At 61.4% G+C, this 115343-nt stretch carries 106 protein-coding genes and 4 pseudogenes (2 of these 110 running past the window's edge); 60 read left to right on the top strand and 50 right to left on the bottom strand.

The genetic code is table 11. The annotated features are described in order from the left end of the window. Positions 1–820: the 5' portion of a DMT family transporter gene (locus ASD03_RS23550; protein WP_057216825.1), read on the bottom strand. It extends 65 nt beyond the left edge of the window; the window shows 820 of its 885 coding nt (coding positions 1–820); the start codon lies at positions 818–820; the stop codon falls past the left edge of the window. A gap of 237 nt (positions 821–1057) precedes the next feature. Between ASD03_RS23550 and ASD03_RS23555 the strand changes: the two genes are divergently transcribed. Genes ASD03_RS23555 through ASD03_RS23565 form a run of 3 tightly spaced genes read left to right on the top strand, consistent with a single transcriptional unit; the run spans position 1058 to position 4333 of the window. After that, positions 1058–2254, top strand: coding sequence for an exo-alpha-sialidase (locus ASD03_RS23555; protein WP_057207077.1), 1197 nt, complete (start codon positions 1058–1060; stop codon positions 2252–2254). Then, positions 2251–3207 carry a 4-hydroxythreonine-4-phosphate dehydrogenase PdxA gene (gene pdxA / locus ASD03_RS23560; protein ID WP_057216828.1) on the top strand — a complete coding sequence of 319 codons (957 nt, stop codon included), beginning with the start codon at positions 2251–2253 and terminating at the stop codon, positions 3205–3207. The genes ASD03_RS23555 and pdxA overlap by 4 nt, the downstream gene beginning before the upstream one ends. Positions 3208–3214: 7 nt before the next feature. Then, positions 3215–4333 carry an iron-containing alcohol dehydrogenase gene (locus tag ASD03_RS23565; protein WP_057216831.1) on the top strand — a complete coding sequence of 373 codons (1119 nt, stop codon included), beginning with the start codon at positions 3215–3217 and terminating at the stop codon, positions 4331–4333. Between the two features lie 173 nt (positions 4334–4506). Here the strand turns inward: ASD03_RS23565 and ASD03_RS23570 are convergent, their stop codons facing one another. The 11 genes from ASD03_RS23570 to ASD03_RS23620 form a co-directional block, all read right to left on the bottom strand. Further along, the gene (locus ASD03_RS23570; RefSeq protein WP_025430377.1) at positions 4507–5208 is read right to left on the bottom strand and encodes a FadR/GntR family transcriptional regulator; all 702 of its coding nucleotides are present in this window, start codon (positions 5206–5208) and stop codon (positions 4507–4509) included. Between the two features lie 2 nt (positions 5209–5210). Next, on the bottom strand, positions 5211–6239 hold the full coding sequence (locus ASD03_RS23575) for a four-carbon acid sugar kinase family protein (RefSeq protein WP_057216835.1): 1029 nt from the start codon (positions 6237–6239) through the stop codon (positions 5211–5213). A 293-nt stretch (positions 6240–6532) separates the two neighbouring features. Further along, positions 6533–7879, bottom strand: a complete 1347-nt coding sequence (locus ASD03_RS23580; RefSeq protein ID WP_057216838.1) for an adenylate/guanylate cyclase domain-containing protein — start codon at positions 7877–7879, stop codon at positions 6533–6535. A 200-nt stretch (positions 7880–8079) separates the two neighbouring features. After that, positions 8080–8994: a LysR family transcriptional regulator gene (locus tag ASD03_RS23585; RefSeq protein ID WP_025430374.1), complete on the bottom strand. Its 915-nt coding sequence runs from the start codon at positions 8992–8994 to the stop codon at positions 8080–8082. Positions 8995–9064: 70 nt separating this feature from the next. After that, positions 9065–10609, bottom strand: coding sequence for an ABC transporter ATP-binding protein (locus tag ASD03_RS23590; RefSeq protein ID WP_057216841.1), 1545 nt, complete (start codon positions 10607–10609; stop codon positions 9065–9067). Between the two features lie 5 nt (positions 10610–10614). Further along, complete coding sequence (locus ASD03_RS23595) at positions 10615–11547, bottom strand: ABC transporter permease (protein ID WP_057207091.1); 933 nt, start codon at positions 11545–11547, stop codon at positions 10615–10617. 50 nt (positions 11548–11597) lie between these two features. Continuing rightward, positions 11598–12692, bottom strand: coding sequence for an ABC transporter permease (locus ASD03_RS23600; RefSeq protein WP_057216843.1), 1095 nt, complete (start codon positions 12690–12692; stop codon positions 11598–11600). Positions 12693–12767: 75 nt separating this feature from the next. Next, positions 12768–13694 carry a BMP family protein gene (locus ASD03_RS23605; protein ID WP_041693040.1) on the bottom strand — a complete coding sequence of 309 codons (927 nt, stop codon included), beginning with the start codon at positions 13692–13694 and terminating at the stop codon, positions 12768–12770. Between the two features lie 118 nt (positions 13695–13812). Next, a complete protein-coding gene (locus ASD03_RS23610) occupies positions 13813–15123 on the bottom strand; it encodes an amidohydrolase family protein (RefSeq protein ID WP_025430370.1) in 1311 nt (436 codons plus the stop codon). 176 nt (positions 15124–15299) lie between these two features. Beyond that, positions 15300–16100: an aldolase gene (locus tag ASD03_RS23615; protein ID WP_057216846.1), complete on the bottom strand. Its 801-nt coding sequence runs from the start codon at positions 16098–16100 to the stop codon at positions 15300–15302. Positions 16101–16427: 327 nt separating this feature from the next. After that, entirely contained in the window at positions 16428–17324 is an 897-nt protein-coding gene (locus ASD03_RS23620; RefSeq protein WP_057207095.1) for a LysR substrate-binding domain-containing protein, read from the bottom strand. Between the two features lie 160 nt (positions 17325–17484). Here ASD03_RS23620 and ASD03_RS23625 point away from each other — a divergent pair, with 160 nt between their 5' ends. From ASD03_RS23625 to ASD03_RS23670, 10 genes are all read left to right on the top strand, one after another. Then, positions 17485–18870, top strand: a complete 1386-nt coding sequence (locus ASD03_RS23625) for a nucleobase:cation symporter-2 family protein (RefSeq protein WP_025430367.1) — start codon at positions 17485–17487, stop codon at positions 18868–18870. A 73-nt stretch (positions 18871–18943) separates the two neighbouring features. After that, the gene (locus ASD03_RS23630) at positions 18944–19807 is read left to right on the top strand and encodes a xanthine dehydrogenase family protein subunit M (protein WP_057216850.1); all 864 of its coding nucleotides are present in this window, start codon (positions 18944–18946) and stop codon (positions 19805–19807) included. Further along, complete coding sequence (locus ASD03_RS23635) at positions 19804–20286, top strand: (2Fe-2S)-binding protein (protein ID WP_025430365.1); 483 nt, start codon at positions 19804–19806, stop codon at positions 20284–20286. Before ASD03_RS23630 ends, ASD03_RS23635 begins: the two co-directional genes overlap by 4 nt. After that, complete coding sequence (locus tag ASD03_RS23640) at positions 20283–22589, top strand: xanthine dehydrogenase family protein molybdopterin-binding subunit (RefSeq protein ID WP_057216853.1); 2307 nt, start codon at positions 20283–20285, stop codon at positions 22587–22589. Before ASD03_RS23635 ends, ASD03_RS23640 begins: the two co-directional genes overlap by 4 nt. Beyond that, on the top strand, positions 22586–23731 hold the full coding sequence (locus ASD03_RS23645) for a GTP-binding protein (RefSeq protein WP_057216856.1): 1146 nt from the start codon (positions 22586–22588) through the stop codon (positions 23729–23731). Before ASD03_RS23640 ends, ASD03_RS23645 begins: the two co-directional genes overlap by 4 nt. 400 nt (positions 23732–24131) lie before the next feature. Then, positions 24132–25055, top strand: a complete 924-nt coding sequence (locus ASD03_RS23650; RefSeq protein WP_025430362.1) for an amidohydrolase family protein — start codon at positions 24132–24134, stop codon at positions 25053–25055. Between the two features lie 18 nt (positions 25056–25073). Beyond that, positions 25074–26018: an amidohydrolase family protein gene (locus ASD03_RS23655; protein WP_025430361.1), complete on the top strand. Its 945-nt coding sequence runs from the start codon at positions 25074–25076 to the stop codon at positions 26016–26018. 61 nt (positions 26019–26079) lie between these two features. Further along, positions 26080–27453 (top strand): UbiD family decarboxylase, encoded by a 1374-nt coding sequence (locus ASD03_RS23660; RefSeq protein ID WP_057217211.1) that lies wholly within the window; start codon positions 26080–26082, stop codon positions 27451–27453. Positions 27454–27456: 3 nt separating this feature from the next. Further along, positions 27457–28044 carry a UbiX family flavin prenyltransferase gene (locus tag ASD03_RS23665; protein ID WP_057207107.1) on the top strand — a complete coding sequence of 196 codons (588 nt, stop codon included), beginning with the start codon at positions 27457–27459 and terminating at the stop codon, positions 28042–28044. 1 nt (position 28045) lies between these two features. Beyond that, the gene (locus ASD03_RS23670) at positions 28046–28978 is read left to right on the top strand and encodes an XdhC family protein (protein ID WP_057216859.1); all 933 of its coding nucleotides are present in this window, start codon (positions 28046–28048) and stop codon (positions 28976–28978) included. A 44-nt stretch (positions 28979–29022) separates the two neighbouring features. Here the strand turns inward: ASD03_RS23670 and ASD03_RS23675 are convergent, their stop codons facing one another. After that, positions 29023–30027 carry a substrate-binding domain-containing protein gene (locus tag ASD03_RS23675; RefSeq protein WP_057216862.1) on the bottom strand — a complete coding sequence of 335 codons (1005 nt, stop codon included), beginning with the start codon at positions 30025–30027 and terminating at the stop codon, positions 29023–29025. A gap of 133 nt (positions 30028–30160) precedes the next feature. Here ASD03_RS23675 and ASD03_RS23680 point away from each other — a divergent pair, with 133 nt between their 5' ends. Genes ASD03_RS23680 through ASD03_RS23690 form a run of 3 tightly spaced genes read left to right on the top strand, consistent with a single transcriptional unit; the run spans position 30161 to position 33626 of the window. Then, positions 30161–31525, top strand: coding sequence for a uracil-xanthine permease family protein (locus tag ASD03_RS23680; protein WP_057216865.1), 1365 nt, complete (start codon positions 30161–30163; stop codon positions 31523–31525). Beyond that, positions 31522–32922, top strand: coding sequence for an amidohydrolase (locus ASD03_RS23685; RefSeq protein ID WP_057216868.1), 1401 nt, complete (start codon positions 31522–31524; stop codon positions 32920–32922). The genes ASD03_RS23680 and ASD03_RS23685 overlap by 4 nt, the downstream gene beginning before the upstream one ends. Beyond that, the gene (locus ASD03_RS23690; protein WP_057216871.1) at positions 32919–33626 is read left to right on the top strand and encodes a sulfite exporter TauE/SafE family protein; all 708 of its coding nucleotides are present in this window, start codon (positions 32919–32921) and stop codon (positions 33624–33626) included. The genes ASD03_RS23685 and ASD03_RS23690 overlap by 4 nt, the downstream gene beginning before the upstream one ends. A 453-nt stretch (positions 33627–34079) precedes the next feature. Here ASD03_RS23690 and ASD03_RS23695 read toward each other — a convergent pair whose 3' ends face one another. The 7 genes from ASD03_RS23695 to ASD03_RS23720 form a co-directional block, all read right to left on the bottom strand. After that, positions 34080–34784 (bottom strand): GntR family transcriptional regulator, encoded by a 705-nt coding sequence (locus ASD03_RS23695; RefSeq protein WP_025430353.1) that lies wholly within the window; start codon positions 34782–34784, stop codon positions 34080–34082. Positions 34785–34972: 188 nt separating this feature from the next. Beyond that, complete coding sequence (locus tag ASD03_RS23700; protein ID WP_057216874.1) at positions 34973–36169, bottom strand: cyanate transporter; 1197 nt, start codon at positions 36167–36169, stop codon at positions 34973–34975. Between the two features lie 140 nt (positions 36170–36309). Next, positions 36310–36447, bottom strand: coding sequence for a hypothetical protein (locus ASD03_RS39275; protein WP_156408056.1), 138 nt, complete (start codon positions 36445–36447; stop codon positions 36310–36312). Then, the gene (locus tag ASD03_RS23705; protein WP_057216876.1) at positions 36444–38183 is read right to left on the bottom strand and encodes an ABC transporter ATP-binding protein; all 1740 of its coding nucleotides are present in this window, start codon (positions 38181–38183) and stop codon (positions 36444–36446) included. Before ASD03_RS23705 ends, ASD03_RS39275 begins: the two co-directional genes overlap by 4 nt. A gap of 1 nt (position 38184) precedes the next feature. Beyond that, positions 38185–39081 (bottom strand): ABC transporter permease, encoded by an 897-nt coding sequence (locus ASD03_RS23710; protein ID WP_025430350.1) that lies wholly within the window; start codon positions 39079–39081, stop codon positions 38185–38187. After that, positions 39081–40046, bottom strand: coding sequence for an ABC transporter permease (locus tag ASD03_RS23715; RefSeq protein WP_057216878.1), 966 nt, complete (start codon positions 40044–40046; stop codon positions 39081–39083). Before ASD03_RS23715 ends, ASD03_RS23710 begins: the two co-directional genes overlap by 1 nt. Positions 40047–40206: 160 nt before the next feature. Next, positions 40207–41781 (bottom strand): ABC transporter substrate-binding protein, encoded by a 1575-nt coding sequence (locus ASD03_RS23720; protein ID WP_057216880.1) that lies wholly within the window; start codon positions 41779–41781, stop codon positions 40207–40209. Positions 41782–41945: 164 nt separating this feature from the next. On the opposite strand from ASD03_RS23720, the gene ASD03_RS23725 reads away from it, so the two are divergent. The 11 genes from ASD03_RS23725 (at position 41946) to ASD03_RS23775 (ending at position 55195) form a co-directional block, all read left to right on the top strand. Then, complete coding sequence (locus tag ASD03_RS23725; RefSeq protein ID WP_057217213.1) at positions 41946–43370, top strand: amidohydrolase family protein; 1425 nt, start codon at positions 41946–41948, stop codon at positions 43368–43370. After that, positions 43345–44541 (top strand): amidohydrolase, encoded by a 1197-nt coding sequence (locus tag ASD03_RS23730; RefSeq protein ID WP_057216882.1) that lies wholly within the window; start codon positions 43345–43347, stop codon positions 44539–44541. Before ASD03_RS23725 ends, ASD03_RS23730 begins: the two co-directional genes overlap by 26 nt. Positions 44542–44755: 214 nt before the next feature. Next, positions 44756–45472 (top strand): GntR family transcriptional regulator, encoded by a 717-nt coding sequence (locus tag ASD03_RS23735; RefSeq protein WP_025430345.1) that lies wholly within the window; start codon positions 44756–44758, stop codon positions 45470–45472. A 772-nt stretch (positions 45473–46244) separates the two neighbouring features. After that, positions 46245–46901, top strand: a complete 657-nt coding sequence (locus ASD03_RS23740) for a flavin reductase family protein (RefSeq protein WP_057216884.1) — start codon at positions 46245–46247, stop codon at positions 46899–46901. Beyond that, positions 46901–47716, top strand: coding sequence for an aspartate/glutamate racemase family protein (locus ASD03_RS23745; RefSeq protein ID WP_025430343.1), 816 nt, complete (start codon positions 46901–46903; stop codon positions 47714–47716). The genes ASD03_RS23740 and ASD03_RS23745 overlap by 1 nt, the downstream gene beginning before the upstream one ends. A 104-nt stretch (positions 47717–47820) precedes the next feature. Continuing rightward, positions 47821–49218 carry an amidohydrolase family protein gene (locus ASD03_RS23750; protein ID WP_244494690.1) on the top strand — a complete coding sequence of 466 codons (1398 nt, stop codon included), beginning with the start codon at positions 47821–47823 and terminating at the stop codon, positions 49216–49218. 551 nt (positions 49219–49769) lie between these two features. Further along, positions 49770–51347, top strand: coding sequence for a nickel ABC transporter substrate-binding protein (locus tag ASD03_RS23755; RefSeq protein ID WP_025430341.1), 1578 nt, complete (start codon positions 49770–49772; stop codon positions 51345–51347). A 12-nt stretch (positions 51348–51359) separates the two neighbouring features. Then, on the top strand, positions 51360–52295 hold the full coding sequence (locus tag ASD03_RS23760) for an ABC transporter permease (protein WP_025430340.1): 936 nt from the start codon (positions 51360–51362) through the stop codon (positions 52293–52295). After that, complete coding sequence (locus tag ASD03_RS23765; protein WP_025430339.1) at positions 52286–53194, top strand: ABC transporter permease; 909 nt, start codon at positions 52286–52288, stop codon at positions 53192–53194. The genes ASD03_RS23760 and ASD03_RS23765 overlap by 10 nt, the downstream gene beginning before the upstream one ends. Next, positions 53187–54182, top strand: coding sequence for an ABC transporter ATP-binding protein (locus tag ASD03_RS23770; RefSeq protein ID WP_057207128.1), 996 nt, complete (start codon positions 53187–53189; stop codon positions 54180–54182). Before ASD03_RS23765 ends, ASD03_RS23770 begins: the two co-directional genes overlap by 8 nt. Further along, entirely contained in the window at positions 54179–55195 is a 1017-nt protein-coding gene (locus tag ASD03_RS23775; RefSeq protein ID WP_025430337.1) for an ABC transporter ATP-binding protein, read from the top strand. Before ASD03_RS23770 ends, ASD03_RS23775 begins: the two co-directional genes overlap by 4 nt. A 178-nt stretch (positions 55196–55373) precedes the next feature. Here ASD03_RS23775 and ASD03_RS23780 read toward each other — a convergent pair whose 3' ends face one another. Next, positions 55374–56306, bottom strand: coding sequence for a LysR family transcriptional regulator (locus ASD03_RS23780; protein WP_057216886.1), 933 nt, complete (start codon positions 56304–56306; stop codon positions 55374–55376). A 91-nt stretch (positions 56307–56397) separates the two neighbouring features. On the opposite strand from ASD03_RS23780, the gene speB reads away from it, so the two are divergent. From speB to betA, 5 genes are all read left to right on the top strand, one after another. Beyond that, on the top strand, positions 56398–57369 hold the full coding sequence (speB, locus tag ASD03_RS23785) for an agmatinase (RefSeq protein ID WP_057216888.1): 972 nt from the start codon (positions 56398–56400) through the stop codon (positions 57367–57369). Between the two features lie 27 nt (positions 57370–57396). After that, a complete protein-coding gene (locus tag ASD03_RS23790; protein ID WP_057216890.1) occupies positions 57397–58905 on the top strand; it encodes an aldehyde dehydrogenase family protein in 1509 nt (502 codons plus the stop codon). A gap of 120 nt (positions 58906–59025) precedes the next feature. Beyond that, positions 59026–59196, top strand: coding sequence for a hypothetical protein (locus ASD03_RS40045; protein ID WP_107027011.1), 171 nt, complete (start codon positions 59026–59028; stop codon positions 59194–59196). Between the two features lies 1 nt (position 59197). Further along, positions 59198–60661, top strand: a complete 1464-nt coding sequence (locus ASD03_RS23795) for a cytosine permease (RefSeq protein ID WP_082557388.1) — start codon at positions 59198–59200, stop codon at positions 60659–60661. A 16-nt stretch (positions 60662–60677) separates the two neighbouring features. Then, positions 60678–62363 (top strand): choline dehydrogenase, encoded by a 1686-nt coding sequence (betA, locus tag ASD03_RS23800; RefSeq protein ID WP_057216892.1) that lies wholly within the window; start codon positions 60678–60680, stop codon positions 62361–62363. A gap of 132 nt (positions 62364–62495) precedes the next feature. Here betA and ASD03_RS23805 read toward each other — a convergent pair whose 3' ends face one another. After that, on the bottom strand, positions 62496–63980 hold the full coding sequence (locus ASD03_RS23805; RefSeq protein WP_057216894.1) for a PLP-dependent aminotransferase family protein: 1485 nt from the start codon (positions 63978–63980) through the stop codon (positions 62496–62498). A 223-nt stretch (positions 63981–64203) separates the two neighbouring features. Between ASD03_RS23805 and ASD03_RS23810 the strand changes: the two genes are divergently transcribed. The 6 genes from ASD03_RS23810 (at position 64204) to ASD03_RS23835 (ending at position 69998) form a co-directional block, all read left to right on the top strand. Beyond that, positions 64204–65322, top strand: coding sequence for an ABC transporter substrate-binding protein (locus ASD03_RS23810; RefSeq protein ID WP_057216896.1), 1119 nt, complete (start codon positions 64204–64206; stop codon positions 65320–65322). Between the two features lie 71 nt (positions 65323–65393). Continuing rightward, positions 65394–66278, top strand: coding sequence for an ABC transporter permease subunit (locus ASD03_RS23815; RefSeq protein WP_025430329.1), 885 nt, complete (start codon positions 65394–65396; stop codon positions 66276–66278). Then, positions 66275–67063, top strand: a complete 789-nt coding sequence (locus ASD03_RS23820) for an ABC transporter permease subunit (protein WP_025430328.1) — start codon at positions 66275–66277, stop codon at positions 67061–67063. The genes ASD03_RS23815 and ASD03_RS23820 overlap by 4 nt, the downstream gene beginning before the upstream one ends. A gap of 2 nt (positions 67064–67065) precedes the next feature. After that, positions 67066–68124 (top strand): ABC transporter ATP-binding protein, encoded by a 1059-nt coding sequence (locus tag ASD03_RS23825; RefSeq protein WP_057216898.1) that lies wholly within the window; start codon positions 67066–67068, stop codon positions 68122–68124. A gap of 63 nt (positions 68125–68187) precedes the next feature. Further along, on the top strand, positions 68188–69210 hold the full coding sequence (locus tag ASD03_RS23830; RefSeq protein WP_082557389.1) for a TIM barrel protein: 1023 nt from the start codon (positions 68188–68190) through the stop codon (positions 69208–69210). After that, positions 69207–69998 (top strand): inositol monophosphatase family protein, encoded by a 792-nt coding sequence (locus ASD03_RS23835; RefSeq protein WP_057216902.1) that lies wholly within the window; start codon positions 69207–69209, stop codon positions 69996–69998. The genes ASD03_RS23830 and ASD03_RS23835 overlap by 4 nt, the downstream gene beginning before the upstream one ends. Before the next feature lie 136 nt (positions 69999–70134). Here the strand turns inward: ASD03_RS23835 and ASD03_RS23840 are convergent, their stop codons facing one another. Both ASD03_RS23840 and ASD03_RS23845 read right to left on the bottom strand, forming a co-directional pair. Further along, the gene (locus ASD03_RS23840) at positions 70135–70509 is read right to left on the bottom strand and encodes a VOC family protein (RefSeq protein WP_057207140.1); all 375 of its coding nucleotides are present in this window, start codon (positions 70507–70509) and stop codon (positions 70135–70137) included. 351 nt (positions 70510–70860) lie between these two features. Then, positions 70861–71565, bottom strand: a complete 705-nt coding sequence (locus tag ASD03_RS23845; protein WP_025430323.1) for an SDR family oxidoreductase — start codon at positions 71563–71565, stop codon at positions 70861–70863. A gap of 107 nt (positions 71566–71672) precedes the next feature. Here ASD03_RS23845 and gcvA point away from each other — a divergent pair, with 107 nt between their 5' ends. After that, positions 71673–72572, top strand: a complete 900-nt coding sequence (gene gcvA / locus ASD03_RS23850) for a transcriptional regulator GcvA (protein WP_057207141.1) — start codon at positions 71673–71675, stop codon at positions 72570–72572. Positions 72573–72801: 229 nt separating this feature from the next. Here gcvA and ASD03_RS23855 read toward each other — a convergent pair whose 3' ends face one another. The 4 genes from ASD03_RS23855 to ASD03_RS23870 all read right to left on the bottom strand — a co-directional run bounded on the left by ASD03_RS23855 (position 72802) and on the right by ASD03_RS23870 (position 75052). Next, positions 72802–73671 (bottom strand): DMT family transporter, encoded by an 870-nt coding sequence (locus tag ASD03_RS23855; RefSeq protein WP_057216904.1) that lies wholly within the window; start codon positions 73669–73671, stop codon positions 72802–72804. Positions 73672–73999: 328 nt separating this feature from the next. Beyond that, the gene (locus tag ASD03_RS23860) at positions 74000–74191 is read right to left on the bottom strand and encodes a hypothetical protein (protein ID WP_057216906.1); all 192 of its coding nucleotides are present in this window, start codon (positions 74189–74191) and stop codon (positions 74000–74002) included. Positions 74192–74377: 186 nt separating this feature from the next. Next, on the bottom strand, positions 74378–74623 hold the full coding sequence (locus ASD03_RS23865) for a DUF982 domain-containing protein (RefSeq protein WP_025430319.1): 246 nt from the start codon (positions 74621–74623) through the stop codon (positions 74378–74380). Positions 74624–74749: 126 nt separating this feature from the next. After that, the gene (locus ASD03_RS23870; RefSeq protein ID WP_057216908.1) at positions 74750–75052 is read right to left on the bottom strand and encodes a DUF982 domain-containing protein; all 303 of its coding nucleotides are present in this window, start codon (positions 75050–75052) and stop codon (positions 74750–74752) included. 865 nt (positions 75053–75917) lie between these two features. On the opposite strand from ASD03_RS23870, the gene ASD03_RS23875 reads away from it, so the two are divergent. Next, entirely contained in the window at positions 75918–76193 is a 276-nt protein-coding gene (locus ASD03_RS23875; protein ID WP_057216910.1) for a hypothetical protein, read from the top strand. Between the two features lie 417 nt (positions 76194–76610). After that, positions 76611–76961: a hypothetical protein gene (locus ASD03_RS23880; RefSeq protein WP_057216916.1), complete on the top strand. Its 351-nt coding sequence runs from the start codon at positions 76611–76613 to the stop codon at positions 76959–76961. Positions 76962–77017: 56 nt separating this feature from the next. Here the strand turns inward: ASD03_RS23880 and ASD03_RS23885 are convergent, their stop codons facing one another. Together ASD03_RS23885 and ASD03_RS23890 are read right to left on the bottom strand one after the other, a co-directional pair. Next, the gene (locus tag ASD03_RS23885) at positions 77018–77386 is read right to left on the bottom strand and encodes a hypothetical protein (RefSeq protein ID WP_057216918.1); all 369 of its coding nucleotides are present in this window, start codon (positions 77384–77386) and stop codon (positions 77018–77020) included. Between the two features lie 403 nt (positions 77387–77789). Then, complete coding sequence (locus ASD03_RS23890; protein ID WP_057216920.1) at positions 77790–78254, bottom strand: MarR family winged helix-turn-helix transcriptional regulator; 465 nt, start codon at positions 78252–78254, stop codon at positions 77790–77792. Between the two features lie 74 nt (positions 78255–78328). Between ASD03_RS23890 and ASD03_RS23895 the strand changes: the two genes are divergently transcribed. Further along, positions 78329–79201, top strand: coding sequence for an SDR family NAD(P)-dependent oxidoreductase (locus ASD03_RS23895; protein WP_057216922.1), 873 nt, complete (start codon positions 78329–78331; stop codon positions 79199–79201). A 139-nt stretch (positions 79202–79340) separates the two neighbouring features. On the opposite strand, the gene ASD03_RS23900 is transcribed toward ASD03_RS23895, so the two are convergent. Further along, positions 79341–80303, bottom strand: coding sequence for a LysR family transcriptional regulator (locus ASD03_RS23900; RefSeq protein ID WP_057216923.1), 963 nt, complete (start codon positions 80301–80303; stop codon positions 79341–79343). Positions 80304–80439: 136 nt separating this feature from the next. On the opposite strand from ASD03_RS23900, the gene ASD03_RS23905 reads away from it, so the two are divergent. Both ASD03_RS23905 and ASD03_RS23910 read left to right on the top strand, forming a co-directional pair. Next, on the top strand, positions 80440–81042 hold the full coding sequence (locus tag ASD03_RS23905) for an NAD(P)H-dependent oxidoreductase (RefSeq protein WP_025430311.1): 603 nt from the start codon (positions 80440–80442) through the stop codon (positions 81040–81042). Positions 81043–81103: 61 nt separating this feature from the next. Further along, positions 81104–81931 (top strand): NmrA family NAD(P)-binding protein, encoded by an 828-nt coding sequence (locus tag ASD03_RS23910; RefSeq protein WP_057216924.1) that lies wholly within the window; start codon positions 81104–81106, stop codon positions 81929–81931. Positions 81932–82133: 202 nt separating this feature from the next. Here the strand turns inward: ASD03_RS23910 and ASD03_RS23915 are convergent, their stop codons facing one another. The 4 genes and pseudogenes from ASD03_RS23915 to ASD03_RS23925 form a co-directional block, all read right to left on the bottom strand. Then, positions 82134–82808: a YoaK family protein gene (locus ASD03_RS23915; protein ID WP_057216925.1), complete on the bottom strand. Its 675-nt coding sequence runs from the start codon at positions 82806–82808 to the stop codon at positions 82134–82136. A gap of 256 nt (positions 82809–83064) precedes the next feature. Further along, a pseudogene (locus ASD03_RS37200) lies at positions 83065–83310 on the bottom strand (hydrolase); the annotation flags it as partial. A 1-nt stretch (position 83311) separates the two neighbouring features. Beyond that, positions 83312–83733, bottom strand: a pseudogene (locus tag ASD03_RS37205) (isochorismatase family protein); the annotation flags it as partial. Between the two features lie 23 nt (positions 83734–83756). Further along, a pseudogene (locus ASD03_RS23925) lies at positions 83757–84017 on the bottom strand (hydrolase); the annotation flags it as partial. Positions 84018–84197: 180 nt separating this feature from the next. Between ASD03_RS23925 and ASD03_RS23930 the strand changes: the two are divergent. Continuing rightward, a pseudogene (locus tag ASD03_RS23930) lies at positions 84198–84488 on the top strand (LysR family transcriptional regulator); the annotation flags it as partial. Positions 84489–84842: 354 nt separating this feature from the next. Here the strand turns inward: ASD03_RS23930 and ASD03_RS39755 are convergent. The 11 genes from ASD03_RS39755 to ASD03_RS23975 all read right to left on the bottom strand — a co-directional run bounded on the left by ASD03_RS39755 (position 84843) and on the right by ASD03_RS23975 (position 97540). Beyond that, entirely contained in the window at positions 84843–85199 is a 357-nt protein-coding gene (locus ASD03_RS39755) for a hypothetical protein (RefSeq protein WP_162250534.1), read from the bottom strand. Positions 85200–85215: 16 nt separating this feature from the next. Continuing rightward, complete coding sequence (locus ASD03_RS41350; protein ID WP_348523280.1) at positions 85216–85572, bottom strand: helix-turn-helix domain-containing protein; 357 nt, start codon at positions 85570–85572, stop codon at positions 85216–85218. After that, a complete protein-coding gene (locus ASD03_RS23935; RefSeq protein WP_244494264.1) occupies positions 85560–86171 on the bottom strand; it encodes a helix-turn-helix domain-containing protein in 612 nt (203 codons plus the stop codon). Before ASD03_RS23935 ends, ASD03_RS41350 begins: the two co-directional genes overlap by 13 nt. A gap of 485 nt (positions 86172–86656) precedes the next feature. Then, positions 86657–88540: a patatin-like phospholipase family protein gene (locus ASD03_RS23940; protein WP_156408058.1), complete on the bottom strand. Its 1884-nt coding sequence runs from the start codon at positions 88538–88540 to the stop codon at positions 86657–86659. Positions 88541–88900: 360 nt separating this feature from the next. Continuing rightward, the gene (locus ASD03_RS23945) at positions 88901–90091 is read right to left on the bottom strand and encodes a serine hydrolase (protein ID WP_057216928.1); all 1191 of its coding nucleotides are present in this window, start codon (positions 90089–90091) and stop codon (positions 88901–88903) included. Between the two features lie 30 nt (positions 90092–90121). Next, complete coding sequence (locus ASD03_RS23950; RefSeq protein WP_239637612.1) at positions 90122–91042, bottom strand: MurR/RpiR family transcriptional regulator; 921 nt, start codon at positions 91040–91042, stop codon at positions 90122–90124. 5 nt (positions 91043–91047) lie between these two features. Continuing rightward, positions 91048–92508, bottom strand: a complete 1461-nt coding sequence (locus tag ASD03_RS23955; protein ID WP_057207156.1) for an amidase — start codon at positions 92506–92508, stop codon at positions 91048–91050. After that, positions 92495–94150, bottom strand: a complete 1656-nt coding sequence (locus tag ASD03_RS23960) for an ABC transporter ATP-binding protein (RefSeq protein ID WP_107026992.1) — start codon at positions 94148–94150, stop codon at positions 92495–92497. The genes ASD03_RS23955 and ASD03_RS23960 overlap by 14 nt, the downstream gene beginning before the upstream one ends. Further along, positions 94147–94998: an ABC transporter permease gene (locus ASD03_RS23965; RefSeq protein WP_082555597.1), complete on the bottom strand. Its 852-nt coding sequence runs from the start codon at positions 94996–94998 to the stop codon at positions 94147–94149. The genes ASD03_RS23960 and ASD03_RS23965 overlap by 4 nt, the downstream gene beginning before the upstream one ends. A 9-nt stretch (positions 94999–95007) precedes the next feature. After that, the gene (locus ASD03_RS23970) at positions 95008–95946 is read right to left on the bottom strand and encodes an ABC transporter permease (protein WP_107026990.1); all 939 of its coding nucleotides are present in this window, start codon (positions 95944–95946) and stop codon (positions 95008–95010) included. 64 nt (positions 95947–96010) lie between these two features. Further along, positions 96011–97540, bottom strand: coding sequence for an ABC transporter substrate-binding protein (locus tag ASD03_RS23975; RefSeq protein ID WP_057216933.1), 1530 nt, complete (start codon positions 97538–97540; stop codon positions 96011–96013). Between the two features lie 384 nt (positions 97541–97924). Here ASD03_RS23975 and ASD03_RS23980 point away from each other — a divergent pair, with 384 nt between their 5' ends. From ASD03_RS23980 to ASD03_RS24005, 6 genes are all read left to right on the top strand, one after another. Further along, positions 97925–98551 carry a cupin domain-containing protein gene (locus tag ASD03_RS23980; RefSeq protein WP_057216935.1) on the top strand — a complete coding sequence of 209 codons (627 nt, stop codon included), beginning with the start codon at positions 97925–97927 and terminating at the stop codon, positions 98549–98551. A 379-nt stretch (positions 98552–98930) separates the two neighbouring features. Next, positions 98931–100517 (top strand): ABC transporter substrate-binding protein, encoded by a 1587-nt coding sequence (locus ASD03_RS23985; protein WP_057216937.1) that lies wholly within the window; start codon positions 98931–98933, stop codon positions 100515–100517. An 87-nt stretch (positions 100518–100604) separates the two neighbouring features. After that, positions 100605–101654, top strand: a complete 1050-nt coding sequence (locus ASD03_RS23990) for an ABC transporter permease (RefSeq protein ID WP_057216939.1) — start codon at positions 100605–100607, stop codon at positions 101652–101654. A gap of 9 nt (positions 101655–101663) precedes the next feature. Then, positions 101664–102566 (top strand): ABC transporter permease, encoded by a 903-nt coding sequence (locus ASD03_RS23995; RefSeq protein WP_057207161.1) that lies wholly within the window; start codon positions 101664–101666, stop codon positions 102564–102566. Next, a complete protein-coding gene (locus tag ASD03_RS24000; RefSeq protein ID WP_057216941.1) occupies positions 102563–103414 on the top strand; it encodes an ABC transporter ATP-binding protein in 852 nt (283 codons plus the stop codon). Before ASD03_RS23995 ends, ASD03_RS24000 begins: the two co-directional genes overlap by 4 nt. Next, positions 103411–104163 carry an ABC transporter ATP-binding protein gene (locus ASD03_RS24005; RefSeq protein ID WP_057207163.1) on the top strand — a complete coding sequence of 251 codons (753 nt, stop codon included), beginning with the start codon at positions 103411–103413 and terminating at the stop codon, positions 104161–104163. The genes ASD03_RS24000 and ASD03_RS24005 overlap by 4 nt, the downstream gene beginning before the upstream one ends. Positions 104164–104204: 41 nt before the next feature. Here ASD03_RS24005 and ASD03_RS39290 read toward each other — a convergent pair whose 3' ends face one another. Continuing rightward, positions 104205–104474 carry a hypothetical protein gene (locus tag ASD03_RS39290; RefSeq protein ID WP_156408059.1) on the bottom strand — a complete coding sequence of 90 codons (270 nt, stop codon included), beginning with the start codon at positions 104472–104474 and terminating at the stop codon, positions 104205–104207. A gap of 262 nt (positions 104475–104736) precedes the next feature. Between ASD03_RS39290 and ASD03_RS24010 the strand changes: the two genes are divergently transcribed. Then, positions 104737–105033: a hypothetical protein gene (locus ASD03_RS24010; RefSeq protein ID WP_057216943.1), complete on the top strand. Its 297-nt coding sequence runs from the start codon at positions 104737–104739 to the stop codon at positions 105031–105033. On the opposite strand, the gene ASD03_RS41355 is transcribed toward ASD03_RS24010, so the two are convergent. Both ASD03_RS41355 and ASD03_RS24015 read right to left on the bottom strand, forming a co-directional pair. After that, positions 105013–105405 carry a hypothetical protein gene (locus ASD03_RS41355; RefSeq protein WP_348523281.1) on the bottom strand — a complete coding sequence of 131 codons (393 nt, stop codon included), beginning with the start codon at positions 105403–105405 and terminating at the stop codon, positions 105013–105015. The two genes, ASD03_RS24010 and ASD03_RS41355, sit on opposite strands and share 21 nt — an antisense overlap. Further along, on the bottom strand, positions 105338–106360 hold the full coding sequence (locus tag ASD03_RS24015; RefSeq protein WP_057217224.1) for a LacI family DNA-binding transcriptional regulator: 1023 nt from the start codon (positions 106358–106360) through the stop codon (positions 105338–105340). Before ASD03_RS24015 ends, ASD03_RS41355 begins: the two co-directional genes overlap by 68 nt. A gap of 275 nt (positions 106361–106635) precedes the next feature. On the opposite strand from ASD03_RS24015, the gene ASD03_RS24020 reads away from it, so the two are divergent. The 7 genes from ASD03_RS24020 (at position 106636) to ASD03_RS24050 (ending at position 113866) form a co-directional block, all read left to right on the top strand. Then, on the top strand, positions 106636–107973 hold the full coding sequence (locus ASD03_RS24020; protein ID WP_057207165.1) for an extracellular solute-binding protein: 1338 nt from the start codon (positions 106636–106638) through the stop codon (positions 107971–107973). Between the two features lie 101 nt (positions 107974–108074). Further along, positions 108075–109022, top strand: coding sequence for a sugar ABC transporter permease (locus ASD03_RS24025; protein ID WP_025430287.1), 948 nt, complete (start codon positions 108075–108077; stop codon positions 109020–109022). Continuing rightward, the gene (locus ASD03_RS24030; RefSeq protein WP_025430286.1) at positions 109019–109960 is read left to right on the top strand and encodes a carbohydrate ABC transporter permease; all 942 of its coding nucleotides are present in this window, start codon (positions 109019–109021) and stop codon (positions 109958–109960) included. The genes ASD03_RS24025 and ASD03_RS24030 overlap by 4 nt, the downstream gene beginning before the upstream one ends. Beyond that, positions 109957–110145: a hypothetical protein gene (locus ASD03_RS24035; protein ID WP_025430285.1), complete on the top strand. Its 189-nt coding sequence runs from the start codon at positions 109957–109959 to the stop codon at positions 110143–110145. Before ASD03_RS24030 ends, ASD03_RS24035 begins: the two co-directional genes overlap by 4 nt. Positions 110146–110148: 3 nt before the next feature. Then, positions 110149–111246, top strand: a complete 1098-nt coding sequence (locus tag ASD03_RS24040; RefSeq protein WP_057216945.1) for an ABC transporter ATP-binding protein — start codon at positions 110149–110151, stop codon at positions 111244–111246. Further along, a complete protein-coding gene (locus ASD03_RS24045) occupies positions 111239–112234 on the top strand; it encodes an ABC transporter ATP-binding protein (protein WP_057216947.1) in 996 nt (331 codons plus the stop codon). The genes ASD03_RS24040 and ASD03_RS24045 overlap by 8 nt, the downstream gene beginning before the upstream one ends. 12 nt (positions 112235–112246) lie before the next feature. Next, positions 112247–113866, top strand: a complete 1620-nt coding sequence (locus ASD03_RS24050; protein ID WP_057216949.1) for a dihydroxyacetone kinase subunit DhaK — start codon at positions 112247–112249, stop codon at positions 113864–113866. Between the two features lie 291 nt (positions 113867–114157). On the opposite strand, the gene ASD03_RS24055 is transcribed toward ASD03_RS24050, so the two are convergent. Continuing rightward, positions 114158–115048 carry a LysR family transcriptional regulator gene (locus ASD03_RS24055; protein ID WP_025430281.1) on the bottom strand — a complete coding sequence of 297 codons (891 nt, stop codon included), beginning with the start codon at positions 115046–115048 and terminating at the stop codon, positions 114158–114160. Between the two features lie 213 nt (positions 115049–115261). Here ASD03_RS24055 and ASD03_RS24060 point away from each other — a divergent pair, with 213 nt between their 5' ends. Next, positions 115262–115343: the start of an aldo/keto reductase gene (locus ASD03_RS24060; RefSeq protein WP_057216951.1), read on the top strand. Its footprint extends 1076 nt past the window's final position; only the first 82 of its 1158 coding nucleotides appear in the window; its start codon is at positions 115262–115264; its stop codon lies beyond the right edge, outside the window.

The following is a 115343-nucleotide window of genomic DNA, read 5'->3' on the forward strand; positions in this document are numbered from 1 at the left end:
TGAGTGCACCGCCGCCGATGGTGGTCAGCGCGACGGTTTCGCCGAACAGGGCAAATCCGCCGAAGGCCACAAGCGGCAGGCGTAGAAAGTCAACCGGTGCCACGACAGTCGCCGGCGCCAGCGAAAAGGCATGGGTCATCAGCCCCATGTATGCGGTGCCGACCACGCCCTGAAGTGCAAGCAACCCCATTTCCCTTGGGCCAGGAATGGCGAAAAACGGGATGGCGAGCAGCAGGGCGATAGGCACGGTCAAGAGAAGGTTCCACACGACGAGCGTCGACGTGGCGTCGCCTTTCGACATGGATTTCAAAATCAGCTGGATCGCTGATTGAAGCACGGCGCCCGCAAGCGCCAGCAAGATCGCCAGCGTGAAGCCCGTCGCGGACGGGCCGATCACCAGCATGGCGCCGGCAAAACCAAGGGCGACCGCTGCAATCATCGCCGGGCCCGGTCGTTCGCCCAACGTCAACGCTGCACCCAGCACGACAAAAATCGGAGAGGTGAAGGCGATGGCGGTGACGTCGGCGAGCGGTCCCCAACCGAAGGCGGCGAACAGCGCGATCATCGCCAATAGTTTGAAGCCGGCGCGCAGGGCGTGCTGGCGCACCGGATGCGTCGTGCGAAGAACGGATGGGCGAAGCGCAATCCAGGGAAGAAGGATGAGTGCGCCGAAGAACGCCCGGAAAAATCCGATGACGAACGGGTGCACGGCGCCGCTCAGCGCACGCACGATCACGGCATCTGTCGCGGCGAGCGTTGCTGCTCCTGCTGCAAAGACGACGGCCGTCGTAGCCTGGTGGCGACTGCTGGCGCTGTACATGAAGGTCCTCCGTCCCCGGCATCCTTGCGCCGTGTTGTCATGACCATCTATCTTTCGGCAAAGTTTGTCAAATCGTTTTCTTATGTAAAATTATTGAACGCAGCTATCGTCTGCAAATAATAAGCAATTTCAGATAGTTGTGTATGATTGCATGGTCGATAGGCGAAACCAAATGACATTAAAGAACTTGACAACTTCGAAATTTGGATGCTTTTCGAACCTGACAGGAGGGCCTAAATGCATCCCGATGAAATCGCTCGCAACATGAACGGCGTGCTTCGATCCGTGTCCCCGGGGCGCGACGAAGCCTTGTTGCCTTCGTCAATGATCCAGAACCATGCGGCATTCCTGCACTTGCTCGATGACGGTGCGCTCGTGTGCGCCTGGTTCGGCGGCACGCTGGAGGGCAAGTCGGATATCTCGATCTTCGCGTCTGTACTGACGCAAGGCTCGACCGCCTGGGGACCGCCGCAGCGACTGAGTGACGATCCTTCACATTCGGAACAGAACCCGGTGTTGTTTTCCGCGCCGGACGGCACTCTCTGGCTGTTTCATACCTCCCAACCATCAGGAAATCAGGATGAATGCCGGATCCGCATGACTGAGGTGGTGCGCGATCCCGCCGACCCACTGAAGCTCGCAGCGCCAAAGGGGCGCTACCTCGACCTGCCGCGCGGGTGTTTTGTCCGCGCCCCTGTCGTCGTGCGCGACGATGGTGCGTGGCTGCTGCCGATTTTCCGATGCGTGCAACGCCCCGGCCAGAAATGGAACGGCAGCCATGACACGGCCGCAGTGGGTGTCTCCCATGATGCAGGCAGGACGTGGCGGCTCGAAGATATTGAACAGTCCACCGGCTGTGTGCACATGTCGCCAGTCTCGCTCGGAGGGGAGCGCTACGCCGCCTTCTTCCGGCGTCGTCAGGCCGACTTTGTCTACCGGAGCGAGAGCGTCGACGGGGGGCGGTCCTGGTCCGTGCCTCATGCCACGGAAGTGCCGAACAACAATTCGTCGCTAGCGGCAATCCGCCTGCGCGACGGCCGCATCGCCATGATCTGCAATCCGGTGAACGCGCTTCTGTCGTCCGACCGACGCGCCTCGCTCTATGACGAATTGGGCGAAGATGATGGCCGGCCCGATGCGGATCCAAGCGGAGGCTGCGTTCCCGTCTGGGGGGTGCCGCGCGCACCCGTTGCACTTTGCCTCTCCAACGACGGTGGGCATTCCTTTGCGCTTCGCCAGTCGATCGAAGATGGCCCGGGAACCTGCCTGTCCAATGACTCGACCGATGGCCGCAACCAGGAAATGTCCTATCCCTGGCTGCTTGAAGGTCCCGACGGCGCAATGCATCTCGCCTACACCTATCATCGGCGCGCGATCAAATATGTCCGCCTGGCTCCCGGTTGGGACAGTGCGGCTCGACGGAGTGTTTCATGAGCAATATCATTGGCATAACCATGGGCGATCCCTGTGGGGTCGGCCCCGAGATCTCGGTGCGGGCCCTGGCTGAAATGTCCAGTGCAGATCGCGCACAGACGCGCATCTATGGCAATCTGGCGACGCTTGAGGCCGCTCGGTCTGCGCTCGGCCTGAACATCGACCTCACTCCTCATGTCGTTGATCTGCCGATTGAGGGTGCACCGCTGCCCTGGGGGCAACTGAGCCCGGTCGCCGGCGATGCTGCCTTTCGTTTCATCGAGAAAGCGGTGCGCGACGCCGAATCCGGTGCGATCGGCTGCATCGTCACGGCGCCGATCAACAAGGAAGCGCTGAACCTCGCAGGCCATCACTATGATGGCCATACCGGCATGCTGCGTAGCCTCACCGGGTCGAAGGCTGCCTACATGCTGCTCGCTTCCGAACGACTGAAAGTTATCCATGTGTCGACGCATGTCTCGCTGCAGGAGGCAATCAGAAGGGCGACGACAGAGCGAGTTCTGGCAACGATCAGGGCCGGGGACGCTCATCTCAAGCGCACCGGCTATGCCGCGCCCAGGATCGCTGTTGCCGGCATCAATCCGCATTGCGGCGAAAATGGCCTGTTCGGCACCGAGGATGACGACCAGATTGCGCCTGCGGTTGCCGCCGCGCGCGCCGAGGGTATCGACGCCTACGGGCCGATTTCGGCGGACACGGTTTTCTATCGTGCCTATTCCGGCGCTTTTGATCTGATCGTCGCGCAATATCACGATCAGGGACACATCCCGATCAAGCTGGTCGCCTTCGATACCGCGGTCAACGTCTCGGTCGATCTGCCGATCGATCGGACCTCGGTCGACCATGGCACGGCCTTCGACATCGCCGGAAAGGGCATCGCCGACCACGGCAATATGAACTCCGCCATCGCCTACGCGCGCAAGCTCGTGGCCGGCAGCGCCAAGCAAGGATGACCAGGCCATGACAATTGCTCAAATCACCCTTCATCAACCACGCCGGCTAATAGTCGGCGCAGGTACGGTCGGAGAGGTCGGTGCCTGGGCCGCCGAAGCCGGCTCCGCACTCGTGATCGCAACGCCGATCACGGCAGGCTTTGCAGATCGATTGCGGCTTTCCGGCCGCGTCACTGTCTTCGATGCGATACCCGGAGAGCCCGACATCGCAACGCTGGACGCAGCGCTCGAGGCCGCAAGGCGGTGCAAGCCGGACCTGATTGTCGGTCTTGGCGGCGGATCGGTGCTCGACGTCGCAAAGCTGGTTGCAGCGCTTTGGGATTCGGATCAAACGCTCGTCGATGTCGCGGGCCCCAATCGCGTCGCCGGCCGCAACACTCGCCTGGTTCAAGTCGCGACGACGGCTGGAACCGGCTCGGAAGCGGGCATTCGCTCGCTGATTACCGATCCCGGCAAAGGTAACAAGATCGCAGTGGAAAGCGCGCACATGATCGCGGACTTTGCCGTTCTCGATCCGGAGTTGACCTATTCCGTACCGCCGGCCGTCACAGCGGCGACGGGTGTCGATGCGATGGCCCATTGTGTCGAGGCCTTCACCAATCGTCGGGCGCATCCGATGATCGATGGGTTTGCGCGAATGGGCTTCCATCTTGTCGGCAAATATCTGGCACGCGCGGTCAAGGACGGGACAGATACCGAGGCCCGCGAAGGGCTGATGCTTGCCTCCTATTACGGCGGCATATGCCTTGGGCCGGTAAACACCGCCGCTGGCCACGCCATCGCCTATCCGCTGGGAACCAGGCTCCGCCTGCCGCACGGGCTGGCCAACGCCATCATCTTCCCACATGTACTTGCCTTCAATCGTTCCGTTGCAGCAGAAAAGACGGATGAGGTCGCACAGGCGCTGGGACTGGGCGAGGCTCTTTCGGCGCCGGAACTTCTGAGCGCTGCTCGCGGATTTTGCAGTGATCTCGGCATCGAGATGTCGCTTTCAGCTCACGGCGCGACGTCGAACGATCTGCCGCTCTATGCCAGCGAGGCGCATGCCAACCGTCGCCTGATGGACAACAATCCTGTTGATATGAGTGTCGACGAGGTGCTGGAGGTCTACAGGGCGGCCTTCTAACGCATGTCGCGGAAATGTGCGCAGCGGCGAGAACGACATGCGCAACAAACAAGTGCCTAACGCGCAGTAGGCGAACCTGAGAGGCTACTGCGCTTTAGGCGCCTTGGGCCATTGCCCAATTTCAAGCGCCTCGGCCAAAGGTCGGGGCGCTTCGCGTTGCGAGTGTCGCCGATTTACCGGGTCGTCTGAAACAACCGCTCGCGCGAGCCGGTCAAGTGATCGTGCATCAACTGCTTTGCCTGCGTGCCGTCACCGGCAGCGATCGCATCGCAGATTGCTTCGTGCTCGGCGAAAACACGCGTGAGGCCGGTTGTCTCGCGCTTGACTGACGCGCCATGGAATTTCATGCCGACGGCAATATGGTCCTTGAGGGCTTCCATCGCGGTCGAGAAATAGCTGTTCTGGGCAGCGCGCGCGATCGCCAGATGGAATTGGAAGTCCGCGTCCTCGCGATGCGACTGTCGGTTGGTCGCGTCCCGCATCAACTCCAGCGCCTGGCGAATGGCGCCAAGACTGGCGTCATCATGGCGTGCCGCTGCTGCGGCTGCTGCTGCCGGCTCGACCGTCAGCCGGAACTCGTAGCAGTTCAGCAGATCCGCGACATTCTCCAGTTGTCCGAAGCCAAGTGGCTCCTTCATGCCGACGGCACGAACAAAACTGCCAGCGCCTCGGCGAGAATAGATCAGGCCCTGGTCACGGATGCGGCGAAGCGCCTCGCGGATGACCGGTCGGGACACTTCGAATTCGGCGGCGAGGTCGTGCTCCGTCGGCAAGCGTTCATCGGGCTTGTAGGCCCCCGATTTAATGGCGCGATGCATCCGCTCGAAGACGAGGTCGGCCAGGCTCTTGCGTGTCGTTCCGTTCTCCAGTCCCATTGTCATCCCATGTTGCGGAGCATTCTGCCCGCAATCTCCCTCAGCGTCCCGGCGTGACCGAATCCTCCGGATTTCGCGATGATGCAATGTCCGTTGGCGAAGGCCAAGCCCAGACCTGGCATGCACTCACCCATTAGCCGGAAACGTTTAATCCCCATCTTGTCCAGCACGGCTTGTGCAGTGGCACCACCGGAAAGAAGCAACGTCGAGGCGGCCTGTGTCAAAGCTGGAAAGACGCTTTCCGCTAGAAGACGGGAGACTTCCTGCGAGGTAATTGCGACATCTCCGTCAACTGCCTGCACAAGAGTGATCAAGCTGCCATCCGAAGACGTGTCGCTCAGGCGGCCATTTGGTGCCGGCAGATAACGCGGCTCGAGCGTGGCACGCAATTCTTCGATCTGCGCTAGCGTGATCGGATCACGCGAGCCGATGACAAAAAGTCCGGGCCCTTCTGGGATCTCGGCAGCTAGCGCCTTTGCGTCGCCGGTCATTTGGCGTGCCAGTGCCTCGGCCAATCCGCGTGCCCCGATCAGCAGGTCCACTCCCGATTCCTGGGCCGATTGAAGCGAGCGGCTCATTTCTTCCGCGGTCGCGATATCCGGGATCGTCATGTTCCCCGCGTGCCGGCCAAGTTTTTCGGCAATCGATATCGGCGTATCCACCCCAAAGCCCTGTACATGGCCGGCCCTTACCATCCGTCCGAAATCCGGAATGGCGGGAGCAACCAGCGCTGAGCGAAAAGGGATTATGTCGAGCTCGGCAGCGATGTGGCCCTTGAGGCGCGAGTCGATCTTCTTGAAAAGGCGCGAGCCCGGCGGCAACGCGGCAAGCGCCGCAGCAGTTGCTTGCTGCGCTGATACGACATCCATTTCCCGCGAGCCAATATTGACGGACATGACCTGCGGGTGCTCGCTCAACGCCCCGGGGATGGCTTCGACGGTAAGCGCAATCTCAGTATGCAGGCCCCTGCTGGCGAATGGGGCGGCTGCATCCAGGGCGCCGGTCAGATCATCGGCGACAATGGCCAGCATGAAACAAGCTCCAAGAATTTGTTGTTATCTTAATTCCTTCGTTTTTGATTGAAATGTCAAGGAGTTTTGGCTTGCTAATTACAAATAGTTCCTGATGGACCCGGCAGTTTGAAGGCCGTCGAGGAATGACGCGGTGACACGAAATCTAAAGCAGCGTTCGTCAGGTGATCGCGGTCCAGATGGAACCCAGATCAAGAATGCAGTGGCCGGCAGTGGCGCGTGCCAATCGATCTTTGGCGAGTCTTTGCCCGACCGATAGATGAGCTTGTCAGGACCACCGCGAGAGGGATTGATTATCCAATCCCGACGTCTGGCGCTGTAAACGGCGAGGACTGGAGGGAAGGCCTCTGGAGGGGTGTCTTTGCACCGCCGGCTACGGGGGAAGGGACACTGCTATCCACCTCGGTCTGCAAGTACCAGATGTCAATCGGCAACCGCCGGCCAGCGAGCGCAACCTCATTCTGTACCGTCCACAGTGCAGATGGCGCAGGTTTGCGCAATTGTTTGACCAGCGCCGATGAGACAACAAGCGGTGAGCCCAGAACCTTCGTAAGGGCTTCAAGTCGCTGGGCGACATTGACCGCATCCCCTATGACTGTGAATTCGCTATGACACCCGCTGTCCAGGACGCCACCGACGACGGAGCCATAGTGCAAGCCTATGCCAGCGCTTAGGGCAGGATACCCGCCAACCAAATTCTGGTGCTTCCAGTCATTCAACGCATCGACCAGGTCGAGAGCGCAAGCGAGCGCACGGTCTGCGTCATCCTTCATTGCTGTAGGTTGGCCAAACACCGCCATCACGCCGTCTCCGATGAACTTGTCGACGGTTCCGCCGTGGTCGAAAATGATCCCCGAAACGAGATGACGGTATTGAGCCAGCACCGCTGCCAATTGGCGAGCGGGTGCTGTCTCGGCAAAACTGGTGAAGTCACGCAGGTCGACAAACATGATCACGGCATTGCGCCGTTCGAGTTCGAGAGCCGAACTTCCTTCCTGAAGGTCGGCGACAACGAGTGGCGAGAAGAACCGCGACAGATTGAGGCGTCGCCTGTCTGCCAACAGAGCCTCCTTCCGCGTCTTATCGTGATCCTTGGCGAGGAGATAAATTGCAAAGGCGGTGAAGCCATAACTCACCGTCAGACCAAGATCCTGATTGAAAAAGTAAGCAACGAACGAGACAGCGTCAGCCGTGTGATGCCTGGCGGCGGTAACCGCGAGCATGCCGATCCAGGCAACAAGGACGATGCCTGAAAAGACAAGAACCAGCCGACGGTCAAGCTTGAGGCCAACATGATTGAGGAGAATGAAAGCGACGACGAGGCTGCTCGTCGTAACATTGTGGTTCTCTGTGACCGGGCCGCCAAGGATATGGGCATAGAGGATCAACGCGACCAGCAGTGCGTCAAGAACGACAAATAGCGTTTTCAGCCAGGATCGTCCGGGCAGGAAGCGGGCGCTCATCACAGATGCGATGCTGATAACCAGATAGCAAATAATGACGGCGAAATGGGTCCCTTCAGCCTCTGCACCCCCGCCCAGCAAGAGATTAGCGAGAAGTATGGCGAAGGCGACGAACCGCAGAAGGATTGAACGGGTTTCCCGCTCGAAGTCCCAGTCAGCGCTGAGTGAAGATCTCATGTTTTCCTCTGGACATGCGGGCAGGCTTCGGGACCTCTCACGGTCAGCCGAGCTCGCATGCTCTCGGTACCATGAAGGGTAACGCGACCCTTATGGGGCTTCCAACGATGGTAAGGTCAAGAGCTTGTGGGATCGCGCTAGGGGCTTTGCATCTGTCGTGCGCATGCATTGCATTGCGGGTTGGGAGACTTGCCGTGGTTTCAATCGCGGACAGAGGATCCAGTACGGTCAGCAGCCCAAGCGACGAAGGCCGCTTTGAGATGCTCGGCCGCGGGCGAAAGGCTGTGCTGGCGCCGCTGCAATAGCGAGACATCTCGCATCACGTCCGGTTCGATCAGGTCGATGGTCGTGACGTGTACGGCGGATGCGAGTTGGCTGGAATTCTCCGGCAGGACGGCGACGCCCATGCCGGCGGCGATCATGCTGATGGCGGTCGTTGAGAAGCGCACTTCGTACTTCGGCCGGAAATTCGGAGCGACGCGGATGAGGTTATGCTCAACGATGCTGCGCAATGGGTTGGCGGCGGCCAGCGTGATAAGCGATTCGTCTTTCATCTCCTCCCACCGCACGGACTTCCGTTTGGCGAAACGGTGGTCCTCCCGGCACACAAGCATCAGCTTGTCGCGCAAAAGCGGGGTGGCCGTGATCTCCGGATCCTCTTCAGACAGTGTGCCAACGGCGATGTCGACCTCGTTGCGCTTGAGCGCCGGGCTGATCGCCTCCTCGGGCATGTCGCGGATGCTGACGGAAATCTCCGGATACATGCGCAGGAACCGGGCGATGATCGGCGGCACGATGGTTGCGGCGAGCACGATGGCCGCAGCGACGGTGACCTGGCCGCGCTTCAGCGAGGCATTGTCGCGCACGTCGCCGACGGCGAGCTCCAGGTCCTTCAATATTTTGCGGGCCTGCGGCAGGAATTCCTGCCCGACGAGCGTCAGCGACACCATGCGCGTGTGGCGGTCGAACAGGCGCACACCGATTTCCGACTCCAGGTCCCGGATGAGGATGCTGACCGCCGACTGGGTGAGGTGAAGGTTCCTTGCGGCGATGTTGAACTGGCCGAGTTCGGCCACCGCGATGAAGGCCCTGAGTTGCCGCAGGGTTATATTCATGGACGCGACGCCCTCCTTCGAACATGCCGGTTGTGCGGTTTACATCAAACGATGGCGCGGCCTCTCCTGTCTAGCCCGCAGGTGTCGGTTGCTCAAGGCGATCCGCAGCTTTCCCTGCCATCAGCAGTCCCAGCTCCTCGAGGCGAGAACGGTCCGGCGGCAGTTCCCCAAGGATTTCGCCGTGGCACATCACGAGGATCCGATCGCAGATCGCGAAGAGTTCTTCGAGTTCCGTCGAGATCAGCAGGATCGCTCTGCCGCTGTCGCGCTGCTTCAGCATCTCCTCCATGACGAATTCCATCGCGCCGATGTCGATGCCACGGGCGAGCTGGTTGACGAGAATAAAATCGGGGTTGCGCGCCAGTTCACGCGCGACCACCAGCTTCTGCTGGTTGCCGCCGGAAAGGTTGCCGATCCGCTGGTTCTCATCGCGGGACTTGATGCGGAAGCGCTTGATGAGATCGCGGGTATGCGTGCCGATCGTGCGCCGATTGAGCATGCCGCGGGCGGCAAAGGGCGGTTGGTCGTATCGCTGGAGGATGGTGTTCTCGCTGAGCGAGAGCGAAAGCACGATGCCATGCTTGTGCCGATCTTCCGGGATGTGGGAAAACCCACAAGCATTGATGCGGGCGGGGTCCAGGCCGGTAATGTCCTTGCCGTTGAGTACGACGCGGCCCGAATCCACCGGCAACAGGCCCGCAAGCGCCAGTGACAATTCGCTCTGGCCGTTACCGGAAACGCCGGCGATGCCGACGATCTCGCCGGCGTGCACATCAAGGCTGATGCCGCGCACGGCCGGAAGCCCGGTTTCGCTACGACAGCTGAGGTTTTCGACCGACAGCACGAGCCGACCGGGGGCGGCAGCGTCGCGGACCAGCTCCATGCCAACGTCGCGCCCCACCATCATGCGGGCAAGGCCTCGCGCATCCGTGTCGTCGACGCCGACGGTATTGACCACGCGCCCGTCGCGCATGACGCTGATACGGTCGCTGACCCGCATCACCTCGTCGAGCTTGTGCGAGATGAAGACGACAGTCTTCCCGTCGGCGGCCAGGTCACGCATCAGGCCAAGCAGGCGGTCGGTCTCCTGCGGCGTCAGCACAGCGGTGGGCTCGTCGAGGATGAGGAGATCGATGCCGTTGAACAGAGCCTTCAGAATTTCGACGCGCTGCTGCTCGCCGACGGAGAGATCTTCGATGAGGGCGTCAGGGCGGACGTCGAGCGCATAGCGATCGCTGAGCTCGCGGATTTTCGCATGGATCTTGTCCATGTCGTTGATGATCCGGAACGCTGATCCCTGGCCGAGGATATAGTTTTCCGCGACGGTGAGGTTCGGCACGAGCATGAAGTGCTGGTGTACCATGCCGATGCGCTGGCGGATCGCCTCGCGCGGGCTGTTGAAGCGAACGGGCGCGCCTTTGTAGACGATCTCGCCCGCGTCGGGTCGCACCATGCCGCAGATCATACTCATCAGCACGCTCTTGCCGGCGCCGTTTTCACCGAGCAGCGCGTGGATCTCACCCTCCTCGATTTGCAGCGACACGCCGTCGCTGGCGATGATGGGGCCGAATCGCTTGTGGATATTATCGATGCGCAGGAATGGTTTGGGGGACATGTCCGTTACCTCATCTCGTAGGGCTGGCCGAGCTTGCTCGGCGCGGCGCCCTTGCCGCGAACCACGACCAGCGTGATGATCGTCATGATGTAGGGAAGGGCTTGCAGGACCTGGTAAGGCACCACGATTGACGCCTGTGCCTGGAGCATCAGTTGCAGGGCATAGAATAGGCCAAACAGCAGCGAGACGAAGAAGGCCCCCATTGGCGACCACCTCGCAAAGACCACGACGGCAAGCGCGATGAAGCCGCGCCCGGAGGTGATGCCCTCGACGAACTGGTTGGAATGACCGAGCGTCAGGAATGCGCCGCCGAGACCTGCAAGACCTGTGCCGACCATCACTGCGGCGTACCGGTAGGTCGCGACGTTGCGGCCGGCGACGTCGACGGCCTTGGGGTGTTCCCCCACAGCACGCAGTGTCAGTCCGAAGGATGTTCGATTGAGCACGAGGGTGGCGAGGATTGCGACAAGGATCGTGCTGTAGACGATGAGGTTCTGCCGGAAGAAGGCTTCTCCCAGGAAGGGCAGATCGCTGAGCCAGGGGATATGGACCGGCTGGGCGATCTCGATGCCCTTGCCGGTCGAAACATAATAGGTGCGGAACAGGAAGGCGGTGAGGCCCATGCCAAGCAGGTTGAGTGCCGCGCCTACCACGATCTGGTCTGCCTTGATGGTAATTGTGAAGAAGGCGAAAACCAGCCCGAACAGCATGCCGCCGCCGACGCCGGCAAGAAGGCCGAGCGGGATGCTGCCGGTGGCGAAGGCGGCCGCGAAACCGCAGAACGCGCCGACCAGCATCGTGCCTTCCAACCCGATGTTGAGCACCCCCGCCCGTTCGGAAAAGACCTCACCGATCGAGGCGAAGATGAGGGGCGTCGCGAGCCTCCAGGCCGCGCCCATCAGCGCCGCGAGGAAGGTGAAAAACATCATGTCGTCCATGGTTGCGGACCTCTCTTGATCATCTTCATCCCTTGCGGGGAGCGGTTTGGCTAACGCAGGCTCGTCAGCACACCGCGAAACTTGGCGAAGGCCACGACCGACAGGATGACGATGCCCTGAATGACGAGGACGAGAACCTGCGGGACCTGCGATGTAATCTGGAGGACCTCAGAGCCGGACCGTAGCATCGCGAAGAGCCCGCCCGACAGGATCGCGGCCAGGGGATTGTTGTTGGCGAGCAACGCCACGGCGATGCCTTCGAAGCCGTAGCCCGGTGAGATGTTCTGATAGAGCCGGTGGGTGACACCCGCGACCTCGAAGGCGCCGGCAAGCCCGGCCATCGCGCCGCTGATACAGATGGCGATCATCACGTTGCGGCGCACGTCCATGCCTGCATAACGCGCCGCATCCGGGTTGAGGCCGACGACGCGCAAGGCAAAACCGCGGCTGCTGCGTTGCAGGAAAATATAGAGTGCGACCGCCAGCACGATGGCGACGAGGATACCGATATGGAGGCGCATGTCCGAGACGATGCGCGGCGTCCAGGCCTCGCGCACCAGCCGGGCCGATTGCGGATAGGCGGCGCTTGCGTCCCTCATCGGCCCGGTGACGAGATAGCTCGTCAGGATGAGGGCGATGTAGTTGAGCATGATCGTGGTGACGATCTCGCTCGCCTGGAAGCGTACCTTGAGATAGCCGGCGATGCCGGCCCAGGCGGCGCCGGCCAACGCGCCCGCCAGCATGACGAGCGGGGCATGGATCCAGACAGAGAGGCCATCGATGCTGGTGCCGACGAAGGTGGCGGCGATCGCACCGACATAAAGCTGCCCCTCAGCGCCGATGTTCCAGATGCTGCACCGGAAGGCGACACAAAGCCCTGCGCCGATCAGGATGAGCGGCGTCGCCTTCAGCAGGATTTCGCCGATCGAGCGCGCATCCTGGAAGGAGCCCATGATCATCACCGTAACCACGTCGGTCCCAGTGAAGCCGTTCAGCCACAAAAGCGCCGCGCCGAACGAAAGGGCGACAAGGACCGCGGCGATCGGGGTCGCAGCGCTGATAACCGCCTGCGAGAGCGTCCGGTAGAGAGCGTGGGCTGCTTGAGGATACACGTGATCACGCGCTCCGTGGTTTACCTGTTCCATGGATCGGTCCCGATAATTGTGTGGCATTGAATGGTTCGCTGCGACCAGGCATGGCCGGTCGCAGCGAAAGGCCCGTCACTGAGTGTCTGTCTTGATCTCTCCGGCGGCGATCTTGTCGCTGATCGCTTTCACTTCAGCGCGGATGTCTTCCGGCACCGAGACCGGGCCGTCATCGCGGAAGGTGAAGGAGATGACCTTCGGGTCCTTCAGCCCGAAGACGACGTTTTGCGTGGGCGGGCTGCCTTCGTGAATTGAGCGCACAACTTCCACCACGCCCTGCGCATAATCGGCGACGTAGAGGCCGAGAATGTTGTTGGGCGCAACCTCGGTAAAGTCGCTGAAGATCGAGAAAGAGCGCACGTCCGGCCCGGATTCCGAAATCGCCTGGTAGCCGCCGACGGTGGCCCCCGAGGCGTTCGGCACGACGAAATCGGCACCCTGCGAGATCATGCTAAGCGCGGCCTCCTTGGCGGCCGTCGTATCGGTGAAGTTGCCGATATAGGCCTCGCTGATCGGGAAGTCCGGGTTCACACTCTTGGCGCCGTTTTTAAAGCCGGCGAAGGCCTGCTGGATCGGTGGGATCTCCATGCCGCCGACGAGGCCCGCTTTTTGGCCCATCTTCGCGGCGATGACGCCCATCAGGTAGAAGGGCTGGCTCGTATCGGTGTTGAGGCCGATGACATTGCCTTCATGGATACTGCTCGACGAGATCAGGAAATAGGTGTCCGGATAATCGAGTGCGACTTCGAGTGCTGCGTCCTGGAATTCAAATCCGTGGCCCAGGATTACCTTGTAGCCCTGGCTCGCGTAGTCGCGAAAGGCCTTTTCGAAGGATGCCGGATTCTGTTGCAACTCGACATAGCTGATCTTGGCGCCGAGCTGGTCTTCAACGCCCTTCAGCGCATTGTAGCCGATCCGGTTCCATCCCTCTTCCGAAACGCTACCGGGCACGAGAAGGCCCATCTTGAAGTCTTCGGCATGCGCAATGTCCGGCCGGATCATTCCGGCGAGGGCCAATCCGAAAATGGACGCAAGCAGCGAGCGACGTGAAAATGCAGTTTTCTTCATTTCATTCCTCCCATTAGATTGTCGTTTCAATCCCCCCGGAGTCGCCGATCGGTTATGCGTCCTCCTTCAAGCGGCTGTTTTCGACGCGCATGAGCGCGGTCGTCGTTTCTGAGACGAGGCGTCCCCTTGAGAAGACAAAGGCCTGATCCGGCCCGCCGGCAATCAGCGTGTCGGTGTCGAGGCAATCTGTGACCACGAAGTCGGCCCGGGCGCCTGCGCGCAGCCCATAGTCCTTGCCTAGCCCCATCAGACGGGCTGGCGCCGTGGTGATCATGCGGTGGGCCGCGGCAAGCTCGTCGCCGCGCAGGTGCCCCGCAAGCAGCGTCCAGCGGGCGATTTCGAGCATGTCGCCCGAGCCGGTCGGCACGAACGGGTCCTGGATGTTGTCCGAGGCCGTGGCGATTGTGATACCGGCGCGATGCAGTTCGGCGACCCGGGTCAGCCCGCGCGGCGGCAGCATCTCGTAATCACGCCCCTGCAGGTAGAGGTTTGCGGCCGGAAGGGTAACGACACCGACGTCGAGGGCAAGGATGCGCTCGATGATGCTTTCGAATTTCCGGCGAGGCAGGGCGCTCAAGACCGAGACATGGCTGAACACGGTGCGTCCCTGCATGCCGAAGCGCTCGACCCGGTCGAGGGCGGCCTCAATGAGGTGAACACTGGCGTTGAGGTGCTCGTCGAGATGCAGATCGACCGGCTTGCCCGCCTTGACGGCGGCCGAAAACAGGATGTCGAGATAACGTGGCGGGTCCTCGGAAACGGCCGGCGTTCCGCCGACGGCATCGGCGAGCGCCACCGCGCCGTCGATGTTTTGGCCCAGCCAGTCGAAGTCCTGGCCCGGGTGCGGCGTCATGAACGCAACGAGCTGGAGGGTGATGCGGTCTTTCGCGCCATCGCGGATGCCCGCCAGCGTCTCGATGCCGTGGAAACCGGCATCCTTGTCGACGTTGATATGGCTGCGAATGGCCGTCGTGCCGCGGGACAGGCATCGCTCAACCGTGCGCGTTGCCCGCTTGTGAATGTCGTCGGGACCAGCGGTGCGAGCATACTTGGCAAAAGCCTCGCGGGCGCCCTGGAGCGTTCCTGATGGATTGGGCGTGAACCGCAGCACGCCGGTCTTGTCGAGATGCTGGTGCGCATCGACGAAGCCCGGCGAAACCAGCATGCCGCTGATGTCGACGCAGGCGCTGCAAGAGATCGTGTTGAGAAAGGGTTCGACGACAACGAACCGCCCGTCGGCGCCCACGATGATGTCGCTGATCGATTGCGTGCCATCGTCATGGATGATGGTGCCGCCAGTGAGCGCAAAGGACTGACCGGCGGCCAGGTTTGCGAGCGACGCAATTGAATTGTCCCGTGCCATTCGTCCCCACCTTTTTGTTGTGAGGCGAAACTAAACACGCACCGTTAATTTAAACAAATTCATTATTTCAATGTTTTAATGAATAATTCGTAACAATCGGGGGCGCCTTGCCCGTTCGCTTCGCGGTCGGGGTCGCACGCCCACCTATCCAGGCCAAGACGTGCGACGTCCGATGTTCAATGTCGATATTGCGGTTCTTCCGCGTTGAGCTGTCGACGGATGGCGGCGAGATGCGCACGCGCGGAGGCGGCATCTCCCTCCCGTATCTGCCGATAAGCGGCTTCAGCGATTGCCGGATCGACGGGCCAGACCGTGCGGCCCGTGGACATCGCAAGGACCTGCACTTGCGCCGCCCGTTCGAGGTAGTAAAGGTCATCCCAGGCCTCGGCGATGGTCGGTGCGAGCACCAGCACGCCGTGATGTTTCATGAACAGGATGTCCGCATCGCCCAATGTTCCGGCAATGCGAGCGCCTTCGCGGTGATCGAGCGCAAGGCCGTTGTAATTTTCGTCGACGGCGGTGCGGCCATAAAACTTCAATGCCGTCTGCCCCGCCCAGATCAGCGGCGGACCGTCCGTCATCGACAGAGCCGTCGCATAGGGCATGTGCGTGTGGAAGACGACCTTGGCGCGCGGCAGGCGCCGGTGGATCTCGGCGTGGATGTAGAAGGCCGTAGCCTCCGGCTCGCCTTCACCCTCGACGACGGTGCCATTTAGATCGCAGATCAAGAGTTTCGAGGCGGTCAGCTCGCGGAAGGCGTAGCCATAGGGGTTGACGATGAAGAGATCGTCGTGCCCCGGGACAACTGCAGAAAAGTGGTTGCAGATGCCTTCCTCAAACCCATTGCGCGCCGCCATGCGGAAACAGGCGGCGAGCTCTTCCCTGGCGGTTCGGATGGTGTCTGTAGAAAGGTCGGGGCGGTTCGGTCGGCCGGAGGCCTCAGAATGGTCGGCACGGTCTTTCAGGGAGTGGGCCATGGGTGCTCCTGATCTGGTGTGGCTGGGAGCGGCGGCTGGCCGGAGCACGATGGTGCGCCGGACACCGCGCGCAGAAAAAGACCACAAGGCCCTCTGCGCCCTGCCTGCCCGCGCAATACGCAGTCCAGCAGCGATACCAGATAGCGCTGAATATTTTGTCCGGTCAACCACGGTACTTGCGCCGCGCCAGATGATGAATTGCTGCTTACTCCAATGGATTTGCTTGAAGCATGTCGCGCAAAAGCGCGCAGCGGTTTTGCGATCATGACATGCGCAAAAACAAGAGCTTAAAGCGCGGAAAGCGAATCTGAAAGATCGCGACGCGCTTTAGTGCACGGCCTTCAGAAGGAAGTCGCGGAAGCGTCGGGCGGCAGGCGAGAGCGAGCGGGCCTGTTTCTGGATGAGGCTGACTTCGCGCCGGATGAGTGGTTCGGTTGGCGTGCGCACGATCAGCCCCATCGATGTCGCCAGCCGCACGACCGCCGAGGTCATGATCGCGACGCCGAGGCCGGCTTCGACCATGCCGATAATGGTCAACGGCAGCGCCACCTCCTGCATCGTCTTGTCGAGCGGCAGCACGATGCCGTTACGCGCCAACTCGCTTTCCAGACGGTCGCGAATGGGGTTGCCGCGTTGCGGGCCGATCAGCTTGCGCTCGGCAAGGTCGGTCCAGCGAAGCTCCGGGAGTTTCACCAGCGCATCGTCGCAATGCAGTACCACCAGGAATTCGTCAGTCGTCAGCCGGGTGCCGACCAGGTCGGTGTCTTCCTCCGGCACCGTGCCGACGCCGAGGTCGGCAGTTCCGTTGGCGACATAGTCCAGTACCGCCTTTTCGGCAACGTCATGCAGGGCGACGGTGATTTCGGGGTAGAGCTTGCTGAAGGCATTGATCAGCGGGGGCAGCAGCAGCGCGGCCTGCACGGTGCCTGCCGCAATCGAGACCTTGCCGCGTCGAAGCGCGTTGAGCTCCCGTGAGCTTTCCACCATGCCCTCGATGTCCGCCACGGCGCGCGACGCGACCGGCAGAATGTCGATGCCGGCCTGGGTGAGGCGCAGGAGACGGGTATGTCGGTCGAAGAGGCGGAGATTGAGATTGGTTTCAAGTTGCCGCACCAATGTGCTGACCGCCGACTGTGATGAGCCGAGCTTGTCGGCGGCCAGCGTGAACTGCCCGAGATTGGCCACCGTGACGAAGGCCCGAAGCTGTTTCAGCGTAATGTCCATGCTGTCTCATTCATTCAGTTACTAGATGAATAAATATAATTATGCCGATTGTTTGCTGATTTGGCCAGCCGCATGATCCTCCTCGTACGGCGTGCGGTGACATAATCACGAGGCCACGAAGCCCCACCGCGCCGGAAGCTATTCGCTGGGAGGAAAGCGAATGTCCAATCCTGCAACGACGGATCCCGTCGAAAAGATGTATCCGATCCCGAGCCTTTTTGCTCTGGGCCTGCAACACGTTCTCGTCATGTATGCCGGCGCAGTTGCCGTGCCGCTCATCATCGGCAGCGCCTTGCATCTGCCGAAGGAACAGATCGCCATGCTGGTCAGCGCAGACCTGTTCTGTTGCGGTCTGGTGACCATCATCCAGGCGGTCGGCATCGGCAATGTCGGCATTCGCCTGCCGATCATGATGGGCATCGCTTTTACCGCGGTTCCCTCGATCATCGCGACGGGCACCAACCCGGAGCTTGGGATGCCCGGCGTCATCGGCGCCGTGATTGGATCCGGCGTCTTCACGCTTCTGGCAGCACCCTATTTCGGTCGATGGGTGCGGTTCTTCCCGCCGATCGTCACCGGAACGGTCATGCTGATCATCGGGCTGTCGCTGATGCGCGTCGGCGTGAACTGGGCGGCCGGCGGGCAGCCGATGATCAAGGGGCCGGACGGAATGATCCCCAACCCGGCCTACGGTGCGCCTTTCGCGCTAGCCGTCGCAACGATCGTGCTCGTCGCGATCCTGCTCATGACGCGGTATCTCAAGGGCTTCCTGTCCAATCTCGCCGTGCTGCTCGGCATCGGCGTCGGTTTCGCCATCGCGATTGCCGCCGGCAAGGTCAGCTTCAGCGGTGTGGGGGATGCCGATTGGGTCCGGATCATTCATCCGCTCGCATTCGGCTGGCCAATATTCGAGTTCTGGTCGATCTTCTCGCTCTGTGCGGTCATGACGGTGATGATGGTCGAATCGACCGGGCAGATCCTTGCGGTCGGCGACATGACGGGCCGCAAGATTTCCCAGGCGGATCTGGCGCGCGGCCTGAGGACAGATGGTGTCGGCAACATCATCGGCGGCATCCTCAACACCTTCACCTATACGACCTACGCGCAGAATGTCGGCTTGTTGCAGATCACCGGCGTCATGAGCCGCTGGGTGGTGGCGACGGGCGGCGTCATCCTGATCCTGCTCGGCTCGCTGCCCAAGGTCGCCTTCATCAGCGCATCCATCCCGAGTTATGTGGTGGGCGGTGCGGCTATCGTGATGTTCGGCATGGTTTCGGCCACCGGCGTCAAGATCCTGAGCAAGGTGGATTTCACCAACAACCGGCGCAATCTCTATATCGTGGCGGTCAGCGTCGGTCTCGCCATGGTGCCCGTGGTCGCCGACAAGATCTTCGACCAGCTGCCGCAGGCGCTCGAAAAGTTCCTGCATAGCGGTGTTCTCGTCGGCACCTTTGCCGCGGCACTTCTCAACATCCTCTTCAACGGCATTCCCGCCAAGGAGCCGGAGGAGCCTGAACTTAAGAACGCTGCGCCCGACGCGATTTGAAGAGCACCCGACACATGTCCGGCGGCATCGCGTCGCCGGAACCCCGCCGGAACCCCGAACGAAGGGAAATCCCATGAGACGCTTTGAATACCATCGGGCGGAAACGCTGGAGCATGCCGCTCGTCTACTCACCGAGCTCGGCGACGACAGCTTTTTGTTCGCCGGCGGTACGGACCTTCTGGTTGAGATCAGGGAGAGGCTGCGGCGCGTGCGCAATGTCGTCGATATCAAGCAAATCCCCGGCCTTTCCGAAATCACCTATGACGAAACGCGGGGCCTGACCTTCGGCGCGCTGGTGACGGTCGGTCGCCTCGAGCGTCTGCCGTTGGTGGGCGCGCGCTATCCGAACCTTAGGGCCGCGTTCGCTTCGCTGGGCTCCATCCAGGTGCGCAACCGCGCCACTGTTGTCGGCAATATCTGTCGCGCCTCACCCTCGGCAGATACGATTCCGCCGCTAATCGCCGACGGGGCCTTCGTGCACATCTACAGCCGCACGAACATGCGTGTGATCCCGCTTTCGGAATTTTTCACAGGCCCTGGCAAGAGCGTGCTCGCCAAGGGCGAGATCGTCACCGGCATTACTGTGCCGCCGGCGCTCGAAAACAGCGGCAAGGCCTATCTGAAACACGGCCGCCGAAAAGCGATGGAGCTCTCCACGGTCGGCGTCGCCGTCAGTCTGACCATGGAGGATGGCGTGTGCAACGACATCCGCATCGCGCTTGGTGCCGTGGGCGCAACCGTACTGCGTGCGCGACAGGCCGAAAGCGTGCTGCGCGGCACGGCGCTCGACGCTGCAACAGTCAAGAGCGCCGCGGCGAAGGCGATGGAGGAGTGCACGCCGATCAGCAATGTACGCGCCAGCGCCGATTACCGCCGCGATATGGTCGGCGTGCTGACCGGCCGCGCCATCAAACAGGCATTGGAGGCTTTCGCATGAAACGGATCGTCGAACTCACCATCAACGGCGAGCCGCGCGACATGGCGGTTGATCCCTGCCGCTCGCTCCTGGACGCGCTTCGCGACGACGTCGGTCTCACCGGCACCAAGAAGGGCTGCGACGTCGGCGACTGTGGCGCCTGCACCGTGCTCGTAGACGGCGAGCCGGTCAACGCCTGCTTGATGCTTGCCGTCGAAGCGGAGGGCCGCGCGATCGAGACGGTCGAGGGGCTTCAGCCGGGCGTCGATACGCTGCATCCCCTGCAGGATGCCTTCATGCGGCACGGAGCCTCGCAATGCGGCTTCTGCACACCGGGCATCCTGATGATGGCCAAGAAGCTGCTCGACGACAATCCGCGGCCCACCGACGAAGACATACGCTTCGGGCTCAGCGGCAATATCTGCCGCTGCACCGGCTACACCAAGATTTTCGACGCGATCAAATCCGCCGCGCGCGAGATGGAGGCAGCAAGATCATGAACATGACGACCCCAATCGAAAAGCGCGACTTCAAAATCGTCGGCAAGAGTGTTCGCCGCGACGACGTGCTCGAAAAAGTGACGGGCGAGGCGCAGTATACCGGCGACGTCAAACTGCCCGGCATGCTGCACGGCAAGATCAAGCGTGCGGCAATCGCCCATGCCCGCATCAAGAGCCTCGATATCAGCAAGGCGCTCGCCTATCCCGGTGTCAAGGCGGTGTTGACGCATGAGACCGTGCCGCGCGTTCTGCATTACGGCTCGCCACATCCCCGTTCAGCCTCCTGCACCAAGGACCAGTATATCCTCGACGACCGTGTGCGCTTCTGGGGCGAGGGCGTCGCCGCCGTGGCCGCGATCAGCGAGGAGATCGCCGACGAGGCGCTGGACCTGATCGAAGTCGAATACGAGCCGTTGCCGGCGGTGTTCGAGCCAGAGGAGGCCGCAAAGCCTGGCGCGCCACTGATCCACGAGGTCGGGCCTGGCGGTAACCTGGTGCTCGATCCGGTGCGCGTCAGCCGCGGCGATGTGGAAGCCGGTTTTGCCGAGGCGGATTTCGTGCTCGAAGGCGTCTTTTCCGGCGGGCGACCGCATCCGGCCTACATGGAGCCCAATGTCTGCATTGCCGACTGGGACGGTTCGAACAAGCTCACCTTCTGGACCTCGACGCAGACCTCGTTCATGGTGCGCGGCATTCTTGCCGAAGTCCTCGGCCTGCCGCTCACCAAGGTGCGCGTCATCGTCGACCATATGGGCGGCGGCTTCGGCGCCAAGCAGGACCTCTTCCAGCACGAATTCCTCTGCGCGCTGCTCGCCAAGGAAACGCGTAGGCCGGTGAAGATGGAATTTACCCGGCACGAGACCTTCGTTGCCGGCCGCGCCCGCCATCCCTGCAAGATCTGGCTGAAACAGGGTTTCCGTAACGACGGCACCATCGTCGCGCGCGACATGAAGCTCGTCTACGACTCCGGCGCCTACGGCTCGCACGGGCCGGGAGTGACGATCGTCGGCACCACTGCTGCCACCTCGCTCTATCGCTGCGAGAATGTGCGGCTGGAGGGACGTTGCGTCTACACCAACACGCCGATCAACGGCGCCTTCCGCGGCTATGGCGTTGTGCAGAGCTATTATGCGCTCGACATCCAGATGGACGAGGCGGCCGAGCGTCTGGGCCTGGACCCGGCCGAGCTGAAGCTGAGAAACGCGGTGCGTGCGGGCGACATTGCGCCCTCCGGCCACCCGATCATCGGCCACGGGCTGGAAATGTGCATCAAGCACGGCATCGACGTGGTCGACTGGAAAGCATTGCGCAATCGCGACCGCACGCCGGACCCGAAGCGCCCGCACATCCGCAAGGGCTGGGGCATCGGTTGCGAGATGCACGGGTCGTCTGCATACCCGGGCATCAAGGAACAGGGCAATGCCACCGTGAAGGTCAACGAGGACGGGACCGTGACCCTCCTGACCGGCGCTGCAGGCCTTGGCACCGGTGCCCATACCGCGCTGGCACAGATTGTCGCGGAGGAACTTGGCGTGCGCTTCGAGGATGTCGGCATCATCCACGGCGATACCGACGTGGTGCCGTGGGATATCGGCGCGTTTGCCAGTCACACGACCTATCTCGTCGGCACAGCTGCGAAGATGGCCGCCAGCAAGGTCCGCGCTGCTGTTCTGGAGCGGGCGGCAATGAAGCTGCAGGTTTTGCCCGCCGACGTCGATCTCAGTGAAGGAAAGGTCTTCCTGATCACGGATCCCACCAGCGTTATGACAGTGGCCGAGGCGATGGGTCCCTCGCGCGGCATTCCTGCAGCCAATATCGTTGCAAACGGTACCTATGAGCCGACCAAATCCTACTCCTTCGCCGCGCATTTCACCGAAGTGGACGTGGATACCGATACTGGCATCGTCGAGGTCAAACGTGTCGTGCCGGTGCATGACGTCGGTCGCGTCATCCACCCCATCGCCGCGCAAGGTCAGATCGAGGGCGGCATCCAGCAGGGTATCGGCCATACGCTCACGGAGGACTACGTGATCGACAAGACGACCGGCCGGTCCCTTAACGCCGGCCTCGTCGACTACAAGATGCCGCTGTCGATGGACATGCCGGAGATCGAGACGATCATCCTCGAGGCGGCCCCTGATCCGGGCGGCCCGTGGGGGGCAAAGGGCGTCGGCGAGGACCCGATCATCGCGATCGGTCCGGCCATCGCCAACGCCATCCATGACGCCATCGGCGTTCGCTTCCGCCACTATCCGATCACTCCGGAAGACATTCTGAAAGCCTTGAGGGAGAAGGGCGCATGAACATCCATATCGAAGCTGCGAACCAGCAGAAGCTCCCGATCACGATCCTGACAGGGTTCCTGGGATCGGGAAAGACGACGCTGCTCAACTACATCCTCACCGAACGGCACGGCCACCGCATCGCGGTGATCGAGAACGAATTCGGCGAGGTGGACGTCGACAGCGACCTGGTGCTTGCCTCGGACGAGGAAATTTTCCAGATGCAGAACGGCTGCATCTGCTGCTTCGTCGACGTGCGCAACGACCTGATCGACGTGATGAAGAAGCTCCTCAGCCACAAGGACAAGTTCGACCACATCATCGTCGAAACCTCCGGACTTGCCGATCCGACGCCTGTGGCCACCGCCTTCTTCGTTGACCGCACCGTCGCCGACGAGGTGGAGCTGGATGCGGTGGTGACGCTGGTGGATGCTAAACATATCGACCAGCACCTCTACGATCCGGTGCTGGACGGCAGCGACAACCAGGCGGTCAACCAGATTGTCGCGGCCGATCGGATCATCGTCAACAAGATCGACCTTGCCGGCGAAGAGGCGCTTGGTTCGCTGGAGGGCTCGCTGCGCAAGCTCAACCAGACGGCGCCGATCCTGCGGTCGAGCTACGGCGTCGTCGAACTCTCCAACATCCTCGGCATCAACGGCTTCCGGCCGTCCTATGTGCGCGACCGTGCGGAAATCCTCGACATCGACCTGGACGAAGACCACGACGCGCATCACCACATCCACGCGGACTGCCACGATCCAGCCTGCGACCACCCCGACCATGACCACCACCACCACCACCACCACCACCACCATGATCATGGCCATGCGCACGAGCCCGTTCGCCGCCCGCACCAGCACGACGCGACGGTGAAATCCCATTCCTTCGTCTATCCGGACCCCTTCGACCGCGAAAAGCTTGCGACCTTTCTGAAGGGCTATCTCGGTGCGCACGGCGACGACGTCTTCCGCACCAAGGGCATCGTTTCGGTCGCCGATGATGATCGCTTCTTCGTCCTCCAGGCGGTGCACAAGCTGGTCGATTTCCGCCCGGACCACGCATGGGGCGAGGACAAGCGGAAGTCGAAATTCGTCTTCATCGGCCGCAATCTCGACCGTGACGGCATAGACAGAAACTTGCGTGCATGCCTGGCGACCTAGCGGCACTTCTCCCGCCGCGAACACCGCTTGCGCAAGTCCCTCTGTCTGAACCGCCCGCGCGCCCTCCAGCGCGCGGGCGGTCGCTGCCGTGGTCGAAAAAATCATTTAAAAACAATATGTTATATTAATTTTTTTATTGACACAAAGCCCGTCCCGTGGTTTCCTCGACAGCGAGTAGAAGCACCGACAATTGCTCACCGTCTGTTGGAAGATGAGGCCGCGATGTCGATGCTCACGAAGAATGGAATACCCGTTGGTTGCAGCCGCCCTGCGGCATCCGCACCAGCTTTCCTTCCCCGTCATCGGCATTTCCTGAGATCGCGGATCCACGCCCGCTTCGGCCGGCCTGGTTCACTGCGCGGCCCCGCATCGACCGGACCCTCTACGACAGGAGAACGCAATGATAATTGATCTAAGCTGCTACCCCACCGATTTGGTGGATCTGGCTTGGCGCCACGACGGGGCGCCGTTCACCGGTGAGCGGCTGCTGCAGATGATGGACGGCCCCTATTACGTCAACGGCAAGCCGCGCCGTATCGACAAGGCCTTCATCCAACCGCCGCAGGGCAACACCATTTACACCCACGAGGTCATGGACCTGGAAGGCAAGGCCGCCATCCGCCAGTACATGGCCTATACGGAAAAGATGGTGACGGAGCATCCCGACCGTTTCCTCGGCTGCTTCGTCTACAACCCGCGCTACGGCACGGCAAATGGTGCCGAAGAGATCGAACGCTACGCCAAGGAGTTCGATTTCAAGATGGTGCAGCTCCAGGCGAACATGCACGCCTACCGCCCGGACCGCGCGCTCGATTGGCTGCGCCCGGCCATGAAGAAATGCGCCGATCTCGGCCTGATGGTGAAGGTGCATACCGGGGACGGTCCGTACTCGATCCCGACGGAGTTCTACCCGATCATCCGTGAGTTCCCGGAAGTGAACTTCATCCTGGCGCATTTTGGCGTCCAGACCGGCGGCGTCTATGTGTTCGAGCCGATGCAGATGGCGCTCGACACGCCGAGCGTCTACGTGGAATCCGGCTGGTGCCTTCAGTCGCGTATCGTCGAATTCGCCAAGGTCCTGCCCAAGCACAAGATCCTCTTCGGTTCCGATACGCCGCCGAACGAGCCGGGCATGTGGATCAACCTTCTGGAAGTGCTGTGCCACGAGCCGCCGCAGGGCCTCAACCTCGATGAGGATACGCTCGAAGATTATCTCGGCAACAACGTCGCCCGGATGATCGGGCTGGAAGCGACGAAACCACCGGCCACCGTCGAGGAAGCCGAGGCGTATCTGCGCCAGCACGGCGTAGCACTTGCCGCGTAAATTTGAACGGAGTGAACAATGATCATCGATACCCATCTTCACCCGACCAACCTCGTCGACGAGGCGTGGCGTCATACCGGCGAGCCCTTCACTGGCGAGCGCATGCTCAAGCTGATGGACGGCCCCTATATGATCAACGGCAAGCCGCGCCGGATCGACATGGGCTTCATCCAGCCGCCGCCGGGCAATACCGGCTACCGCGACGGCAACCGCAAGGGCCGCGACGGCATTCGCGACTACATGGCCTATTGCGCCGAGCTTTGCCAGAAATACCCGGACCGCTTCATCGGCAACTTCAACTACAACCCGCGCTGGGGGCCTGAAAACGGCGCAGCGGAGCTGGAATTCCATGTCAAGGAATACGGCTTCAAGATGCTTAAGCTGCACGCCAACATGCACGGCTATCGCCCCGACCGCGCGCTCGATTGGCTGCGTCCAGCAATGAAGAAGTGCGCCGAACTCGGCGTGGTTGTGCTGATCCACACCGGCGACGGGCCCTATACGATCCCCACGATGTTCTACCCGATCATCCGCGAATTCCCGATGGTCAACTTCATCATCGGCCATTTCGGAATTCAGACGGGCGGCAACTATTCGTTCGAGTCGTTCTGGATGGCCATGGACACGCCCAATGTCTATTGCGAATCCGGCTGGTGCTTCCAGTCGCGCATCGTCGAGTTTGCCCAGCAACTGCCGAAGAACAAGATTGTCTTCGGGACGGACAGCCCACCGAACGATCCGGGCATGTGGCTGCGCGAACTCGAGGTGCTTTGCAAGGACCCGCCGCACGGCATCAACCTCTCCGAGGACGATCTGGAAGGCTATCTCGGCAACAATATCGCAAAGCTCGTAGGCATCGACCCATCGCCGCCGCCACGCGACCTGAGGGACGCCCAGGCGCGCCTGAAGGACAGTTATGCCGGTGTCGATCGTGCCACCGGCCGGCATCTGGAATTCGCCTGATTTGACGACAGCGGCGCCCTTTGGGGGCGCCGCCACCCATCCGCAGCATCGAGGCCGAGACATGACCAAGTATCACAAGCAAGACGTTCGCCGTTTCCTGGCCGACTACCGGGAAGACCATGGCCAGGACGTCATCACCATCGACCGGCCCGTCTCGGACGATCAGGACGTGACCGCGCTGATCTGGACCCTTGCCAACAAGGGCCAGCATCCGATGCTGCACCTCACGAATGTCAGCGGCATCGGAGCTGGGGTGCTCTCGAACATCTTCGCCTCGCGTGACCGCATCGCCCGTCTTCTGGGCTCGACCGCCGACGCCCTGCATGAAGCCTATCAGGCGCGCGCCAACCGGCCGTTCACGCCGGAGCTTCTGGAAAGTGGCCCGGTCACTGACGAGATCATTTCCGGTGATGCCGTCGATCTCCACGCGCTGCCCATGCTCAAGCACTTCGACACGGACCGCGCGAAATACATCACCAGCGGTATCATCATCGGCGAGCATCCCAAGACCGGTGCCGGCAATCTCAGCTATCACCGCGCGATGATCCATTCGAGGAATTCGCTCGCGACCTCGCTGCATTCACGCGGTCATCTCTGGCGGTTGATGAATATGGCGAAGGAGAGGGGCGAGCCCATGCCGGTCGCCATGGTGATCGGCGGCCATCCGCTCTTCATGCTCGCCGCCTCCGCCCGCCTTGCCTTTGGCGAGGATGAGCGGGATGTGGCCGGCGGTCTGATGGGCGAACCCCTGCAGGTGGTCCGCACGCCGAAATATGGAATCCGCGTTCCCGCCCATGCCGAAATCGTGCTGGAGGGTGTGCTGGATCCGGAAGCCCATGTGGAAGAGGGGCCGTTCGGCGAATTCACCGGCTATTCCTCCGACCGCTCGACGAACAATCTCTTCACCGTCGAAACCATTATGCGTCGGCGTGATGCCATCCTCATCAGCGTTGCGGGCGGCAATTCCGCCGAACACCTCAATCTCGGCCGTGTGCCGCGTGAGGCGGAAGTGGTGGAAAAGCTGAGGGCTCGCTTCCCTTCGATCACGGCAGTGCATTACCCGTCCTCTGGCACTCATTTCCACGCCTATATCGCGATGAACCAGATGCGCGAGGGTGAGGCCCGACAGGTGATGCTCGGCCTCCTCGGCTGGGACCAGTATCTGAAGACTGTCGTCGTCGTGGATGCGGATGTAGACATCACCCGCGACAGCGAGGTGCTCTGGGCGCTCGCCACCCATTTCCAGCCCCACAAGGACGTCGTCATCATCGAGGGCCTGCCGGGCAATGCGCTCGATCCCTCGGCAAGCGGCATTGGCACGACCTCGCGCATGGGCCTCGATGCCACGCGCGGGCCGAATTTCCACGGCGTGCGCGCCCGCATCAGCGACGAGGCATCCGCCCGTGCTGCGGCGCTCCTCGAAAGTGTGGGGTAGGCGATGACGACGCGGCCCAGACGTATGATCGTCGGTATTTCGGGCGCTTCCGGCGTGGTCTACGGCAAGCGCATCCTCGAAGTGCTGCGCGACCTCGACATCGAAACGCACCTGATCATGTCGCGTGCGGCCTGCATCACGCTTGCGGCCGAGGCGGATTTTTCGAAGCAGGATCTCGAGGCGCTCGCCACGACCACCCATTCCAACAAGGATATCGGAGCCGTCTGTTCCTCCGGCTCCTACAAGACGCTCGGCATGATCGTCGCGCCCTGTTCGGTAAAGACGCTGGCAGAGATCGCGACCGGCACGACCGACAACCTGCTCTCGCGCGCCGCCGACGTGGTGCTGAAGGAGCGCCGCCGCCTCGTGCTGATGCTGCGCGAGACGCCGCTCCATCTCGGCCACATCCGTAACATGGCGCAGGTCACGGAGATGGGCGGTATCATCTATCCGCCGGTGCCGGCCTTCTACGCCAAGCCCCAAAGTCTCGGCGAGATGGTCGACCATACGGTTGGCCGCGTGCTCGACCTCTTCGACCTCGACCCTGGCATCGTACGGCGCTGGCAGGGAACGCAGGCAGGGGCCGAATAGCATGACCGCCCGCATTGCTCCCGACCTGGAACCGATCGCGCAAGTTCCCCGCGCCGCTTTCCTGTCGGACGATGCGATCGACATCCTGCGCTTTGCCGCAAAGTCTCTTGAAGACGGCTACGTTGCCGCCCTGGTTACGCTCGTTCAAATCCACGGCGGTGCGGCCCGCGCTATCGGCGCGCAAATGGCGGTGCGGCAAGACGGCCTCTATTGCGGGTTTGTTTCCGGCGGCTGCACCGAGGCGGCGGTTGCGGCTGAGGCCGTGATCGCCCTGCAAAATGGCACGGACCGAAATCTCCGGTTCGGCGAAGGTTCGCCCTTCCTCGACATCGTGCTGCCCTGCGGCGGTGGCATCACGCTCGCGATCCACGTCATCCGCGATGCAGCCGTTCTGCTCCGGACACTTGCGGCCTTACAGCAGCGCACGCCCGTTCGCCTGCGCTACCATCCCCGCCAACGGACGCTCGTCTTCGAGCCCGGCGAGGGGGCGACCGGTTGGCAAGGGGATTGCTTCGTGCGCGCCTACCGCCCACGGCAGAAGCTTCTCGTCGCCGGTACGCCGATGGAAGCCGGCGCCGTGGCACGCGTCGCAGCCGCGTCCGGCTACGAGATCATTGCCGCCGAGTGGGGCCGGATGCCTCCGCAGGATCAATTGGACGGGGATACCGCGGTCGCGCTCCTGTTCCACGATATCGACCGGGAATTGGCATTGCTCGAGCGTGCCTTGGCATCGCCGGTCTTCTACATCGGAGCACTCGGAAGCCGGCGCACCCATGCCAAGCGCTGCACGGTCCTACGGCAGCGCGGTTACGGTGAGGCCGACCTTGCCCGCATCAAGGCTCCAATCGGAATCTTCGACAAGGCAAGGGACGCGAATTCGCTTGCCCTTTCGGTCGTTGCAGATGTCGCGAAATCACGCGTTGCGTCCGAGTAGTCAGGGAAATGTCCGGTGCCCCTCCAGGATTGCAATGTACAAACCTACACCGGTGACGCCCCCGACGAAGCTCGCGGCACCAGCGTTGGTGGCGACACAACGCCTGGTTCGTGGTCGTGGTGGCCCAGACGGGCCAGGAGCAGATCGACCGCCGCCGCCGCCACCTGATCGAGATGAAGATTAACCGCCGTGAGGGGCGGGGTGGCCAACTTGGCACGCATGCCGTCATAACGGGTCGCAAGGCGGAGGTCCTGGGGAACCTTGCGTCCGACGGAGCGTGCCGCGTCCAGAACGCCGGTCGCAAAGGCGTCGACCGGCACGCATAGGGCAGAAATGGTGGGGTCCGCCCGCAGGAGAGCTTCGGCGGCCACGGCCGCTGCCTGTTCGCCCCCCCGTTCGTCAACGCGAACGGCAAGGGGTGAGAGCCCGGCTTTCGCCATGCGCTCCGCATAGATTGTTTCCATCTCGATATAGGAATTGCGTCTTTGCACGCCGGTTATCAGCCCGACGCGACCGCCGCCTGCGAGCAGGTGATCGAGCATTAGGTGGGCCGTTGCCCCACTCTGCAGATCCACGAAGGGAAGGTCGTCCCGACCGGGCGCGCGTCCGATGGACACGACATCGACGCCGCGATTGAAGAAGAAATCCAGCACCGGATCATTGAGTTCCGGCTCGACGACGATGGCGCCATCCACTTCAAGCGCGTCCAGGCTGTCGCTCGGACCAAGTGGAGGCACGAGGCACAGCGCGATGCCGCGCGAAAAGGCTGCGACGGCGGCGGCTGCGGCGATCTCCATCAGGAAACCCAGGCGCGAGGGACCAGCAGCAACCGCGAATGGCATCGATGAGACGAGCGCGATCGATCCGGCCCTTCCGGTTCGCAAGCGTTGCGCACGGTGGTTGGGCCTGTAGCCAATTGCGTGTGCGAGTGCCTCGATGCGCTTGCGTGTTTCCGGCTCAACATAGCGGCGCCCGCTAAACGCGTGCGACACGGTGGTGACAGACACGCCCGCCGCCTTGGCTAGGTCGGCGATAGTAGGTTTTCCCATGATGCCTCCAGTTTGCCCGTCTTAGCATGTCGCCGGCACTCTGCAAAACGATTTGCATTCGACGAATTCCATGGTACGAGTCGCGTCATGCAAAACGATTTGCATGACGGCTTGAGGAGGCCGGGAGGAGGAAATGATGCAAAATGAAATGAATGGAGTGGTCGATCCGGCCGATGAAAGGCTGCCATTGCGCAGCCTGGTCTTGTTTGGCGTTCAGCACGTCCTGGTGATGGCGGCGTCTCCTATCACCGCCGTTTTTCTGGTGAGCAAGGCTCTTGGCTTTTCCGAGGCCGTGACGGTCTCGCTCATCAGCGCAACCTTTTTTGTCTGCGGCCTCGGTTCGATGCTCCAGAGCTTTGGTCCGAAGGGTTTTGGCGCGCGCTTGCCCTTTGTCATGGTACCGGGCGGCGCGCCGATCGCCATCTTCCTGGTGATTGCGCAGCAGACCGATGTCCAGACGGCGGTGGGCGCTGTCATTGTGACGGCCATCTTCTATTTTCTCGCGCTGCCCGTCTTTCGCCGGCTTCTGCGCTACTTTCCGCCAATCGTCGTTGGAACGATGCTGCTCTTGGTCTCCGTCAACCTCGTGCGCATCTATGGCGTGACGATCACCGGCAAGCCCGGAACTGAAGGCTTCGCGGCGCCGATCGAGGTTGGTCTGGCCCTGATCACCATCATTCTGACGGTCGTCGCTGCGCGCGTCTTTCGCGGTACGCTCCAGCGGCTTGCCGTCATGCTCGGTCTGGTAGGCGGTTCACTCGTCGCTCTCACCCTCGGCCATATGGATTTGTCCGGCGTCCTCGTCGGCCCGGTCGTCGCCGTTCCGCAGCTGTTTCCCTTCGGCATGCCGAAGTTCGATCTTATCGCCGCCGTGCCTCTCATCGTCTTCTCGATCATTTCGATGGCGGAGGCTACCGGTCAGACCATCGCCACCGCCGAGATCGTCGGGCGGAGGGGAGATGTGCATGCGATCGTTCCGGCAACCATTCGCGGCGATGCGTTGATGTCTCTCGTCGGCGGCCTGTTCGGCACCTCCTTGATCATCACCAGCGGCGAGAACGTCGGCATCGTGCGCGCCACCAATGTCAAGTCGCGCTACGTAACCGCCATGGCGGGCGCAATTCTCGTCCTGATCGCTCTCGTCGCGCCGGTCGGACGCATGGCCACGGCGTTGCCTGGTGCTGTCGTCGGCGGCACGGCGGTCATCGTCTTCTCGATTATCGGCGTCATCGGGATCGACCTTTTGCGTCGTGTCGATCTGCGCGAACACGGTCCGATGTTCACCCTGGCCTCAGCCCTGTCGATCGGCCTTCTGCCGATCCTGGTGCCGGGCGTCTACAGCCAGTTTCCGCAATGGACGCAGATGGTCCTCGGCAACGGGCTTGCCGCTGGCACCATCACGGCCGTCGTCGTCAACGCCTTCTTTTCCCATTACGGCGCCGGCACTGCGGCATCGGCGCCTTCACTGAAATCCACTGCCCAGGGAGCAAACGAGTGACCGCAATCCGCCAAAAACTGTCGACAACCGATGACCTGCTTCTGCGTCCAGGTTACATCCTGCTGCCGGAAGGGCCACGGGCCGGTATGGCCGTCGTCATACGCGCCGGCAAATTTCACAGGGTCGACACGGCGCAGGCGATAACCAGGGACTATCCGGAGCTCGCGCCGACCGACCTGCCGGGTCATCTGCTGATGCCCGGCTTCGTCGACACCCATACGCACCTGACCCAGTCACTCGGCAAAGCCCTGGTATTCGGGGAGCCGTCCGAGATCTTTCGGCGGATCTGGGTGCCGCTGGAAGGCAGTCTGGACGAGCGAATGGTCTATCTCTCTGCCAAGCTCGCCGCACTGGAGTGTCTGCGCGGTGGCTTCACCACCGCCGTCGATGCCGGCACCCGTTCGCAGGGCCATATCGGCGCGCTCGTACGCGCCGCGCGCGAAGTCGGGCTTCGCAGCGTCGTCGGCTTTATCTGCAATGATCTTGGCGGCGCCGCGCACATCCCTGAACCAGACGTCATCCTGCAACAGGCCGAGGAGCACCTGTCGACCTTTGGCAGTGATCCGCTGATCCATCCCTCTCTGGCGATATCCATTCCGGAAGCCGCCAGCGATGCGATGTTGAAGGCGGTTTCCGACATGGCGGCCGCGGCCGGGGTCGTGTTCCAGACCCATGTCAACGAACATCTCGTTGCCGTGGAACGTTCGCTGGTGGCGAGGGGCCGCCGGCCAATCGAACACCTGGACCACCTGGGGGCCCTCGGCCACCAGGTTCTGCTGGCGCATTCAACGCTCGTCACACCGCATGAACTCAACCTCTTGCGGAAAACCGACACCGCCGTCGCCTACAATCCAGTGGCAAGTCTGTGGAAGGGCAATGCGGTGGCGCCAGCGCTGCATATGGCAGCCCTCGGCATCCGCTTCGGGCTGGGCACCGACGGTACCCGCGCCGACGGGTTTCGGCTCATGGATGCGGCCGAAGGCTTGCAGCGCGCGGGCATTGGCCTTGCTACGGGAGATTCGTCCTGCGGTGGCGGCTCACTCTGGCTGGATCGTGCGACATCCGGCGCTGCGAACGTGGCGGGCCTATCGGCGGTAACCGGTTCGATTGCCGAAGGCCTTGCCGCCGACTTCCTGCTCGTCGATCTCGACCGCCCGGAGTTTACCCCCTCGCACGATCTCATGTGGGAGCTTGTCCGTTACGGCAATCGCGACCAGATCGATGCCGTCTTCACCGGCGGGCGCCTCAGGCTTTGGCAAGGCTGGCCCATCGACTGGGATGCGCGGGCATTGTTGGCGGAGATAAGGGGCGCGGCCGCTGCTGTTATCGCGGCGGCGCCGATCCAGAGAATTCACCCGCTTTCCGAAGCGCATCGCGGTCTTGGGCACTATCAATGAGCATGAGCCTTATCGCCATTCTGGCCATCGTGACGTTCGTCTCCGCGTTCATCCAGGGCGCACTCGGGATCGGCTTTGCCCTGATTGTCGCGCCGGTCGTCGGGATGTTGAAGCCTGAACTGCTTCCAGTGACACTGCTCCTGTTGATGCTGCCGCTCAATCTGCATGTCGCGCTACGCGAGCGCGCGCACGTCGACTGGTCGGGCGCGACCTGGATCACCGTTGGCCGGTTTGCTGGAACGTTCGCCGGTCTCTGGTTGCTGGCCGCGCTTTCACTCGACCAGTTGGACCTTGCGGTCGGTATTTTCACGGTGATTGCCGCCGCCGCCGCTCTTGTTGCCCCACCGTTTACGCCGAACAAACCGAGCGCCCTCGGTGTCGGCCTGTTCACGGGCGTCACCGAAACCGCCACTGGCATCGGTGGCCCACCTCTCGCCTTGCTCTACCAACATGCCAAGGCACCGGTCTTGCGCGCAACGGTCGCCTTTTGCTTTCTCGTCGGGGAGGTGATGTCGCTGGTCGTGCTGGCTATCTCCGGACGACTGGGTTTTGAGCAGCTGCTGGCGGCACTCTATCTGACACCCGCCGTCCTGCTTGGAAGCGCTGTCTCCAGATTGGCGCATCATCGTATCGGCGGACGTGGTCTTCGCGTTGCCGTTTTGAGTTTTGCCATCGTCAGCGGAGTGTTCCTCATTGTGCGCTGAGGCAAGGAGCACATGCGCATGGGGGCCGGAAGGCGCTCGCTGGGTCTTGCAGCATGCTCTTCATTGGCTACGGGCCGCCCGGGAAAGGTTAGGGTATTGGCTGTTTCGGCGGAGAGTTCCGTTCTTTTCGGTGGCTTTGTGCGGATTGAATACAAGATTATAGGAGAAATGCATTCAATTTGGTTGGAGTTGCACGCCAGGCTACGTTGCAAGGAAGATGCTTGGCGTGGTGCCGGTCATCCTCCTCGTCTTCCTGCTCTTGCGGCTCAGTCTGGGTGATCCGGCGATCCTGACGTGTCGGAGCGCAGCGCTCAGGGATACGAGGTCGTCACCCGTCTCACCCTGTTTCGTCTAGTGCGCTTCCGATTTAGACGGAACCGCACAAACGCTCTATCTCTTTGTTTTTACGCATTTCCTGACGGAAAACCGCTTCGCACTTTTCCTGGAAATGCTCTAGGCAAGGCCCTCCGCCGCTGCGTAGGCGGACAGCACCTCCTTGATGTTTCTGTCGCCATCCGTGGGAAGGAGTGCGCGTGTCGTAACCGACTCGAGGTGATGCCCCATAAGGGTGGTCGCCTCGTCGGTCTTGCCAGCAATCAAGTTGTCCAGAAGGTCCCGGTGTTCCGATACGGCGCATTCCGAAGAATGCGGTCGGCCATAGAGCGCGAGGATCAGGGAACTTCGGGCGACCAGTTCGTTCACGTAACGAATTAGGCTCGTGTTGTTCGTCATCTGCGCAAGGAGGGTATGGAACTCGCCCGCCAGCCGGATCGACGGAGCCCGCTCCTTCTTAGCGGCTTCCTCGAGCGAAATATGCGTGGAAAGCACGTCGATTTGCTCGCTGGTCAATTTGCCCGAAAGTGTTTCCACCACGAGCCGTTCCAGCGCCATCCGAGTAAGGAACAGATTGCGCCCTTCTTCGAGCGTCGGCCGTGAAACCATCGCCCCCTTGTTCGGGCGTAACTCGACCAATCCCTCCTGGCTAAGGCGAACCAGCGCCTCGCGGACCAGGGTTCGGCTGACACCAAGCCGTTCGCCGATAGAATCTTCCGGCAGTTTTGATCCTGGCGAAAGCGCCTGGTCGAGGATTGCGCGTTTCAGGACACGATGAACGGCCTGAGCGCGGCCACCGCCTACATCGCTCTCTTTCTTTGCCATTCTGATTTCTCCAAATCCTGGTGATTGTCACCTCGAATTGCATACAAAATGGCGGCATGTCCAGTGCCTTGGTATCTCGAGACGCAAGCTGTTTCGACACCCGTCCTGTGCGAGGTCCGAGGCATCAACGTCGACCGAACGTGACGAGGCCAAAGTGCCACCGCCGATTCAGAGCAAATCATTTTCGCTCAGATCGGTGATTGCATCGCTTGCGCATAGCGTGATGGGTTGAAGCGCATGTAAAGGAAGAACACGCTGGCGACGCAGAGAAGATGCATCACCCAGCCAGGGGCGAAGCTGCCGCTGACGTCGTGCAGGAATGCGGTGGCGAAGGGGCCGAGGGACGCGATCAGGAAACCGCCACCCTGCATCAACGCCACCAGCACGCCCGCCTCCTCCGGCCGCGGCAGGTGATCGAGGGCGGTGACGATCGCCAACGAGAAGCTGCTGCCGAGGCCGGCGCCGCACAAGGCTGCCCAGACGGCGGGCGCTGCCTGCGGCATGAAAGCGAAACCGGCAAAGCCGACTGCCTGCATCGCCAGCGTCATGCGGAGGAACGCTCGCCGGTCGATGCTGCGGCGGGCAAGAACCGGCAGGGCGAGGGCCGCCGCTGCCTGACAGATTGCCATCAATGCCACGAGATTGCCGCTGTCGCCGCTGCTCCAGCCAAGAGATTGGTAATAGGAGGCCAGCCAGGCGACGGCGGAGGAGTAACCGGCGTTGACCAACCCGAAGGCGACGATAAGCGTCCATGTACGAGGCCGGCGGAGCAATCTGCCGGTGAGCGCTTTGTCTGGACGGTCGCTGCGCGAGTCCGACAGGATGAAACATGCGGCGCAGAGAGCGACAAGTGCGGGCGCCGCGAGCCAGGCCAGCGCTGGGCGCCAGCCGTAACCGTGATTGACGAGAAGTGGCGTCAGCCGCGCGCCTAAGGCCCCGCCACCCATCAGGAACGCGGAATAGAGTCCAGTGACAACCGGGATGCTTTGGGGAAACTCCGCCTTGATGATGCCGGGAAAGGCCGCCTGGATGAAGGCGGCGCCGGCGCCACAAAGGGCGGCGGTTGTCACCAACGCTACGCCGCCGGGCGCGACGAGCCGCAGCAGGGAGCCGGCGGCTAGCACAAGCAGGGCGATGAGAATACCGCGGCGCGTACCGATCCTGGCCTGCAGCGAGGGCGACACGAAGGCGCCGACGCCCATCAGCATCATCGGCAGCAGCGTCAGCAAGGCCAGACTGCCATATCCCATCCCGGTTTCGGCGACGATCTCGGACAGCACGGGCCCCGGTGCGGTGAGAAACGGCCGCAAATTGACAGCAACCAGCAAGACGAGAGTGAGCAGCATCCATTGCCGGCCCGTCGCGGGCTGGGTTGATTTCGGCATGATCGGGTATTTCCTTTACGTCTTCTTTTTATTTTGCTGTGGCCCGAAAAGGCATGCGCGCGGCAGTGCACCAATTCGTTTGCGACGTGCAATAACTTCGGCACAGCAGCAAAGCCACGCCGTGCACGGGATTCATTCAATCAAATCCGTATCTCGGCTGTGACGCGGAAGACGCGCGGCGTTTCCAGCGTATCGCGCAAACCTGACCAGTCGATCATGAGATCGGCTTCAAGCTGGGCGGCATCGAGAACGGCGTGCCGGCAAGGGGAGATTCTCATCCGTTTTGCCATCCACGGCCAGGCCGAGGCGAGTTCGCGCCCAGGATGCGCTCAAGTGACGGGGCAAGGCGAAGAAGCTCACGGGTATATTCGTGTTGCGGCGCGGTGAAGAGCGTTTCGGTATCGGCAAGCTCGACGATCTGCCCTGACTTCATGACGGCCACGCGGTCGCACATCTGACGGATCACCGCGAGGTCGTGGCTGATGAACAGCATGGAGAGGCCGGCGAGGTCGCGCAGATCCTTCAGGAGGTTGAGGAGTTGCGCCTGTACCGAGACGTCGAGCGCGGAGGTCGGCTCGTCGCAGATGAGCAGCGAAGGGCGCGGCCCGAGCGCGCGCGCAATGGCGATCCGCTGGCGCTGACCGCCGGAGAAAGCGTGCGAGAAGCGCGACCCGGCATCGGCGGGAAGGCCGACAGCTTCGAGCAGCGTCCTGGCGTCCTGCCGGGCTTCCTGCGCATTGGAAGCGAGCTTGTAGAACAGGATGGGCTCGGCAATCGCGGAGTTGATGCGCAGGCGCGGGTTGAGTGCCGAATAGGGGTCCTGGAACACCATCTGCAGGGACTGGCGCACCGATTTTTCACGTCGGGCGCCGAGCGCCGTTCCCTGAAAATCGATGGTGCCCGAACTCTGGGTGACGAGGCCGGCTATGGAGTTGGCGACGGTGGTCTTGCCGCAGCCGGATTCGCCGACGAGGCCGAAAATCTCGCCGCGCCGGACGTCGAACGAGACGCCCTTGACCGCCTTGAAGACTGACGCCTTGCGGCCTGGGATCAACGAACGGCTGCCATACTCCACCGCAAGGTCGCGCACGGAGAGTACCACGTCGTCGCGGCTGCCCGCCTCGCTCTTTGCACTCTTGCGGCGCACGGTGGCGCGGGCGTCGAGCGACACCTGCGTTTCCTCACTCGGGACCGGTAGACGCTCGAGGCGTGTTTCGATCGGCGGCACGGCGGCGATCAGCGTGCGGGCATAGGGCGCCTTCGGCGCGGTCAGCACCTCGCGCGTCGGCCCGCTTTCCACCACCGCGCCGTTCTGCATGATGGTGACGCGGTCGGCGATCTCGGCGACGACACCCATATTGTGCGTGACGAGCAGAATGCCGACGCCGCGCTCGTCCGCAAGATTGCGGATGAGCTTGAGGATCTGGGCCTGCACCGAGACGTCGAGCGCGGTCGTCGGCTCGTCGGCGACGATAAGCTGCGGATTGCAGGCGAGTGCGGTGGCGATGACCACGCGCTGGCGCTGTCCGCCGGAAAGCTGGTGCGGATAGCTGCTGAGCCGGCGTTCGGGCTCCGGAATACCGACGGCCTTCATCAGTTCCAGCGCGCGGGCCTTCGCCTCCTTGGACGAAAGCTTCAGATGGGTGAGCATGCCTTCGCAGAGCTGGCTTTCCACCGTGAAGAGCGGGTTGAGGCTCGTCATCGGATCCTGGAAGATCGCGCCGACATCGCGTCCGGGCACAATGCCTTCGGTGCGGCCGGTGCGTAGGTCGATCTGCTTGCCGGCGATGACGATGGAGCCGGATGCGATTCTACCAGGGGCCTGCAGGAGACCCATCAGCGCATTGCCGACAGTGGTCTTGCCGGCGCCGGATTCACCGACGAGGGCGTGGATTTCCCCGGGGCGGATCATGAGATCGGTGTTCTTGACGGCCTTAAGCGTGTTGCCGTTGGCCAGCGGATACTCGACGCAGAGATTGCGAATGTCGAGGACGGGGAGCGTGGATTCGGTCATCTCAGCGAACCATCAGTTTCGGGTTGAAGTGGTCGCGCAAATAGTCGCCGATCACGTTGACGGCCAGCACAAGGACGACCAGTACAGTCGCCGGCATCACCGCAATCCACCAGAGGCCGGAGAACAGGAACTGATTGCCGATGCGGATCAACGTACCGAGCGAGGGATAGGTCGGCGGCATGCCGGCGCCGAGGAAGGAGAGCGTCGCCTCCGTCAGGATCGCGCCCGCAAGGTTGATGGTGGCGATGACCATCACCGAACTCATGATGTTTGGTAGAATGTGGCGGCCCATGATGCGGCCGGACGGCAGGCCGATGACCTTGGCGGCGCGCACGTAGTCGCGCGCAACTTCCACCATGGTCGAGGCGCGCACGGTGCGGGCATATTGCACCCATTCGTTGACGGCAATGGAGAAGATCAACACCAGCGGCGCCCAGGCAAGCATCGTTTCGGCGCTGAGCTGCGCGCGGGCGATGCCGCTGATGAGCAGTGCGACGAGGATGGTGGGGAAACTGACAAAGACATCGGCGATGCGCATGACGATGCCATCGATCACGCCGCCGAAGAAGCCGGCGACGAGACCGAGCACGACGCCGACCACGGCCGCGAAGACCACCGCGCCGACGCCGATGACGACGGAGATCCTGAGCCCGAACAGGATGACGGAGACGAGGTCGCGGCCCTGGTTGTCGGTGCCGAGCAGGAAGCGGGGATCACCGCCCTCCATGAACGCCGGGGGGATTTCCATGTCGATCAGCGAATAGGATGAGACGTCGCGAGGATCCATCGGCGCGATCAGCGGGGCGAAGATGACGAGGGTCAGCATGATGAAGAGCACCAGGCTGGCGATCATCACGGAAACCGGCGGAAGCCGGCGCATCAGGGATTGCGTAGCCATTATCGTGTCCTCAGGCGCGGATCGATGAAGGTGTAGAGAATGTCGACGATCATGTTGATCATGACGAACAGGAAGCCAACGAACAGAAGGTAGGCAGCCAACACCGGCACGTCGGGATAGCCGACGGCATTCGTGAAGAGCAGGCCCATGCCCGGCCATTGGAACACTGTCTCGGTGACGATGGCGAAGGCGATGAGCTGGCCGATCTGCAGGCCCGTAACGGTGACGACCGGCATTAGCGCGTTGCGTAGAGCGAGCCGCCCATAGATATAGGCGCGCGGCAAGCCGCGGGCGAAGGCGAAGCGGATATAGTCCGACGACAGCACGTCGATCATCTCCGAGCGCACCAGCCGCATGATCAGCGTGAGCTGGAACAGCGCCAGCGTGATCGACGGCAGGATCAGCGACTTCAGGCCCGAAAGGGTGAGGAAGCCGGTCTCCCAAAAACCGATATCGACGAGGTCTCCGCGTCCGGAGGACGGCAACCAGCGCAGGTTCACTGCGAAAACCAGGATCAGCAGCAGGCCGGTGACGAAGGTGGGCATCGAAATACCGACCAGTGTCGCAGACTGGGTCAGCCGGGAGAGAAAGGAACGCGGTTTTAGCGCGCAGAGCACTCCGAGCGGAATGCCGAGCGACAGGGCCAGCACGGTGGCGACGACAACCAGCTCCAGCGTGGCCGGAAGACGGCTGAGCAACAGGCTGGTCACAGGCTGCTGGTAGCGGTAGCTCGTGCCGAGATCGCCGGTCAGCACGTGGCCGACGAAATCGACGAACTGCACCACGACCGACCTGTCGAGGCCGAGCGCGACACGGACCGCGTCCTTTTCTGCCTGGGTTGCGCCTTCACGGACCATCGAGGCGACGGGATCGCCGACGAAGCGGAACATGACGAAGGCAATGGCAGTCACTGCGACCATCACGAGGATGGCCTGAAGCAACCTGACTGAAAAGAGTCTGATCATCGGATAGTCCTTGAGGGAGCGATCTTGCCCGAAGGGGCGAAAACCGGGCTGTTGCGCTCCCGCGTCCCCCGCGCCGCCAGCAACGCGGAAGGGTTGACCCGGTTTGAGCGCAGTCCCGGCAGGCTTCGCTTGCCGGGACTGCGCCTTGGGAGAATCCCGACTACTTCTTCATCTGTGCGAACCACGGACGCACGTACTCGTCCGGGAACTGCGGCATGTCGAGCTTGCTGCTCATCGCCCAGGCGACCGGCTGCTGGTGCAGCGGCAGGTAGAATACCTGATCATGGGTGATGCGGAAGGCTTGCTTCAGCATCTCGACGCGTTTGGTTTCGTCAGTTTCAACGGCTGCGGCATAGGCCAGCTTGTCGATCTCGGGATTGGAGAGCCCATCGGCGTTGCTGCCGCCGAAGGTGCCGTCATTGGTCGCCAGCAGCGCTTGCAATGGGCTGAAGCCGTCCATCGGCGGCAGCGAAGCCCAGCCGAGAAGATAGACGTCGAACTCACCCTTGTCCGTACGCGGGAAATAGGTCGTCTTGCTCTCGACACTCACATTGGCCTGGACGCCGATCTGCGCCCACATGGAGGCGACCGCAAGGCAGATCTGCTCGTCGGCGATGTAGCGGTCATTGGGGCAGGCGAGCCCCGTTTTGAAACCATCCGGATAACCGGCCTCGGCCAGCAGCGCCTTGGCCTTGTCGACATCATAGGGAAGCGGCACGTCGATGGTTTCGTCGTAGCCGGTCACCGCCGGTGCGACGAGCATCCCGGCCGTACGCGACTTGCCGCGCATCAGGCGCTTCTGGATCGTGTTGGTATCGATCGCGTGCCACAGGGCCTGGCGCACCCGCACATCGAGCAGCGGATTGGGCTTGCCGGGGGTCGCATGAAGTTCCGGCCGGTAGCTGAAAATGAAGAATATGGTGCGCAGCGACGGGTTCTCGACGACCTTCAGCCCATCGGTGGCGGCGATGCGATCGACGTCCTGCAACGGAACGGGCGCAATCATGTCGACTTCACCCGATAGCAGCGCCGCGACGCGGGTCGCGTCGGAGGCGATCGGACGGAACTCGACCTCGTCCAGATTGTGCTGCGGCTTGTCCCACCAGTCCTTGTTCACTTCGAAGACCGAGCGCGAATCCGGTTCGTAGGTCTTCAGCTTGAAGGCACCCGTGCCGTTGGCATGGTTGCTGGCATAGGTGACGACTCCGGTCGAAGCATTGCCCGGCTTCAGCGCGTCATGCTCCTCCATCCAGGGCTTGCTCATGATGTAGATGGCGGCAAGGTCGTTGAGGAGCAGCGGATAGGGCCCGCGCAGGATGAGGTCGACAGTGTATTCATCTACCTTCTCGACGCCGACGACGGTTGAAAGGTTCTCGCGGTTGCGCGCGCCGGGGTCGATCTGGCGCTGGATGGTCGCCACGACGTCGTCGGCGTTGAAGGGCTGGCCCTCATGGAATTTCACGCCCTGGCGCAGCTTGAAGCGCCAGCGGGTCGGCTCGATGACCTCCCAGGAGGTGGCGAGCGCCGGCTCGAGCTTCAGGTCCTTGTTACGGCGCACCAGAGGGTCGAAAACCATATGGTGCACGCTTTGGGTAAAGCTGTCGACCTGTGCGTTGGGGTCGTAGGAAATGACATCGCCGGATGAAGCCCAGCGCAGTGTCTCGGCGAGGGCGGGGGCGGAAAGCGGCGCCACAAGGGCGAGACCCGCCAAGAGGGTCTTCAAAGAGGTTTTCACTGGTTTCTCCCGTTTAGCGTATACATATTATCTGTGTTATTGGATACGAATGTTCCCAGTAATAGTGTACATCTGATGCAAACAATATCAAGATGGCAAAAGTGGTTTTGGCGACGCTTCTCAAAAAAGAACGCCAGGCCCGACAGCCGGAAAGGGAACTTCCGATGACGAATGCACTGCTGATTGAAAACGCCACGATCGTTACCATGGACGCGGACCGTCGCGTTCTTGAGCGCGGCCATGTTCTGGTCGAGGACGGGCGCATCGCCGGCATCGGCGAGGGAAGCTTTGCCGGAGAATGGCAGGCCGAGCGCATCGAGGCTGCCGGCATGGTCGCGATGCCTGGGCTGATCGACACACACGCTCATGCCGGACATATGCTGACCAAAGGGTTGGGCAGTGCAGCCGAGGACTGGATGGACGTGACCGGCCGCATTTACGCGACTGCGACCGACCCTGAGTTCTGGGCAGCGGAAGCGGCGCTGTCGGCGGCAGAGCGGATCAAGTGCGGCACGACGACTGCGGCTCTGTTGTTTGGCGGCGGCCCGGACATTATGCGCACCGAGGCGCCAGAGGCGGCGGAGGCGCATCTCGCCTCAATTGCAGCTATGGGGGTGCGTGAGGTTCTGGCCGTGGGGCCGAACCGATCCGGGCAAAATCACGTGTATCGCCAGTATACGCCGACGTCCCACAACGACATCGTCGTCTCCCCAGACCGGCAGATAGACGTGGCCACCGAGTTGGTCGATGCCTGGGCTGGACGCGACGACCGGCTGCAGGTCGTGTTTTCGCTACCGGTTTTCGATGAGCAGGAACTGCGCGGGGAAACGGTATACAGGATTGCATGCAAAGTCCGCGACCGCGCGCGTGAGAGGCGAAGCCTTCTGGTGCAGGACGGTCATCGCGACGGATCCATCGCCGCCAACGATGCGCGACTTGGTCTCTTTGACGAGCGGTCGCTCCTTGCCCATTGCATAGACCTGACCGAGGCCGACCGGGCGGTCCTGAAGCGGACCGGTGCCAAGGTTGCGCACAATCCGAGTGCGCTGATGTCGGTCTATGGCCGCTGCCCGGCACCGGAGCTGATGGAGGACGGCATAGTGGTTTCGCTCGGCACCGATGCCGCGGCGCCCGATCGGTCCTTCGACATGTTCCGCAACATGTTCCAGGCCCATCGCTACCACGCGCGCCATTTCTCAGATGATACCGTGCTGCCGCCGCTGCGGCTGCTGGAGATGGCGACGATCGACGGCGCGCGCGCCCTGATGATGGAGGATGAACTCGGCTCGCTTGAAACCGGCAAGCGCGCCGATATCGTCCTTGTGAATATGCGTCAGCCCCATCTCTGGCCACCGCACGATCCGGTGCAGCGCCTTGCTCGCTTCGCCAATGGGGCGGACGTGGACACCACCATCGTCGGCGGGCGTGTCCTGATGCGCGGGCGACGCCTCGTCGGCCAGGACGAAGACGCGGTCCTCGACCGTGCCCTGCGCGCATTTCGGCTGGCGATGGCGCGGGCCGGACTTAGTGATCGCAAGGCGCTTGGACAATCGAGGATCTACAATGACTGCAGACCTTCTTATCCGTAATGCCCGCCCCTTCGGTGGGCCTGTTGAGGACCTTCTCATCCGAGACGGTCGGTTTGTTGCGGCAGATTGTGCCCGTCCGGTGGCCGAGATCGACGCAACCGGACATGTCGCCTTGCCAGGGCTTGTCGAGGCACATACGCATCTCGACAAGACACTTGTCGGCATGGACTGGTTCGAGAACCGGGTCGGTCCGACCCGCAACGACCGAATCCTGGCCGACCGCAATGCCAAGCGCGAGCTTGGCATCAACGCCCGTCGGCAATCGGCCCGTCAGATCCTTCAGACGCTCGCCCATGGCGTTTTGAGCATTCGCAGCCACGTTGATGTCGACACCGAGATCGGCATCGCCAATGTCGAAGGCGTGCTGGAAACACGCGAGGCAATGCGCGATCTGGTCGATGTACAGATTGTGGCTTTCCCGCAAAGCGGCATGCTGCCGCGCGAGGGGACGCTTGAGTTGATGGATGCGGCCCTGAGGGCCGGCGCCGATATCGTCGGCGGCATCGACCCCGCCACGATCGAGCGCGATCCGGTGCGTCACCTCGATGCAATCTTCGCGCTCGCGGACCGTCACGGAAAACCTGTCGACATTCATCTGCATGAACCGGGCGACCTCGGTGCCTATTGTCTTGAACTCATCGTCGAACGGACCCGCGCCTTGTCGCTGCAGGGGCAGGTGATGGTGAGCCACGCCTATTGCCTCGGGACGCTCGACGCCTCACGGCAAAACGCGCTAATCGGCCAGCTCGCTGCAGAACGCATCGCGGTGATGACCGTCGGCAGTCCCTCTGCCCCGGCATTGCCATTGCGACTGATGCGCCAATGCGGTCTCACGGTTGCCTCCGGCTCTGACGGCATTCAGGGGACCTGGGAGCCGTTTGGAAATGGTGACATGCTGGAGCGCGCGAAGTACCTGGCGCAACGCAACGGTATGACCAACGATGTTGATCTCGAAGAAACCGCCCGCATCTGCACTTTCGGTGGTGCTGAAGGTATCGGTCTCGGCGGTTACGGTCTCTCTGAAGGCTGCTTCGGCGACCTGGTGCTGGTACCCGCGCGCGCGTTGGCGGAAGCCGTCGCCCTGACGCCGCATAGGCGCACCGTCATCCGGCGCGGCCGCGTGGTTGTGAATGGCGGCGAATTGGCTGGCGATTTGCCGGCCATCGAATGAAGCTTTTTCGATGAAAGGCGAAAAGTCGGGAATTTGGTGTTCGCAGTGGCGGGCCGCGATCGGTCGAGCCGTCACTATGCAACGGCCTAACCTGCCGGTTCAGCGGGCCGCCGACCGCGGCTTTACGGTTCGGCTTGCGTGGTGATAGTTGTTTGCGATCCAACGCTTGGCAATCGCTATCAATCGCACGCTTTGGCTATTTTCGAGGAAAATCATGACTCCCAAACCCAGCGACAGCAATGCAAGATCGGCGGTCCCCAAGTCAGATGCGGTCTATCGTATCTTGAAGCGTGCCATCCTCGACCAAGCATTCGCTGCGGGCACGAAACTTCCCGAGGATTCGATCGGTGAGCGGCTGGGCGTCAGCCGCACGATCGTGCGGCAGGCTCTGGCGCGACTGAACGGTGAGGGTCTGATCGAATTGCGGCCGAACAAGGGAGCATGCGTCAGCCACCCCAGTCTGGAGGAAGGGCATAATATCTTTGCCGTGCGCCGAGCGTTGGAGACGTTGGTCGTCGATAGCCTGATCGGCAGTCTGACGGCCCCGAAGATCAAGGAGCTTGAAGCGCACGTCGACGCCGAAGACAAGGCAAGGCTCGACAATCCGTCGGCCTCGATCCAACTCGCCGGTGAGTTTCACGTCCTGCTCGCACAGCTGACGGAGAACGCCATCCTATCGCGATACGTTACCGAGCTCGTCTCGCGCTCGTCCATGATTTTGTCGCTCTATGGTCGCCCTCATTCGTCCGATTGCGCCGTGTCGGAGCACCGCGAGTTGATTGCCGCACTTGCACGGAACGATCGCGAAAAGGCGTGCAAATTGATGGACCATCACATCGGGGCCATCACAACGCGCGCTCTGCTGAAAAGCAACTCGGAAAACGACTTGCCGGATCTCCTGGCTGCCTACGCAAAAGAAGAGGGCCTTTAGACCGTTTTGCCGCCTTGTGACCAGCGTGATCACTGGCGCTCCCTGCTGGACGTCAATGCCCGTTTTCCACGCGCGGACGAAAGTCAGGACTCCTACAGCGCCGCTACAGCGCCGCGCGTCTTATTGGACGCGCAAAGGTCGCTGTAGCGCTTTGACGGCTGCACCCATAACATAATACAATATTCGGCATCTATAGTATACAACTTGCCGCCAGCAGATTGGGCGGAAGGTGAGCAGATTTCGGCGCGCGTCGTATGCCACTCTCGCTTATACCCTCGCGTCGAGCAACGCACCTACAGCGCCGCGCGTCTTGTTAGACGCGCAAAGGTCGCTGTAGCACTCTGAATTGCTGCATGTTTTTACATCGAATACGATTTAACGAAACCTACAGTCGGTGATTGGCAACATCGTTGCGACCTTTTTCGCGGCAGCGCATTAGTTAAAACGTCTTCCCAAACATTCCTTTGTGCCAGCGGTTCGCGCCGGCAATATGGCGCAGGCACGCCTGAGATTGACTGATAATATTGTATGCATTAATTGGATGCAATATTGACACAAAAATGGATGCGATATAAATCAAAGATGGTATTCGGCGACGCCGGGAGAGCAACGTGCCAGATACGCCGGTTTCCGTGCGGAAAGCTCGGCGAGGTTCTCCTGTGCGTGGGTGTTTGCCGTGCCTACGGCTGCACGCTGGGACGTCCCAGCCGGTCGACGCGCCGTGCGTCGGCGCAGTGATAAGCGGTTGAACGGTCATGGAGGAGAACCGGACATGAATATCGATTTCACCACGCTACCCCCTCCCGATCGTTATCGATTGCTGACCAATTTCATTGGTCCGCGCCCCATCGCGCTTGTTGGAACCCGGTCGCCGGCCGGACACAATAATGCAGCGCCAATGAGCTTCTTCAACGTGTTTGCCCACGAGCCGCCTTTGGTGGTGCTCGGCATCCAGAACCGCGGCAATGGTGATGAGAAGGACACTGTCTCGAACATCCGCCGAACCGGCGAGTTCGTTGTCAACATGGTCGACATGGCGCTCGCCGAGGCGATGATCGTCTGCGGCGTCAACTTCGCCTCAGAAGTGGATGAACTGGATTTCGCCGGTCTGACACCGGTGCCGTGTGACCAGATCGACGTCGCTCGCATCGCCGAAAGTCCCTGCAGCTTCGAATGCAGGGTCGACCGCATCCTCGACTATCACAAGCGCGTGCTCGTCATCGGCAAAGTCGTGCACATGCATATCCAGGACCGGTGCCTTGATGCCGAAGGGCGCTATGCGAATCCGGAAACCTACCAGCCGATCGCCAGGCTGCATGCCGACAACTACATCACTTCAGATCGCCAGTTCGAACTTAAAAAGCCGGAAGAGCTACTGCGCTTCGAGTTTGCACAAGTGAACCCCAGGCCGGAGAGAGCCACCCGATGATCCGCATACACGTCATCAATCCGAATTCGACAGCCTCAATGACCGACCAAATCGCACGTGCGGCCGAGGCAGCACGATCGGAGGGCACAGTCATCGAGGCGGAGACCGCAACGGACACGCCCGCCTCGATCGAAGGCTACGCGGACGAGGCGATGGCCGTGCCTGCGATGTTGGCGGCGATCCGTGCCGCCGAGAAGCGGGGCGTATCGGCGCACGTGATAGCCTGCTTTGATGATCCCGGCCTTGCCGCTGCGCGCGAGGTTGCCTCCGGTCCCGTCATCGGTATCTGCCAGGCGGCGGTGCAGATCGCAGTAACCGTAGCGACCCGCTTCACAGTGATCACCACGCTGCCGAGGTCGGTGCCGGTGATTGAGGATCTTGTCGCGCACTACGGGGCTGCCTCGCGATGCCGCCGTGTGCGCTCGGTCGACCTGCCGGTGCTAGCACTCGAAACCGACCCGGCAATCGCGCGCGCGAAACTCCTCGATGAGGCGCGCGCTGCGATACGCGAGGATGGTGTCGATGCCATCGTCCTTGGGTGCGCCGGCATGGCAGAACTGTGCGATTGGCTATCGCGCGAAACGGGGGTCCCCGTCATCGACGGCGTGGCGGCAGCCGTCAAGCTCGCCGAGGCATTGGTGAGCGGTGGCTTTCGGACCTCGAAGGCTGGCGCCTACGCTTATCCCCGCGACAAGTCCGGTGATCTCGTATCGGCGTGCCACCCCATCATTGATCAACGGATGGTTCTCACGCCCATTTCCCAAGAAGTGATCAGTTCGGCCGAAACGGTAACGTTTTGCAGTCTGCAACCGTAGCACATCTTGTCCCGTAGCTCGGCAAGATGCGACAGCTATCGGCTGTCCGTGCAAATCGAATTGTCATCATTACGCAAACTCCCCAAACCCACGATGAGGGAACGATGTTGGAACAGACACTGTCGCAAAGCCGCCGGGCATTTCTCGGCCAAACGGGGAAGCTGACCACCGCTTGCGCGGTCGTCGGGCTGACTGGCGGACTGGCTCACGAGGTATCTGCGAATACGGCCGAACCTGTTGCCGAGATTGGAGCAAACATGCTGACGGATCGTCACTACCTGCTGGCTGACGTGCGGCTGGAAGAAGGTTTCGAGTATGACGGCGACATCGTCATCGGCACCCGCACCGCGCTGTACACCGTCGAGATCAAGGACGGCAAGATCGCCGCGCTTCATCCCGCGAACGCAACGCTGCCCAGCGGTGTCGCGCGCTATCAGGCGTATGGCCAACTGATGCTGCCGGCCATGCGCGATATGCACATACATTTGGACAAGACCTTTTACGGTGGTCCCTGGCAGGCGCCGCGGCCGCGCCAAGGCAAGACCATCATGGACATGATTGCGCTGGAAGAAAAGCTGATCCCCCAATTGTTGCCCACCTCGCAGCAACGAGCCGAGGGCCTGATCGCGCTGCTTCAATCCAAGGGGAGCACCGTCGCACGGAGCCATTGCAACATCGATCCGGTCAGTGGCCTGAAAAGCCTTGAACACCTGCAGCGCGCGCTGGAAAATCACCGCGATGACTTCGTCTGCGAGATTGTCGCCTTCCCACAACACGGTTTGTTGCATTCCAAGGTCGACGGCTTGATGCGCGAAGCGATGCAGATGGGCGTGCACTATGTCGGTGGGCTGGATCCGACCAACGTCGATGGGGCGATGGAGAAGTCACTCGACGCCATGTTCCAGATTGCCCTCGATACCGGCAAAGGGGTAGACATCCACCTACATGAAACCAGTCCGGCGGGGATGGCGGCGATCAACTACATGATGGAGACCACGGAGAAGAATCCCGCGCTGCGCGGCAAGGTAACCATCAGCCATGCCTTTGCCCTGACTACACTGGCTCCTGAAGCATTGGAGGAGACTGCCTCCCGCCTGGCGGAAAATCAGATGACGATCGCCTCGACGGTCCCGCTTGGTGCTCTAATGATGCCATTGCCACAATTGAGCAAGGCAGGCGTGTTCGTGATGACCGGAACGGATAGCGTCATCGATCACTGGTCGCCGTTCGGCAGCGGCGACATGCTGGAAAGGGCCTATTTCTACGCGCAGCTTTATCGCGGGTCGGATGAGTTCCACTTGTCACGGGCCATGGCCATCGCCACCGGCGGCGTTTTGCCGTTGGATGATGAAGGCAAACGTGCCTGGCCAAATGCCGGAGATGACGCCGCCTTCACGCTTGTCGGTGCGAGTTGCTCCGCGGAGGCGGTGGCTCGCGTGCCGGCGCGCACCGCCACCTTCCACCAGGGGCGTCTGGTGTTCGGCAGTATCGGCAAAGCCTGAGGCCGACCCGCCGTTGCGAGCGCTCTCGCGTTCTGCACCGGCTGCGATACGCTTGATTACATCAACGGCGGCCGCATACGCAGGCCGCCGTTGTCGAGATTCCATCCAAAACCACACATGAACGACTGCGGCGACCGAACTCGGCCCGCGCATTTATCTTGGGCCTGCCTATCGCGCGGGCCACGCCGATCAGCGCACCTTATTGTGCGGCCTCCTTCTTCCGGAAGCCGATGGTCTCGTCAGCATTCAACTCCACTCGCATTGTATACAAGTTCTGCCGATATTGTTGAGGTGGAACGGCGTCGCAGCTGCCAGGATTCGCGCCAACAGCGTTTCGTCGTGGGCGAAACGCGACGATAACGTCGGTTGTGCCAGCGCATTCTCATCCCAATTCTCGCCCGTACCGCTTTGTCGGCTAAAATGTCTACAATCTAAAATGCGATCTTGACGCAGGATTGTATACATGAGACAGTCAATTTGTCTATACAAAACGGCGTGGAGGCCGCGGTGTCTAGGCGGGCGCAGGGCGCGCCAAGGAGGAGAAAAAACTCATGTCAGTAAATAGACGTACGTTCCTGCAAGGGGCGGCCGGCGCTATCGGCTTGGCCATGGCGCAGGGTGCTTTGTCGAAAATCGTTTATGCGCAAGGTGCCGCCGGCACGCTCCGAGTTGCCATCGCCAAACCTGCCGGCAATCTCGATCCGCAGAGTCACTACGCGATCTGGGCCATTCAGGACCTCATGTTCGAGCCGCTCGTGAAATACGGCAAGGGCGGTCAGATCGAACCTTGCCTGGCAACCGACTGGAAGATCGAAGACGGCGGCAAGACGCTGCATCTGACGTTGCGCGAGGGCGTGACATTCCAGGACGGCACCAAGTTCGACGCTGCCGCGTGCAAATGGAATCTCGAGCGCTGGATGGGCATCGACCAGTTCAGCTGGATGAATTGCTCAAAGCACTTCCAGTCGCTCGACGTGGTCGACGACTACCACGTCACCCTGCATTTCAAGGAGCCGGTGCTCGCGCTCATGCAGGAACTTTCCTACACGCGGCCGACGCGCTTCCTGTCGCCTAAATCCGTAGGTGCCGACGGCAAGTTCAAGGAGCCTGTGGGTACCGGGCCGTGGCGTCAGATCAGCGCGGACGACACCCAGAGCGTCTTCGAGCATCACGAAGGCTACTGGGGCGAGTTGCCGTCCTATGAACGCCTTGAAGCCAAGGTTATCCCTGATGCCCGTTCACGGGTTGCGGCATTGCGTGCCGAGGAACTCGACCTGATCGGCGGTTTCTGGATCGCGCCCTTGACCCCGGAAGAGGGCAAGCAGCTTGAGGCGGCCGGTTTCAACGTCGTCGTCGATCCGGGCAACGTCACGCTGGTGATGGCCTATAATCCCGACCGTGCTGAGGCGCTCAAGGATCCGCAAGTGCGCAAGGCCGTCAGCATCGGCATCGATCGCGCTGCGATTTCCAAGGTGCTTTACCATGGCTACGCCAAGCCCGCCGGCAACATGTTCTCGGGCGCCTTGCCTTATGCCGGAACGCAAAGTGATGCCCCTGTCCGGGATGCTGCGGCCGCATCGGCGCTGCTCGAAAAGGCCGGCTGGACGGGAAGCCCCATCCGATCCAAGAACGGCAAGCCGCTGACGCTCGAATTGGTCGTCAGCCCGGACGCCGTGCCGGGATCACGTGTGATTGCCGAGGTCATCCAGTCCGAGATGAAGGAGATCGGTATCGACCTCGTCATCCGCTCGGTTGACCATGCCTCCAAGCACACGGACATGCTCGAACAGAAGTACGATCTCGGCTTCTTCCTGACCTATGGCGCACCTTACGATCCGTTCGGCTCGATCGTCGGACTGTGCCTGTCGACCTTCCACAACGACGTCGAGGGCAAGCTGGTCACCGATCCGGTCAACCTCGATCCGTTGATCAATGCGGCGATGGCCGCGACCGGCGATCAGATCCAGCCGACCATTCAGAAGGTCTATGACTGGCTACGGGACAACGACGCGATTGCGCCGCTGGTCTACGTGCCGAGCATCTGGGCGCATTCCAAGCGGCTCCATGGCTTCAGCAGCCCGGTCACCGAATACGACATGCCCTACGAAAACATTCTGCTGGCCGAGTAGGAGGAGGGTACCTTGATCCACTTCATCAGCAAGCGGCTGAAGCATTCCCTGGTCCTTCTGTTCATGGCGTCCCTGGTTTGCTTCACACTCGTGGTGTCGGCACCCGGCAATGTTGCGGTTCTGATCGCGGAGCTTCGCGGGGCGGTCGCTACACCGGGCTATGTCGAACAGGTCGCCGAAGAGATAGGACTGCACAAGCCACTGCTGATGCGCTACGTGGATTGGCTTGGCGACGCTGTTCGCGGCGACTTCGGCATTTCCTACAGAACGGGACAGGACGTCAGCGCAGACCTGGCGAACCGGATGCTCGTGACCGGGCTACTGATTGCAGGCTCGGCTGTGATCGCCGCCCTCATCAGCCTGGCTTTGGGTTTCCTCGGGGCCTTCTGGCCCTACAAACTGCCGGACCGCGTATCGCGCGGTCTGGCGCTCCTCGGCGCATCGACGCCGACGTTCTTCGTCGGGGCGCTGATGATCTATGGCTTTTCCGTCACCTTCCAGCTTCTACCGTCGTTCGGTTTCAACGGCCCCAAAAGCTGGATCCTGCCATGGCTCACCGTCGCCGTTCTGCCGGCCGCCGTCCTCAGCCGCGTCGTGCGGGTAGGGCTGGAGGAAGCGATGACGAGTCCCTTCGTTCTGACCGCCAAGAGCAAGGGTCTTGGTCGCACAGCCATATTGCTCCGCGAGGCGTTGCCCAACATCACGCCCCTCTTCATCAACGCGCTCGGCACCCAGGTCGGGCTGATGACGGCCACTGCGATCATCGTCGAACCGCTTTTCGCCTGGCAGGGTCTTGGGGATTACTTCCTCGCCGGCGTCCGCTTTCGCGACTTCATGGTGGTGCAGGCATGCCTGCTCATCTTCCTGACCTTCTTTATCGTGGTGAATCTGATCGTCGATCTAGCGGTTCTTTTGACCGATCCGCGCATTCGCCGCCAATGGAGCTGATCATGAACATGCTCAATCCTATCCTGGCCCGATTGAACAAGATGCCGCGGGCGGCCTTGATTACCATCGGCCTATTCGTTGCTCTGGGTACTTTCGCGCCCTGGCTGGCGCCCCAGGACTCGAGCGCCCAAAACCTGCTGGAGGCCGGTCTCGGGCCAACGGCCGCACACTGGCTCGGAACCGATCACCTCGGTCGTGATACGTTTAGCCGTCTGATTATCGCTGCGAACACGTCGCTGGTGAGCGTCGGCTCGGTTCTCGGTATCGCCATGACCATCGGTATCGTGCTCGGAACGATCGCTGGTTACCACCGGGGCTGGGTGGACGACCTCCTGATGCGCATCGTTGATGTGGGCCTGTCCGTACCGAGCCTGATCATCTCGCTGGCCGTGATCGGGATCGTCGGTCCCGGATACTGGACGATGGTGCTGGCGCTGGCACTTGCCTGGTGGCCCATGAGTGGGCGTATCAGCCGCGCCGTGGCAGTCAGCATCATGAGTAAACCTCATATCGAGGCGCTGCGGGTGCTGGGAGCCAGTCCCTGGCGCATCTATTTCGGCCATCTCCTCCCCGGTACGATCGGTTCGGTGATGGTCTATGCGACGGCAGACGCCGGCACTGCCGCTCTGGCGGTTGCGACGCTGAGCTTCCTTGGCCTCGGCATTCAGCCGCCAACGCCGGAATGGGGCCAGATGCTCGTCGACGCGTTGCCCTATCTCGAATCCGACCCGCGTCAGGTTCTGCTGCCGGGGCTTGCCCTCACGGCCGCCGTCATCGGCTTCAACACCCTCGGGGAGTCCATCGCTCTCAACCGCATTCCAAAACCGCTCACTCGGCGCATGCTCGCAGCGCGTCGGCTTGAGGTCGCAAGCTGGGGCAAGGAGAATTCCGATGCGTGACGAGCCGCTCCTGAACGTCAGCAATCTGACGGTCGACCTCCTAACCGCGAAATCGGCGGTCCGCCCCGTCGACGGTGTCAGCTATTCGGTCCGGCAGGGTGAATGTCTCGCCATCGTCGGCGAAAGCGGCAGCGGCAAGACGGTGATGAACTTCGCACCGCTTGGCCTGATGCCGACGGGCGTGTCGACGATGCTCTCCGGCTCCGTCAAGCTGGAGGGGCGCGAATTGATCGGCCTGCCCGAGCCCGAGATCCAGAAGCTTCGCGGCAAGTCCGTCGGCTTTATCTTCCAGGATCCGATGAGCGCTCTCAACCCGGTGCGCCGGATCGGGCGGCAGATTGCCGAGATGGCCGAATTGCATCTCGACATGACGCCGAGGGCAGCCGAGGCACGTGCCCTCGAGCTCGTGAAGCTTGTCGGGATCTCCGATCCCGTGGCCCGGCTCCGGCAATACCCGCACGAGCTTTCGGGCGGGTTGAGGCAACGCATCGTCATCGCCATTGCCCTTGCGGGCGAGCCGAAGCTGCTGATCGCCGACGAGCCGACGACAGCCCTCGACGTGACGGTTCAGGCGCAAATCTTGCGGCTGCTGAAGGACGTGCAGCGTCGTCTCAACATGGCGATGGTGCTGATCACGCACGACATGGGGGTGGTCGCGGGTGCCGCCGACAACATCGTCGTCATGTACGCGGCGCGTGCCGCCGAATGCGGTCCGGTGGACAAGGTCCTCGTCAGCCCGCGTCACCCCTACACCAGGGGGCTGATCAACGCGATACCGAGGCGGGAGGATCCAATTGGGTCGGAGTTTCGAGGGCTCCCCGGCATTCCGCCGACGCTCGGCGCGCCGATCAAGGGCTGCGCCCTTGCGCCGCGTTGCGAGCTTGCCGTCCCCGCATGCAGCAATAGCCGCCCCCCTTTGGTCCGGTCGGACGACGGTGCGGTTCTCGTGGCTTGCCCCGTCGTCAATCAAGGAAAGGCTGCCGCATGACACACGCACCGGTTCTTAAAGTCGAAAATCTCCAGACGCGCTTCAAGAGCGTTCAGCGGGGCAAATTTGTCCATGCCGTCGACGATGTCTCGATCGAACTCTATCCCGGTGAGATCGTCGGGCTGGTCGGTGAATCCGGCTGTGGCAAGTCGACGCTCGGGCGCACCATCGTCGGCCTCGAGAAGGCGAGCAGCGGACGGGTGTTGCTCGACGGCGTCGACCTCAGCGGCCTTTCAGGCGCAGCCCTGCGCGATAGCCGTAGGGCGCTGCAATACGTCTTCCAGGATCCCTATTCGTCCTTGAACGATCGCCAGACGGTGGGGGAGGCCATCGATGAAGCGCTTGTCATCGCCGGCACCAGATCGCCCGAGGAGCGGGATCGTCGCACGAAGGAGCTTCTGGATCAGGTCGGTCTGGCGTCCGCGGTCAGGGACCGTCACACGCGCGAGCTCTCGGGTGGTCAGCGCCAGCGCGTGGCAATCGCCAGATCGCTCGCCGTCAACCCGCGAGTGCTGATCTGCGACGAGCCGGTGAGCGCACTTGATCTTTCCATTCGTGCGCAGGTGATGAACCTGTTCCTGCGCCTGCAGAAGGATCTGGGCGTGGCATGCCTGTTCATCGCCCATGATCTTGCACTGGTGCGGCAGGCGGCTTCGCGGGTCTATGTGATGTATCTCGGCAAGATCGTCGAGCATGGTCCGTCCCAGGAACTTTACGACCATCCGGGCCACCCCTATTCGCAGATGCTGCTGGCGTCAGCACCGGAGGTGGATCCGCGTGTCGAGAAGCTCCGCAAGGGGCCGTTGATGATTGGCGAAGTCCCCAGTCCGACAAACCCACCGTCCGGCTGCCGGTTCCGAACGCGCTGCCCCCTGGCGGTGGACGACTGTGCCAAGGCTATACCGCCGTCCCATGGCCTTTCGCCGGGCCACAGCGCCGCCTGCATTTTTGCGCGGGATCTTCATCGAGGCAAGCGATCGGCGCTCCTTCAGCCCGAGGCATCGGTCGCGTGAAGCGCGAGGGCTGCTCGCCGACGAAGCGTTGTCGGCGGCGCTTTCTGCGACTTTAGAAGTTGCCATTCCCTCGCGTCCCCCTGATCAGGACGCGCGCCTGCCCCGCCATCAGGCGGGGCTTTTTTTTGTCCGACAATCGCTCAATCCAGATCCGCCATTTCCCAGAACGTCATCGGTGTCAGCTCGGCTTACGCACGCTTTCGGTAATCGCCTGCGCCATGGTCTCGGCTGCCCGGGAGGGTTTGTTGCGCGGGTAGGCGATGTGGAAGAGGTCTTCGAAGCTCATGCGCTCGGGGGCGAGCAGCCGCAGGCGGCCATCGCGCACCCATTCGTCTGCGTAGTGGTCGGGCAGGAAGCCGATATAGGCGCCGGATAGGAGCAGCAGCAGGGTCCCTTCCATATGCGGGGTCGCGGCCGCCCAGGTGAAGTTCACGCCGCAGATCGTCTCGTTCAGCATGTAGGTGCGCCCGGCGAAGGATTGTGTCTCCAGAACGGCGTCGGTTAGGTCGCCATCGGGTGTCGCGAAGAGCGGATGCCCCTCGGCGCAGTAGAGCTTCTGCATCTCGGAAAACGCCGGCTGGCTGCGGAAATGCGGCGTGACGCTGCCGACGGACGGCATGAGCACGATCTGGTAGGTGCCGTTCAGCAGGCCCTGATGCAGTACCTGCGGCGCGGCGACGTCGATTTCCAGGTGCACCCGCGGCGCCTTGGCATGAAAGGCGGCGAGCGCGCCCTGGAGGTCGAGGTTGCGGTTGGTGATCATGGCGTCCACGGTGCCGAAGCTGAGGCTGCCGGTAAGCTCCCCCTGCGCCTCGCCGATACGGCCCTGGAATTTTTCCAGCGAGCCGAAGAGTTCGAGGGCCGCCTCGTAGACGAGCCGCCCCTCGTCGGTGAGCAGGAAGCCGCTGCGTCCACGGCTGCACAGGCGCAGGCCGAGACGTTCTTCCAGATGGCGCATATGGGTGGAGATCGTCGCCTGCGTCATGCCCAGCGCTGATTGCGCGGCGGAAAAACCGCCGTGCTGCACGACCGAAGCGAAGACCCGCAGGAGCCGAAGCTCGGCATCGCCGAGCGAGAGATGGAGGACGCGGTGGCGGACCTTGTTGATCATGCATTGATTAATGCACAAGTGAACATGCAATCATAGATGCTTTTAAATGTATCTGCCTCCGGCACACTCCTTCCACCTATGGAGGGGTGACATGGCCAGCAATTCCTACGAAACCGGACGTTTGAACCTGCCGTTTGTCGGCATCTGCACGTTCGGCAAATATCCCTACCAGCCGGACTGGGACGCCATCGACGCCGATGTGGCGATCCTCGGCGCACCGTTCGACTGTGGCACGCAGTGGCGGGCGGGCACCCGTTTCGGGCCGCGCTCGATCCGCGAAGCCTCGACGCTGTTTTCCTTCGGCCACGGCGGCGCCTACGATCACGAGGACGACGTCACCTATCTGCCGAGCGGTGAGGTCTCGATCGTCGATATCGGCGATGCCGACATCGTCCACACCGACACGATGAAGAGCCACGCCAATATCGAATTCGGCGTGCGCAAGATCCTGGCTGCCGGCGCGCTGCCGGTGGTGCTGGGCGGCGACCATTCCGTCAACATCCCCTGCGTCAACGCCTTTGCCGAGGACTGCGAAAAGAACGGCCCGATCCACATCGTCCAGATCGACGCCCATCTCGATTTCGTCGACGAGCGCCATGGCGTGCGCTACGGCCACGGCAACCCGATGCGCCGCGCCGCCGAAAAGCCCTATGTCAGCGGCCTGTCGCAGTTCGGCATCCGCAATGTCTCCTCCACCGCCAAGGAAGGTTACGAAGATGCCCGCAAGATGGGCTCCGACATCCTCTCGGTGCGCCAGATCCGCGCGCTCGGCACGGATGCGGTGGCCGAACGGGTGCCGCCCGGCGCGCGCTACTACGTCACCATCGACATCGACGGCTTCGATCCGTCGATCGCGCCGGGCACCGGCACGCCGTCGCATGGCGGATTCATCTACTACGAAGTGCTGGAAATTCTCGCCGCGCTTGTCAAGCGCGGCACGGTCGTCGGCATCGATCTCGTAGAGGTTGCACCGGACTACGATCATTCCGGTTCAACATCCACTTTGGCCGCACAGGTGCTCATGAACCTCATCGGTCGCGTCATGCATGCAAGGGGAACGTGAGGCCCAGGCCTACGAGGAGGACACGACATGGACGAAAACGTCCGCAATTATCTGGATCAATACGGCGTCAGCGACGCGACCCGGCGGTTTCTGGCGAAGCCCCAGAAGATGTTCATCGACGGAGCCTGGGTCGACAGCGGCAACGGTGCAACCTTCGACGTTTTCGAACCTTCCACGAGCGGCCTGGTAACCCGGGTGCCGTCAGGCACGACCGAGGATCTCGACCGCGCCGTCAAGGCGGCGCGCCGCCAGTTCGATGGGGGCGCCTGGCGCCGCCTCAAGCCGCTCGAACGCGAGCGCCTGATCCACCGCCTCGCAGACCTGATCGAAGCGCACGCCGACGAACTGGCGGAGATCGAAGCCATCGACATGGGCAAGTCGGTGACATTCGCCAGAGAGGTCGACGTTCAGGGCACGATCGATACCTTCCGATATTTCGCCGGCTGGGCCTCCAAGTTGCATGGGCGCACGGTCGAGCCGTCCCTGCCGGGCAATTACCTGGCCTATACCCGCAAGGAGCCCCTGGGCGTCGTCGCGGCCATCGTGCCGTGGAATTTCCCGCTCCAGACCATGGCCTGGAAGCTTGCAGCTGCCCTTGCAGTCGGCTGCACCACTATCGTCAAGCCGGCCGAGCTGACCTCGCTTGCGACCCTGCGCTTCGGCGAACTGGTGCAGGACGCCGGCATTCCGGACGGTGTGGTCAACATTGTAACGGGCCGGGGCAGCGTGATCGGCGCGGCCATGTCGGCCCACCCCGGCATCGACAAGGTCACGTTCACCGGCTCGACGCCGGTCGGCCAGGAGGTCGGGCGCACGGCCGTCGGGCATCTCAAGCATGTCACGCTGGAACTGGGCGGCAAATCCCCCGTCCTGGTGCTCGACGATGCGGATCTGGCAAGTGCGGCCCGCGCGGTGGTCAACGGCGTATTCTTCAACTCCGGACAGGTCTGCGACGCCGGCACGCGCGTCTATGTCCAGCGCTCGGTCCATGACGCCTTCCTCGACGAATTGGTCGCCGTCACCCGCACGCTGAAGGTCGCGCCCGGACTGGACCGCGACTGCTATATCGGCCCCCTGGTGTCGGCGCAGCAGAAGAAGGTCGTTTCTGCGTATATCGAGGCCGGCCGCCGCGAAGGCGCCGAACTGATCCATGGGGGCGGCAGCCCCGATCGGCCGGGCCATTTCATCGAGCCCGCCATCTTCGCCCGCTGCAAACCCGAGATGAGCATCGTGCGGGAGGAGATTTTTGGCCCGGTGCTTGTGACCGATGCCTTCGACGAACTGGACGACGCGGTCGCGCTGGCGAACGACTCCGCTTTCGGCCTCGCCGCCGCCATCTACTCGAACGACTTGTCCCGTGTGCATGGGCTTATTCCGCGCCTTAACGCCGGCTCGATCTACGTCAACGCCCACAGCACCATCGATCCCTCCATGCCGTTCGGCGGCTTCAAGGCATCGGGCTTCGGCAAGGATCTGGGGCCGGAGCAGCTGGATTACCTGATGGAAACGAAGGCTGTCTGGATCACGCTGCCATGAGGCCCTGACACATCGCCCGGCCGTCGCCCATGGGCGGCCGGTTCCAAGGATCGGCGGCTGATGGAGCCGCATTTCTCGCGGAAAGACGCCAGAAGGCGCGACGCGACAAGGGGAACGACAATGGAAGACAACGATACCGCCTGGCAAAACGAGCTGGCGCGCCGCGCCCGCATCTATGAGGATATCGAGGCGGGGCACCGCTTCGAGGGCACGATGACTGCGCTCGACTATACCGGCATGACCGTGTTGACGGTCGTGCTCGTCGCCGCCTTCTGGATCTGGGGGGCCTGAGATGACCGACCATGTCGCCCGTGGCGGTCTCTCGGCCGCAGAAATCGAACGCGAGGACGCCACCCGCCACAGCGCCGCTGCCGAGCGCGGTGATGCGCCGCTCCTGCCCTCCGAGAGGCTCTGGGGCTTCTGGGAATTCACCTATGCCAATTCGGCGCTTGCCATCGCCACTTGGGCCTTCCTCATTGGCGGCGCGATTGGCCTGTTCATCGGGCCGAAGGAAGGTATCGCCGCGATCGTCATCGGCAACATCGTTGGCGTGGTGCTGACGTCGCTCGCTACCACCTGCATGTCCGGGCGCTACGGTGTCGAACAGTTCATCGCGCTGCGCAGCCAGTTCGGCTACAACGGTAGCCGCGTTGTCTACGTTCTGGCCGTGGTGCTGCTCACCATGGGCTGGCTGGCGGTGCTCGCCATGATGTTCGGCCGCTCGATCGACGGCCTGATGGCGCTCAGCGCCGGTGAGGCGGCCAACCCGACTGGCGTCAAGATGGTCATTGCCGCGATCGGCGCCATCCTCGTCACCTGGTTCATCGTCGCCAAGGGCCCAACCTCGATCAAGTTCTTCAACATGGTCGTGTCACCGGCCCTGGTGATCCTGATGGGCGTGATGCTCTACCTCATCCTCAGTCAGCGGTCTTTCAGCGAGCTTCTGGCGCTGCCGGCGCTCGATCCGCCCTTCGAGGACAATACGCTGAACTTCATCGTCGCGGTGGAGGTCAATCTGGCCGCCGGCTTCTCCTGGTGGCCCTATATCGGCAACCTGGCGCGCCTCACCAAGAACGAACGGACCGCCTTCTGGCCGAACATCCTCGGCATCTTCGGGGCGGCTGCCCTTGGCGAAATCGTCGGTCTGCTTGCGGCCGTCTCACTCGGCGAAAGCGATCCGACGATCTGGATGACCAAGATCGCCGGTCCGGTCATCGGCATCATTGCCCTGCTCTTCGTCGCCTTCGCCAACATGACCTCGATGGCGAACATCCTCTACACCTCCATCGTCGGGCTGCGCCAGGTCGGCACGGCGTCTGTGCGCCGCATTCCCTGGGGCACGGTCCTCTTCCTGTTCTGCCTCATCCCGCTCGGCCTGGTGGTGTTCTATCCGCAGATGTACGACGGCTTCTTCATTTTCCTCGTCTGGACCTCGGCGCTCAATTCTGCGCTCGCCGGCATCGGCATCGTCGATTATTTCTTCCTGCGCGGCCAGAAGCTCGACATGCGCAGCCTGCATGGCCCCCAGCAAAACGGTCCCTACCGCTTCTGGGGAGGCTTCAATCCCATCGGGCTCCTCGCCCTTGCCGTCGGCTGCATCGTCTACGTCGTCATCTTCAATCCGCAGACGCTCGCGAGCCTGCCGGCCTTCAAGTACCTGACCGCCTCCATACCCGCCTGTGTCGCGGCAGGTGCGGTCCACTACGTCCTGACCCGGCTCTTCGCCCGCGGGCGAGGCTGGGGCCAGTATCCGTAACCTTGGGAAAACCGTCATGACCGACACATACGACTACATCATCATCGGTGCCGGTTCGGCTGGCTGCGTGCTCGCCAACCGGCTCTCGGAAGACCCGGCCACGAAAGTCCTCGTGCTGGAATACGGCGGCAGCGACAAGTCGATTTTCATCCAGATGCCGACGGCGCTCTCCATCCCGATGAATGGCACGAAGTACAACTGGAAATACATGACTCTGCCGGAACCCGGCCTCGACGGTCGCCGGGTACACTGCCCGCGCGGGAAAGTCATCGGCGGTTCGTCCTCGATCAACGGGCTCGTTTACATGCGCGGCCACGCCCGCGACTTCGACGAGTGGGAGGAGCGGGGCGCGCGCGGCTGGCGCTATGCCAATTGCCTGCCCTATTTCCAGCGTGCCGAAAGCTGGCAGGACGGGGGCGACGCCTATCGCGGCGCTTCCGGTCCGCTCGCCACCAACGCCGGCAACCGCATGCAGAACCCGCTTTACCGCGCCTTCGTCGATGCCGGCCGCGAGGCCGGCTACATCGCCACCGCCGACCCGAACGGCCATATGCAGGAAGGCTTCGGGCCGATGCATATGACGGTGAAGGACGGCGTGCGCTGGTCGACGGCCAACGCTTATCTGAAGCCGGCGATGAGCCGGCCGAACCTCACGGTCATAACCCACGCCATGACGCGGCGTGTGATCCTTGAGGGGAAACGCGCCGTCGGTGTCGAATATGAGTTTGGCGGCACGCGCGTCGTGGCGAAGGCCAGCCGCGAGGTGCTGATCTCCTCCGGTCCGATCGGCTCTCCGCACCTGTTGCAACGCTCAGGCATCGGCCCGGCGGCGGTACTGCGAAAGGCGGGTGTCGCGGTGCTGCACGATCTGCCGGGCGTCGGTGAGAACCTGCAGGACCATTCCGAGGTCTATATCCAATATGCCTGCAAGGAGGCGATCACGCTCAACGGCAAGATGGGCCTTCTCAGCCGTGCCCTGATCGGTGCGGAATGGCTGCTGTTCAAGAAGGGACTTTCAGTCTCCAACCATTTCGAGAGCGGCGGTTTCATCCGTTCCGATGTCGCGCTCGAATGGCCGGACATCCAGTTTCATTTCCTGCCCGCCGCCATGCGCTACGACGGCAAGAAGCCGCTCGAGGGCCACGGCTTCATGGTGCTCACCGGGCCGAACAAGCCGAAGAGCCGGGGCCATGTCCGTCTGCGTTCGCCGGAGGCGCACGAGCAGCCGGACATCCTCTTCAATTATCTCGACCGCGAGGAGGACCGCGAAGGCTTCCGCCGCTGCCTGCGACTGACGCGCGAAATCATCGCCCAGCCGGCCTTCGACCGCTTCCGTGGCGAGGAGATCGCTCCCGGCACCAATGTGCGCAGCAATGACGAGATCGACGCCTGGGTGCGCGAGACGATGGAAAGCACCTATCACCCCTGCGGCTCCTGCCGCATGGGCGAGGATGCCATGGCGGTGGTCGACAGCGACCTGAAGGTGCGCGGCATCGCGGGACTGCGGGTCATTGACAGTTCCGTCTTCCCCACGGAGCCGAACGCCAATCTCAACGCGCCGACGATCATGCTGGCCGAGCGCGCCTCCGACATCGTGCGCGGCAATCCGATGCTCGCCGCCTCCAATGCGGACGTGGGTATTGCGCCCGGCGTCGGGGTGACCCAGCGCAGCGGTACGCCCGTGCGCGCCGTCCGGCACTGAGCTCGGTGGCGGCGATGTTGCGCGGCATAGGCTATATAATCGCCCGACGGGATTGCGACGACACCGAGGAGCCGCAGGACTGGGCTATCGCCATCGAGGCGTTCCTGAGCCGCATGGTCGCCCGTTGCGCCGTCATGTGCGGGCGATCGCCTCGGCCAGGCGAAGAAGGTGAGGCTTCATGCGGTCTGTCGGAACGCCCGCATAGCCGAGGATGAGGGCGCCCGGCCGGGGTGTTGCGATCGTATAGTCGGACAGTGGGTAACATTGCAGCCCGGCATCGCGGACGGCGGCGTGCACGGCCCGGTCGTTCCGGCCATCCTCCAGCCAGGCAAGCGCGTTGAGCCCGCTGTCGGAGCAGTCAATGCGCGCGAGGCCGGCGAGCGTCGCCCGTCCGGCCTCCACGAACACCGCGCGGCGCTCCGCATAGAGGCCGCGCATGCGGCGCAGGTGGCTGGCAAAGTGGCCGCCGCCGATGAATTCGGCAAGGGCGAGCTGGGTTTCCACCGGGACGCTGCGGTGGATCAGTCCCGAAAGGCTGCGGAAGGAGCCGACGAGCTGCGGCGGCAGCACGAGATACCCGACGCGAATGCCGGGATAGAGCGCCTTGCTGAAACTGCCCGCATAGATGACCCGGTCATGGCTGTCGATGGACCGCATGGAGGGGAGTGGTGCACCGTCGTAGCGGAATTCGCTGTCATAATCGTCCTCGATGATCCAGGTGTCGTTCGTTCGTGCCCATTCCAGGAGCGTGAGCCGGCGCGGCAGCGACAGCGTCACCCCGAGCGGGTGGTGACGCGACGGCATGACGAAGGCGAGACGCGCGTCGGGATGGCGCGCCATGGCGCCCGCGATGTCCATGCCGTCAGCGTCGACATCGGCAGGGCAGAGGCGCAGCCCGAGCGTTCGAAACAGGTTGCTGGTCGTCACCGGGCCGGGATCCTCGAACCAGATGCCGTCGCCGGGATCGGCCAGCGCGAGCGCAGCGAGCGTGAAGGCGGCATGCCCGCCAGGGGTGATGACGATCTGTTCCGGATCGCAAGGGTCGCGCCGGTGAAGCGCCAGATATTCGGCGATCCTCTGGCGCAGCACCAGCTCGCCGGCGATATCGCCATAGCCCATGGCCACCGCCTTGCCGCTGCGCGTTACCGCATTCCAGCACTTGCGCCAAACGGCGAAGGGAAAGCGGTCGAGCGCCGGTTGGTTGGGCAGGAAGGGCTTATGCTCCATCTGGCCGATTTCGGCCGACACCTCGCGCGACAGTTCGCCGATCCGCGACAGCCGGGGCGCTGCGATATCCGGCGCGTCGCTACGGACAGGTGTGAGGCGCGGTTTCGTCAGTTGGCGCGGCAGGGCCGCCGAGACGAAGGTGCCAGCGCCCTGCCGTGCTTCCAGATATCCCTCCGCCCTCAGGTTCTCCAGCACCCGCACCAGGGTCTGGCGCGACAGGTCCAGTTCCTCGGCAAGGATGCGGCTTGCCGGCAGGCGCGTCCCCGCGCGCAGGTGCCCGCGCAGGATCGCCATGCGCAATTGGTCCTGCACCTGGCGGAATTTCGGCAGGGCGCTTGCAGCGTCGAGGCGAAGGAAGGGCAGGATCGGGCCTTCGAACTGTTTGGCCAAGGCGTGCCTCCGAATATTGGTACAGTCAAATGCACCATAATGGACGTTTGATTGTTGTCCAATTGTTACATCCTGCCCTTACATAAAAACGCACCGATGCAGCTCCCGAGGACGCAGACAGGTGCAAGGGGAACCGGAAGGGCGGCGACGCCGACGACCGGATGCAATGACAGCACGCAGCCATCGCCCACGAACCGTCGCAGACGGTCAACAGGAGGACTCCATGAAACGCTACGTATCCCGCGCCGCGAGCCGCGCGTTCGTCTCCACGCTTGCCCTTGCGGTCGCGCTACCGGGGCTTGCCCGTGCGGAAGCCCCGCAGGACCTCGTGGATGCCGCCACCAAGGAAGGCATGCTGACGGTGATCGCGCTGCCACATGACTGGTGCAATTACGGCGAAGTCATTACCGGTTTCAAAGCCAAGTATCCGGGCATCACCGTCAACGAGCTGAACCCCGACGCCGGCACAGCCGATGAGTTGGAAGCGATCCGGGCCAACAAGGGCAATACCGGTTCGCAGGCGCCCGATGTCGTCGACCTCGGCCTCGCCTTCGCGCCGGCCGCCGCTGCAGAGGGCCTGCTTCAGCCCTACATGGTGGCGACCTGGGACGAGATCCCGGCCAACATCAAGGACGAAAAGGGCTATTGGTACGGCGACTACTACGGCGTCATGGCCTTCGGCGTGAACAAGGACCTGCTTGCAACCGCGCCGGCCGACTGGTCGGATCTCGCCAAGTCCGAATACTCCGGCGCCGTGGCGCTGACGGGCGATCCGCGCTCCTCGGCGCAGGCGATCCTCGCGCTGATGTCTGCGGGCGTTTCGCGCGGTGCGAAGCCCGGTGCCGATTCCGGCGCCAAGGGGCTGGAACTCTTCGCGGAGCTGAACAAGGCTGGCAACTTCGTGCCGGTACTCGGAAAGGCCGGCACCATCGCGCAAGGCCAGACCCCGATCGTCGCGGCCTGGGATTACAACCTGCTCGCCTGGCGCGACGGCCTGAAGGGCAACCCGCCAATGGACGTGGTCGTTCCGGCAAGCGGCGTGGTGGCCGGTGTCTATGTGCAGGCGATCTCGGCCTATGCGCCGCATCCCAACGCCGCCAAGCTCTGGATGGAGTATCTCTATTCCGACGAGGGCCAGATCGGCTGGCTTAAGGGCTACTGCCACCCGGCGCGCTTCAACGCCATGCTGAAGGCCGGCAAGTTCCCCCAGGCGCTTCTGGACAAGCTGCCGCCGGCGGAAGCCTATGAGAAGGCCATCTTCCCGAGCGTCGAGGAGCTCTCCGCCAACAAGACCGCCATCGTCGAAGGCTGGGACAAGGTCGTCGGCGCCAACGTGAAATAGGGTTCGCGTTTGCTACAGAGGCTCCGCTTGCCGCGGAGCCTCTCGCGGCTCCACCCTCAGGGAAAAATCCGATGACGACAAGCGCCGCATCCCTGCCGGCCGCCCTCAGGCCGCGGCAGGTTCGCAATTGGTTCGGGGTTGCCCCCTTCTTCATCTTCGCTCTGCTTTTCCTGATCCTGCCGACGTTCAACATCGTCGTCGGCGCGTTCCGCAACACGGACGGGCAGGCAACGCTGGAAAACATCGGCAAGCTCTTCTCGCCGTCGATCCGGGGAGCCTTCTGGATCTCCATCGAACTCAGCCTGCTGACGGCGGTGCTCGGCTGCGTGATCGGTTTCCTCATCGCCGCCGCCATCTCGCTCGGCGACCTGCCGCGCCCACTGCGCAACGGGATACTCACCTTTTCCGGCGTCGCCTCGAATTTCGCCGGCGTGCCGCTCGCCTTTGCCTTCATCGCCACACTCGGTCGCCTCGGTTTCGTGACGATGCTGCTGCGCAACTGGTTCGGCATCAACCTCTACGGCTCCGGCTTCAACATCGTCTCGTTCCTCGGCCTGGCACTCACCTATCTCTATTTCCAGATCCCGCTGATGGTGCTGATCATCACGCCGGCGCTGGACGGGTTGCGGCGCGAATGGCGCGAGGCGGCCGAAAGTCTGGGCGCGAGCGGCTTCCAGTATTGGCGCCTGGTGGCGCTGCCGGTGCTCTGGCCGTCGCTGCTCGGCACGCTGGCCCTGCTCTTCGCCAATGCCTTCGGCGCCGTTGCAACCGCCATCGCGCTCACCGGCTCGTCGCTCTCCATCGCGCCCATCGTGCTCTTCGCCCAGATCCGCGGCGACGTGCTCAACGATCCGCACCTCGGTTATGCCATCGCCTTTGCCATGATCGTTTTGACCGGCATCGCCAACGGCATCTACATCCTCCTGCGCATGCGCGCCGAACGGTGGGTAAAATGACGGGAAAACGCCTCTGGTCCTGGCTCGCCGTCGCTCTCGGCGGGCTCTATTTCCTGCTGCCGCTCCTCGGCATGTTCGATTTCTCGATGCGCATGACGCGCGGCGAATACAGTTTCGAGGCCTACCGTGTCGTGCTGGCCGATCCGCAGTTCCAGCAGACCTTCGGCTATTCGGTCGTACTGGCGCTCCTGACCATCGTGCTCGGCATCCTGATCGTCGTGCCGACGGCCTATTTCGTCAGGCTGCGCCTACCGGGCCTGCGCCCGGTTGTGGAATTCATCACGCTGCTGCCGCTGGTCATTCCGCCGATCGTCATCGTCTTCGGCTATATCCGCATTTACAACACTTCCTCGATCCTGCCGCTGACGGGAAGCTGGTGGGGTACGAACATCCTGCTGCTGTTCGGCTACGCGACGCTGTCGCTGCCATATATGTACCGCTCGGTGGACACCGGCCTTCGCACCATCGACATCGCGAGCCTCACCGAGGCGGCGCAAAGCCTCGGGGCCGGCTGGGCGCGCATCCTCGCCGCCGTCATCCTGCCGAACGTCTTCGTCTCGGTCATGTCGGGGGCATTCCTGACCTTCGCCATCGTCATCGGCGAATACGTCTTCGCAGCACTCCTCAACGTCAATTCCTTCGGTCCCTACATGGTGTGGATGGGCGGCAACCGGGCATACGAGCCCTCGGCACTCGCCGTGGTCGCCTTCGCCATCACCTGGGCCTGCATGGGATTGATGCAGCTTTTCACCCGCTTTTCCAAATTCTCCACCGTGAGGCGCTGACCATGGCCTTTCTCGACATTCATCATCTGGAAAAATCCTTCGGCGCGACGCGCGTCGTCAAGGATTTCAATCTTGGCATCGAAAAAGGCGAGTTCGTCTCCTTCCTCGGTCCTTCCGGCTGCGGCAAGACCACGGTGCTGCGCATGGTGGCGGGGTTCGAAACGCCGACTTCCGGTTCGATCCGCATCGACGGGCGGGACGTGACCCGCATTGCCGCCAACCGGCGCAACATCGGCATGGTTTTCCAGGCCTACGCGTTGTTCCCCAACCTGACGGTGGCCGACAATATCGGCTTCGGCCTCAAGGTGGCGGGCGAGGGCAAGGCCGCGATCCGCACCCGGGTCGCCGAGATGCTTGAGCTGATTGGCCTGCCGCAGCTGGGCGGCCGCTATCCCTTCCAGCTGTCCGGCGGCCAGCAGCAGCGCGTGGCGCTGGGCCGAGCGCTTGCCGTGCGCCCGCAGGTGTTGCTTCTCGACGAGCCCCTCTCGGCGCTCGACGCGAAAATCCGCGTCAGCCTGCGCGAGGAGATCCGCCGCATCCAGCGCGACCTCGGCATCACCACCATCTTCGTCACGCACGACCAGGAAGAGGCGCTCTCCATGTCGGATCGCGTCGTGGTCATGCATCAGGGCGTGGCAGACCAGGTCGGAACCCCGTTCGAGATCTACAACCGGCCGACAACGCGCTTCGTGGCCGAGTTCGTCGGCACGCTGAACCTCATCGACGCCGAGCTCACGGACGCCGCTGCCGGCCGGATCCGGCTGGGCGACGTGCCGGTGGCGCTGAACCGGACGCTGGCGGGGCGTTCCGGCGACCGCATCAGCCTGGCGCTTAGGCCGGAAACGGTGGCGTTGGGGCGCAAGCAGGACGGCAATGTCGTTCTCTCCGGCCATATCGCCGAGGTGCATTTCCTCGGTTCGGTGATCCGCGTCCGCGTCGCGGTCGCCGGCCAGCTCCTCTCGCTCGATACGTTCAACCAGCCCGACAGGCCGCCGCCGGCGATCGGCGCGCCAGTCGAGGTCAGCGTTTCGGATCGCGACCTGCTGGTGCTGGCCGCCTGACGGCGGCGGATCGCCCGTCAACCAACACGATTATCTTGCGGAGGAACCGGCACCGTGACGGATATGCCATGGAACGCCATGCCGCGCCCGGACTGGCGGGCGAGAATTGCAGCCCTTGCCGCTGAAAGCCGCGGCCGACTTGCCGCGCGGGCGAGGAGCGCCCCGCTGTTTGCGCATGCCTATGCCTTTCATCTCAACATGCGCTTCGGCGGCATGACGCCGCTGCATCTCATCGAATTCGCCCAAGCGCAGCAGCTTTGCGGCATCAAGATCCATGTCGAGGACGGCGAGCAGGCAAGCCTGAGCCGGATGCCGGACGCGGTTCTGCAAGCCTTTGCGGGGGCTGTCGGGCGCCTCGGGCTGGAACTGCATGTCGAGACCAGCACGACGGAAGCGACGGGGCTTTCGGATGCCGTGCGCATCGCGCTTGCCGCCGGCGCCACCTCGCTGCGCTGCTATCCGCGTTACGAGGGTCGCATTTCCGAGATCGTCGAGTGGACGATCGCAGACCTGCGGCGCCTTGTCGACTTCGATCCGCAGGCACGGCTGCGCTACACGCTCGAACAGCACGAGGACCTGACATCCGGGGAGCTGATCCGTATCCTGCGGGCCGTCGACAACCCGCGCCTCGGCCTGCTGTTCGATTTCGGCAACATGATCAACGCCTACGAATTGCCGCTGCCGGCGCTGGCGCTGCAGGCGCCCTACATTGCCGAAGTGCATGTGAAGGATTGCCTCGTCCAACCGGATCGTGGCGGCTGGGCTCATCTTGCCTGCCTGTCCGGCGAAGGGCATCTGCCGATGGCGGCGATGTTTGTGGAATTGCTGCTTCTGGGCGAAGACCGACCGCAGGTTCTGGCCTTCGGGCTGGAGGAGGAAGAAGGGTATTTCGCGCCCGCCCTGCGGTTGCCTTCGGATGAGCCGGACCCGTTCATTGCCGCCCGCCCGGCGAGCTTCACCGATATAGGGCCAGGCAACCTGACGGCGCGTCTGCGGCAGGAGGCCGCCGCCGCCCAAAGACAGGTCGAGACGGTCAGAACCCTGTTGCGCGAGATCGCGACCGAAGCCGAAAGGAACCAAGCATGACGCCTGCACAGACCTGCCCGCCGGCCTTTCTGGCGCTCGCCCACGCCATGGCGGACGCTGCCGCCGATGTCATCCGCCCGTATTTCCGCCAGCGCCTTGCCATCGACGCCAAGGCCGATGCCAGTCCCGTAACCATCGCCGACCGCGATGCGGAAGCAGCGATGCGGCAACTGATCGAGGTCCATTTCCCCGATCACGGCATCAGGGGCGAGGAGTTCGGCGCCTGCCGGACGGATGCCGAATGGATCTGGGTGCTTGATCCCATCGATGGCACGAAATCCTTCGTCTCCGGCTCGCTCGCCTTCGGCACGCAGATCGCCCTTCTTTATCGCGGTGAACCCGTACTCGGCATGATCAATCAGCCGATCACGGGCGAACGCTGGCTTGGCCTATCCGGCACGCCGGCGACCCTCAACGGTGACCCGATCCGCACCAGCGATCGAGCGGCTATCGATCAGGCGATTCTCTACACCTCTGCTCTGGAACAGTTCGACCGCGAGCGGCACAGCCAATTCGCCGTGTTGGCCGCAAAGGTCCACTTCACCCGGTTTTCGCACGACTGCTACGCTGCCGGCCTCCTGGCCCTAGGCGGCATCGATCTCCTCCTCGAAAGCAATGTCTTCGACTACGATATTTTGCCGCAGATCCCGATCGTGCTCGGCGCCGGCGGCATTGTGACGGATTGGGAAGGCAGACCACTAGCGGACGCGCGCCGATATGATGCGGTGCTGATGGCGGCGAACGAAAAAGTCCATCGGGCAGCGCTGGAGGCTCTTTGTCGAGCGTGATGTCCGACGCGGAACCCAGCCAAGGCGTTGATCCGGTCTCGGTTTTTGGGTCTGGAAGCAGACGGTCAACGCTTGGCATGAGCGGTGGCGGCTGGTGGGGGGAAGCCCGCTTGTGGACGTCGCCGCGATGGAGGGGTTAGGCCCCCGGTTCGTGGCAAACCACTTCGATATTGTGCCCGTCGGGGCCAATGACGAAAGCTGCATAGTAGTTCGCGTGGTAGTGCGGGCGCAGACCGGGCGCACCGTTGTCTTTGCCACCGGCCTGCAGAGCCGCGCGATAGAAAGCTTCGACTTGCTGGCGATTGTCGGCCGTGAACGCCAAATGAAGATGCGCCGGCTTCTCCTCGGTTTGGTACAGGCACAGTGAAGCCTTACCCTTTGGGCTAAGCTCGACACCGTATGTCGGCGGTCCCTCCGCGACGACAGCTACACCGAGCGGCTCGAGTGCGCTCAGGAAGAACGCTTTGCTCGCTGCATAGTCGCTCACTCCGAATTTGACGTGGTCAAACATGAGTTCTCCTGAAATGTGTCGGCCTGCCTCACGGAGAAGCAGCCGGAGCGTGCCGCTTGCTGCGCCTTGCGCTTGCGCTGCAAAGCGGTCCTTCGCGGCCGTTTTGCGGGTCAGAGCTTAATGGCATGTCTCAGCCCTCAATGGCAAGGAACAGGGGCGGGGTGCCCAGAAGGGTAGCGCCCCAATGAGTGAGCCCGCAGGGCACGCAGACTGAGCCGGCCATTGAGGTTGTACAGGCCCGTAGACCGGGCCGGTAAGATGCCGGTCTCTCAGGCCTGGATGGAGGAAATCGGGATCCCACCCAACAATCGTTGACCCCAACCTTCTCACATGACGATCCAACAGCAGCGATCACACGGAGCGCGTGATGCCGCCGTCAACACGAATGTTCTGGCCCGTGATGTAGGCCGCACCATCGGAGGCAAGAAATGCCACCGTTGCGGCGATTTCGTCGCTGGTGCCATACCTTTTCATAGGCACGCCCTCGCGCCGTTCCTCGGTGGCCGGAAGGCTGTCGATCCAGCCGGGCAGGATATTGTTCATGCGGATATTCTCGGCCGCATAGGTGTCGGCAAACACCTTCGTGAAGGATGCAAGACCCGCGCGCGCCACCGCCGAGGTCGGAAACATGGCGCTTGGTTCGAATGCCCATGCGGTGGAGATGTTTATGATCGAGCCGGATTTCTGGCCTTGCATTATGGGCGTTACCAGCCGTGTCGGTCGCACGGCATTCAGGAAGTAAACGTCGATTCCGGTGTGCCAGTCCTCATCCGTAATCTCAAGGATCGGCTTCCTCGGCCCATGCCCTGCGCTGTTCACCAGCACGTCGATCCGGCCCCAACGGTCCACCGTACCATCCACCAGGCGCTTCAGGTCATCGTTGGATTGGTTCGATCCGGTGAGGCCAAATCCGCCGAGTTCCTGCGCCAGCGCCTCTCCCTTGCCCGAGGATGACAGGATGGCCACCTTGAACCCGTCAGCGGCCAGACGCCGGGCCGAGGCCGCACCCATACCAGAACCACCCGCCACGACGATCGCCACTTTTTCTGCTGACATATTCGTTTCCTTCATCGGGATTTGCGTTAATTACCCACAGTGATAGCATCTTTCGTCTAGGCTCACGAACCAGAACAACACTTATCATCCAGTAGAAAAACTATCGCATGGCTGACGGTAATCGGCGACTTCCGCCGCTGAACGCATTGCGTGCCTTCGAGGCCGCATCGCGACATCTGAACTTCCGCCTCGCCGCTGAAGAGTTGGGAGTGACGCAGGGTGCAGTCGCGCAGCAGGTGCGCGGTTTGGAAACCTCCCTCGGCCTGAAGCTATTCGAGCGCCATACGCGGACGCTTGCGCTCACCGACGTTGGGCGCAGCTATGTGGGCAATATCAGCCGCGCCTTCGAACTGATTTCCGATGCGACGGAAGCCCTGAAACCCGAACCACGCCATCTGACCATCAGCGTGACGCCAACCTTCGCGTCACGCTGGCTGATCCCACGGTTGCCGGACTTCACGGAGATGCATCCCGACATCGGCCTGCGCATTCTGGCGACCGACCGGATCTCCAATTTCCAAACCGACGCGGTGGACTTGGCGGTGCGCTACGGGCGTCCGCCATTCGGACCGGGTCTGATCGCCGACCTCCTGTACGAAAACGTGATCGTTGCTGTCGCAAGCCCTCTGTTGATCGAGAAGCTTGGACCGCCAACACAGCCTGAAAATCTCAGGCATTATGCGTTGCTACATGATGCCCATGATTTCTGGCCCCAGTTTCTGGATGTTGCCTTTCCCGCAGGGGTCGCCACCTCGGGCAAGAACATCCGGTTCAACCAAACCTCGCTCGCGATCGAGGCAGCGGCGGCCGGGCAGGGCCTCGCTCTCGCCAGCCTGTTCTTCGTGACGGACGATCTGGGTTCCCGTCGTCTTGTCCGCCCGTTCACGCCAGAATTGCGCGTTGGAGCGGACTTCTATCTGGTCTCGCCTCGCAAGCCGCGCCACCCGGCCGCTGTTCTGGAGGTTCGAGAATGGATGAGCGCGGCCAAGGCGGGTAGGATGGGCTGAGACATCGGATCAATCACAGCGGTTATGTGATTGTGTTCCCGCCATCGCGGTTGGACGTTTTGCGACGTCGCGGCACAGGGACTTTTGCCGCCGCCGATTGTCTCTCTTGCTCCGCTCCTCTCGTTGTTATGCCTTTCTTGGAAAAAGGTATAACTCGAATGAAAACATACCAACGTCGAAGTCACCCGCCGCGAGGGCCTTTGGACGCGGATGGCGCCCACAATCTTGACTACGACCGCTTCGTCAATTGATGTTCTCGCCAGATGGTGAAAAGGCCCGCGCCGACGACGATGAGAGCGCCTGCGATAATGTTGTGCGTTAAATTCTCGTCGAACAACATCACCGCTACAATGACATTGAGAACCAGCTGAAAATAGGTGACAGGCTGAACTTCGGCGGCAGGCAGCAGCCCATACGCCCTGATCAGGAAATAGTGACTGAGCGTACCGCAGACGCAAAGCGCTGCCAGCGCAAGCCAGTCGAAAGTCTGGACTTCGGTCCAATAGAAGGGGCCAATGAGCGAAATCGCCAGAGCTCCGACGACCCCGGCATAAAAAAGGCTTGTGACTGCCGAATCCTCATGGCTGACCGCGCGGGTGGCGATGCTGTAGAGCGCAAACAGCACGGATGCTGCAAGCGGCAGAAGAAGCGACATGTCGAAGTGAACATCTACGGGATTTATGATCACCAAAACGCCAATCAGCCCAACCAGTACCGCGGTACCGCGCCGCCATCCTACCGTCTCTCCCAGCAGCGGAATTGACAGGACCGTGATGATCAGCGGCGTTGCCTGGAAGATCGACTGGCTCATCGCGAGCCCGGCATGAACGTAGGAAAAGACGATGATGACGATTTCCGCGACGAGCAAAAGTCCGCGTGCGATCTGTAACCAAGGATGACGCGTCTGAACGGCGCGGCGATATCCGCCCGGTGATGATGCGGCGAAACAGAATACGAAGAGCGCAAACGCCCAGAACCGTATCATGGTTATGAAAAGCGCCGGGTAACGATCACCAAGGTACTTGGTGAGGGCGTCCTGGGCGGCGAAAATGCAGATCGCCAGAAAGGCGAAGAGGTAGCCGCGGGTCTTGGAGCTCATCTCACATACACTCAGAATCGTTGACGATCCTGAGTAGCATAGTCCTTGGGTCAAAGTCCGGTGCAAGCCGGCATGTTGTCGACGGCGCGGTGATGAAGCCAAGGTTTGCAATCGTCACTCGGTCGCGTGCGGCCGCGCCGGTCGACGCCAAGCCCTCCCTTTTCTCGCATAAGGTTCGAGGGGAGGCGTCGCGGGCCACTTTTCACACTACTGCCTGTTTCCCTAAATCCAACGATAAAAACATGCAGCAATTCAAAGTGCTACAGCGGCCCTTGCCGTCTTATTAGACGAGCGGCGCTGTAGCCAGACGATCTGCACAGCAGCTGGGTTAACGGAAGCGCGGTCGTTTGGGTGGGGCGTTGGTTTCGAGCTCATGCCTGCTCGCGAACTTGCCCAACAGGGAAAGGAGCTTGCCCTGATCCTTGCTGCTTATGCTGTGGCGGATGCAATGCTCCACGACGTCGAACACAGGTTGGTGGGGCTGTGAATTCAGCTTTTGATCGTTAATATGTTTGGACATGATCGTACCTCCGGCCAAATAACGCCGGGACGGGCAGACAAGTTCCCTGCGGGCGGCCGCTTTCGACGCCTCGCCAACGCCTCGGCCGCCAGGGCTGGTCGCATCGGGCCCCGCATTCCAATTGAACCTGCGGACATGTGTGGGACATGGTCGATCGCGGTGCGAGCGCGGGGCGACAGCGTGATGTCAGTGCAGTTTTGTAATCTTGGCCTCGGCAATTGCCTCCACAAACGCCTCGCGGGCTTGTTCCCAAGGGTAGGTACCAAGCATTGCGTCCGTGCACTTGTTGAGGGCGTCGGTGAAGGCGACACCATAGTCTACCGGCCAGCTGTCGTTAAGCAAAGTAGCTGCCCGCGCGGGCGTCCAAACCATCTGCACGCCGTCGAGGTCGGGAAGCTGGATGATGACGCATTCGTTCCAAGTTTCGATCATCGCCCTGTCCTTTTCTTCCCAGGGATAACGATCGGATGCAGCCTTCGTTCCGAAGCGGTCCCGGCAGAAGCAGGGCCCCGGTTTGCGTGGATCGCCGGAGGTCGTTCCGTGATCGCCAGTGTAACCTTAGGCGGCCCTTTGAGGATTACTGCCTCCGGGCACCTTCACCTGTTCAAATGCCGCTGTGGCCGGCAAACCGGCTTCAAGACAGGCTGCGATGAACGCTTCGCGCGCGACGGCGACTGGTGTCGCTCGCTGAAGTGCACCGCGGCAAGTCCTGACCGCGCGCTCGTAGCGCTGTCCTCGACTAAGCGGCCACTCATTTTCCAGGAAATCAAGAGCCTCATAGACGGACGAGAAGACGTGATGCGTGCCGTTCTGAAACTTTACCAAGAGCGGCACAGACCATGGCATTTCCGCAATGAACATGGGTTCCTCCTTCACATGCAAGTGGATGAAGAAAGACAGGTTAAATTAGGTGCCGCGAATGGATGTTCAAGCGGGCAATTGACGCCCGCAAAGAAAAGGCCCCTGCGGGAGGGGCCGAGAGAACGACAGCTGTTACGGGGGGGACTGCCAGCTGTCATGGGGTGTCCATAAAACGCGGGCGCTGGCGAATTGTTCCGAACTTGCTGACCTCGCACCGGGCTGCTCCAGATATCCCTGGCGCGCATAAACATCTAGCGTCCGTGATTTTGCCCCGTTGAAATCCATCTTGAATTAAGCTCCGGCCGATAGCGCGTGACGGTGCCTGGCGAAATTAAGAGATTCTCACATCACCTTCATGTGCAGCGGTGGACGGGGCTAACTCCCGTCTGCAGGGTCACCGTTTGGGTTCGGCGCTGGCATCTCTCTTATATCTCGCGCGGGATGTTTGCGGTCGTCGGGCTCCGAGGGCGCTTCCTTGTTGTCGGGACGGCGGATTGGCTGTGCTCTAGGGTCGACCCTCTTGGGTGGGGCAGCAGTCTTCTTGGACATGTCCAGTACTCCAGGTTCAATGAGAAGAACCGATTGACAAGACTGAAGGTTCCGGGACCGCCACGGACGTGACTAAAGACGGTTGTATTGGTCACGGAAGGATCTCCGCGGGTGGCGTCTGCAAGAGACACGACGCAGTCTTTTGTCGCCATTGGGGACCGGAAGTCGACCTGAATGTCGCCGGTCTGCGAACGGTCGCTCCTGTCGTTTGTTCCGCTCATTCGTTGCCACATTCGTGATCGATTTCTTCTGAGCGATCGGAACCGATAGTCGATTTTGAGGTTTGGGATGGATCGCGAGGTTCATGAGATTCATCATGCCGACGCTGATCAGGTTCGTTATTTTGAATGTGGGCGTGGGGTTTCTCCTTGGGGCAGCAACCGCCGCTTCGATCGCAATAGTCGCTCCGGGCGCCCTCGGGCACGGCGAGGGTCTTGATCCGCTTGCGTTCGGGTTGCAGATCTACGCTTTCGGTGCATCGTTTGGCCTCGGTGCCCTGGCGACGGCTTTGATCATGATTGCCGAGGATTTGGTAGATCCCAAGTGTGATCGACGAAATTGTGAAGCGACTTTGGCCCGAGATGACCGTTGAAGGAGATCACGTTGAAAATCCCAACCCCTTTGAGCCAAACGAACAAAGGCCGCCGATCCATGTCCCAAGGGAAAATCGCCGGCATTGTGGTGCACGACTGGCATCCCTTGGCTTCGGGTAGATCCAGCGGGCAACCAATGCGGACGATCACGCGCTCGGTTACGGCAATCTCCTCAGCCAGCGTATAGAAGCTAGGAGCGCGGCTGCGTCTGCGCTACATCCATGAAGTCTGCCACCATCGGGCGCGATCAGGGCCATTGCGAAACTCTTTTCACTGTCACATCAGCAAACCCTAATCTTCAAGGAAGTTTCGTCTGAGCGTTCTGAAGTTTCTTAAGCGAAGCACTGGGCGGGCATGCAAGGGAACCGAAATCGGGCAGGCAGTATTTTGCAGCTCATTGCACTCAGGAGGTGGTTATGATCGACAATGACGCCTGGACAATGGAAGAGCGTCTCTGGTGTGAAGGCGAGAGTGCCTACAGGGATCTTGTGCACCCCGGCTGCATTATGGTTTTCGTGGCGCCTCTCGGCATTCTTCAAGGGTCCGAAATCATCGAAAGCATTCGACAGTCGCCGCGTTGGGATTGGATCAGGATGACGGAAAAGTGTTTTGCGCAGCCGTCGGACGACGTCATGGTCTTGGCCTACCGTGCGTTAGCGAATAGGCGCGAAACGGAGGCTTATCACGCCTATTGTACGTCGACCTATCATGCTTGCGAGAACGACTGGAAACTCGTTCAGCATCAGCAAACGCCACATGCCATCTGATGATGCATTGGATCAGTTTGGCACGGTCTCTCTTCGCAGACGTCCGTGTTCCCGGGTTATTTTTGTGATCGCTCCAAAAGGATACGCATCTCCTCGAACCGTCTTTTTCGCGCAGCGTCCTTCTCCTGGGGCGAATAGCAGGTGTTCGATTGGCAAAACCGGACCAATGAAAAGGGCGGCTTCGCGTTACTGAATTCACATTCAAACGTGTCCGACATTTCCGATTTTGCCACGTTGGCACGCGTCGAATAGGTCAGCCGCACGCCCGGCGGCTTCAGTTCCGGGAAGGACTGAACAATTCCAAGATGCAACACATCGGTCAGAAGGAAGTTTTTTGCGACCGTGGCGCATATCGCTTCCAGATCCCCTGACTGGGCGAAAGCTGGAGATGCGACCAGGTTCAGCAAAAGCACATACCGTATCATGTAGTTCCTCCGGGGCTTTACCTTGTAGGTAACTAGAGGCGGAACAATAATATCAATTGGTCGTTGCGCGAAATTTCGACCGCCATGAAGAAGTCGGCAGAGGGTTTGACGCCGGTAGGCGAGAAGCCCTCGCGAGCCGATCGTTGGATGGGAACAATCCTGCGCTTTCGCCATTATATTAGTGCACGCGCAAAAGCGATCCCGAACCTAATCCCTCCGGATCGTGTGCAGGATGGCCTCCTCGAAAGGAGGCCATCTGTCTATTGCAGCGGCCGACACGCCCATGGCCGGATGACGAGATTGTCCATCACCGACACGGTGCGTGCTACAAGGCCGGCTGACGTTCCCAAATGACCGTTCCACAAAGGCCGACCACCATGTCTGTGCCCTTCGGGGGCTGGTCCTAGTTTGCTTTGCCGGAGTTGAAGCGACGAAGCAGGGCCGTAAAGAGGCGTAGATCCGCCTCGCTCCAGCCGTCGAGACGACGGCGAAAAACCTCGCCCTTGTACTTGATCGCTGCGCGTATCTTGGTGACGCCCTGGTCTGTCAGGGACAGTATTACGCCACGCTTATCGGCCGGATCGGGACGAGACTCGACGATTCCGGCTTGCTTTAGCTGTCGCACCAGGCGGCTAGTCGCGCTACGGTCCATAGCCAAACCATCTGCAACATGGCTCGCCTGAGCCGGCCCGTACGCGTGAAGCCACTGGATGATGTGGTAGGCGGCCGGTTGCAAATCGGCGTCGAAGCTGGCGGCCATTTCAGTCGCAACCGCGCGGGACGCGCTCAGCAGTGCATTGAGCTGTTCGCCGAGCGATAGCCACAGCAGGGGCGTCTCATTTGTTTCGTCTTCGGTGAGGGACGCCATGCAGTCGCTCCCCTTTCCATTCCTTGGCGTTATCGATATGATGGATATATATCCACTATATCTATGAGGTGTCCATGTCCGAGATTTCCGCGCCCATCGTCGTCATGACCGGCGCTACGAGCGGAATCGGGCGTCTGGCGGCGATCGAGCTGGCCAGTCGTGGTGCGCATTTGGTGCTGATTGCACGCTCCGAGGTCAATGCGGAAGCCACCGGTAATGCAATCAGGACGGTCGCGCCGCAGGCGCAGATCGACATTCATTATGCGGACTTGACGCGATTGGAGACAGTCTCCGCAGTCGGCCAGACGATCGCGAGGGAACATGACAAGATCGATGTGCTGATCAACAATGCCGGCATTCACGCCTTCGCGCCGCGCACCACGGTCGACGGCTACGACGAGATGATGGCGGTCAATTATCTCGCACCCTGGCTGCTCACGAGCACCCTGCGCGAGACGCTGATCCGGTCTGCACCCTCGCGCATTGTGACCACGGCATCGGAAGCGTCCCGCCATCACGGAAAGATCGAACTGACGGGCGATATGTTCGCGCCCACGCGGTTTTCCCGGCTAGGCTCCTCACGTATCTACGGACGGACGAAACTGCTTGACATCATGTTATCCCTCGAACTTTCGCGGCAGCTGGAAGGAACCGGCGTGGCAGTGAACTGCCTGGACCCAGGTTTTAATGTCACTGGTCTGGGGCGCGAGCTGAGCTTTGCGCCAATGCTCGAACGGATCCTGACGAGGCTGAAGATTGGCGATCCCCGTCGAGGCGCGGGCATCATCGTTCGTCTCGCCATGGATGCTGAGTTCGGGACCGCTACGGGCGGATATTTCTCGGTGAAGGATGCAACGCCGCTGGAGCCTGTCTCGCCCGCCGACGACCCGAATGCGCGGCAGGCATTGTGGGCCATAACCCACGAGGTGCTTGGGGCGATTTCCTGAGGCGGACGAGGCTTCGCGGCTGAAAGGACCCGACGAGCGTGCCTGGAGTCCTGCAGGAGCGCGTACGAAGCGGAACACTGACAAAGGCCCCGGAAAACCGGGGCATTTTGACGTCTATTGCCGACCTACCGATGCTATATCAGAGCCGTGGGTCCGGCCCTTCTGAAGTTGGATCGGCAATTGGCGCGAATTGCTGCGATCCTTCTGCGCTCAACAATTCGGCACGTATCTTGCCGACGACGGAGTCGATGAAAGCAGAAACCGCCAGTGGCAAGTGAGCCCGGTTGGGGTAGACGACGCTCATGCCGAGATTGCGGCGCATGTATTGGGGCAACACCGGCACCAGTCGGCCAGCCGCGAAATCGGCTGTGCCCAGGATTGGTGTCAACGCGATGCCGAGGCCTGCTATCGCCGCCTTTCGGATCGCCTGTGCGGTATTCGCCATCACGCGGCCGGTGACGGTCACCTCCTCCTCGGGTCCGTCGGGACCTTGAAGGCGCCAGGTCGCATAGTCCCGGGCCTGTGGCATAAACAGACAGTCATGACGGGTCAGCTCCTGCAATGTGGCAGGCGTCCCGCGCGCGGCAAGGTAGGAGGGGCTGGCGACAAGTCCGAACGAGCGGGTTTGGATCTTGCGCACAACATAGTTCGGACCACGGGTTGCGTTCCCTCGGAAGGCGACATCGATGCCTTCTTCGATAAGGTCAGCCGTGGCGTCGCTTAACACGAACTCGATACGCACTTGTGGGTGCGAGGCCAGGAATTCGGCTATCCATTCCATTTTGTAGAAGTCGAAGAAGTCGGCGGGCATCGCCACACGTATCAGCCCCCTGGGCACCCGCGCGCCGGCAATCAGATCCTCTCCCGCTTGTTGCAGTCCGTCCACGGCCGCAGCGCTATTATCGTAGAGTTCATGTCCGGCATCGGTGAGTTTCAGCTTCCGGGTGGATCGCTGCATGAGCCGGGCGCCGAGCTGCTCTTCCAATTCCTGAATGCGCCGGCTGACCGTATTGGCGGGGATCCCCAAACGACGTCCGGCCTCCGCGAAACTGCCAAAGCGAACAACCTGCACGAACAGGCCGATGTCGTTCAGGTCGAGCATCGATATTCCTTCTAAAAATGGGGGAGTTAAATCCAATAGCCCCGCCTAGTCAATTAAATATGCGGCGAGCATTTTAGGGACAGCGGGAATTGCACGCAGTCCCGATTGTTCGACAAGCCTGAAAGGAAGCACCCACATGTCCAAGAACCCACATATCGGCATCGTCGTCGGCTCGACGCGAGAGGGCCGCTTCAGCGAGCGGGCGGCCGCATGGTTTCACAAGATTGCCGCTCGGCGCAGCGATCTCAGCGTCGAAATTGTCGACCTGCGCGACTACCCGATGCCATTCTTCGATGAGCCGGCATCGCCGGCCTGGATGCAGCCGAAGGATCACGTCGCAGAGCGTTGGGCGGCGAAGCTGGCCGCGTTGGACGGGTTCGTCTTCGTCACGCCGGAATACAATCACGGATACAGCGCAGTGCTGAAGAACGCGCTGGACTATGCCTTCCAGCAATTCAACCGCAAGCCGGCCGCCTTCGTCGGGTATGGCGGCGTCGGGGCCGCACGCGCCATCGAGCAACTGCGCATGGTTGCCGTCGAACTTCAGATGGCGCCGATCCCCAAGTCCGTGAACATCGGCATGGCCGAGTTCCTTGGCATCTGGCAGCAGGGCAAGGATTTCGCGGATTTTCCGCATCTCGAACAGGCGGCGGGCGTTCTGTTGGATGACTTTTCCTGGTGGAGCCACACGCTGCAGACAGGGCGTCAGGCCACATCCGCACTGGCTTCAGTCGGCTGAACGCGTTGGGTCGCCGCTCGGCCCAACCGGCGGCGGCCCAATCTGGTCCAGTGAAAGGGGATTGGTCATCAGTCGGAAGCTTGCTGTCGTCGTCACGGGAGCCACAGGCCAACAAGGCGGCGCTGTCGCGAAGAACCTGCTGGAGCGCGGCCACGAGGTTCGCGCCGTCACGCGCAATACCGACTCCGCGAAGGCAAGGAAGCTCGCAAACGCTGGCGCCACACTCTTCCGCGCCTCACTCGAAGCCACGGCCACGCTCACCAAGGCGCTCGAAGGAGCGACCTCTCTCTTCGTGATGACGACGCCATTCGAAGGAGGTCCGCAAGCCGAGACGCGGCAGGGCAACTCCGCCGCGGACGCATCCAAGGCCGCAGGCGTACACCTCGTCTTCAACTCGGTCGGCTCTGCCAATCGACAGACGGGCGTCCCGCACTTCGACAGCAAGTACGAGGTCGAAAAGCACATCGCCGAGATCGGCGTGCGTGCCACGGTCCTGACAGCGTACACGTCCCTGCGCGCCGTGCTTGCCGAGCACACTACCTTCGACCCGAAGGTGGGTGCGGCCCTCACCCTCGCGGCTGCGGCCGGGGTCGGCAACGCCTACATGACCCGTATCGCCAGTCGGCTCGCCCAGATGAATGGCTGGACCGAAGAGCAGGTCGGTGCCTTAAAAACGGGCACCTCGACAAACGACGTCAAAATCGATGTGCTCGCCGGCCTGGCCAGGGAAGCGGCTGCCAATTCGGGAAACGTCGCCGACGTCACCTGGAAGGCCGCTCAATTCGCCGGCTGGAGCGATGAGCAACTAGCCGACGTGTTTGCTTACGTGGGGGCGACGGTATTTACGGGGTACTTCCTCAATTACGCACAAACGGATTTGGATGTCTAAGTGCGTCAAGGGGTCTGCGGAAGGTCATTCCTTCAACCGCGGTCGATGACATCGTTGAGAGATCCAACAGAGTAGCGACATGGTGAGGCCACTCATTCGCATAGGGGGTAGGTCCAGACGTCTGCCCGACGAGCGGTCGTGCGGTCTCCGTCGAGCCGCAGCGATCGCACCTTCGGGCGACAAAATGACAGCGACCATCCGCTTAGCTCGACTTCTGTGCGCTCTGAGGCGAATAGAAAAGGCCGATCAGGAGCAACAAAGAGGCTGGCAAGAGCATGCCGGCAACGCCAACCGTGACTTGCGCAAACGCGCCGGCGGCGCACCCTAGCACAAAGCCAAGCACCAGGATGATCGACGTCAATGATTGCCCCCACTCTTCCGGCTTCTCGGTGTAGCCGATGAGGCGACGAGCAGCGGCGGTGGCGAGCCCGGCGATGTTGCCTGTCATCAGCGAGAACGGCGGGCCGAGCCTGGTGTCGAGACGCTCGATGGCCGTCAACATCCCCATCGCGACGACGGCGAGAAGTGCACAGGCGGATACCGGCCCGGCATCGAAGATTGCAAGAAGAGCGGACATCGCGAACGCGGCTGCGGCGACCATGAGCGTCCAGAACGTCGCGCGTTCGAGAGGCTTGATCGAGGTGACCATGATCGCCGCCAAACCCGCGCCCACCATGAAGAGAGGGAATGACATGATCTGAAGACCACGCAAACCACCTTTTTCGTGACCGACCAGCCCCAGCCCGAGGAGCACGACATTGCCGGTGACCAGTCCAACGAAAAGGCCGCCCAAATGAATGAAGAAGAGCGCGTCCGCGAATCCGGAGACGAATGCCAGTACCAGTGAATTGCTTTTCCCGCGAAGTATATTCAGCATTGTCTGCGGTGACCCCTATTGGTTGAGACTGATTCCGGCCCTTCTTGCAAAGCGGGCGCAGCAAGCGATCCACGCTTGTCCTCCGACGACGGCCGGGTGAGGCGATTTAACGACGCTATTCAGGTGCTGCGTGCTTTCTCCTTAATACCGGTCCGGTGCTCCAACGTGTGCTCGAAAGTGAAATCGAACCCTGTGGTCAGGGCCTCCACCTCCCTGGTGCGTCTCGACGACAAACCAGGGAGGCGACCGGTGATGATTATTTTGCGGGGTTCGGGCCAATCCGCTTGCCGTGGGTGACGCGTTCAGCGGCCTTGTGGACCATGGTGTAGGCATAATCGATGCCCATTCCGTAGGCGCCGGAATGCTCCTTCACCAGTGTGGTAACCGCGTCATAGGTTTCCTTCCGCGCCCAGTCGCGCTGCCACTCAAGGAGGACCTGCTGCCAGGTCACCGGAATGACGCCGGCTTGAACCATGCGGTCCATTGCGTATTTGTGTGCGTCNGCGTCATAGGTTTCCTTCCGCGCCCAGTCGCGCTGCCACTCAAGGAGGACCTGCTGCCAGGTCACCGGAATGACGCCGGCTTGAACCATGCGGTCCATTGCGTATTTGTGTGCGTCGGCCGAAGTGCCGCCGGAAGCRTCGGCAACCATGTAGATTTCGTAGTCCGGAACATCGCGGAGAGCCGAGAGTGCGAAGGTCGTGTTGCAGACTTCGGTCCACAGACCTGACACGACAATCTTCTTGCGGCCGTTCGCAGCATTCTTCGCCAGCGCATCGCGGACGTTCTGATCGTCCCAGGAGTTCATCGAAGTGCGCTCGAGGATGTCGTTTTCCGGGAAGACGGCGAGCAGTTCGGGATAGGTGTGGCCGGAGAAGGATTCGGTCTCGACGGTGGTGATCGTCGTCGGAATATCGAAGACCTTNCAGGTCATGGGCGCTCTGCCCCTATCGAAGTGCGCTCGAGGATGTCGTTTTCCGGGAAGACGGCGAGCAGTTCGGGATAGGTGTGGCCGGAGAAGGATTCGGTCTCGACGGTGGTGATCGTCGTCGGAATATCGAAGACCTTGGCGGCCTTGGCGAGGCCCACGACATTGTTCTTCAGCACCTGGCGGTCGATCGACTGCACGCCGAAAGCCATCTGCGGCTGCTGGTCGATGAAGATGAGCTGGCTGTTTTGCGGGGTCAGGACTTCGAGTTTGCTGGACATGGGTTATCTCCTCTTTGAGTTGGTGGGAAGCAGGGCGTCTGCCGCCGCCTTCGCCGGTTTCTGCGGTAAACTTGTTTGGTGAGAATAGGTGTAGTCCCGTTGATTGCGTCGAGTAATTGCAATAAAAATTGCGAATGAATTGCGTTTTTGGAAATAATCAGGATGAACGACTAGAAGGCCCTGCGCATCTTCCTGCTTGCCGCCGAAAAACGAAATTTTGCCCAGGTAGCGCGGGAGCTCAACTTGGCGCCCGCCGCGATCACACGGGCCATTTCCACTCTGGAAGACGATCTCGGCATCCAGCTTTTCGTGCGCACGACGCGGCAGGTGTCGCTGACGACGGACGGGGCGATCTTCGCCGCACAGGTCCAGCCCGCCATGCCGGCGCTCGAAACGGCGCGCAATGACGTGATCGACGCCCACAAGGCGGATCAGGGGCGGCTTCGCATCAGCGCGCCGACCTGGTTTGGCAACAGTATGTGCCTGCCTTCGTGGCGACGCTGCAGTAAGCCACGCAAACTCATGGGCAGCCAACCCTCCTTCTCTGGCGGTCATCATCTTAACGTGGGGCGAGTGCCACCACCCTCATCGGATCTGCTGCCATTCGAAGCTGCGAACGCGGTCGAGGATATCCCCTTGTAATAGGCGCCACGCTTCGGCGTCGGATGGTTCACAACGACCTTCGCCCAAGAGGGGCGGGCCTTGCCCGTTGCTGGGGCACGGTCATCGCCGAGAGCGACAGATGAACAGATCAAGATTGAGACTGCCGCTATTGCGGCAGGTCCGGCCATGTTTTTCATTCTTTGATCCTTTGCGGGAGTTTAACTAACGATGCCGTGCGTTCCTCTGTCGCTGAACGGCCCTGCAGGCGCAGCCGAGCGCGCCGAAGAAGCCCTTGAGATCGGCGATCGGCAGGCGTGATGTCCAGGCGCCGGCGCCTTCCGGACCGCCCCAGGCGGCATAGCCACCGAAGGTCCTGACCGGTGACCAGTCGGGCATGACGGCGGCGTGACTGTCAGGATCATCGGCTTCTCCCCGAGTAATTGCCGGTTGCGGAAGTGGTTCCCCGATATTGCTTCTATCCCGCTGCAGGTTCTTGTCCGGAATGTCTGCTTTTTGAAGATTCTCCCGTTTACCCGCAACGAAGGGAAACTCGGCGGACGGCAGGGATACATCGTTCACATAACGGTGATTGCGCTCAACGCTGATGGCGCTGCCGGCGTTCCGGCGTGGTGCCGACCACACGCGAGAAGGCGCGCGTGAAGTGGCTTTGGTCGGCAAAGCCACACGCCATTGCAATCTCGGCGATTGGCAGCGGTGAGGAGACGAGCAGGTCGCGAGCCTTATCGCGCGCGTTGGCCGGGCACGGTGCCAAGCCTTCGCGATCGGATCTCCGTATGATGGAGATTGTGGATGCGCCGACGATCGATCGGCGAATGGCGTTCGGCTCCTGGGTGCTTTCCGGGGCGGCCTCCCTATCGTACGACTCCCAACTAACAGGCGAACGAAAGACTGGCCAAGTTCTTCGTTCAAGCAATTGGACTAATGGAGGCACCCCCGCCGCCAGACCGAAGGCGTAACGCCCGTTTCGCCGACAAATGCCTTTGCGAAATGTTCAAGGCTGCCGAATCCGCACGCGCAGGCAATGTCCTCCAGCGAGAGGGTATGATTGGCGAGGTACGCCTTGGCCCTGTCGATCCGTGTGGCGATTGGCAACAGCGGGGTGCCGAGATCTTCCCGCAGGAACACCCTTGCCGCCTTTCCACCGCTCGCCTCAATCGGCTCGCCATACCGGTGCAGGAGGTGGGCGCAGATAGCGACTGCTACAGGCCCCAGGGGCGCCGGTGAAGGCGCTTTTCCGCTACCGGCGAAAAATGCCAGCAGCGCCGTACCGAGATTGCAGAGCACCGAATCCGGTTCGCCACGACGGCACACCAGGCGGCGTGGTCCGGTGTCCGGCGATAGCTCCGCCGTCTCGCCGAACAGGGCCTTGGGTAGCACGAAGGCCAGCGAGCGCAGTCGACTGTTGAGGCGAATGGCCGCCCCGTCCCCGAGATCGACGATGCAGATCGTGCCACGCCCAAAGCGGCGAACCGGAGCGCAGGAGCCGTCTGACCGGATGTCTGCGTGTTCGGCGTCCTCTAGATAGAGCATGAGAAAGTAGGACTCGCAGGCCGGAAGTCGAACGTCGTTTGCGTCACCCGCCCAAAGCTCCCGGCAAATGCTGGTCACGGAAAAGCTCGCGGCGCGGATTGGTACGGTGGTCAGGCACGGGGCTTCAGGCGTCCCGAAGCAGACGCCCACGCATGCCATGTCTTTACTATATAAGCTCAAACGACAATCTCTTCGCGACTTCTATGGAACGAACCTACCGAAACAAGGCCGGATCTATTCCTAGACTTTATTCCAGCCTGTGTTCGCGTGCAACGTGAACGCGAATCGGATTCGCATTCTGCGGGTTTCACACGAGCGCTCCCAAATGCGGCTTTCAAGCTCGGCGACAGTCGGCGCAACCGTGCTGCCGTAGCGGATCGCATACGTACTCCTATTCCTCGTGCTCGGCCGTGGGTCGAGAGTCGGGCGTACCTCAATCTGCCATGAAGTGACTGCTCGCTGGTGGCGCAACGTGGCGGATCGCGCTACGTGGTGGACTTGTCCATGCTGTCGCCACGGACTTGGATCGGGCCCTTCTGAGCTGAGGTGCCCAGCACCGCGTGGAGTGCCGGGTCGTTCTGGCGCAGGCGTTCGTCGATCCATCGGATGGCCCAATCGTGGGCCCCGGCAAACAATTCGGAATGCCGGCTCCAATCCATGAAGCTCACCGCGCTCGAACCCGGCGGACAAACCAAGACATCCTCTGGGCCAATGGCAATGTCCTGCGGCCGGTGTGCCAGCATGCTCGCAGCAATCACCTGAATCATGCTGGGCACCTTTGGCAAGCTGGCGCGACCGAAAGGGTTTAGCCAGGCGAGCGCCAACTCGGAAGCTCCGGGGATGCGGTCATAGTCGATGTGGTATTTCTGTGGACCACCTGACTCCAAGCTCGCGACGACATTGGGCCCGGTCTTGAGTTCCTTCATCTGTTCGAGCGGCAGATTGTTCATGATCGCGCCATCCACGAGCATATCGCCGTCACCCGTAAAGAATGGCGGCAGGACACCGGGGATCGAGCCTGACGCGCGAACCGCCTGCCAGAGCTTTCCGCGGCGATGAACATGAGGCTGACGAGTGCTGAGATTGGTCGAAAGCGCAAAGAACGGAAGCCACAGATCCTCAATCAGAACGTCGCCGTACTCGGCCTGAAGGGCCTGATCGAACACCTTGTGATCCAGGAGAGCGAAATGCGGCAGGGTGGGACGGCGAAACGCTCTGCCCTTGATGAATATGTTGTGCGTGCCTTGGTCTATCTCATCGGCATTCAGCCCTCTGGCGAAACCGGCCATCATTGCCGCTCCGGAACTTGTCCCACCGAGATAGTCGAAGCAAGCGCCCGCCTCGACGAAGGCCTTGCAAACACCAAGATGCGTACAGCCGAGGGACCCGCCCCCCGCCGCTACGAAGCCCCTTGCCTTGCCGGAAAAGAATCGAACCAGGCGTTGGATGTCAGACCCGTCCCCCAGTGCAACATGGTGATGATGGCCAACATGAGGACGCTCGTTTAGCCATTTCGCCGTACCAGAAACCGTTGCCGAGCGTTTGTCGTGAATGAGGATGAGCCGCGCGGTCGAGGGTGAATGAACCGATAGCGCCAATTCCTCGGACCGGTTCAGGCGGGGCGAGCAGGACGCGTCGGCGAGCAGCAGGACGCTATCCGCCTGGCGAATGCAGACCCGTGTCCATTCACTGGGCTCTTCATCGGCGACATAGACGATGATCTCGGTCTTGGCCTCGAGTTCGTTCAACCAGTTGAGAACCGACTGATCGTCGATCGGACGACCGGCGAACCGCGCTTCAATGTCAGGCCGGGCAAGGAACTCAGCGCGCATTCCCGCCGCGAACGCCGCTCGCAGGTGACGGATGAAAACTGGTGAAATGCGACTTCCGCCAGCTGGAATGATCGCAAGCGTTCGGATCTTGGCAGGTTCCTTTGGGCGCGACGAATTCGGAGACTGCATGGCGAACCGGCGCGCGAGAAACGTGGTGACCGCCTGCCGCAGGCTTGGCAAAGCTTTGGCCGCCTTCTCGAACTGGCTGCCGCGGATTTCAAGGACGATCGAATCGCGGGCAGCCAGCACGGTCGCCATGCGGGGCAGCCCTGCAAAAAAACCGACCTCACCGACGAGCTCGCCCTGGCCGATCTCGGCGACCGCGCCAGCATAGTCTTCCTTGTGCACCGTAAAGCGGCCCGATAGCACGATAAAGAACCGATCCGATGGCTCACCTTCGCGAACCAGAGCCTCCCCACGTCGCAATATCCGCCTGTCGGATTCGGCAGCCAAAGCCTCGAGTGCCGCCAAAGACGCCCGATCGAACATCAATGTCGCCGACAATAATCTCGCCGCAAGGGACTCGACGGAAGACACTTGCACCACTCCTCGAGACGCGATCGCTCCCACCAACAATAATGCGTTTCGCTCAAATGCGCTTCAAGGCGCAGTGGCTCAAAAAAAGCGATGCCACCCCTGTGGCAGCCAAGTTTGTAATCCGCCCTACCGCAAAGCAGACGGGTCGATCGTGGATGTCAGCCTCGTGATTGATGGACGAATGACGTCGTCGGCCGAGGGGAGACTGCTGGCAATGTGATGAAGATGCCGATCGTGGAGTTGCACACAATCGGCGCAAGAAGCCGCCGCTACAGTCGTGCTTGCCGTCGCGAAGGGCACGATGACCAAGGCCATCAGAACGCTTACCATGCGGCCGGGGCTGCCCTCGTCCGAGAGCACTTAATTCAAGGCATCACGGATGGCATGTATCGCACTTAGTGCCGTCCGCGTCCGATCCGTGCTGAGGAACTGTGGCCAACTTGAGAGGATCACAGCGGCGAAGTCGCCTTCCGGGTCGATATAGATCAACTGACCGAACACGCCGCGTGCCATATAGGCGCGTCTTTTCTGGTCCTCGATCCAAAACTGGTTATGATAACTGCCGCGCGGTAAGGTCTGGCAATAGTTGTCTCCAAGTGGGTACGATTTTCCGTGGCGAGTTTCTTCGATCCATCTTGAGGGAACAACCTGCCGACCACCAATGTTGCCTTGCCCGAGGTGCAACAATGCGAAGCGTCCGTAGTCACGCAGCGTGGCATTGAAACCGCCGTCACCAAGCGCATAGCCTGCGGGATCCACAGTGAAATAGGCATCTTCCTCAGCCCCCATACGCGACCACAATTCGCGGCTTACGAGCTCAGATAGCATCAGACCGCTTACCCGCTGAAGAACGAAGGCGAGTGCGTCTGTTTCGATAGAGCGATAGCGGAACGAAGCCCCGTGCGGGCATTCGGCCTCCTTTAGCGTGAGGATCAATTCCCAAACGTTCTTCGGCCAGTCTGGCTGATGTCCGTCTTTCCAACCGCTTGCGACATCCAACTGCGCCATGTGGGAATCGTGGGCAGTGTAGGTTTCGTCGAATACCACGCCACTGGTCATATCCAGCACATGCTGAACGGTAGCACCCCGGTACGCTGTGGTTTCGAGTTCGGGGAGATACTGGGTGAGTGGAGCGGCCGGATCGATTTCACCGCGTTCGATAAGAATGCCTGCCACGGTGCCGACAATGGATTTGGCCACCGATTGCGAGAGGTGCGGCGTCCTGGCGGTCATGCCGCTGAGATATCTCTCCGCGACCACTTTCCCGCGGTGCAGAACGAGAAACGCGTCGGTATACTGCGCTTGCATGAAGTTAGCGACCGTCCGGCGGGTCCCGTCCAGCTCGAACTCAACGCGATCAATATCCTGATGCGCACTGAGCATTTCCGTTGGTCCACCCTGACCTCGCCAGACCTGTGCTGTGGGCACGATCGAACGCACGTTCTGGAAGGTCCAGCGATTCCACGGCGCGCGATCCCACTCCGCCCGCGGGACAAGGGGTGCGCCGGGTTTGTTGGGATCACGGAAGGTTAGCGTAGAGCTCGATGTCATCAGTACTTCTTTCGCATTTCCTTGATAATACTAGTCTTTTCGCCTTAGGTACGATCCGCCGACGAACTCGCCGAACAACTGACCCATCTCGCTCATTGTCGCAAAATTGCGCTTCGCCTTGGGGCCGAGCTTCACCGCCACAGAGTCGATCATGAGGTTGAGGATCACTCCAAGGCTCGCCGTCGAGTCCCAGAAGGTTTTCACGTGTGTGTGCCCCTCAAAGACAAGCGGCGTGTAGGTGAAGCCCCAATGACTGTAGCGGTCGGTCACAATGATGAGTGGAATTCCGAATGCCTTGAGCTTGTCAGCCAACTTGATCCCTCGGGCGGCATAGGCCGCAGTATCAACCAGTACAACCACGCTCTGTTTGGGGTCGCTTGAGAGGACTTCGCCAAAGGTGCCTGTAGCGTTGTCGGCGAAGAGAACGTTTGGGCGCGCCCATAGCAGACGGCTCGAGAAATCCATCGCCAAACCTTTGGACGCCTGGAATCCGACGACATAGACGTGGCGGGTCTTGGCAAGAAGCGTTGCGGCCTCATCCCATTGTTCAGTCGCAGTCAGCCCATACGCCTTCACGATCGCGTCCAGCTCGAGTTTCAAGCTCTCTTGGAGTTCCTGTTGTCGGCTGTTGCGGACCTGGAAACGCGCCATGTAGTCATCGACTTCTCCGTCTCTCTCTACAACAGAGCTGCGCATCCGGTTCTTCAGATCGCGAAGATTTTCAAAGCCAAGAGATCGTACGAAACGCGTCACCGTCATCTCGCTCACGCCTACTGCGCGCGCGATGGTGCTGCCCGTCTCAAAGGGCAACAATTGAACATTATCGAGCATGTAGACAGCGAGGCTCTGCTCCGAGGGAGAGAATTCGTTCATGCGCGCGCGGAGGATCGCTTCAATGTCGATCTTCTCCGCACCAGCCTCGTTCGAGCTTTCGTCATTGGCAAATGTCACTGTCATCACTCCCGCATGCTACCTGCAAAGACAGGGGGAAATCCTTGCCCCCATATGCCGTTGTTACGATCCAGACCTTCTTCGAGCTGGCGTCCGACAGCAAGCAGCAAGTCCTCGCGCCCGAACCGGGCCACCAGCTGGCTGCCGATAGGGATTCCGCCTGAGGATGTTCCCGTCGGAAGCGAGATTGCTGGCTGACCAGTGCCATTGAAAAGAGCTGTAAACGTTTCCTTCGGTTCGAGGTCGGCGAAGACATCGTCCGCATCGATTTCCGGCCGCGCGGGGTCAAATGTCCCCACGATCTCCGGCAGAATGGCGCTGGTCGGCGTCAAGAGGAGATCGTATTGATTGAAGAAGCGGCCGATTTGGCGCGTCACATCGTCATAAGTGGCAAGCGCACCGATCAGTTCCGCGCCGCTAAGCGTCGTTCCGTAGCGATGCAAGGCCAGGACAGTGGTGCCAACAGTTTCAGGGCCGAGCTTCCTTTGCATGTGTTCTGCAATTTTCGACAATCCCGAAGCGCTATCGGCTGCCCAGATGATTTTCTGTGCATGGAGAAACGCGGCGTAGTCGAATTCTGGCCGCGCTTCCACGACGTGATGACCAAGGGCAGCTAACAGTCCCGCCGTCATTCTTACAGCGTTCACGACTTCGGGATCACATTGGAACCCCGACCAGGAGTCTGTGCAGAGTGCGATGCGCAAGCCCTTCGGCGGACGCTGAATTGTCTCGCTATAGCTGCTGGTCGGCCTGCAAATCTCGTATCCATCCCCAGCGTCAGGGCCATTGGATAGATCCAGCAGGAGGGCCGTGTCGCGAATTGATCTTGTCAACATGAATGCCGTGGCGAGTCCCAGAAGCGGAGCGTTGGCGCGTGGAGATCCGGTAATGCGCCCGCGTGAGGGTTTGAGCCCGATCAGTCCACAGAAGGAGGCGGGATTGCGGATCGATCCGCCACCGTCGCTGCCCTGCGCGAATGGCACAATGCCCGCTGCAACTGCCGCGGCCGCACCGCCGCTTGACCCCGCGACGCCGCGCTTGGGATCCCATGGATTAGAGGTGTTGCCGTAGAGCAGCGTTTCTGTCGTTGCGGCCACGCCGAACTCCGAGCTGGTCGTACGGCCGACATTGACCAGGCCCGCGTTTCTAAGTCGTTCCCAATAAACGGCGTCCTGCGTCGCCCGGTTTCCCTCAGCAAGCCGACTGCCGAACTCGGCAGGGCGCCCCGCCTCGACCGGAAAGTCCTTTGTCAGTGTCGGGATCCCGTAGAACGGGCCCGGGCCCGGCTTCTCCGGAAGGCAATCCAAGGCGTCGGAGTACAGTTCTATGACGGCATTGATCTTTGAGTTCACTGCCGCCACCGAGCTCGTAATGCACCGCCCCAAATCTCTCGGGCTTACGTCACCCTTTGCCAAGAGTTGCGCAAGGCCGACGCCATCGTAGGTGACGTACTCATCGAGGCGCATGGCACATTCCTTGTCTTGCATGGGGCTTTAGGTGGGTGACTGAACCGACAAGCTCGCGGGTGTAGCTATCTTGTGGCTTGTTCAGGACCTGTTGTGTCGGGCCGCTCTCAACGATCCTGCCTCCCTTAAAGACATAGACCCGTTGGCAAATGCTGTTGACGACGCCGAGATCGTGGGAAATGTAGAGCAATGCGAGTTGCCGCTCGCGCTGAAGTCTGCCCAGGAGTTCCAGGATTTGTGCCTGTGTTGTCACGTCCAAAGCGGACGTGATTTCGTCTGCGATCAACAATTCTGGCTCTAGCGAGAGTGCCCTGGCCAAGCCGACACGCTGGCATTGGCCGCCAGATAGCTGTCGGGGGCGACGCTCTCGCAACGCCCTCGGCAGCTCGACCATCTCCAGAAGGTCGTCTGCGCGCATTAGAGCCGAGCGTCGGTCTGACAGGCCGTGCCTCCATATCGGCTCGGCGACGGCGTCCCGGACACTCATTCGGGGGTTGAGGGAGTCGTACGGATTCTGGAAAACCATTTGCACGCGCCGTTGGAAACGCATGAGCTCCGCGCCGCTCAACTCATGCACATCGCTGCCATCGAAACTGATCGCGCCATTGCTCGGCTTGTTCTGCCGTACAATCGCCCGCGCGAGCGTGCTCTTGCCCGATCCGCTTTCGCCGACGATGCCCACCGTTTCTCCGGCGCTGACCTGAAGATCGACTTCGTTCAGGGCAAGGAATGGGATTCGTTTGGATGCCGAACCGGTTAGGAGATTGCCTCGCGGCACGAACGACACGGAAAGCTTGTCAACGCTGATCAGGGGGATGGACCGCGATGCAGGCGCTGGATCACCGGTGTTGCTCCAGCCGTTTGGCTGCGACGCGATCAGGAGCTGTGTGTAGCTGCTTTTGGGGCGGTTAATGATCTCCTCAGTCGGGCCCTGTTCAACAATTTCTCCGTTGCGCATGACGATCACGCGCGAGCAGGTGCTGGCGATTGCGGCCAGATCATGAGAAATCAGGATGATCGACAAGCCGCGATTTCGGTTCAGATCGCGCAGAAGCTTAAGGATGCGCGCCTGGACAGTAACGTCTAGTGCTGTGGTCGGCTCGTCGGCGATCAGTAGCTTCGGTCCACAGCCGATTGCAGCGGCGATCATGGCCCGCTGTTTCATTCCGCCGGAGAATTCGTGCGGATAAGAACGCGATCGCGCGTGCGCATCTTGGATGCCAACATCCTCAAGCAGTTGGATTGTCCGCCGCTCTCCTTCGCGCTTCGATATTCCCAGATGCCGCACCATCGGTGCTGCGACTTGCTTGCCGATGCGACGGAGCGGGTCGAGATGTGAAGCGGGGTTCTGGAAGATCATACCGAGTTCGCGGCCGCGGATCGAGCACCAGTCAGGCTCGCCAAGTTCGAGGAGGCTTCGCCCCTCCAACCGGACAGCGCCCATTGTTGTTGCTGTTCTGGGAAGAATGCCCATGAGCGCGCGGCACGTGAGGGACTTCCCAGACCCGCTTTCCCCGACGATGCCGAGGATTTCGCCAGCATTGACACTAAACGACACTCCTTTCACAGTCTCGAGGGATCCGAAGGAGATCGACAGGTTTTCAACCTCCATCAATGGTGAGAGCTTGCTTGCCATGCTCATGCGGCCACCTCTCGACGCTGCCATTGACCGAGACCGTCTCCGAGAAAGGCGAAGCCCAGTCCGAGTGAAATTGCCGCGAGACCTGGGAAGAGGCAGATCCACCATGCTTGCTGGATGAACGCCTGTCCGTCGGCAATGATGACGCCCCATTCTGCGAGCGGCGGCTGAGCGCCCATGCCGAGATAGCCAAAGCTCGCCCCGGCCAGCATGACAAGTACGGCGTCGCTCACGGCATAGGCAATGACTGGCCCGATTGCGTTCGGCAGAACGTGTTGGAAAAGGACCGCTCGTCTCGGGTAGCCGAGGCATTCGGCGGCGCGGACGAATTCGCTTTCGCGAACCGTCAGGACTTCAGCTCTGACAAGACGCGCGTAGCTGACCCAGCCGACGATCGTCAGTGCGATGATAAAATTGACGAGGCCCGGTCCGATCACGCCGACGATAGCCAGAACCAAGACAAAAAATGGAAAGGCGACCGTAAGGTCATAGACCCGCATGAAGACGCTATCGACCATGCCTCCGAAGTAACCGCTGAAGAGCCCGACGATGGTGCCGATTACAAGCGGAGGCAGGACGCCGATGACACAAAGAAACAGGTCCACGCGCGCTGCGTAAATGACACGGGAGAAAACGTCGCGACCTACCTGATCGGTTCCAAACCAATGATCTGCACTGGGCGCTGTCAGCATACTGGCGATGTCGATCGTGTCCGGGTCGTATGGCGCGATCAGGGGAGCGGCCAAGGCGATGAACAACCAGCCGCCAAGAATGGCGATCGCCAGCACCATCATCGGTGAGAGCTGCGTTGTGAATGCAACGATCCCTGATAAAGCAGGTGATTTCAACATTGTGGTACCTCAGAGCCGGATTCGGGGATCGATCAAAGCCGAAACAAGATCGACGGCTAGCGTTATGAATACGGTGGAGAAGGCAAAAACGAGCGTGAGCCCTTGCACCACATAGTAGTCACGGCCGAGGAGTGCGCCGACCATCAGCGAGCCGAGGCCAGGTATAGCGTAGACCGTTTCAACGATGATGGCTCCGCCGATCATGAAGGCGACCATAACGCCCAGAAGGTTGAGCGTCGGAAGAACGGCGTTGGGCAGGATGGTTTTCCAGAAGATCTCCCGCTCGCTTGCACCTTGAGCACGCGCCGCGGTTACGAAGTCGGCCGTGGTCTTTTCGATCAGCGCAGCGCGGAGACTCTGGGTCAGCACCGGAACAAGCCAGATCGCCGTCGACATCGCAGGCAGAAACAAATGGTGCAGATGCTCGGCAAAGGTCTCGCCGTAGCCTGAAACAGGAAACCATCCCAACGAAACACCGAAGAAGCGCGACATCATGATACCCAGCCAGAAAACCGGAATGGTGAGGCCGATGATGCCGATGATCCGAATGGTCTGGTCGGCGGCACCTCCTGGTTCGCGGGCGCTGGCGATCGCCAACGCAATTGTTGGCGGAACGGCCAGTGTCACGACGTAACCCGTAAGGAACAAGGTTGGCCACATGAACTGCAAAATGAGTTCGCTTACCGGCCGCTGGAATCGCAATGATTGACCGATGTCACCTCCAAGTAGATTGATGGTGTAGGTCAGGTACTGCCGCCAGAGTGGCTGATCCAAACCATAGTGCGAACGAATGGCCGCGATCGTTTCGGGGCTCGCACGGTCGCCTGCAAGGAGACGGGCGGGATCGCCGGGCGCGAGGTGCAGCAGCAGGAAGGTGACGATGCTGATCCCGACCATCACGGCAAGCAACTGCAGCATGCGCCGCGATATGAGTGACAGAAAGTTCAATCTGGTTCCTCCGGTGAGAGGGAAGGGCAGCACACCAAAGCGCCGCCGCCCCGCCTGATCTCATCTACTTGGCGACCGTCGTATCTTCGAGGGTCCACTGGAGGGAGGGGGTAAGCTTGATGCCTTCGAGGTTCTTCGAGTAGGCGACCGCGTTCGGCGCATAGAACAGAGGAATCTGAGACACCTCTTCGGTCGTGATCCTCTGGATCTCCTTATAGATCTCCGCTCGCTTCTGGAGATCGGTCTCCATGGTGCCCTGCGCAACCAACTCGTCGACCTTCGGGTTGGCGTAGAAGGTGTTGTAGGAGTTGGAGCCGCAAGTGCCGCAGACTGCCCAGCGAACAGCCAGATCGGGATCGGGCGTCTCGTTATACCACCAGTTTGCCGCCGCATCGTAGTCGCCCTTGGCGGTTGCATCCCACCAAGCGCCGGAGTCAACGTTTACAATGACTGGCTTCAGTCCGATGGCCTGCCACTGTGCCTGCAACAGCAACGCCATCTGCTGCTCGGTCGCGCCCGATGTGGCGAGGATCTTCACCTCGTGTCCGGACATTCCAGACTCAATCAGTAACTGCTTTGCCTTCGCAGAATCAAAGGGGATGCCAGGGTTGTCCTTGTCGTGGAAATCGATACTGCCTGGCAGGGTCGTGTTGGCGGGTTCTGCGTAACCCCGCGTGATCGCTTTTGCCATTGCTTTGTTGTCAATCGCATAGGCTGCGGCCTGCCTTGCCTTCATGTTTGAAAACGGCTCGCGCTTGTGGTTCATCAACGTCATATAGATCGTGGTCGAAGGTTCGAGCCGCATATCAATGCTGTCCGTTGCCTTCAGGTCATCAATCTGCGCCCACGGTACTGCGCGCACCACTTCAGCCTCGCCGGCCTTCAACATCGCCGCTCGCGTCTCAGGAGAGGCAACTTCTTTCAGTTCGACGATCGCGTCCGATTTTGGATAGCCGCTGCGCCAATAGTGCTCATTGGGTTGCAGCACGAGCTTATCATTCGGCTTCCATTCCTTGACGGCGTACGGGCCCGATGTCACTGGCGCGCTGCTGAAAGCCTTCTCCGCGCCCTGAGCCTCGACGTCAGCCTTGGAAACAATCCCCATGTTCCAAATTTCGAGATTGCCCAGGAATGGTGCGAACGCAGACTTCAGTCTAATCACCACCGTCTTGGGGTCAAATGCCGTGATGGTCACCACTGCACCGAGCGGGGCGGGATAGGCTGACTGCTTGTCATCGTGGATGCGCGACAGACTGAACACGACGTCATCGGCCGTGATGGTTGTGCCATTCGAGAACTTTGCGTCCCGCAAGCGAAATGTATAAGTGCGGCCATCCTCCGAAATATCCCAGCTTTCAGCCAGTCCTGCTTCAAGTTCGCCGTTTGCGGTGTTGCGCTGCACAAGGCGCGCATAGAGTTGGCCGTATGTCTCGATGTTGCCCGCCGCGGCAGAGCGCAACGGGTCGAGCGTCGTGGTCTTGTACGGGGATACGATCCTGATGAGTTCGGAAGCCGACGCCGGATGAACGGCCAAGACCGAAGCGCCTAGATATAAAGTTGCCGCAACGAGCGGTAGTCTTGTTGCTGTTCCCATTTCCGCGCCTCCCAGCGTCGATTGTTTTTGGTGGTAGTCGGGCTTGTTCGGGTGAGAGTATGTTAGTAATCCAACATTGGTCAATATGAACGATAAAAAAATATCAAATCTTGCGATGAACAGGCATTCAGTAGACTGAACGAGAGCGCGTGTTGGGACCGTTCCACCGCCCAAAGCCGCTGAGCAAAGGCTGTTACGGCGCGCGCGCATGGGTCGCGGGGAGTGATCGGCTGTTAGCCCAGGCGCCTGTCTTGTTGGCATGAAACCTACGCGAAATCCCGCGTGAATGATTGTCGAATGCGGCCACATGTCGTTTTGGCTTGCGCAGGTGACTTTAGTGAAGCTAAAGTTTTTCCTCAAATCAGGACAAAGCGGAAAGACGATATGAGCTTCGACGAACGGGTGACGCGGCAGAAGGGCGACGGGCAGTTCCTCATTTCTCCACAATTTCCGCCCGCCGTTTCACTTGGCCGCGCGCTTCGGCAAAGGCGCAAGGAGATCGGCAAGACGATGCGACAGGTCGCGTTTGAGGTTGGGCTCAGCGAGGGCTTCATCAGCCAGATCGAGCGCGGTCTTTCGACGCCGTCGCTGATTTCGCTCTACAACCTTGCCTCTGCCCTCGGCGCCAGCGTGGAGGCCTTTCTGCAGCAGGTACCACATCCCACCTATTCCATGGTCTCGCATGCCAGCGAACGGCACGGTTACAGCATCGAGGCGGAGGAGCGGGTATATCAACTGTTGCAGCGCGGCTTTCCCGATGCTCGGCTCAACAGCTGCATCACGCACATGCCACCCGGCTATGTCTCCGAGTTGACGCGTCACGAAGGTGAGGATTTCCTGTATCTGATCGAGGGCGAGATGCTCTACGAGATCGGTGACAGGCAATACCGACTGACGGCGGGGGACACGCTGCACTTTCCCGCCTCGCTGCCGCATCGCGCCTGCAATGTCGGTCCCGGCGAGGCGAGGGAACTATGGGTCGGAACGACGCGGATCATACCGGAGCGGTGACTGGCCCTTACTGCATGTTTCCTGAAATCCTGTTCGATTTAAAAACATGCGGCAATTCAAAGTGCTACAGCGACCTTTGCGCCTCTAATAAGACGCGCGGCGCTGTAGGTGGTCGTTTCGAGATTGTTTCAGACGAAATTCTCACGAAGGCGATTGACAACCGACCATCATAAACTTTAGCGTGACTAAAGTACCGGAGCGGGAGGTGGAGGTCGCCCGATCTGGTGAACGCCGCCTTGCCGGTTCATGCCTCGTGACAGGGCCAGCCCGCAAGGTGGGACGATCAAGGCCCGTGCAGCTGCGCGGGAATGCAATTCCAGAACAATAACACGGGAGCAGACGGCACCAGGTGAAATCCTGGCCGGCTGAAGGAGGAAACATGCGCGTACAAAGACTGGTAAGCGGAGCGATGGTGGCGCTGGCGCTGGCGACGACTCATGCGCTGGCCGAAACGCCGAAGAACACGCTCGTCGTGGCCGACACCATCGACGACATCATCACGCTCGATCCTGGTGAAGTATCGGAACTCGGCGGCGTTCTCGCCGCGAACCAGATTTATCAGCCGCTGGTGAGCGTCGCGCCCGACGATTCCAGCAAGATCATCGGCGTGCTCGCCGAAACGTGGACGGCCTCGCCCGACGGCAAGACCTATACGTTCAAGATGCGCCCGGGGCTGAAGTTCGCCTCCGGCAATCCGGTGACGGCGAAGGATGCGGAATATTCGCTGCGCCGCGTGGTCCAGATGAAGTCGCGCTCAGCTTTCATCCTTACCCAGTTCGGCTTCACGCCGGAAAACGCCAACGAACGCATCAAGGCGACCGACGACATGACGCTGGTCATCGAGATCGGCGACACCTATGCACCCTCGTTCCTCTACTACTGCCTGTCTTCCTATGTGGGCGGCATCGTCGATTCCAAGCTTGTGCAGGAGCACGAGGTCAGCGGCGACTTCGGCAATGCATGGCTGAAGGCCGAAAATTCCGCCGGCTCTGGCCCCTATGTGCTGACGCGCTGGGAGCCGAAGCAATCGATCCTACTGACCCGCAACCCGAACTATGCCGGCGAAACCGGTGGGCTGGAGCGCATCTTCCTCCAGCACATTCCGGAAAGCGCGGCCCAGCGCCTGCTGCTCGAAAAGGGTGACATCGACATCGCCAACAAGCTCGGCCCCGATGATTTCGGCGCGCTGGAGGACAATGCGGATGTCGGCTTCGTCGACGGCCGTTCGGGCACGATCTACTACATGGGCCTGAATGTGCGGAACGAGTATCTGGCCAAACCCAAGGTCGTCGAGGCACTGAAGTATCTCGTCGACTATCAGGGTATCGTCGACACGATCTCACGCGGCACGATGGAGGTGCACCAGACGCTGGTGCCGAAGGGATTCCTCGGTGCGATCGACTACAACCCCTACAAGCCGGACATCGAGAAGGCCAAGAAGCTGCTCGGCGAGGCCGGCGTTTCCGGCGAGTTCACGCTGGATTCCGTCGTCTGGAACACGCCGCCCTACACGGACTTCGCACAGGCCATCCAGGCGACCATGGCGCAGGCCGGCGTCAAGCTCAATCTGGAGGTGGTCGATGGCCAGCAATGGCTGGAGCGCTACCGCTCGGCAAGCCTCGACATCTGGTTCGGCCTATGGGGACCTGACTATCCCGACCCGCATTCCAACGCCAAGGCTTTCGCCGTCAACAAGAAGGACGCGCCGGATGGCTCCACCGGTCTCGCCGACCGTTTCGGCTGGGATGCCGGAAAACTGTCGCAAGATGCGATGGCGGCTGTTCGCGAGCAGGATACGGAGAAGCGGCAGGCCATGTATCAGGTCATGCAGAAGGCCCATACCGACACTTCGCCCTTCCTCTACATGTTCCAGCAAGTCCGCAAGGTCGGGGTGCGCAGCTCGGTCAAGGGCCTCGTCCTGGGGCAGACCTTTTCCGACGACCGCTACTGGAACGTGAGCAAGTAAACGTCCGAACAGGACTCGGCCGCGAATGGGATTCGGTCCCGGTTCGCGGCCGAGCGTCGATCGCAAACAATCAAACCGGAGTGGGTCGTGCCGGCAGTTCTCTTCAACCGGGTTCTCGGCTTCACCGGCCGGATACTCTTCCTGTTCGTGACCGTGGGCATCACCCTGCTCGGCCTCGTGGCGCTCACCTTCTGCATCGGCCGCATGGTGCCGATCGATCCGGTCCTCTCGGTGGTCGGCCAGAAGGCGAGCGAGGAAGTCTACCAGCGCGTCTTCCTCGAAATGGGGCTGGACAAGCCCCTCTGGCAGCAATTCCTTGTCTATGCCAGCAAGCTCGCGCAAGGCGATTTCGGTACGTCGTTCGTCACCAATCGGCCCGTGCTGTCTGACCTTGCCGGCTTCTTCCCGGCAACGCTGGAGCTGGCGACGCTCGGTTTGCTGATCGGCACGCTGGTCGGCGTACCCGTGGGGGTCGCCGCCGCCTACTGGCATGACCGATGGCCGGACTATCTCATACGCTTCGTCGGCCTTATCGGCTATTCCGTGCCGATCTTCTGGCTCGGGCTGGTCGCCCTCTTCGTCTTCTATTCCAGGCTCGACTGGGTGTCGGGACCAGGGCAGATCGACATCTTCTTCCAGGGGATCGTCAAGCCGGTTACGGGCTCGTTGCTGATCGACTCGCTGATTGCCGGCGAATGGGAGGTCTTCGCCAATGCGTGGAGCCATATCGTGCTGCCGGCCGTGCTGCTCGGCTATTACAGCCTCGCTTATATCTCGCGCATGACGCGTTCCATGATGCTCGACCAGTTATCGCGGGAATATGTGCTGACGGCCCGTCTCAAGGGGGCGACGGAGTATCGGACCGTCATGCTCCATGCGCTGCGCAATGCCGCGATCCCGCTCGTGACGGTCATCGCGCTCTCCTATGGCGGCCTTCTCGAGGGTTCGGTGCTCGTCGAGACGGTCTTCGCCTGGCCGGGCATCGGCAACTACATCGCCTCGTCGCTCTTCCGGGCTGATGTCAACGCCGTTCTCGGCGGCACGGTGCTTGTCGGCACCGTCTTCATCCTGCTCAACATGATCTCGGACGTGCTGTACCAGATGCTCGATCCGCGCTCCAACCTTCGTCGCCGGTAGGAGGCCACCATGACCGCAACGAACCTCGCCCTTGCCGACAGCCGGCGCCAACTGCGGCGGGCCCGCGTCGGCGAATTCTGGCAGTTCGCCCGTCGCTTTGCGGGCAATCCGCTCGGCATGCTCGGCCTCGCCATCCTCGGTGTGCTGGTGCTGAGCGCCGTCTTCGCTCCGCTCCTCGCCTCGCACGATCCCTACCTGCCCGATCTCGTGCGGCGTCTCTCGCCGCCAAGCGGCGAGAACTGGCTCGGCACGGACGAGCTGGGGCGCGACATCTTCTCCCGCGTCCTTTTTGGTGCGCGCCTGACCCTTCTGATCGTCGGGCTGGTCGTCGCCACATCGGTCCCCATCGGCCTCGTCATCGGCGCGGTGGCGGGAACGTCCGGCGGCTGGGTCGATGCGGTCTTCATGCGCATAACCGATGTGTTCCTGGCGGTTCCCAAGCTGCTGTTGGCGCTCGCCTTCGTCGCCGCGCTCGGCCCCGGCATCGTCAATGCGGCGCTCGCGATCACGCTCACCGCCTGGCCGCCCTATGCGCGGCTGGCGCGGGCGGAAGCGCTCGTCGTGCGCGACAGTGATTATGTCAATGCCGTGCGGCTTGCCGGAGGGTCCGAATTCCGCATCGTCTTCTGCCACGTCATTCCCATGTGCCTTTCGTCGGTCATCGTACGCATGACTCTGGACATGGCCGGCATCATCCTGACGGCGGCGGGGCTCGGCTTCATCGGTCTTGGCGCGCAGCCGCCGCTACCGGAATGGGGCGCGATGATCTCGACCGGTCGCAAGTTCATCTTCGACCAGTGGTGGGTGGCGACAATGCCCGGCTTTGCGATCTTCGTCGTCAGCCTCGGGTTCAATCTTCTGGGGGACGCCATGCGCGACCTGCTTGATCCACACCTCAGGAGGCGCGCATGAGCGAGACACTTGTGAACGTAGAAAACCTGCGCGTCGGTTTTGTCGGCGAGGGTGGGGGGATCATCGAAGCGGTCAAGGGCGTGTCATTCAGTGTCGGCCGGGAGAAGCTCGGCATCGTCGGCGAAAGCGGTTCCGGTAAGAGCCTTTCCAGTCGGGCGTTGATGGGCGTGCTACCCGGCCATGCGCGGGTGTCGGCCGAGGCCATGTCCTTTGCCGGCATCGATCTCCTGGCGGCCACGCCGCGGCTGCGCCGTCACTTGCGCGGCAGTCGCATGGGAATGATCCTGCAGGACCCGAAATTCTCGCTCAATCCGGTCATGCGCGTCGGCAAGCAGATCGCGGAAGCCATCCGGCTCGGCGATCGTTCGCTGCCCCGCGCGGCGATACGCAGGAAGGTGCTGGAGGTGCTGGAAGCCGTGCACATCCGTGCGCCGGAGCGGGTGTTCGATCTCTACCCGCACGAGCTTTCCGGCGGCATGGGCCAACGCGTGATGATCGCGATGATGGTGGTGCGCGAACCGGAGCTGCTGATCGCCGACGAGCCCACGTCCGCCCTCGATGTGACGGTGCAGGCCCAGGTGCTGGAGATCATGGAGGAGCTTGTCCAACGCCGCGGGATGGGGTTGATCTTCATCAGTCACGACCTCAACCTCGTCTCGCGCTTCTGCGACCGGGTGCTGGTCATGTATGCCGGTCAGGTCGTCGAAACATTGGATGCGCGACGGATGCACGAAGCGAAGCATCCTTATACGCGGGGGCTTATCGCCTGCCTGCCGGCCATCGACGGGCCGCTGACGCCGTTGCCAACCCTGGAGCGGGACGCAAGCTGGAACGAGGTGCGTGCATGATCCGGATCGACAATCTCAGCGTCCATTTCGGCAGCGCGGTGGCCGTCCAAGACCTCAGCCTGTCGGTGGCAGCCGGCGAGAGCTTCGGCCTCGTCGGCGAAAGCGGATCGGGCAAGTCGACCGTGCTGCGCACCCTCATGGGCCTTACGCCCCGCTGGACCGGCGATATCCGCATAGGGGGCATCGACCCGCGCAAGGGGCGACGGCGAGATCTGGTGCACGTGGCGCAGATGGTGTTCCAGGATCCCTACGCCTCACTCCATCCCCGCTACACAATCGGCCGGGCGATCGCCGAGCCGATGTGGATCAACCGCATGTCGGACGTCGACGCCCGCACAGTCGAGCTCCTGGAAATGATCGGCCTGACGGCTGCGCACCGTTTCCGCTTCCCGCACGAGCTGTCCGGCGGCCAGCGGCAGCGCGTGGCGATCGCCCGCGCTCTGTCGCTCTCCCCCCGCTTGCTCCTGCTCGACGAACCGACCTCGGCGCTCGACGTTTCGGTCCAGGCCGAAATCCTCAACCTCCTGAACCGGCTCCGCCGGGAGCTGAACCTGACTTTCGTGATCGTCAGCCACGACCTTGCGGTCATCTCCTACATGTGCGACCGGCTGATGGTGATGCAGAACGCCCGCCCGGTCGAAACGCTGACCCGCGCGCAATTGCGCTCCGGCGATATGCAGCACGACTATACCCGAACCCTGTTCCGGGCGAGCCACCACAGGGCGCAAGGTGCGCTAGCCAACGAATGAGGAGGCGAGCTCCTTGGGCCACGGCTCCTTCCGCGCCTCCCTCAAATCAATCCCAATTCCACAAGTACGGTCGTTGGAAAATTGGCTCTCAATTTCACTAGGTCACCGGCGGCTACGACCATCTCTCCCTCGCTCCAGATATCGTATTCCATCTCTATGCGAATGCCGTCTCGTTCAAGCACCGCCCATGAATGGTCGAGACCGCCACCCATATCGAGAGACCATCCTTGGTCTCTCAGTGCAAAAATTGCCGCGTACCAGGTGTCTTTGGGTATCTCAAACCAGTGAATTCGTTCCGGCACCTTCGTCACCCGTGGCCACCATTGACGTCAACTTCGAATGCCCGGTCAACCCTGAAGCGTTATGCGCGGGCAGACTCTCGCCGCGCAAGTGGGCCTTTGAAGAGATAGAGGATCCTGTCTTGATCCTGACACGGGTGTCAATCTGCTGCGGTGCAAAGCTGGACAATATGACCAGCAGAAGCGCCGCGAAAATCGCGGTCCACACCGACAGTGCCGATCCAAATCTTTTTCGCGTAGACTCTTTCAAAGTCTGGTCGTCGAAAGGGTCGCAATGCGCATTCTTCTGATTTTTGGCGCCCTCATCGTTGGGACGATTGCCGGCATTTACCTGTTCGGAATGATCTGGAAAACCACTGCTCCGGAAGGCGCAATGGCGATGGTCGTTGGAGGAGGCACGCCGGTTCTCCTCGGAACTTTGGCGTTTCTCGGCACGAAGAAGGCTGACGGCCAGCGACCAAGCCTTCTTAGCGCGCAGACATGGTTCGCTGTCCTGGGCATAGCGGCGGCCGCAGCCGGGCTGTTCCTGCTCTTGATTATAGCTGTTTTCCTAGCGGTTCAGCGCGGCTAGGGACCAAGCCCGGCCCACGGGTTTCAAGCAGAAACTCACCAGGAAGCGTCGTCCAGCCCAGTTCTTGGCGTCGATTGGCGACCTTTGTCGCCGGGCGACTGCTCCCTGCGTCCGGTCCGGGCAAAGATCAGCTGGGCATTTCGACAGGAGCGAAAGCAAGGCCGGCTTAACATTGAGATTTTCGCGGCCGACCTCTATTTCTTGAAGCAATCCTTGTTCGGCGATCGTCTTCAGATAGGCGGATGCTACCTGTCGCGTTGCGATGTTCGACGCCACAAGAGAGTGGCACCCTCGCATCCCTCGATCACAAATTCTCCTTGAGTAAGACCTCAATACGGATCTTTTCCTGCGACGCGATCGGCTCGCGCTCATCGGTGCGAGCGCGCATGATGCGGATGGCGCTGCGCACCGCGTGCCCGGGGTCCTGTGCAATAATGGTATCGATCTGGTCGTTGCGGAGAGCTTCTTCGCTGAAGGGCGTGCGTTCGTGGACAACGATGACGATCTTTTGCGCGTCCATACGCTGCCTGATCGCCGTAACAGGCACGCGGCTTTCCGGGCTCATGACATAAGCGGCCCTGATATCCGGATTATGTTCCATGACTTGCCGTATAATCGCCGCCGCCCGCCGTTCATCCCCATAGGTCTCGAGCGACGGCAGGTTCGTCAGGTGAGGGAACTGCTGATTGATGATGCTGTCAAAGCCGCGGCGGCGCTCGATACTGTCGCGCGCCACCATGGTTTCCGCGACGATCATGATCTTGCCGACTTCCCGGCCGAGGAACCGGCCAATGATCTTGCCCGCTGTTGCACCGGCTGCGAAGTTGTCAACGCCAACAAAGTCTGCAGTTTCCAACTTTTCCTGTCCGGACAAAAACTGGACCAGATGAATGCCGCGCAGCATCAGCCGGCTGAGCGCGTCGCGCACCTGTGGTGACTCAGGCGCCATGACGGCGACGCCATCCACCTCTTCGTGTTCGATCGAGGCCAGATGCCGTGAAAGCTGATGCGGATCGTCCGTTGGAATTTGATCGACGGTTATTTCCGTCAACTCGGATTTGAGCGTTTGACTTGCCTCCCGAACACGTTGCAGCAGCTCCAGAAGATATTGATCGCCTTTGCTTGGGAGAACGAAGCGAAAGCGGTAGAGCTTGTTGCGAGCCAGGACAACAGCCGCCGGATTGCGAAAGAAACCAATTCGTTCAATGGCTTCGTTCACTTTTCGTACGGCTCCAGCACTGACATTCGGCCGGTCGTTCAAAACGCGATCGACTGTCGCCAAACTCAATCCGGCTGCTTCCGCCAGGTCTTTCGCCGTCGGTCGCATCATCTTTTTTCACCATCCTCCTGTTGCCGCCCACCGCCTCTTTTCCAACAGCACAAGCGAAAAAGCAAGAAATTGAGGTGCGCACCTCAAAAAAACCTTGCACTGAGGTGCGCACCTCAGTTATATGATTGACAACAGCAGCGGCCAGAGGAGTGCGCCGACGCTGGAGGGGAGGGTCGCTCCAAGGAGGGCGAATCTTCGAGTCTGTCGCAACTCGTTGAGAGCGCGAGGCACGTACCGATGGAGGTCGGAGTGTCACGCTGGAGGAGATTTCCATGACAGTTTCATATTTGAAGTCGGCGTTTGGCGCCGGTGTTGCAACCGCATTTTTGACGCTGGGCGCAACCGCGCCGGCGCAGGCCGAGGATTTGACGCTGTGCTGGGCTTCCTGGGATCCGGCCAATGCGCTTGTTGCGCTCAGCAAGGACTTCGAGGCCAAGTCCGGCCACAAGATGAGTTTCGAATTCGTGCCGTGGCCGAACTTCGCCGACCGTATGCTCAATGAGCTGAATTCCGGCGGCAAGCTCTGCGACCTGATGATCGGCGATAGCCAGTGGATCGGCGGCGCGGCGGAAAACGGCCAATACGTCAAGCTCAATGACTTCTTTGGCAAGGAAGGCATCAAGATGAGCGATTTCATCCCGGCGACCGTTACAGGTTATGCCGAGTGGCCGAAGGGTTCGCCGAACTACTGGGCGCTGCCTGCCTTCGGTGACGTCGTTGGCTGGAGCTATCGCAAGGATTGGTTCTCTCGCCCTGAACTGCAGGCGGAATTCAAGCAGAAATACGGCCGCGATCTTGCCGTGCCGAAGACGTTCGCCGAACTCAAGGATATCGCCGCGTTTTTCCAGAATCGCGAGATCGACGGCAACAAGGTTTACGGCGCCGCGATCTACACCGAACGCGGATCCGAGGGCATCACAATGGGCGCGATGGACGTGCTCTACAGCTTCGGCTTCGAATATCAGAATCCGGACAAGCCCTATGAGCTCGAAGGGTATGTCAATTCAGACAAGTCCGTGAAAGGTCTGGAATTCTACAAGGAGCTTTACAATTGCTGCGCTCCTCCCGGATCGTCCGACGCCTACATGTCCGAGAACATCGATGCTTACAAGTCCGGCCAGGTTGCCCTGCAAATGAACTTCGCCTTCACCTGGCCCGGCATCCATGCCGATCCCAAAGTCGGTGGCGACAAGTCTGGTTATTTCGCGAATCCGGCCGGCCCCGACGGCGTGCAGTTCGCGCAGTTGGGCGGCCAGGGTATCTCCGTGGTCGCAGCATCCGACAAGCAGGATGCTGCCCTTGAATATATCAAATGGTTTGCTCAGCCCGATATCCAGGCCAAATGGTGGCAGCTGGGTGGCTATTCCGCATTGCGCGCAGTCGTTGAAGACCCCGGCTTCGCCAAGAGCCAGCCTTATGCGCAGACCTTTCTGGATTCCATGGCAATCGTGAAGGACTTCTGGGCGGAGCCATCCTATGCTTCGCTTCTACAGGCCTCGCAAAAACGCTTCCACAACTACGTCGTCGCCGGTCAGGGCACGGCCAAGGAAGCGCTTGACGGCTTGGCTGCCGATTGGACCGAGATCTTCGACGACGAAGGCAAATACTAGACACTGACCGCGTACCTCCCCGCGGCTTCAGATGTCTGTGCAGGACCGGCGCTCTTTAGCCGGTCCTGCGAACCAATCTGCATATGATTTAGGGGACTACCATGCTCGATTCATCGATCGAACGGGCGGCACGCGCAACACCGCCTGTGGTTGCCAAACGCATTCAAGGGCTCTCGGATCGGGCCATTGCCTGGCTTTTCGTGGCACCGTCGATCTTCCTGTTGCTCGCCGTCAACATCTTTCCGTTGATTTGGACAATCCGGCTGAGCTTTACCAATTTTCGGGTCAATCGGCCGAATGCCGAGGTCAGTTTCGTCGGGCTCAAGAACTACATCAATATCCTGACAGACTCGGACGTCTGGTTGACGATGCAGGCGACGGCCCATTTCCTGATCTGGACGATCGTCCTCCAGGTTCTGATTGGCTTCGCGCTGGCCTATCTGATCAACAAGAAATTTCGCGGCAACGACATGTGGACGACGATCATCGTGCTGCCGATGATGTTGAGCCCGGCGGTTGTCGGCAACTTCTGGACATTTCTCTACCAGCCGCAGATCGGCCTGTTCAATTACGCCGTGGGGTTCTTGACTGGAGCCGACCCGTCCGCCTTTTCGATGATCGGCGACGTGCCGCTGGCACCGTGGGCCATCGTAATCGTCGATACCTGGATGTGGACGCCTTTCGTCATGCTGATTTGCCTGGCGGGGCTACGGTCCATCCCTGGCAGCATCTATGAAGCGGCGGAATGCGACCGGGCCAGCAAATGGCGGCAGTTCTGGACGATCACAATTCCCCTGGTCCTTCCGTTTCTGATGCTGGCGATCCTCTTCCGCGGCATTGAAAACTTCAAGATGTTCGACCTTGTGGTGCAACTGACGGGCGGCGGTCCCGGGTCGACCACTGAGCTGACGTCCATCAACCTGAAGCGCGAAGCCTTCGAAAAATGGCGCACGGGGTATGCCTCCGCCTACGCGGTCATCCTCTTCGTGACGGTCTTCGGTCTCGCATCGATCTACGTCAAAGCCCTGAACAAGGTGAAACAGAGATGAGCAGCTATTCCGTAACAGAACCTTCGGGTCGCCAGAAATTGTTCGCGGGAACGCTTGTGGTCCTTTACGCCCTGATCACGATCCTGCCGCTCCTGTGGATCATCGGAACAAGCTTCAAGTCGCCCTCCGATGCCATCGCCTATCCGCCCAAAACGTTCTTTTCGCCAACCCTCGAAGGATATGTGAACCTCTTCACCACCCGCACGCGGGCAACGGAAGAGGATGTCAAAGCCCTTGGGGAACCGACGACCTGGTACGACCGCATCGTGCGCAAGGATGGCTTTATCATCGCCGGCCCATCGCGTTTCATGGAACGGTTCTGGAATTCGATCATCATCGGCTTCGGTTCGACGGTGCTGTGCATAGTCTTGGGCACTGCCGCCGCCTACGCTTTCTCCCGCTTCAAGGTACCGCTCAAGGATGACCTGCTGTTCTTCATCCTGTCGACGCGCATGATGCCACCGATTGCCGTGGCGATCCCGATCTTCCTGATGTTCCGCTCGCTTGGCCTCAACGATACCCATCTCGGCATGATCCTGCTCTACACCGCGGTCAACCTGTCGCTGGCGGTCTGGCTGCTTAAGGGCTTTATCGACGAAATCCCGATCGAATACGAGGAAGCGGCGCTGATCGATGGCTACACCCGCTTTCAGGCCTTTTACAAGGTCGTCCTTCCGCAAGCCATGACCGGCATTGCCTCGACAGCGATCTTCTGCCTGATCTTCGCCTGGAACGAATATGCCTTCGCCGTTCTTTTGACCTCGGGCACAGCCCAGACGGCACCACCCTTCATTCCCACGATCATCGGCGTCGGCGGCCAGGACTGGCCGGCCGTGGCCGCGGGTGCAACGTTGTTTCTCGTTCCCGTCATGATTTTCACGATTGTCCTTCGCAAACACCTGTTGCGTGGCATCACATTCGGAGCCGTTCGCAAATGACCGAATTTATCAAAGGGTTGCGCGGGTTCCGGCGCGGCGCATGGGAAATGGTCGCTTCGATCCTCATCGCGCTCGGGGTGTTCATGCTGATGCAGCCGTTCGCACTGTCGATGTTTTCCTACTCGTTCATCGTGACCCTGGTGGGCACTGTCATGTTCATCATCGTCAGCCATTTTCCGGAGTAACCCATGGCACAGATCAGAATTCAGAATGTGCGCAAGGAGTTCGGAGCATTCACTGCCGTCGAGTCCTCCTCGTTCACAGTGGAGGACGGTGAATTCTTCATGCTGCTGGGACCATCGGGTTGCGGCAAGACGACAACGTTGCGAATGATGGCCGGTCTGGAACTGCCGACCAGCGGTGAAATCTTCATCGATGGCGAAGAAGTCGGCATGAAGCCGGCAAGCCAGCGCGACATCGCCTTCGTCTTCCAGATGTTCGCCCTCTATCCGCATATGAATGTACGCAAGAACATTTCCTACCCTCTGCTGAGCCAGGGCATGCCGCGGGCCGAGGTCAAGGCACGCGTGGAAGATGTGGCGCGCATCCTCAAGATCGAGACGATCCTTGACCGCCCGGTCGGCGGATTGTCGGGCGGCGACCGCCAGCGTGTCGCCCTCGGCCGTGCTATCGTGCGCCGCCCAAAGGCGTTTTTCATGGACGAGCCTCTTGGCGCGCTCGATGCGGAGTTCCGCGAGCATATGGCCGAGGAACTGCGTGCACTTCACGACCGGATCGGTGCGACCACTGTCTACGTCACCCACGACCAGCTGGAAGCCATGCAGATGGGCGACAAGATCGTGGTGATGAACCACGGCGTCGTTGAGCAGTTCGGCAAACCGCAGGAAATCTATGACTGGCCGGCAACCAAATTCGTGGCAAAATTCATCGGTTCTCCGGCCATGAACTTCTTCGATTTTGACGGCATGATCGATGCCGGCGGCACTGTCGTCGAGCTTTCGGGGAAGAAGGTCGATGTTCCGTCATCGCGGCAAGGGGCCAAGGGCAAGCTGACAATTGGGGTGAGGCCCGAGCACATCCGCTTTTCCGATTCCTCTGAGTATCGCGGCAGAGTGCTTGCCACGGAATATCTCGGCACCACGCAGATCATTACGCTGGCGACGCCGAACGGCGAGGTCAAGGCGCGTGCGTCCTCGAGGCAGGCTGTCAGATCCGGGGAAGTCATCGGTCTTGAGTTCGATCCCGCCACCCTGACGATATTTGAGGGCGTGAAAGGGCAGGCGCTTCTGTCCGAAGCCAATGAGGGAGTGTTGCGCCATGGCTGACGTCGTTCTTGAAAACGTGACGAAGAAGTTTGGCAATCATACAGCGCTCGACAACGTGTCGCTGACGATACCGAACGGTTCCTTTGTGGTTCTCCTCGGGCCGACGGGCGCCGGAAAAACCACGACACTGCGCATGGTGTCCGGCCTCGATCGCCCCGATAGCGGCAGTATCTATTTCGGCGGCCATTCAGTCGAGGGACATTCACCGGCGCAGCGCAACGTCGCCATGGTGTTTCAGCAGTATTCGCTCTATCCGCATCTGACGGTGCGGCAGAACCTCGAATTCCCGTTGAAATCGCCACTATTGAAGACGCCACGCGACGCGATTGACCGCAAGGTCAATGCGATCGCCGAGGTTCTGCAGATCTCCCACAAACTCGACAACAAGGCGACGGCGCTCTCGGGCGGCGAAATGCAGCGTGTCTCCATTGGCCGCGCGCTCGTTCGCACGCCGCAGATCTATCTCATGGACGAGCCTTTGAGCTCGCTCGACGCCAAGCTCAGGGCCGATTTGCGCGTCGAGCTGAAGAATATCCAGGCCAAGTCCGGCGCCACGCTGCTTTATGTCACCCACGATCAGATCGAGGCAATGACAATGGCAACGCATATCGGCGTGCTTCACGAAGGCCGGCTGGTGCAGTTCGGCGCCCCGCGTGAAGTCTACGAGCATCCGGTGAGCATCTATGCGGCAACAAAGCTCGGCCAGCCCCGCATCAACATTATTCCCGCCGACACTTTTCCCGGCGCACCATCCAGAGCGGCGCACATCGGCTTGCGGCCCGAGCACATTACACAGGGCAGCGGCCAGGAGGCATTGGTCCGGCGGGTCGAGCATCTTGGTGACCAGACCCGTCTTCATCTGTCCTTCAAGAAAAACGACCTCATCACCGTCACCGACGCCCACACCAGGCTGAAAAGTGGCGACACCGTGAAAATTCAGCCGGACAAGCCGCTCTATTTCGACGCGGCCGGCATGCGCTTAGCTTAGAGGAAGGATCACATGGCACAATTCATCAACAAGAGGGAAGACGTCGTCACCGAGGCGATCGACGGCCTGCTGGCGATAAGCGGCGGCTCGCTGGCACGACTCGACGGCTACCCGCATATTCGCGTGGTTCTGCGCAATGATTGGGACAAGTCCAAGGTGGCGCTGGTCTCCGGCGGCGGGGCAGGGCACGAGCCTGCGCATGCGGGCTTCGTCGGGGCGGGCATGTTGACCGCTGCCGTCTGTGGCGACGTCTTTGCCTCGCCCAGTGTCGACGCCGTTCTTGCCGGCATTCTCGCGGTCACCGGTCCAGCCGGCTGCCTTCTGATCGTCAAGAATTATACCGGTGACCGACTGAACTTCGGTCTCGCCGCCGAACGCGCGCGTGCCTTCGGCCTCAATGTCAGCATGGTCATCATCGGCGATGACGTGGCATTACCCGAGTTGCCGCAGGCACGCGGTGTCGCAGGCACTCTCTTCGTTCACAAGATTGCAGGAGCGTTGGCCGAGGCCGGTGCGGATCTGGAAACGGTAACGGCGGCTGCCCGGCGCGTGGCCGCCGGATCGAAGAGCATCGGCATGTCCCTCGATACATGTACGGTTCCTGGATCCCCAAAGGAGGACCGCATTCCGGCCCACATGGCCGAACTTGGGCTTGGCATCCATGGGGAGGCCGGTGTCGAGCAAGTCGACTTCATCGACGCTCGACTGGCCATGGAAGCAGCCGTAAGCAAACTTGCAGCGGCCATGGAGGATAGATCCTATGTGGCGCTCATCAACAATCTGGGCGGCACCTCAACGCTGGAAATGTCGGTACTAGCGCACGAACTGATCACGTCCTCGATCGGAGCGCGGATTTCGCACATCGTCGGTCCCGCGTCGATGATGACCTCTCTCGACATGCATGGTTTTTCGGTGTCCGTCTATCCAGCTGACGAAGCGGAAATAGCGGCGCTGAGCGCACCGGTTTCCATGGCGGCATGGCCCGGCGTGTCAACGGTCAAACCGGTCATCGTCAACATGCTGCCCGACGGCTTGACGCCAATTGCGCCGCTGTCGTCCGAACACAGGGAGACACGCGAGTTCATTGTCAAATGCTGCCGGATCCTGGTTGCAGCCGAGGAAGACCTGAATGCGCTGGATGCCAAGTCGGGCGATGGCGATACCGGCTCGACACTGGCTGGCGCCGCACGCGCCCTGATCAATGCGATCGACAGGCTGCCGCTCTCCGATCATACCCAACTCTACCGGGCGATTGGCCAGGAACTCAGCCAGACGATGGGCGGATCGTCGGGCGTGCTGCTGGCGATCTTCTTCGCCGCAGCCGGCGACGCTGCGTCAAGCGGCCTTCCCATGCGCGATGCGCTGAAGGCAGGACTTGCCCGGATGCAGGAAATCGGCGGTGCGCGTCTCGGCGACCGAACTATGGTCGATGCGCTTTCCCCCGCTCTCGACGCACTCGGCGACGGGGTCCGTTCGGCCGCCCTGGCGGCTCGGGAAGGAGCAAACCTGACGGCGACGCTCCTCAAGGCCAATGCCGGTCGCGCAGCTTATATCAACGCGCGACAACTTGAGGGCCATGTCGATCCGGGCGCGGAGGCCGTCGCCCGGCTGTTCGAACACCTGGCGGCGTGATGCTCGAGCGCATCTGCATTGCAGGTTGCGCTCGCCCAGATCCATGCCGAGGCGGTACTGCGCCGCCTTGGCAGCGGAGATATCGCCCTTGATGGCAACCAAATCCTTGCCGGCTGAGTGCCGAGAAACGGTGGATCGTGCACCGGAAAGGCCTTGGTGCGCCGCACCGGGCCACTTACCTTTGCTACTCTGTCGCGGGCTTCTTCGTTCACTGCCTCGCCATTGCCGGGCTCCGCATGTGCCTGACGCACTACAGTGTGACGTGGGCTCCAGGCATCAAGCGCAGTCCGTTCAGCTGCCGCGATACCGCAGAACGTCCACCAGCAATGCGAGAGCAGGCGATTGCTGCCGACGGCTCGGATAATACAGATGATAGCCGGGGAAGGAGGGGCACCAATCCTCCAAAACGCGCACCAGCCGCCCCTCGGCAACATGAGCGAGTACCTGGTCTTCGGGCATATAGGCGACGCCAAGTCCGTCCAAGGCCGAGGACAATCGCATGCTCAGGCTATTGAACACGAGTTGCCCCTCTCCACGCACTTTCACCTCGCGTCCGTCCTTTTCCAGACCCCAAGGGAATAGCCCGCCATAGGTCGGGAGACGGATGTTGATGCAGGTGTGGGCGGTCAGGTCCTGCGGGGTTTGTGGAAGCGGATGCCGCTCGAAATAGGCTGGCGACGCCACGACCGCCATGCGCATATTGGGGCCGATGCGCACTGCAATCATATCCTTGGCGACCTGCTCGCCCATGCGCACCCCGGCATCATAGCCTTCGGCGACGATATCGGTGAGGCCGTAGTCGACGATGATTTCCACCGCGATGTCGGGATAATCAGGGAGAAATCGTTTGAGCGCGGGCTGAAGGATCGAGATCGCGGGATGTTCACCGGCCGTGAGGCGAACCGTCCCGGCCGGCTTGTCCCGAAGCTCACCCAAAGCGACCAATTCGGCTTCGATCTCTTCGAAGCGCGGCGCAACCGTTCGCAGCAGGCGCTCGCCGGCTTCCGTCGACGAGACGCTGCGCGTCGTGCGGGTCAAAAGCCGCAGACCCAGTCGCTCCTCGAGATTGCGCATGGTCTGGCTGAGTGCCGACGGTGAGACGCCAAGTTTTGCAGCAGCCCGCGTGAAGCTTTTCTCCCTGGCGATAACCGCAAAGGCGGCGAGATCGTTGAAGTTTTCCATCTGGATTTGTTAGCTCATCTAAAAGGTTCATGCGGATTATGGCATCTAATCGCCATCGGCGTCACGCGCTACCTTGGAACTCAATGGTGCGGGCAGCCGGACACTCGGATCTCTTCCAGCTTCTTCCGGCTGCGTTCGCAACGCACTCGGCCCCGAAACACGACGGTCGATGGGTAACGGTCTGCAAACCGATCACAGGGAAGGACGAAAGACATGACGAATGAGGACACAACGACAATCGGCCGTCGAGGCTTCCTCGGCGCGGCGGGAAGTCTTGCGGTGGCTCCCCTGCTCG

Source organism: Ensifer sp. Root127 (assembly GCF_001425225.1).
GTDB lineage: Bacteria > Pseudomonadota > Alphaproteobacteria > Rhizobiales > Rhizobiaceae > Ensifer > Ensifer canadensis.

Excerpts from the sequence above, each read along its gene's own strand:
- ASD03_RS23735 (WP_025430345.1), top strand. The coding sequence starts at position 44,756 with ATGACTCCCAAACCCAGCGACAGCAATGCAAGATCGGCGGTCCCCAAG.
- pdxA (WP_057216828.1), top strand. The coding sequence starts at position 2,251 with ATGAGCAATATCATTGGCATAACCATGGGCGATCCCTGTGGGGTCGGC.
- ASD03_RS23840 (WP_057207140.1), bottom strand. The coding sequence starts at position 70,509 with ATGTTTGACCACGTCAAATTCGGAGTGAGCGACTATGCAGCGAGCAAA.
- ASD03_RS23960 (WP_107026992.1), bottom strand. The coding sequence starts at position 94,150 with ATGAGCATGGCAAGCAAGCTCTCACCATTGATGGAGGTTGAAAACCTG.
- ASD03_RS23675 (WP_057216862.1), bottom strand. The coding sequence starts at position 30,027 with ATGGGAAAACCTACTATCGCCGACCTAGCCAAGGCGGCGGGCGTGTCT.
- ASD03_RS23605 (WP_041693040.1), bottom strand. The coding sequence starts at position 13,694 with ATGATCCGGCCGGACATTGCGCATGCCGAAGACTTCAAGATGGGCCTT.
- ASD03_RS23825 (WP_057216898.1), top strand. The coding sequence starts at position 67,066 with ATGGCCTTTCTCGACATTCATCATCTGGAAAAATCCTTCGGCGCGACG.
- ASD03_RS23945 (WP_057216928.1), bottom strand. The coding sequence starts at position 90,091 with ATGACATCGAGCTCTACGCTAACCTTCCGTGATCCCAACAAACCCGGC.
- ASD03_RS23595 (WP_057207091.1), bottom strand. The coding sequence starts at position 11,547 with ATGGACGACATGATGTTTTTCACCTTCCTCGCGGCGCTGATGGGCGCG.
- ASD03_RS23640 (WP_057216853.1), top strand. The coding sequence starts at position 20,283 with ATGAACATGACGACCCCAATCGAAAAGCGCGACTTCAAAATCGTCGGC.
- ASD03_RS23620 (WP_057207095.1), bottom strand. The coding sequence starts at position 17,324 with ATGGACATTACGCTGAAACAGCTTCGGGCCTTCGTCACGGTGGCCAAT.
- ASD03_RS23625 (WP_025430367.1), top strand. The coding sequence starts at position 17,485 with ATGTCCAATCCTGCAACGACGGATCCCGTCGAAAAGATGTATCCGATC.
- ASD03_RS23630 (WP_057216850.1), top strand. The coding sequence starts at position 18,944 with ATGAGACGCTTTGAATACCATCGGGCGGAAACGCTGGAGCATGCCGCT.
- ASD03_RS23890 (WP_057216920.1), bottom strand. The coding sequence starts at position 78,254 with ATGGCGTCCCTCACCGAAGACGAAACAAATGAGACGCCCCTGCTGTGG.
- ASD03_RS24035 (WP_025430285.1), top strand. The coding sequence starts at position 109,957 with ATGACCGAATTTATCAAAGGGTTGCGCGGGTTCCGGCGCGGCGCATGG.
- ASD03_RS23610 (WP_025430370.1), bottom strand. The coding sequence starts at position 15,123 with ATGGCACGGGACAATTCAATTGCGTCGCTCGCAAACCTGGCCGCCGGT.
- ASD03_RS24045 (WP_057216947.1), top strand. The coding sequence starts at position 111,239 with ATGGCTGACGTCGTTCTTGAAAACGTGACGAAGAAGTTTGGCAATCAT.
- betA (WP_057216892.1), top strand. The coding sequence starts at position 60,678 with ATGACCGACACATACGACTACATCATCATCGGTGCCGGTTCGGCTGGC.
- ASD03_RS24010 (WP_057216943.1), top strand. The coding sequence starts at position 104,737 with ATGCGCATTCTTCTGATTTTTGGCGCCCTCATCGTTGGGACGATTGCC.
- ASD03_RS23740 (WP_057216884.1), top strand. The coding sequence starts at position 46,245 with ATGAATATCGATTTCACCACGCTACCCCCTCCCGATCGTTATCGATTG.
- ASD03_RS23635 (WP_025430365.1), top strand. The coding sequence starts at position 19,804 with ATGAAACGGATCGTCGAACTCACCATCAACGGCGAGCCGCGCGACATG.
- ASD03_RS24005 (WP_057207163.1), top strand. The coding sequence starts at position 103,411 with ATGATCCGGATCGACAATCTCAGCGTCCATTTCGGCAGCGCGGTGGCC.
- ASD03_RS23775 (WP_025430337.1), top strand. The coding sequence starts at position 54,179 with ATGACACACGCACCGGTTCTTAAAGTCGAAAATCTCCAGACGCGCTTC.
- ASD03_RS23995 (WP_057207161.1), top strand. The coding sequence starts at position 101,664 with ATGACCGCAACGAACCTCGCCCTTGCCGACAGCCGGCGCCAACTGCGG.
- ASD03_RS23615 (WP_057216846.1), bottom strand. The coding sequence starts at position 16,100 with ATGGCCCACTCCCTGAAAGACCGTGCCGACCATTCTGAGGCCTCCGGC.
- ASD03_RS23565 (WP_057216831.1), top strand. The coding sequence starts at position 3,215 with ATGACAATTGCTCAAATCACCCTTCATCAACCACGCCGGCTAATAGTC.
- ASD03_RS23705 (WP_057216876.1), bottom strand. The coding sequence starts at position 38,183 with ATGACCGAATCCACGCTCCCCGTCCTCGACATTCGCAATCTCTGCGTC.
- ASD03_RS23905 (WP_025430311.1), top strand. The coding sequence starts at position 80,440 with ATGTCCAAGAACCCACATATCGGCATCGTCGTCGGCTCGACGCGAGAG.
- ASD03_RS23665 (WP_057207107.1), top strand. The coding sequence starts at position 27,457 with ATGACGACGCGGCCCAGACGTATGATCGTCGGTATTTCGGGCGCTTCC.
- ASD03_RS23915 (WP_057216925.1), bottom strand. The coding sequence starts at position 82,808 with ATGCTGAATATACTTCGCGGGAAAAGCAATTCACTGGTACTGGCATTC.
- ASD03_RS23895 (WP_057216922.1), top strand. The coding sequence starts at position 78,329 with ATGTCCGAGATTTCCGCGCCCATCGTCGTCATGACCGGCGCTACGAGC.
- ASD03_RS24025 (WP_025430287.1), top strand. The coding sequence starts at position 108,075 with ATGCTCGATTCATCGATCGAACGGGCGGCACGCGCAACACCGCCTGTG.
- ASD03_RS23715 (WP_057216878.1), bottom strand. The coding sequence starts at position 40,046 with ATGATCAGACTCTTTTCAGTCAGGTTGCTTCAGGCCATCCTCGTGATG.
- ASD03_RS39275 (WP_156408056.1), bottom strand. The coding sequence starts at position 36,447 with ATGAGAATCTCCCCTTGCCGGCACGCCGTTCTCGATGCCGCCCAGCTT.
- speB (WP_057216888.1), top strand. The coding sequence starts at position 56,398 with ATGGCCAGCAATTCCTACGAAACCGGACGTTTGAACCTGCCGTTTGTC.
- ASD03_RS23830 (WP_082557389.1), top strand. The coding sequence starts at position 68,188 with ATGCCATGGAACGCCATGCCGCGCCCGGACTGGCGGGCGAGAATTGCA.
- ASD03_RS23570 (WP_025430377.1), bottom strand. The coding sequence starts at position 5,208 with ATGGGACTGGAGAACGGAACGACACGCAAGAGCCTGGCCGACCTCGTC.
- ASD03_RS24000 (WP_057216941.1), top strand. The coding sequence starts at position 102,563 with ATGAGCGAGACACTTGTGAACGTAGAAAACCTGCGCGTCGGTTTTGTC.
- ASD03_RS23875 (WP_057216910.1), top strand. The coding sequence starts at position 75,918 with ATGCCGACGCTGATCAGGTTCGTTATTTTGAATGTGGGCGTGGGGTTT.
- ASD03_RS23880 (WP_057216916.1), top strand. The coding sequence starts at position 76,611 with ATGATCGACAATGACGCCTGGACAATGGAAGAGCGTCTCTGGTGTGAA.
- ASD03_RS24050 (WP_057216949.1), top strand. The coding sequence starts at position 112,247 with ATGGCACAATTCATCAACAAGAGGGAAGACGTCGTCACCGAGGCGATC.
- ASD03_RS23755 (WP_025430341.1), top strand. The coding sequence starts at position 49,770 with ATGTCAGTAAATAGACGTACGTTCCTGCAAGGGGCGGCCGGCGCTATC.
- ASD03_RS23765 (WP_025430339.1), top strand. The coding sequence starts at position 52,286 with ATGGAGCTGATCATGAACATGCTCAATCCTATCCTGGCCCGATTGAAC.
- ASD03_RS23780 (WP_057216886.1), bottom strand. The coding sequence starts at position 56,306 with ATGATCAACAAGGTCCGCCACCGCGTCCTCCATCTCTCGCTCGGCGAT.
- ASD03_RS23660 (WP_057217211.1), top strand. The coding sequence starts at position 26,080 with ATGACCAAGTATCACAAGCAAGACGTTCGCCGTTTCCTGGCCGACTAC.
- ASD03_RS24020 (WP_057207165.1), top strand. The coding sequence starts at position 106,636 with ATGACAGTTTCATATTTGAAGTCGGCGTTTGGCGCCGGTGTTGCAACC.
- ASD03_RS23695 (WP_025430353.1), bottom strand. The coding sequence starts at position 34,784 with ATGGCAAAGAAAGAGAGCGATGTAGGCGGTGGCCGCGCTCAGGCCGTT.
- ASD03_RS40045 (WP_107027011.1), top strand. The coding sequence starts at position 59,026 with ATGGAAGACAACGATACCGCCTGGCAAAACGAGCTGGCGCGCCGCGCC.
- ASD03_RS23730 (WP_057216882.1), top strand. The coding sequence starts at position 43,345 with ATGACTGCAGACCTTCTTATCCGTAATGCCCGCCCCTTCGGTGGGCCT.
- ASD03_RS23580 (WP_057216838.1), bottom strand. The coding sequence starts at position 7,879 with ATGAGATCTTCACTCAGCGCTGACTGGGACTTCGAGCGGGAAACCCGT.
- ASD03_RS23870 (WP_057216908.1), bottom strand. The coding sequence starts at position 75,052 with ATGTTCATTGCGGAAATGCCATGGTCTGTGCCGCTCTTGGTAAAGTTT.
- ASD03_RS23900 (WP_057216923.1), bottom strand. The coding sequence starts at position 80,303 with ATGCTCGACCTGAACGACATCGGCCTGTTCGTGCAGGTTGTTCGCTTT.
- ASD03_RS24055 (WP_025430281.1), bottom strand. The coding sequence starts at position 115,048 with ATGGAAAACTTCAACGATCTCGCCGCCTTTGCGGTTATCGCCAGGGAG.
- ASD03_RS23845 (WP_025430323.1), bottom strand. The coding sequence starts at position 71,565 with ATGTCAGCAGAAAAAGTGGCGATCGTCGTGGCGGGTGGTTCTGGTATG.
- ASD03_RS23985 (WP_057216937.1), top strand. The coding sequence starts at position 98,931 with ATGCGCGTACAAAGACTGGTAAGCGGAGCGATGGTGGCGCTGGCGCTG.
- ASD03_RS23680 (WP_057216865.1), top strand. The coding sequence starts at position 30,161 with ATGATGCAAAATGAAATGAATGGAGTGGTCGATCCGGCCGATGAAAGG.
- ASD03_RS23955 (WP_057207156.1), bottom strand. The coding sequence starts at position 92,508 with ATGCGCCTCGATGAGTACGTCACCTACGATGGCGTCGGCCTTGCGCAA.
- ASD03_RS23670 (WP_057216859.1), top strand. The coding sequence starts at position 28,046 with ATGACCGCCCGCATTGCTCCCGACCTGGAACCGATCGCGCAAGTTCCC.
- gcvA (WP_057207141.1), top strand. The coding sequence starts at position 71,673 with ATGGCTGACGGTAATCGGCGACTTCCGCCGCTGAACGCATTGCGTGCC.
- ASD03_RS23855 (WP_057216904.1), bottom strand. The coding sequence starts at position 73,671 with ATGAGCTCCAAGACCCGCGGCTACCTCTTCGCCTTTCTGGCGATCTGC.
- ASD03_RS24015 (WP_057217224.1), bottom strand. The coding sequence starts at position 106,360 with ATGCGACCGACGGCGAAAGACCTGGCGGAAGCAGCCGGATTGAGTTTG.
- ASD03_RS23980 (WP_057216935.1), top strand. The coding sequence starts at position 97,925 with ATGAGCTTCGACGAACGGGTGACGCGGCAGAAGGGCGACGGGCAGTTC.
- ASD03_RS41355 (WP_348523281.1), bottom strand. The coding sequence starts at position 105,405 with ATGAGCGCGAGCCGATCGCGTCGCAGGAAAAGATCCGTATTGAGGTCT.
- ASD03_RS23700 (WP_057216874.1), bottom strand. The coding sequence starts at position 36,169 with ATGCCGAAATCAACCCAGCCCGCGACGGGCCGGCAATGGATGCTGCTC.
- ASD03_RS23650 (WP_025430362.1), top strand. The coding sequence starts at position 24,132 with ATGATAATTGATCTAAGCTGCTACCCCACCGATTTGGTGGATCTGGCT.
- ASD03_RS23885 (WP_057216918.1), bottom strand. The coding sequence starts at position 77,386 with ATGATACGGTATGTGCTTTTGCTGAACCTGGTCGCATCTCCAGCTTTC.
- ASD03_RS23860 (WP_057216906.1), bottom strand. The coding sequence starts at position 74,191 with ATGTCCAAACATATTAACGATCAAAAGCTGAATTCACAGCCCCACCAA.
- ASD03_RS23645 (WP_057216856.1), top strand. The coding sequence starts at position 22,586 with ATGAACATCCATATCGAAGCTGCGAACCAGCAGAAGCTCCCGATCACG.
- ASD03_RS23820 (WP_025430328.1), top strand. The coding sequence starts at position 66,275 with ATGACGGGAAAACGCCTCTGGTCCTGGCTCGCCGTCGCTCTCGGCGGG.
- ASD03_RS23690 (WP_057216871.1), top strand. The coding sequence starts at position 32,919 with ATGAGCATGAGCCTTATCGCCATTCTGGCCATCGTGACGTTCGTCTCC.
- ASD03_RS23555 (WP_057207077.1), top strand. The coding sequence starts at position 1,058 with ATGCATCCCGATGAAATCGCTCGCAACATGAACGGCGTGCTTCGATCC.
- ASD03_RS23810 (WP_057216896.1), top strand. The coding sequence starts at position 64,204 with ATGAAACGCTACGTATCCCGCGCCGCGAGCCGCGCGTTCGTCTCCACG.
- ASD03_RS23770 (WP_057207128.1), top strand. The coding sequence starts at position 53,187 with ATGCGTGACGAGCCGCTCCTGAACGTCAGCAATCTGACGGTCGACCTC.
- ASD03_RS23835 (WP_057216902.1), top strand. The coding sequence starts at position 69,207 with ATGACGCCTGCACAGACCTGCCCGCCGGCCTTTCTGGCGCTCGCCCAC.
- ASD03_RS23575 (WP_057216835.1), bottom strand. The coding sequence starts at position 6,239 with ATGCTGGCCATTGTCGCCGATGATCTGACCGGCGCCCTGGATGCAGCC.
- ASD03_RS23815 (WP_025430329.1), top strand. The coding sequence starts at position 65,394 with ATGACGACAAGCGCCGCATCCCTGCCGGCCGCCCTCAGGCCGCGGCAG.
- ASD03_RS24040 (WP_057216945.1), top strand. The coding sequence starts at position 110,149 with ATGGCACAGATCAGAATTCAGAATGTGCGCAAGGAGTTCGGAGCATTC.
- ASD03_RS23935 (WP_244494264.1), bottom strand. The coding sequence starts at position 86,171 with ATGCTCTATCTAGAGGACGCCGAACACGCAGACATCCGGTCAGACGGC.
- ASD03_RS23975 (WP_057216933.1), bottom strand. The coding sequence starts at position 97,540 with ATGGGAACAGCAACAAGACTACCGCTCGTTGCGGCAACTTTATATCTA.
- ASD03_RS23795 (WP_082557388.1), top strand. The coding sequence starts at position 59,198 with ATGACCGACCATGTCGCCCGTGGCGGTCTCTCGGCCGCAGAAATCGAA.
- ASD03_RS23750 (WP_244494690.1), top strand. The coding sequence starts at position 47,821 with ATGTTGGAACAGACACTGTCGCAAAGCCGCCGGGCATTTCTCGGCCAA.
- ASD03_RS23865 (WP_025430319.1), bottom strand. The coding sequence starts at position 74,623 with ATGATCGAAACTTGGAACGAATGCGTCATCATCCAGCTTCCCGACCTC.
- ASD03_RS23600 (WP_057216843.1), bottom strand. The coding sequence starts at position 12,692 with ATGGAACAGGTAAACCACGGAGCGCGTGATCACGTGTATCCTCAAGCA.
- ASD03_RS23590 (WP_057216841.1), bottom strand. The coding sequence starts at position 10,609 with ATGTCCCCCAAACCATTCCTGCGCATCGATAATATCCACAAGCGATTC.
- ASD03_RS23655 (WP_025430361.1), top strand. The coding sequence starts at position 25,074 with ATGATCATCGATACCCATCTTCACCCGACCAACCTCGTCGACGAGGCG.
- ASD03_RS24030 (WP_025430286.1), top strand. The coding sequence starts at position 109,019 with ATGAGCAGCTATTCCGTAACAGAACCTTCGGGTCGCCAGAAATTGTTC.
- ASD03_RS23585 (WP_025430374.1), bottom strand. The coding sequence starts at position 8,994 with ATGAATATAACCCTGCGGCAACTCAGGGCCTTCATCGCGGTGGCCGAA.
- ASD03_RS23790 (WP_057216890.1), top strand. The coding sequence starts at position 57,397 with ATGGACGAAAACGTCCGCAATTATCTGGATCAATACGGCGTCAGCGAC.
- ASD03_RS23965 (WP_082555597.1), bottom strand. The coding sequence starts at position 94,998 with ATGTTGAAATCACCTGCTTTATCAGGGATCGTTGCATTCACAACGCAG.
- ASD03_RS23710 (WP_025430350.1), bottom strand. The coding sequence starts at position 39,081 with ATGGCTACGCAATCCCTGATGCGCCGGCTTCCGCCGGTTTCCGTGATG.
- ASD03_RS23725 (WP_057217213.1), top strand. The coding sequence starts at position 41,946 with ATGACGAATGCACTGCTGATTGAAAACGCCACGATCGTTACCATGGAC.